Source organism: Mycoplana rhizolycopersici (assembly GCF_013378445.1).
Lineage (GTDB): Bacteria > Pseudomonadota > Alphaproteobacteria > Rhizobiales > Rhizobiaceae > Mycoplana > Mycoplana rhizolycopersici.
Genome location: NZ_JABXYK010000006.1, coordinates 55,847 through 165,929 on the forward strand (window position 1 = coordinate 55,847; position 110,083 = coordinate 165,929).

General features: G+C 63.1%; 119 protein-coding genes, 1 tRNA gene and 1 riboswitch (2 of these 121 cut by a window edge). Of the genes, 77 read left to right on the forward strand and 43 right to left on the reverse strand.

Features of this window, described 5'->3' with window-relative positions:
* Both gcvT and HV823_RS11235 read right to left on the reverse strand, forming a co-directional pair.
* Positions 1 to 53, reverse strand: partial view of a glycine cleavage system aminomethyltransferase GcvT gene (gcvT, locus tag HV823_RS11230; protein WP_176949817.1) — the start only. 1,087 nt of this gene lie to the left of the window's left edge; only the first 53 of its 1,140 coding nucleotides appear in the window; its start codon is at positions 51 to 53; its stop codon lies off the left edge, out of view.
* Between the two features lie 143 nt (positions 54 to 196).
* A riboswitch (glycine riboswitch) is annotated at positions 197 to 285 on the reverse strand.
* A gap of 177 nt (positions 286 to 462) precedes the next feature.
* Positions 463 to 747: a hypothetical protein gene (locus HV823_RS11235; protein WP_176949818.1), complete on the reverse strand. Its 285-nt coding sequence runs from the start codon at positions 745 to 747 to the stop codon at positions 463 to 465.
* A 236-nt stretch (positions 748 to 983) separates the two neighbouring features.
* Here HV823_RS11235 and HV823_RS11240 point away from each other — a divergent pair, with 236 nt between their 5' ends.
* From HV823_RS11240 to HV823_RS11265, 6 genes are all read left to right on the forward strand, one after another.
* Positions 984 to 1,220 carry an Lrp/AsnC ligand binding domain-containing protein gene (locus HV823_RS11240; RefSeq protein WP_176949819.1) on the forward strand — a complete coding sequence of 79 codons (237 nt, stop codon included), beginning with the start codon at positions 984 to 986 and terminating at the stop codon, positions 1,218 to 1,220.
* A gap of 115 nt (positions 1,221 to 1,335) precedes the next feature.
* Positions 1,336 to 2,328, forward strand: a complete 993-nt coding sequence (locus tag HV823_RS11245; protein ID WP_176949820.1) for an RluA family pseudouridine synthase — start codon at positions 1,336 to 1,338, stop codon at positions 2,326 to 2,328.
* Complete coding sequence (locus tag HV823_RS11250) at positions 2,328 to 2,993, forward strand: HAD-IA family hydrolase (protein WP_176949821.1); 666 nt, start codon at positions 2,328 to 2,330, stop codon at positions 2,991 to 2,993. The genes HV823_RS11245 and HV823_RS11250 overlap by 1 nt, the downstream gene beginning before the upstream one ends.
* Positions 2,986 to 3,774 carry an ATP12 family chaperone protein gene (locus HV823_RS11255; RefSeq protein WP_176949822.1) on the forward strand — a complete coding sequence of 263 codons (789 nt, stop codon included), beginning with the start codon at positions 2,986 to 2,988 and terminating at the stop codon, positions 3,772 to 3,774. Before HV823_RS11250 ends, HV823_RS11255 begins: the two co-directional genes overlap by 8 nt.
* A 329-nt stretch (positions 3,775 to 4,103) precedes the next feature.
* Positions 4,104 to 4,781 (forward strand): hypothetical protein, encoded by a 678-nt coding sequence (locus tag HV823_RS11260; protein ID WP_176949823.1) that lies wholly within the window; start codon positions 4,104 to 4,106, stop codon positions 4,779 to 4,781.
* 175 nt (positions 4,782 to 4,956) lie between these two features.
* Positions 4,957 to 5,349 (forward strand): DoxX family protein, encoded by a 393-nt coding sequence (locus tag HV823_RS11265; RefSeq protein ID WP_176949824.1) that lies wholly within the window; start codon positions 4,957 to 4,959, stop codon positions 5,347 to 5,349.
* Between the two features lie 12 nt (positions 5,350 to 5,361).
* On the opposite strand, the gene sugE is transcribed toward HV823_RS11265, so the two are convergent.
* The 7 genes from sugE to HV823_RS11300 form a co-directional block, all read right to left on the reverse strand.
* Complete coding sequence (gene sugE / locus HV823_RS11270; RefSeq protein WP_176949825.1) at positions 5,362 to 5,676, reverse strand: quaternary ammonium compound efflux SMR transporter SugE; 315 nt, start codon at positions 5,674 to 5,676, stop codon at positions 5,362 to 5,364.
* Positions 5,677 to 5,861: 185 nt separating this feature from the next.
* On the reverse strand, positions 5,862 to 6,695 hold the full coding sequence (gene fghA / locus HV823_RS11275; protein WP_176949826.1) for an S-formylglutathione hydrolase: 834 nt from the start codon (positions 6,693 to 6,695) through the stop codon (positions 5,862 to 5,864).
* Positions 6,696 to 6,717: 22 nt separating this feature from the next.
* Positions 6,718 to 7,380 carry a DUF1345 domain-containing protein gene (locus HV823_RS11280; RefSeq protein ID WP_425487654.1) on the reverse strand — a complete coding sequence of 221 codons (663 nt, stop codon included), beginning with the start codon at positions 7,378 to 7,380 and terminating at the stop codon, positions 6,718 to 6,720.
* Positions 7,377 to 7,850: a YaiI/YqxD family protein gene (locus HV823_RS11285; protein WP_176949827.1), complete on the reverse strand. Its 474-nt coding sequence runs from the start codon at positions 7,848 to 7,850 to the stop codon at positions 7,377 to 7,379. Before HV823_RS11285 ends, HV823_RS11280 begins: the two co-directional genes overlap by 4 nt.
* Positions 7,847 to 8,308, reverse strand: coding sequence for a GNAT family N-acetyltransferase (locus HV823_RS11290; RefSeq protein WP_176949828.1), 462 nt, complete (start codon positions 8,306 to 8,308; stop codon positions 7,847 to 7,849). Before HV823_RS11290 ends, HV823_RS11285 begins: the two co-directional genes overlap by 4 nt.
* The gene (locus tag HV823_RS11295; RefSeq protein ID WP_176949829.1) at positions 8,305 to 9,432 is read right to left on the reverse strand and encodes an S-(hydroxymethyl)glutathione dehydrogenase/class III alcohol dehydrogenase; all 1,128 of its coding nucleotides are present in this window, start codon (positions 9,430 to 9,432) and stop codon (positions 8,305 to 8,307) included. Before HV823_RS11295 ends, HV823_RS11290 begins: the two co-directional genes overlap by 4 nt.
* A gap of 82 nt (positions 9,433 to 9,514) precedes the next feature.
* A complete protein-coding gene (locus HV823_RS11300; protein WP_176949830.1) occupies positions 9,515 to 9,922 on the reverse strand; it encodes a helix-turn-helix domain-containing protein in 408 nt (135 codons plus the stop codon).
* Positions 9,923 to 10,140: 218 nt separating this feature from the next.
* On the opposite strand from HV823_RS11300, the gene HV823_RS11305 reads away from it, so the two are divergent.
* Together HV823_RS11305 and HV823_RS11310 are read left to right on the forward strand one after the other, a co-directional pair.
* Complete coding sequence (locus tag HV823_RS11305; RefSeq protein WP_176949831.1) at positions 10,141 to 11,085, forward strand: DMT family transporter; 945 nt, start codon at positions 10,141 to 10,143, stop codon at positions 11,083 to 11,085.
* A 127-nt stretch (positions 11,086 to 11,212) separates the two neighbouring features.
* Positions 11,213 to 12,487, forward strand: coding sequence for a zinc metalloprotease (locus HV823_RS11310; protein ID WP_176949832.1), 1,275 nt, complete (start codon positions 11,213 to 11,215; stop codon positions 12,485 to 12,487).
* A gap of 24 nt (positions 12,488 to 12,511) precedes the next feature.
* Here the strand turns inward: HV823_RS11310 and lipB are convergent, their stop codons facing one another.
* Complete coding sequence (gene lipB, locus HV823_RS11315; protein WP_176949833.1) at positions 12,512 to 13,228, reverse strand: lipoyl(octanoyl) transferase LipB; 717 nt, start codon at positions 13,226 to 13,228, stop codon at positions 12,512 to 12,514.
* Between the two features lie 193 nt (positions 13,229 to 13,421).
* On the opposite strand from lipB, the gene HV823_RS11320 reads away from it, so the two are divergent.
* Positions 13,422 to 13,506, forward strand: a tRNA-Leu gene (locus HV823_RS11320).
* Between the two features lie 672 nt (positions 13,507 to 14,178).
* The gene (locus HV823_RS11325; protein ID WP_176949834.1) at positions 14,179 to 14,706 is read left to right on the forward strand and encodes a tyrosine-protein phosphatase; all 528 of its coding nucleotides are present in this window, start codon (positions 14,179 to 14,181) and stop codon (positions 14,704 to 14,706) included.
* 66 nt (positions 14,707 to 14,772) lie between these two features.
* Here the strand turns inward: HV823_RS11325 and HV823_RS11330 are convergent, their stop codons facing one another.
* Positions 14,773 to 15,267, reverse strand: coding sequence for a peptide deformylase (locus HV823_RS11330; protein ID WP_176949835.1), 495 nt, complete (start codon positions 15,265 to 15,267; stop codon positions 14,773 to 14,775).
* Positions 15,268 to 15,586: 319 nt separating this feature from the next.
* Here HV823_RS11330 and mgtE point away from each other — a divergent pair, with 319 nt between their 5' ends.
* Entirely contained in the window at positions 15,587 to 17,017 is a 1,431-nt protein-coding gene (mgtE, locus tag HV823_RS11335; protein ID WP_176949836.1) for a magnesium transporter, read from the forward strand.
* Positions 17,018 to 17,083: 66 nt separating this feature from the next.
* Entirely contained in the window at positions 17,084 to 17,470 is a 387-nt protein-coding gene (locus HV823_RS11340; protein ID WP_176949837.1) for a MerR family transcriptional regulator, read from the forward strand.
* A gap of 49 nt (positions 17,471 to 17,519) precedes the next feature.
* Here HV823_RS11340 and HV823_RS11345 read toward each other — a convergent pair whose 3' ends face one another.
* The 3 genes from HV823_RS11345 to HV823_RS11355 all read right to left on the reverse strand — a co-directional run bounded on the left by HV823_RS11345 (position 17,520) and on the right by HV823_RS11355 (position 19,860).
* A complete protein-coding gene (locus HV823_RS11345) occupies positions 17,520 to 18,536 on the reverse strand; it encodes a heparan-alpha-glucosaminide N-acetyltransferase (RefSeq protein ID WP_176949838.1) in 1,017 nt (338 codons plus the stop codon).
* Positions 18,537 to 18,606: 70 nt separating this feature from the next.
* Positions 18,607 to 19,296 carry a DUF599 domain-containing protein gene (locus HV823_RS11350; protein ID WP_176950076.1) on the reverse strand — a complete coding sequence of 230 codons (690 nt, stop codon included), beginning with the start codon at positions 19,294 to 19,296 and terminating at the stop codon, positions 18,607 to 18,609.
* Positions 19,297 to 19,518: 222 nt separating this feature from the next.
* Positions 19,519 to 19,860, reverse strand: a complete 342-nt coding sequence (locus HV823_RS11355; RefSeq protein WP_176949839.1) for a hypothetical protein — start codon at positions 19,858 to 19,860, stop codon at positions 19,519 to 19,521.
* A gap of 90 nt (positions 19,861 to 19,950) precedes the next feature.
* Here HV823_RS11355 and HV823_RS11360 point away from each other — a divergent pair, with 90 nt between their 5' ends.
* Positions 19,951 to 21,351: an L-serine ammonia-lyase gene (locus HV823_RS11360; protein WP_176949840.1), complete on the forward strand. Its 1,401-nt coding sequence runs from the start codon at positions 19,951 to 19,953 to the stop codon at positions 21,349 to 21,351.
* A gap of 82 nt (positions 21,352 to 21,433) precedes the next feature.
* A complete protein-coding gene (locus tag HV823_RS11365; RefSeq protein ID WP_176949841.1) occupies positions 21,434 to 21,871 on the forward strand; it encodes a DUF1489 family protein in 438 nt (145 codons plus the stop codon).
* 11 nt (positions 21,872 to 21,882) lie between these two features.
* On the opposite strand, the gene HV823_RS11370 is transcribed toward HV823_RS11365, so the two are convergent.
* Positions 21,883 to 22,638, reverse strand: a complete 756-nt coding sequence (locus HV823_RS11370) for an SDR family NAD(P)-dependent oxidoreductase (protein ID WP_176949842.1) — start codon at positions 22,636 to 22,638, stop codon at positions 21,883 to 21,885.
* A 199-nt stretch (positions 22,639 to 22,837) separates the two neighbouring features.
* On the opposite strand from HV823_RS11370, the gene HV823_RS11375 reads away from it, so the two are divergent.
* The 6 genes from HV823_RS11375 (at position 22,838) to HV823_RS11395 (ending at position 26,969) form a co-directional block, all read left to right on the forward strand.
* Positions 22,838 to 23,431, forward strand: a complete 594-nt coding sequence (locus HV823_RS11375) for a L,D-transpeptidase (RefSeq protein ID WP_176949843.1) — start codon at positions 22,838 to 22,840, stop codon at positions 23,429 to 23,431.
* A 308-nt stretch (positions 23,432 to 23,739) separates the two neighbouring features.
* On the forward strand, positions 23,740 to 23,868 hold the full coding sequence (locus tag HV823_RS26655) for an ABC transporter (protein WP_246301166.1): 129 nt from the start codon (positions 23,740 to 23,742) through the stop codon (positions 23,866 to 23,868).
* A gap of 142 nt (positions 23,869 to 24,010) precedes the next feature.
* Positions 24,011 to 24,598 (forward strand): hypothetical protein, encoded by a 588-nt coding sequence (locus HV823_RS11380; RefSeq protein ID WP_176949844.1) that lies wholly within the window; start codon positions 24,011 to 24,013, stop codon positions 24,596 to 24,598.
* Positions 24,599 to 24,664: 66 nt separating this feature from the next.
* On the forward strand, positions 24,665 to 25,252 hold the full coding sequence (locus HV823_RS11385; RefSeq protein ID WP_176950077.1) for a protein-S-isoprenylcysteine O-methyltransferase: 588 nt from the start codon (positions 24,665 to 24,667) through the stop codon (positions 25,250 to 25,252).
* Between the two features lie 41 nt (positions 25,253 to 25,293).
* The gene (locus HV823_RS11390) at positions 25,294 to 26,079 is read left to right on the forward strand and encodes a hypothetical protein (protein ID WP_176949845.1); all 786 of its coding nucleotides are present in this window, start codon (positions 25,294 to 25,296) and stop codon (positions 26,077 to 26,079) included.
* The gene (locus tag HV823_RS11395) at positions 26,076 to 26,969 is read left to right on the forward strand and encodes an SDR family NAD(P)-dependent oxidoreductase (protein ID WP_176949846.1); all 894 of its coding nucleotides are present in this window, start codon (positions 26,076 to 26,078) and stop codon (positions 26,967 to 26,969) included. The genes HV823_RS11390 and HV823_RS11395 overlap by 4 nt, the downstream gene beginning before the upstream one ends.
* Positions 26,970 to 26,971: 2 nt before the next feature.
* Here HV823_RS11395 and HV823_RS11400 read toward each other — a convergent pair whose 3' ends face one another.
* From HV823_RS11400 to HV823_RS11425, 6 genes are all read right to left on the reverse strand, one after another.
* On the reverse strand, positions 26,972 to 27,232 hold the full coding sequence (locus HV823_RS11400) for a hypothetical protein (RefSeq protein WP_176949847.1): 261 nt from the start codon (positions 27,230 to 27,232) through the stop codon (positions 26,972 to 26,974).
* 167 nt (positions 27,233 to 27,399) lie between these two features.
* Complete coding sequence (locus HV823_RS11405) at positions 27,400 to 28,854, reverse strand: SPOR domain-containing protein (RefSeq protein WP_425487655.1); 1,455 nt, start codon at positions 28,852 to 28,854, stop codon at positions 27,400 to 27,402.
* A gap of 117 nt (positions 28,855 to 28,971) precedes the next feature.
* A complete protein-coding gene (locus HV823_RS11410) occupies positions 28,972 to 29,745 on the reverse strand; it encodes a hypothetical protein (protein ID WP_176949849.1) in 774 nt (257 codons plus the stop codon).
* 265 nt (positions 29,746 to 30,010) lie between these two features.
* Positions 30,011 to 30,616, reverse strand: a complete 606-nt coding sequence (locus HV823_RS11415) for a transglutaminase-like cysteine peptidase (RefSeq protein ID WP_176949850.1) — start codon at positions 30,614 to 30,616, stop codon at positions 30,011 to 30,013.
* Positions 30,617 to 31,054: 438 nt separating this feature from the next.
* Positions 31,055 to 31,666 (reverse strand): PilZ domain-containing protein, encoded by a 612-nt coding sequence (locus HV823_RS11420; RefSeq protein ID WP_176949851.1) that lies wholly within the window; start codon positions 31,664 to 31,666, stop codon positions 31,055 to 31,057.
* Between the two features lie 106 nt (positions 31,667 to 31,772).
* Positions 31,773 to 32,384 (reverse strand): PAS domain-containing protein, encoded by a 612-nt coding sequence (locus HV823_RS11425; protein ID WP_176949852.1) that lies wholly within the window; start codon positions 32,382 to 32,384, stop codon positions 31,773 to 31,775.
* Positions 32,385 to 32,670: 286 nt separating this feature from the next.
* Between HV823_RS11425 and HV823_RS11430 the strand changes: the two genes are divergently transcribed.
* Positions 32,671 to 33,423: a rhomboid family intramembrane serine protease gene (locus tag HV823_RS11430; RefSeq protein WP_176949853.1), complete on the forward strand. Its 753-nt coding sequence runs from the start codon at positions 32,671 to 32,673 to the stop codon at positions 33,421 to 33,423.
* A gap of 174 nt (positions 33,424 to 33,597) precedes the next feature.
* A complete protein-coding gene (locus HV823_RS11435; RefSeq protein WP_176949854.1) occupies positions 33,598 to 34,026 on the forward strand; it encodes a CBS domain-containing protein in 429 nt (142 codons plus the stop codon).
* A gap of 186 nt (positions 34,027 to 34,212) precedes the next feature.
* Here the strand turns inward: HV823_RS11435 and HV823_RS11440 are convergent, their stop codons facing one another.
* The 3 genes from HV823_RS11440 to folE all read right to left on the reverse strand — a co-directional run bounded on the left by HV823_RS11440 (position 34,213) and on the right by folE (position 36,636).
* Entirely contained in the window at positions 34,213 to 35,172 is a 960-nt protein-coding gene (locus HV823_RS11440; protein WP_176949855.1) for a patatin-like phospholipase family protein, read from the reverse strand.
* A gap of 355 nt (positions 35,173 to 35,527) precedes the next feature.
* A complete protein-coding gene (hisI, locus tag HV823_RS11445; RefSeq protein WP_176949856.1) occupies positions 35,528 to 35,989 on the reverse strand; it encodes a phosphoribosyl-AMP cyclohydrolase in 462 nt (153 codons plus the stop codon).
* Positions 35,990 to 36,018: 29 nt separating this feature from the next.
* On the reverse strand, positions 36,019 to 36,636 hold the full coding sequence (gene folE, locus HV823_RS11450; RefSeq protein ID WP_176949857.1) for a GTP cyclohydrolase I FolE: 618 nt from the start codon (positions 36,634 to 36,636) through the stop codon (positions 36,019 to 36,021).
* Positions 36,637 to 36,982: 346 nt separating this feature from the next.
* Between folE and HV823_RS11455 the strand changes: the two genes are divergently transcribed.
* Entirely contained in the window at positions 36,983 to 37,426 is a 444-nt protein-coding gene (locus tag HV823_RS11455) for an iron-sulfur cluster assembly scaffold protein (RefSeq protein ID WP_176949858.1), read from the forward strand.
* 165 nt (positions 37,427 to 37,591) lie between these two features.
* Positions 37,592 to 37,981: a membrane protein insertion efficiency factor YidD gene (gene yidD, locus HV823_RS11460; RefSeq protein WP_176949859.1), complete on the forward strand. Its 390-nt coding sequence runs from the start codon at positions 37,592 to 37,594 to the stop codon at positions 37,979 to 37,981.
* Between the two features lie 65 nt (positions 37,982 to 38,046).
* On the opposite strand, the gene HV823_RS11465 is transcribed toward yidD, so the two are convergent.
* The 3 genes from HV823_RS11465 to HV823_RS11475 all read right to left on the reverse strand — a co-directional run bounded on the left by HV823_RS11465 (position 38,047) and on the right by HV823_RS11475 (position 40,883).
* Positions 38,047 to 39,342 (reverse strand): MFS transporter, encoded by a 1,296-nt coding sequence (locus HV823_RS11465; protein WP_176949860.1) that lies wholly within the window; start codon positions 39,340 to 39,342, stop codon positions 38,047 to 38,049.
* A 92-nt stretch (positions 39,343 to 39,434) separates the two neighbouring features.
* Complete coding sequence (locus HV823_RS11470) at positions 39,435 to 39,836, reverse strand: MarR family winged helix-turn-helix transcriptional regulator (RefSeq protein WP_176950078.1); 402 nt, start codon at positions 39,834 to 39,836, stop codon at positions 39,435 to 39,437.
* A gap of 75 nt (positions 39,837 to 39,911) precedes the next feature.
* Positions 39,912 to 40,883, reverse strand: coding sequence for a DMT family transporter (locus tag HV823_RS11475; protein ID WP_176949861.1), 972 nt, complete (start codon positions 40,881 to 40,883; stop codon positions 39,912 to 39,914).
* 232 nt (positions 40,884 to 41,115) lie between these two features.
* Between HV823_RS11475 and thrS the strand changes: the two genes are divergently transcribed.
* Both thrS and HV823_RS11485 read left to right on the forward strand, forming a co-directional pair.
* Positions 41,116 to 43,119: a threonine--tRNA ligase gene (thrS, locus tag HV823_RS11480; RefSeq protein ID WP_176949862.1), complete on the forward strand. Its 2,004-nt coding sequence runs from the start codon at positions 41,116 to 41,118 to the stop codon at positions 43,117 to 43,119.
* Positions 43,120 to 43,230: 111 nt separating this feature from the next.
* Positions 43,231 to 44,070 (forward strand): 1-acyl-sn-glycerol-3-phosphate acyltransferase, encoded by an 840-nt coding sequence (locus tag HV823_RS11485; protein WP_176949863.1) that lies wholly within the window; start codon positions 43,231 to 43,233, stop codon positions 44,068 to 44,070.
* A gap of 33 nt (positions 44,071 to 44,103) precedes the next feature.
* Here HV823_RS11485 and HV823_RS11490 read toward each other — a convergent pair whose 3' ends face one another.
* The gene (locus HV823_RS11490; protein WP_176949864.1) at positions 44,104 to 45,093 is read right to left on the reverse strand and encodes a hypothetical protein; all 990 of its coding nucleotides are present in this window, start codon (positions 45,091 to 45,093) and stop codon (positions 44,104 to 44,106) included.
* Positions 45,094 to 45,194: 101 nt separating this feature from the next.
* Between HV823_RS11490 and HV823_RS11495 the strand changes: the two genes are divergently transcribed.
* Both HV823_RS11495 and HV823_RS11500 read left to right on the forward strand, forming a co-directional pair.
* Positions 45,195 to 45,779, forward strand: a complete 585-nt coding sequence (locus HV823_RS11495) for a nitroreductase family protein (RefSeq protein WP_176949865.1) — start codon at positions 45,195 to 45,197, stop codon at positions 45,777 to 45,779.
* Positions 45,780 to 45,789: 10 nt separating this feature from the next.
* The gene (locus tag HV823_RS11500; protein WP_176949866.1) at positions 45,790 to 46,395 is read left to right on the forward strand and encodes a flavin reductase family protein; all 606 of its coding nucleotides are present in this window, start codon (positions 45,790 to 45,792) and stop codon (positions 46,393 to 46,395) included.
* Positions 46,396 to 46,410: 15 nt separating this feature from the next.
* Here the strand turns inward: HV823_RS11500 and HV823_RS11505 are convergent, their stop codons facing one another.
* Entirely contained in the window at positions 46,411 to 47,064 is a 654-nt protein-coding gene (locus HV823_RS11505) for a hypothetical protein (RefSeq protein WP_176949867.1), read from the reverse strand.
* A 141-nt stretch (positions 47,065 to 47,205) separates the two neighbouring features.
* Here HV823_RS11505 and HV823_RS11510 point away from each other — a divergent pair, with 141 nt between their 5' ends.
* Complete coding sequence (locus HV823_RS11510) at positions 47,206 to 48,333, forward strand: DUF2336 domain-containing protein (RefSeq protein ID WP_176949868.1); 1,128 nt, start codon at positions 47,206 to 47,208, stop codon at positions 48,331 to 48,333.
* A gap of 83 nt (positions 48,334 to 48,416) precedes the next feature.
* Here HV823_RS11510 and HV823_RS11515 read toward each other — a convergent pair whose 3' ends face one another.
* Together HV823_RS11515 and parE are read right to left on the reverse strand one after the other, a co-directional pair.
* Positions 48,417 to 48,854 (reverse strand): hypothetical protein, encoded by a 438-nt coding sequence (locus tag HV823_RS11515; RefSeq protein WP_176949869.1) that lies wholly within the window; start codon positions 48,852 to 48,854, stop codon positions 48,417 to 48,419.
* Positions 48,855 to 48,992: 138 nt separating this feature from the next.
* On the reverse strand, positions 48,993 to 51,080 hold the full coding sequence (gene parE / locus HV823_RS11520; RefSeq protein ID WP_176949870.1) for a DNA topoisomerase IV subunit B: 2,088 nt from the start codon (positions 51,078 to 51,080) through the stop codon (positions 48,993 to 48,995).
* 230 nt (positions 51,081 to 51,310) lie between these two features.
* Between parE and HV823_RS11525 the strand changes: the two genes are divergently transcribed.
* The 4 genes from HV823_RS11525 (at position 51,311) to pyrG (ending at position 55,453) form a co-directional block, all read left to right on the forward strand.
* On the forward strand, positions 51,311 to 52,219 hold the full coding sequence (locus tag HV823_RS11525) for an alpha/beta hydrolase (RefSeq protein ID WP_176949871.1): 909 nt from the start codon (positions 51,311 to 51,313) through the stop codon (positions 52,217 to 52,219).
* 116 nt (positions 52,220 to 52,335) lie between these two features.
* The gene (gene tpiA / locus HV823_RS11530; protein WP_176949872.1) at positions 52,336 to 53,106 is read left to right on the forward strand and encodes a triose-phosphate isomerase; all 771 of its coding nucleotides are present in this window, start codon (positions 52,336 to 52,338) and stop codon (positions 53,104 to 53,106) included.
* 95 nt (positions 53,107 to 53,201) lie between these two features.
* Positions 53,202 to 53,675, forward strand: a complete 474-nt coding sequence (gene secG / locus HV823_RS11535; protein WP_176949873.1) for a preprotein translocase subunit SecG — start codon at positions 53,202 to 53,204, stop codon at positions 53,673 to 53,675.
* Positions 53,676 to 53,824: 149 nt separating this feature from the next.
* Positions 53,825 to 55,453, forward strand: coding sequence for a CTP synthase (gene pyrG, locus HV823_RS11540; protein ID WP_176949874.1), 1,629 nt, complete (start codon positions 53,825 to 53,827; stop codon positions 55,451 to 55,453).
* A 141-nt stretch (positions 55,454 to 55,594) separates the two neighbouring features.
* Here pyrG and HV823_RS11545 read toward each other — a convergent pair whose 3' ends face one another.
* The 4 genes from HV823_RS11545 to HV823_RS11560 are packed head-to-tail and all read right to left on the reverse strand — an operon-like array spanning position 55,595 to position 58,207.
* Positions 55,595 to 56,239, reverse strand: a complete 645-nt coding sequence (locus HV823_RS11545; protein ID WP_176949875.1) for a CDP-alcohol phosphatidyltransferase family protein — start codon at positions 56,237 to 56,239, stop codon at positions 55,595 to 55,597.
* On the reverse strand, positions 56,236 to 56,631 hold the full coding sequence (locus tag HV823_RS11550; RefSeq protein ID WP_176949876.1) for a hypothetical protein: 396 nt from the start codon (positions 56,629 to 56,631) through the stop codon (positions 56,236 to 56,238). The genes HV823_RS11545 and HV823_RS11550 overlap by 4 nt, the downstream gene beginning before the upstream one ends.
* Complete coding sequence (locus HV823_RS11555; protein WP_176949877.1) at positions 56,628 to 57,578, reverse strand: phosphatidate cytidylyltransferase; 951 nt, start codon at positions 57,576 to 57,578, stop codon at positions 56,628 to 56,630. The genes HV823_RS11550 and HV823_RS11555 overlap by 4 nt, the downstream gene beginning before the upstream one ends.
* Complete coding sequence (locus HV823_RS11560) at positions 57,575 to 58,207, reverse strand: lysophospholipid acyltransferase family protein (protein ID WP_176950079.1); 633 nt, start codon at positions 58,205 to 58,207, stop codon at positions 57,575 to 57,577. The genes HV823_RS11555 and HV823_RS11560 overlap by 4 nt, the downstream gene beginning before the upstream one ends.
* 778 nt (positions 58,208 to 58,985) lie before the next feature.
* Between HV823_RS11560 and HV823_RS11565 the strand changes: the two genes are divergently transcribed.
* The 17 genes from HV823_RS11565 to HV823_RS11645 all read left to right on the forward strand — a co-directional run bounded on the left by HV823_RS11565 (position 58,986) and on the right by HV823_RS11645 (position 74,716).
* Positions 58,986 to 59,876: a VOC family protein gene (locus HV823_RS11565; protein WP_176949878.1), complete on the forward strand. Its 891-nt coding sequence runs from the start codon at positions 58,986 to 58,988 to the stop codon at positions 59,874 to 59,876.
* Position 59,877: 1 nt separating this feature from the next.
* A complete protein-coding gene (gene kdsA, locus HV823_RS11570; RefSeq protein WP_176949879.1) occupies positions 59,878 to 60,717 on the forward strand; it encodes a 3-deoxy-8-phosphooctulonate synthase in 840 nt (279 codons plus the stop codon).
* Between the two features lie 131 nt (positions 60,718 to 60,848).
* Positions 60,849 to 62,123 (forward strand): phosphopyruvate hydratase, encoded by a 1,275-nt coding sequence (gene eno / locus HV823_RS11575; protein ID WP_176949880.1) that lies wholly within the window; start codon positions 60,849 to 60,851, stop codon positions 62,121 to 62,123.
* A 354-nt stretch (positions 62,124 to 62,477) separates the two neighbouring features.
* Positions 62,478 to 62,786 (forward strand): FtsB family cell division protein, encoded by a 309-nt coding sequence (locus tag HV823_RS11580; protein WP_176949881.1) that lies wholly within the window; start codon positions 62,478 to 62,480, stop codon positions 62,784 to 62,786.
* Between the two features lie 148 nt (positions 62,787 to 62,934).
* Entirely contained in the window at positions 62,935 to 63,981 is a 1,047-nt protein-coding gene (gene pdhA, locus HV823_RS11585; protein ID WP_176949882.1) for a pyruvate dehydrogenase (acetyl-transferring) E1 component subunit alpha, read from the forward strand.
* Positions 63,982 to 64,039: 58 nt separating this feature from the next.
* Positions 64,040 to 65,392, forward strand: a complete 1,353-nt coding sequence (locus HV823_RS11590; RefSeq protein ID WP_425487657.1) for a pyruvate dehydrogenase complex E1 component subunit beta — start codon at positions 64,040 to 64,042, stop codon at positions 65,390 to 65,392.
* A gap of 15 nt (positions 65,393 to 65,407) precedes the next feature.
* Positions 65,408 to 66,745 carry a pyruvate dehydrogenase complex dihydrolipoamide acetyltransferase gene (locus HV823_RS11595; RefSeq protein WP_176949884.1) on the forward strand — a complete coding sequence of 446 codons (1,338 nt, stop codon included), beginning with the start codon at positions 65,408 to 65,410 and terminating at the stop codon, positions 66,743 to 66,745.
* 24 nt (positions 66,746 to 66,769) lie between these two features.
* A complete protein-coding gene (locus tag HV823_RS11600; RefSeq protein ID WP_176949885.1) occupies positions 66,770 to 67,216 on the forward strand; it encodes a hypothetical protein in 447 nt (148 codons plus the stop codon).
* Positions 67,213 to 67,854 (forward strand): SGNH/GDSL hydrolase family protein, encoded by a 642-nt coding sequence (locus tag HV823_RS11605; protein WP_176949886.1) that lies wholly within the window; start codon positions 67,213 to 67,215, stop codon positions 67,852 to 67,854. The genes HV823_RS11600 and HV823_RS11605 overlap by 4 nt, the downstream gene beginning before the upstream one ends.
* A gap of 83 nt (positions 67,855 to 67,937) precedes the next feature.
* Positions 67,938 to 68,198: an HP1242/YdcH family protein gene (locus HV823_RS11610; protein WP_176949887.1), complete on the forward strand. Its 261-nt coding sequence runs from the start codon at positions 67,938 to 67,940 to the stop codon at positions 68,196 to 68,198.
* Between the two features lie 99 nt (positions 68,199 to 68,297).
* A complete protein-coding gene (gene lpdA, locus HV823_RS11615) occupies positions 68,298 to 69,743 on the forward strand; it encodes a dihydrolipoyl dehydrogenase (protein WP_176949888.1) in 1,446 nt (481 codons plus the stop codon).
* 581 nt (positions 69,744 to 70,324) lie between these two features.
* Positions 70,325 to 70,570 carry a GlsB/YeaQ/YmgE family stress response membrane protein gene (locus HV823_RS11620; protein ID WP_176949889.1) on the forward strand — a complete coding sequence of 82 codons (246 nt, stop codon included), beginning with the start codon at positions 70,325 to 70,327 and terminating at the stop codon, positions 70,568 to 70,570.
* Positions 70,571 to 70,665: 95 nt separating this feature from the next.
* The gene (gene lipA, locus HV823_RS11625) at positions 70,666 to 71,637 is read left to right on the forward strand and encodes a lipoyl synthase (protein ID WP_176949890.1); all 972 of its coding nucleotides are present in this window, start codon (positions 70,666 to 70,668) and stop codon (positions 71,635 to 71,637) included.
* A gap of 78 nt (positions 71,638 to 71,715) precedes the next feature.
* Complete coding sequence (locus HV823_RS11630) at positions 71,716 to 72,324, forward strand: P-loop NTPase family protein (protein ID WP_246301177.1); 609 nt, start codon at positions 71,716 to 71,718, stop codon at positions 72,322 to 72,324.
* A gap of 132 nt (positions 72,325 to 72,456) precedes the next feature.
* Entirely contained in the window at positions 72,457 to 73,860 is a 1,404-nt protein-coding gene (locus HV823_RS11635) for a pyridoxal phosphate-dependent decarboxylase family protein (protein ID WP_176949891.1), read from the forward strand.
* A gap of 121 nt (positions 73,861 to 73,981) precedes the next feature.
* Complete coding sequence (locus tag HV823_RS11640; protein WP_176949892.1) at positions 73,982 to 74,428, forward strand: type II toxin-antitoxin system RatA family toxin; 447 nt, start codon at positions 73,982 to 73,984, stop codon at positions 74,426 to 74,428.
* 120 nt (positions 74,429 to 74,548) lie between these two features.
* Entirely contained in the window at positions 74,549 to 74,716 is a 168-nt protein-coding gene (locus HV823_RS11645; RefSeq protein WP_176949893.1) for a hypothetical protein, read from the forward strand.
* Positions 74,717 to 74,726: 10 nt separating this feature from the next.
* Here the strand turns inward: HV823_RS11645 and HV823_RS11650 are convergent, their stop codons facing one another.
* On the reverse strand, positions 74,727 to 75,221 hold the full coding sequence (locus HV823_RS11650) for a CinA family protein (protein ID WP_425487658.1): 495 nt from the start codon (positions 75,219 to 75,221) through the stop codon (positions 74,727 to 74,729).
* 2 nt (positions 75,222 to 75,223) lie between these two features.
* On the reverse strand, positions 75,224 to 76,435 hold the full coding sequence (locus tag HV823_RS11655; RefSeq protein WP_176949895.1) for a bifunctional 2-C-methyl-D-erythritol 4-phosphate cytidylyltransferase/2-C-methyl-D-erythritol 2,4-cyclodiphosphate synthase: 1,212 nt from the start codon (positions 76,433 to 76,435) through the stop codon (positions 75,224 to 75,226).
* A gap of 146 nt (positions 76,436 to 76,581) precedes the next feature.
* Between HV823_RS11655 and dusB the strand changes: the two genes are divergently transcribed.
* The 9 genes from dusB to hflX all read left to right on the forward strand — a co-directional run bounded on the left by dusB (position 76,582) and on the right by hflX (position 88,059).
* On the forward strand, positions 76,582 to 77,616 hold the full coding sequence (gene dusB / locus HV823_RS11660) for a tRNA dihydrouridine synthase DusB (RefSeq protein WP_176949896.1): 1,035 nt from the start codon (positions 76,582 to 76,584) through the stop codon (positions 77,614 to 77,616).
* Positions 77,616 to 78,761 (forward strand): two-component system sensor histidine kinase NtrB, encoded by a 1,146-nt coding sequence (locus HV823_RS11665; protein ID WP_176949897.1) that lies wholly within the window; start codon positions 77,616 to 77,618, stop codon positions 78,759 to 78,761. The genes dusB and HV823_RS11665 overlap by 1 nt, the downstream gene beginning before the upstream one ends.
* A 3-nt stretch (positions 78,762 to 78,764) precedes the next feature.
* Entirely contained in the window at positions 78,765 to 80,219 is a 1,455-nt protein-coding gene (gene ntrC, locus HV823_RS11670) for a nitrogen regulation protein NR(I) (protein WP_176949898.1), read from the forward strand.
* A 190-nt stretch (positions 80,220 to 80,409) separates the two neighbouring features.
* Positions 80,410 to 82,683, forward strand: a complete 2,274-nt coding sequence (locus HV823_RS11675) for a sensor histidine kinase NtrY-like (RefSeq protein ID WP_176949899.1) — start codon at positions 80,410 to 80,412, stop codon at positions 82,681 to 82,683.
* Entirely contained in the window at positions 82,673 to 84,037 is a 1,365-nt protein-coding gene (gene ntrX / locus HV823_RS11680) for a nitrogen assimilation response regulator NtrX (RefSeq protein ID WP_097138540.1), read from the forward strand. Before HV823_RS11675 ends, ntrX begins: the two co-directional genes overlap by 11 nt.
* 30 nt (positions 84,038 to 84,067) lie before the next feature.
* Positions 84,068 to 85,444 (forward strand): Trk system potassium transporter TrkA, encoded by a 1,377-nt coding sequence (gene trkA, locus HV823_RS11685; protein WP_176949900.1) that lies wholly within the window; start codon positions 84,068 to 84,070, stop codon positions 85,442 to 85,444.
* An 8-nt stretch (positions 85,445 to 85,452) separates the two neighbouring features.
* A complete protein-coding gene (locus HV823_RS11690) occupies positions 85,453 to 86,316 on the forward strand; it encodes a D-amino-acid transaminase (RefSeq protein WP_176949901.1) in 864 nt (287 codons plus the stop codon).
* A 102-nt stretch (positions 86,317 to 86,418) separates the two neighbouring features.
* Positions 86,419 to 86,661 (forward strand): RNA chaperone Hfq, encoded by a 243-nt coding sequence (hfq, locus tag HV823_RS11695; RefSeq protein ID WP_176949902.1) that lies wholly within the window; start codon positions 86,419 to 86,421, stop codon positions 86,659 to 86,661.
* A 45-nt stretch (positions 86,662 to 86,706) separates the two neighbouring features.
* Positions 86,707 to 88,059 (forward strand): GTPase HflX, encoded by a 1,353-nt coding sequence (gene hflX, locus HV823_RS11700; protein WP_343051857.1) that lies wholly within the window; start codon positions 86,707 to 86,709, stop codon positions 88,057 to 88,059.
* 98 nt (positions 88,060 to 88,157) lie between these two features.
* Here the strand turns inward: hflX and mazG are convergent, their stop codons facing one another.
* Both mazG and HV823_RS11710 read right to left on the reverse strand, forming a co-directional pair.
* Complete coding sequence (gene mazG, locus HV823_RS11705; RefSeq protein WP_176949903.1) at positions 88,158 to 88,991, reverse strand: nucleoside triphosphate pyrophosphohydrolase; 834 nt, start codon at positions 88,989 to 88,991, stop codon at positions 88,158 to 88,160.
* Between the two features lie 20 nt (positions 88,992 to 89,011).
* Positions 89,012 to 89,599 (reverse strand): deaminase, encoded by a 588-nt coding sequence (locus HV823_RS11710; protein ID WP_176949904.1) that lies wholly within the window; start codon positions 89,597 to 89,599, stop codon positions 89,012 to 89,014.
* Positions 89,600 to 89,810: 211 nt separating this feature from the next.
* On the opposite strand from HV823_RS11710, the gene cysG reads away from it, so the two are divergent.
* The 9 genes from cysG to HV823_RS11755 all read left to right on the forward strand — a co-directional run bounded on the left by cysG (position 89,811) and on the right by HV823_RS11755 (position 99,169).
* On the forward strand, positions 89,811 to 91,250 hold the full coding sequence (gene cysG, locus HV823_RS11715; RefSeq protein WP_176949905.1) for a siroheme synthase CysG: 1,440 nt from the start codon (positions 89,811 to 89,813) through the stop codon (positions 91,248 to 91,250).
* A gap of 1 nt (position 91,251) precedes the next feature.
* Positions 91,252 to 91,569: a DUF2849 domain-containing protein gene (locus HV823_RS11720; RefSeq protein WP_176949906.1), complete on the forward strand. Its 318-nt coding sequence runs from the start codon at positions 91,252 to 91,254 to the stop codon at positions 91,567 to 91,569.
* A 10-nt stretch (positions 91,570 to 91,579) separates the two neighbouring features.
* On the forward strand, positions 91,580 to 93,253 hold the full coding sequence (locus tag HV823_RS11725) for a nitrite/sulfite reductase (protein WP_176949907.1): 1,674 nt from the start codon (positions 91,580 to 91,582) through the stop codon (positions 93,251 to 93,253).
* Between the two features lie 11 nt (positions 93,254 to 93,264).
* Positions 93,265 to 93,765 (forward strand): DUF934 domain-containing protein, encoded by a 501-nt coding sequence (locus HV823_RS11730; RefSeq protein WP_176949908.1) that lies wholly within the window; start codon positions 93,265 to 93,267, stop codon positions 93,763 to 93,765.
* A 219-nt stretch (positions 93,766 to 93,984) separates the two neighbouring features.
* Positions 93,985 to 94,797, forward strand: coding sequence for a ferredoxin--NADP reductase (locus HV823_RS11735; RefSeq protein ID WP_176949909.1), 813 nt, complete (start codon positions 93,985 to 93,987; stop codon positions 94,795 to 94,797).
* Positions 94,798 to 95,162: 365 nt separating this feature from the next.
* Positions 95,163 to 95,513, forward strand: coding sequence for an ATP-dependent Clp protease adapter ClpS (clpS, locus tag HV823_RS11740; protein WP_097138514.1), 351 nt, complete (start codon positions 95,163 to 95,165; stop codon positions 95,511 to 95,513).
* 9 nt (positions 95,514 to 95,522) lie between these two features.
* Complete coding sequence (gene clpA / locus HV823_RS11745; RefSeq protein ID WP_176949910.1) at positions 95,523 to 98,012, forward strand: ATP-dependent Clp protease ATP-binding subunit ClpA; 2,490 nt, start codon at positions 95,523 to 95,525, stop codon at positions 98,010 to 98,012.
* A gap of 72 nt (positions 98,013 to 98,084) precedes the next feature.
* Positions 98,085 to 98,831 carry an AzlC family ABC transporter permease gene (locus HV823_RS11750; protein ID WP_176949911.1) on the forward strand — a complete coding sequence of 249 codons (747 nt, stop codon included), beginning with the start codon at positions 98,085 to 98,087 and terminating at the stop codon, positions 98,829 to 98,831.
* Positions 98,798 to 99,169 carry an AzlD domain-containing protein gene (locus HV823_RS11755; protein WP_176950081.1) on the forward strand — a complete coding sequence of 124 codons (372 nt, stop codon included), beginning with the start codon at positions 98,798 to 98,800 and terminating at the stop codon, positions 99,167 to 99,169. The genes HV823_RS11750 and HV823_RS11755 overlap by 34 nt, the downstream gene beginning before the upstream one ends.
* Positions 99,170 to 99,197: 28 nt before the next feature.
* Here the strand turns inward: HV823_RS11755 and HV823_RS11760 are convergent, their stop codons facing one another.
* From HV823_RS11760 to HV823_RS11775, 4 genes are read right to left on the reverse strand one after another with little or no spacing between them, the layout of a single operon-like run.
* Positions 99,198 to 99,623, reverse strand: coding sequence for an HIT family protein (locus HV823_RS11760; RefSeq protein ID WP_176949912.1), 426 nt, complete (start codon positions 99,621 to 99,623; stop codon positions 99,198 to 99,200).
* A 54-nt stretch (positions 99,624 to 99,677) separates the two neighbouring features.
* Positions 99,678 to 100,874, reverse strand: coding sequence for a GNAT family N-acetyltransferase (locus tag HV823_RS11765; protein WP_176949913.1), 1,197 nt, complete (start codon positions 100,872 to 100,874; stop codon positions 99,678 to 99,680).
* A gap of 2 nt (positions 100,875 to 100,876) precedes the next feature.
* Positions 100,877 to 101,605, reverse strand: coding sequence for a glycerophosphodiester phosphodiesterase (locus tag HV823_RS11770; RefSeq protein WP_176949914.1), 729 nt, complete (start codon positions 101,603 to 101,605; stop codon positions 100,877 to 100,879).
* Positions 101,605 to 102,069 carry a RidA family protein gene (locus tag HV823_RS11775; RefSeq protein WP_176949915.1) on the reverse strand — a complete coding sequence of 155 codons (465 nt, stop codon included), beginning with the start codon at positions 102,067 to 102,069 and terminating at the stop codon, positions 101,605 to 101,607. The genes HV823_RS11770 and HV823_RS11775 overlap by 1 nt, the downstream gene beginning before the upstream one ends.
* Positions 102,070 to 102,284: 215 nt before the next feature.
* Here HV823_RS11775 and HV823_RS11780 point away from each other — a divergent pair, with 215 nt between their 5' ends.
* The 9 genes from HV823_RS11780 to bamA form a co-directional block, all read left to right on the forward strand.
* Positions 102,285 to 103,103, forward strand: coding sequence for a cell envelope integrity EipB family protein (locus HV823_RS11780; RefSeq protein ID WP_176949916.1), 819 nt, complete (start codon positions 102,285 to 102,287; stop codon positions 103,101 to 103,103).
* A gap of 189 nt (positions 103,104 to 103,292) precedes the next feature.
* Positions 103,293 to 104,057, forward strand: coding sequence for a 30S ribosomal protein S2 (gene rpsB, locus HV823_RS11785; RefSeq protein ID WP_176949917.1), 765 nt, complete (start codon positions 103,293 to 103,295; stop codon positions 104,055 to 104,057).
* A 306-nt stretch (positions 104,058 to 104,363) separates the two neighbouring features.
* On the forward strand, positions 104,364 to 105,287 hold the full coding sequence (tsf, locus tag HV823_RS11790) for a translation elongation factor Ts (protein ID WP_097138495.1): 924 nt from the start codon (positions 104,364 to 104,366) through the stop codon (positions 105,285 to 105,287).
* 186 nt (positions 105,288 to 105,473) lie between these two features.
* Positions 105,474 to 106,196: a UMP kinase gene (gene pyrH / locus HV823_RS11795; RefSeq protein ID WP_176949918.1), complete on the forward strand. Its 723-nt coding sequence runs from the start codon at positions 105,474 to 105,476 to the stop codon at positions 106,194 to 106,196.
* A 54-nt stretch (positions 106,197 to 106,250) separates the two neighbouring features.
* Complete coding sequence (frr, locus tag HV823_RS11800; RefSeq protein WP_176949919.1) at positions 106,251 to 106,811, forward strand: ribosome recycling factor; 561 nt, start codon at positions 106,251 to 106,253, stop codon at positions 106,809 to 106,811.
* Positions 106,812 to 106,855: 44 nt separating this feature from the next.
* Positions 106,856 to 107,605 carry an isoprenyl transferase gene (locus tag HV823_RS11805; protein ID WP_176949920.1) on the forward strand — a complete coding sequence of 250 codons (750 nt, stop codon included), beginning with the start codon at positions 106,856 to 106,858 and terminating at the stop codon, positions 107,603 to 107,605.
* The gene (locus HV823_RS11810) at positions 107,605 to 108,435 is read left to right on the forward strand and encodes a phosphatidate cytidylyltransferase (protein WP_176949921.1); all 831 of its coding nucleotides are present in this window, start codon (positions 107,605 to 107,607) and stop codon (positions 108,433 to 108,435) included. Before HV823_RS11805 ends, HV823_RS11810 begins: the two co-directional genes overlap by 1 nt.
* A 30-nt stretch (positions 108,436 to 108,465) precedes the next feature.
* Complete coding sequence (gene rseP, locus HV823_RS11815; RefSeq protein WP_176949922.1) at positions 108,466 to 109,599, forward strand: RIP metalloprotease RseP; 1,134 nt, start codon at positions 108,466 to 108,468, stop codon at positions 109,597 to 109,599.
* Between the two features lie 229 nt (positions 109,600 to 109,828).
* On the forward strand, positions 109,829 to 110,083 hold the beginning of the coding sequence (gene bamA / locus HV823_RS11820; RefSeq protein WP_176949923.1) for an outer membrane protein assembly factor BamA. The gene runs 2,106 nt beyond the window's last position; the window shows 255 of its 2,361 coding nt (coding positions 1-255); its start codon is at positions 109,829 to 109,831; its stop codon lies beyond the right edge, outside the window.

The window sequence follows — 110,083 nt, forward strand, 5'->3', positions numbered from 1 at the left end:
GAGACGTTGAGGTCGTGCAGCGGGGTTTTCTTGAGGTCAGACGCGACGTTCAAAGGCGCCCTCCAGTCTTCTGGCGCTCGCGCGCCGGCCCATCTCTGGCGCTTTCGCGCCGTGCTCATGAGCCCCCTCTGTCCTTGTCGCCTGAGATTGTTATCCCTTCGGCGGACGCGTGAGCGCCTCTCTCCAGAGTCCTGTCGGCACCTTGCTGGTCCTTTTGCCTGAGAGTTTCCGGGGCGGTTGCTCCTTCGGCACCGGTTCGCAACCGGTTTCTCCCAGCGAGGTCTTCGCCACATAACGGCGCGGCCGACGATTTGGCAAGAGTGTAGCGTCGTCCATGGACAATTATTTGTCGCCCTCGATCATGCGGCCGTCGACTGGATCCCCAAAAGCAAAAATGCCCCGGACGATACCGGGGCGGTGCAGGGGCCAGTTTCGACAGGGAGTGATTGCGGGAATGGCGCCTCAGCGGTCTTCGCCGCCCTCTTCCTCTTCCGCATTTTCGGCGTAAAGCCGCGCCACGCGTTCCGGATTGGTTTCGCGGCGGCGCTGCATGGTCAGGAGCGCCATATCCAGGGACGTCGACTTGACCGCCAGGCGTTCTGCTTTCAGCCGATCGTTCTCGACCTCCGCCGTTTCCGCCGCGTTTTTGACCTGCTGCTCAAGGGCGGTCGAGGAGCGAGACGTCGTCTTGTAGGCCTGCGCCACATAGGCTGCGGTCCCGGGAGAAACGGAGATGATCTGCGTCATGGCGTTCGGCAATACCTTTTGTGCAATCCTCCTTCATTAGCGCGAACGGTTTTCATGATGGCTAAGACCGGCGGTCGGATTTTAGGCAAGTTTTAACGGTTGGTCGCCCGGTCGCCCGTCAAAAGCGCGCGCCGCCCTCTTGCGTCATCCGTGCGATCTCCGCCATAAAGCCGCCGAAGGCTCCGCGTCGGGGCCGGGTTGAGAAACGTGCCGCCGGCAGGCGGCGGAGTGGTCCGATGAAGCCGATCTTCGTGCAGCTGCAATGCGCCCCCGGAAAGACCTACGAGGTCGCCGATGCCCTTTACGCCTCCGAACTGGTCTCGGAACTCTATTCGACCAGCGGCGACTACGACCTCCTGCTCAAGATCTATGTCGAGAGCGAGGAGGACATCGGCAAGTTCATCAACGATCACATTGCGACGATCCCGGGCATTGTGCGCTCATTGACGACGCTAACGTTCCGGGCGTTCTGATACCGGTTGCCAAACTGGCCGCGTCGCGTGGCGCTAGGATGAGCAGGGGTGGAAAACCGTTTTCGCTTTTCCCGGTTATGCGCTAAAGCACGGCGCTTACCGAGAGAAGGCGAAGATGGCAGGTATCGAACACAGGCAGGTGGACCACGACGAGGCGGGCATGCGGCTCGACCGGTGGTTCAAGGTCCACTATCCCGGACTGGGCTTCGGCCAGTTGCAGAAGCTTTTGCGATCCGGGCAGGTACGCGTCGATGGCGGCCGCGCCAAGACCGACATGCGCGTCCAGCCGGGCCAGACCGTGCGCGTGCCGCCAATGAACGTGGATGCGAAGGAAATCAAGGCCGGCCCGATCGGCGGCCGCGACCTGAAGCACTCGCCGGATGGCGAGCTTCTGTCGCGCATGCTCCTGCATGAGGACGACAAGGTGTTCGTGCTGAACAAGCCCGCCGGCATTGCCGTGCAGGGCGGTTCGGGTGTCACGCGCCATATCGACAAGATGCTGGAAGCCTGGACCAGCCAGAAGGGCGAGAAGCCGCGGCTTGTGCACCGGCTCGACCGCGACACCTCCGGTGTGCTCGTCATCGCGCGGACGCGCGGTGCGGCGCAGAAACTGACGGCGGCGTTCCGCGAGCGCGATACGAAGAAGACCTACTGGGCGATCGTCAAGGGCGTGCCGCGCAAGCGCGATGACAAGATCTCGACCTGGCTGGTGAAGGAGCAGACGCCGGACGGCGACCGCATGCGCATCGCCAAGCACGGCGAGGACGGAGCCGACCACGCGGTTTCCTACTACCGCGTCGTCGAGCAGGCCGGGCAGAATTTCGCCTGGCTGGAGATGGAGCCGTATACCGGCCGCACCCATCAGCTCCGCGTCCATGCGGCGCATATCGGCCACCCGATCCTCGGTGACCCGAAGTATTTCGATGACGACACCAACTGGACCTTTCCGGGCGGCATCCAGAACCGGCTGCACCTGCATGCCCGCCACATCGACATTCCACACCCCTCCGGCGGGCGGCTGCGCGTGACCGCACCGCTGCCGCAGCACATGGTCCAGACCTGGAACGTCTTCGGTTTCGACCTGAACGCGGCGGAAGAGGAAGACTGATGCGGCTTGTCCTCTTCGATTGCGATGGCACGCTGGTCGACAGCGCGAAGCTGATCCACGAGGTGATGGCGCGGACGTTTGCCGATTTCGGCTACGAGCGGGTGGAACTGGCGGCGACCAAGAGTATCATCGGGCTCACGCTCGACATCGCGATTGCCCGTCTTCACGGCAAGAGCCATGTCGACGAGGAGGTCGTGGCGATGACGGCTCACTACAAGAAGATCTTCATGGGTGTGCGGGCCGAGGCCGGCTTCCAGGAGCCGCTCTTTCCCGGCATCGAACCGCTGATCCGCCGGTTGGAGCGCCAGGACGACATGCTGCTGGGGGCTGTGACCGGCAAGTCGCGGCGCGGGCTCGATTCGATCCGGCTCACCCATGGTTTCGAGAAGACCTTCTTCGTCTCGCGCACGGCGGACGACTGCCCTTCGAAGCCGCATCCGGCCATGGTTGCCGAATGCTGCACCGAGGCGGGTATCGATGCGACGCGTACGGTTGTCATCGGCGATGCGATCTACGATATGCAGATGGCCAAGGCCGCCGGAGCGCAGGCCGTCGGCGTCGCCTGGGGCTATGCGAGCGTGCCCGAGCTCGTCGAGGCGGGCGCAGACCATATTCTAGCGGAGCCCGCAGAACTTCTCGAATGGCTGGAACTTGCTGATGCGTGACATTCTCTCAGACCTTTCCGATGCGATGAGCGATCCCGATCCGGTGCGACGGGCGCAGATCCAGATGAAGCGGCCGATGCCGAAGCGGTTCTACAAGGAGGTGGCAGTCGCCCTGACGGACGGCGGCTATGCCGTCCAGCTCGACGGGCGCGTCGTGCGCACGCCTGCCAAGCGGGCGCTCGCGGTCGAAACGGCGGCGCTGGCGGAGTATCTGAAGGCCGAATGGGACGCTCAGGCCGAAGAGATCGACCCGGCGAAGATGCCGGTCACGCGGCTCGTCAACACCGCGCTCGACGGTGTCGCCGACAACCGCGACGCCGTGATCGAGGAAATAGTCCGCTTTGCCGGAACGGACATGATCTGCTACCGCGCCGACAGCCCGGAACGGCTGGTGGAAATCCAGCGCCTGAGCTGGGATCCGGTGCTGGCTTGGGCCGCCGATACCTTTGGCGCGCGCTTCATTCTCGCCGAAGGCGTCATCCATCAGGAGCAGCCGGTCCCTGCGATCGCCGCCTTTGCAGCGGCGCTTGCAAGGTTCACCTCGCCGCTGGAGGTCGCCTGCATCCACACGGTTACGACGCTGACCGGATCGGCCATCCTTGCGCTTGCCTTTGCCTACGGTCGGCTCGATGCCGAGACGGTCTGGAAGCTCGCCCATGTCGATGAAGACTGGCAGATCGAGCATTGGGGTACGGACGAGGAAGCGTTCCGGCGGCGCGAGCTGCGCTGGCAGGAGATGCAGGTCGCAGCAGCCGTCTTCGAGGCGTTGAAGGCGCGCTGAGTTGGGCGGAAGCCGGCGGGGCAGCTTACTCCGCCGCATGTCCTCGGCCTTCGTCGCCGATGTCCGATGCAGTTCGTTCGTCGGCGACACGATTCATTCATTTTTAGGCTTTTCCGCCGAATGGTGGCGCGCAGCGCGATTGCTCCGGCGGCGCCATCCGTGCAAAGGCATGGGGGTGGCCGATTCGCCGCAAACCGTACCTGTCCAGAGCATTTCCGGTGAAAACGGGTTCCCCGGCAACGCTCAAACGCCTTTTATCGACGCATTTTTGATTGGAAAGCCGCTTCAACCCTTTCCAGAAAATGCACTAGCATTCGGATGCGATTTTCATGCTGATGCCCTTCCTTCGTGCATCGTTCGCCGCGCTGGCGATGCTCGCACTCTCCGCCGCCGCCCACGCTGAAACACTCAAGGATATCCGCAAGGTTTCGGTGGCAGCCGACGCTTCCGTTTCACCGGCCGTGACCAAGCTGGCTGCACAGCAGCTGCAGCGCGCGGCCAGATCGACGCGCCGGCCAGTTGCCGTGCCGCGGGTCGTGATGGACGTTCGCCTGTCGAACGAGGTTAGGGGCCGCGGTGTGCAGGCCGGACGCAACTCCGCGGACGTCACCGTTGTGCTGAGGGACGGCGCGGGCGCGCCTGTTTCGAGCGAACGCTTTACGGTCAACAGCTTCATGACAGGCAACAAGGCCGCCGACCGCGCGCTGGCCAACGCGATCGCGCAGCGCGTCGCGATCGCCTACAGCCTCGCTCCAGTCAGGGCGGCACCGGTGGCCCGCAACCGTCCGGCAAAGGCCCAACGTGCGCATCGGCCGGCCTCTTCGAAGACTTCGGCATCGCAGTCTCCGAAAAAGCCTGCCGCGACCGCAATCGAACCGGTCATCATTCCGAGCGAGGCGGCGCTGACGGTTCGCCCGCGCGTGCGCAAGCCGAAGACGGAAGCCAATGCAAATGCCGGTGCGGCTCCGGCACCTTGCGTCGTCACCGCGACGACGCGCTGCAACTGAACCGATCGCTGCAAGAACCGCCCGTCCGATAACGGCTTTGGCGCATCGGAGGGCGGGCGCGACCGGGCCGATCTGCGGGCTCGCTCAAAAAGGTCGTCGCTTTCGTTCTTGATCGCTCCCTTGCGAAGGCGGAATAATCCGTCTTCAGGCGGTATGGCCGCGCAGGGAGGTGAGCATGACGATCTCGGAACGCCTTTCCCTCTATCAGCCGCAAGCGCTGGCGGCGTTGCGCATCATGACGGCGCTGCAGTTCATCGAGCACGGCACGCAGAAATTCTTCAATTTTCCGCCTGCGGCCCAGCCTTTCGGCGAGCTGATGAACCTGATCGGGGTTGCGGGCGCGCTGGAAATCGTCGGCGGCGGCCTGGTGCTGATCGGCCTGTTCACCCGACCTGTCGCCTTCGTGTTGTGCGGCTTTATGGCGGTTGCCTATTTCATGGCGCATATGCCGGCGGATTTCTGGCCGGTGAACAATCGCGGCGACGCCGCGATCTCCTTCTGCTTCATTTTCCTCTATCTGGTCTTCGCCGGGCCGGGCGCATTCGCGCTCGACAGCCGGCGAAGCTGAGAGGCTGGACCGTCAGGCTGCGAACTTCAGTCCCATGATGCCGGTGACAATGAGGGCGATGCAGCCGAGACGGATCGCCGTCACGGGCTCGGCGAAAAGCACGATTCCGAGGATGACGGTGCCGACCGTACCGATGCCGGTCCAGACCGCATAGGCCGTGCCCATCGGCAGGTTGCGGACGGCAAGGCCGAGCAGCACTATGCTGACGACCATGGCGGCCACGGTCAGGACGGTGGGAAGGGGCTTGGTGAAGCCTTCGGTATATTTCAGGCCGATGGCCCAGCCGATCTCGAAAAGGCCGGCGAGTGCGAGCAAAATCCAGGACATGTCCTGCTCCGTTTCAAAGGAGCGGGGCCGTCCCCGCGATCGTCACCGCAACGCTTTCGACGTCGCGGCAGCAGCCGTCTGCTGGCCGTCTATATCGCCATCCGCGCGTCGAATGGCAAGAGGCGTCCGCGCAATGCGGTCATGCGCGGGCGCCATGGCCTCTCAATCAAGGCGCGGCAACCGCCTCACGCGAGACGGGCGGCATGCCACTTCAGGTGGTCGTCCATGAAGGTGGAGATGAAGTAGTAGGAATGGTCGTAGCGCTCGTGCATGCGCAGCGTCAGGCCGATGTCGGTGCCCTGGATGGCCTCTTCGAACAGCCAGGGACGCAGGCCGCTTTCGAGGAAACCGTCCGCCTTGCCCTGGTCAATCAGGAATTCCGGGAACCGGGCGCCGTCCTCGACCAGCGCGCAGGCGTCATACTGCCGCCAGGCCGCCCGGTCGGCGCCGAGATATTTTTCGAAGGAGCCGGAGGACCAGTCGGCGGTCGAGGGCTGGACGATCGGGGCGAAGGCCGAGCAGCTCCTGAAACGGTCCGGGTGCTTCAGGGCGATCGTCATCGCGCCGTGACCGCCCATGGAATGGCCGAATATGCCCTGCCGGTCCATGTCGACGCGAAAATGCTGGGCGACGAATGCCGGCAGTTCCTCGGTGATGTAGGTATACATCTGGTAGTGTTCGGCCCAGGGTTTCTCGGTGGCGTCGAGGTAGAAGCCGGCGCCCTTGCCCATCTGCCAGTTGGTCAGTTCGTCGGGGACGTCGTTGCCGCGCGGGCTCGTATCGGGGCAGACGACGATCAGGCCAAGTTCGGCGGCCATGCGGCGATACTCGCCCTTCTCCATGACGTTGGCATGCGTGCAGGTCAGGCCCGAGAGATACCAGAGGACCGGGCAGGGCTCCTCGATCGCTTTCGGCGGAACGAAGACGGCGAACGTCATCTCGCAATTGGTGGAGAGCGCATCATGGGCAAACACGCCCTGCATGCCGCCGAAGGCCTGGTTCTGGGAAAGGACTTTCATGGGAGCTCCGAAATGTTGGTAGTCACGAGGCGAGTGCCACCGCCGCATTGACGGCGGCCGCGACCAGCACGGTGTTGAAGAAGAAGGAAACGATCGCGTGCATGAGATTGAGCTTGCGCATCTCGGTCGTGGTGACGGCGACGTCCGAGGTCTGGGCGGTCATGCCGACGACGAAACCGAAATAGAGAAAATCGTAGATGCCGGGCGAAACAGTCTGCGGAAAATCGAATCCGCGCTGTGCCGGTTCCAGTTTGCGACCGCCGTGCGGGCGCCAGTACATGTGCGCGTAATGGACGGACGCCATGGTGTGGATGGTGAACCAGCCGAGCACCACCGAGGTGAAGGAAATGCCGACATCCAGCGGATCGAGCGCGTCGGCCTCGTTGAGAACGACGAAGAGGGAGGCAAGCGAGATGGCGAAAGCGCCGATCGTCACCGCCAGGATGATGGGAGCCGGTGCGTCGCTGTCCAGCGCATGGTTACGCAGATAGGCGCCCGTCAGAACGGGCAGGCGCCGCGCGATCAATGCGAGGTACAGCGTGAAGAAGGTGATCGCGGCGAGTTGCGGGGCGACCACCGCGCGCAGCCAGAGTGCTACCGGCAGGACGCAGAGTGCCGCAATCGCGGCGATGTAGAAGGGGCGGTGACGACCGTGGGCGGTCGGGGAGACGGGCGCCGCGCTCACGGTTGCCCGCTTTCCTGACTGCTGCCCCGGGCTGATTTGGCGCGGCGGCAAAGCCGTTCCAGCGTCTCCAGGAAGGCCGAACGGTCGCGCGGCGAGAAGGCAGCGTTGTAGCCCTTGCTCTCGCCGGTTTCGCGCAGGTGCTGGCCGAGGTCGCGCATGGCGGTCGCCATGCCGATGTTGGTCTTGTCGAACAGCCGTCCGGTCGGCCCGGTCACGAGTGCGTCCTTGCCGACGCAGCGCCCCGCGAGCGGAACGTCGGCCGTCACGACGATGTCGCCGGCCTGTACGTGCTCGACGATCCAGTCGTCGGCCGCATCGAAGCTGCCGGAGACGATGACGTTCTTCACCATCGGATCGCGCGAGGGCCGCAAGCCGGAATTGGCGACGAACGTCACTTCCAGGCCGTGGCGTTCCGCGACCTTGAGAATTTCCGGTTTCACCGGACAGGCATCTGCATCGACGTAGATCACTGAACGGGCCTCAACATGTCGACGTGTGGGATGCCGTCTTCCAGATATTCCGGGGAGATCGGCTCGAAGCCGAAGGAGGCGTAGAAGCGCTGGAGATGGCTCTGGGCCGACAGCTCGATCGCCTCGTTCGGATAGGCCTTCTGGCACTCCCCGACTGCTTCGCGCATCAGCGCTTCGCCAAGCCGTCTTCCCCGATGGTCGGGCGAGACGGCGACGCGGCCGATGCGGGGATGGGCGTCCGGCGTCGGCCGCCAGAGGCGGGCGCAGGCAAGGAGCTCGTCCCCGTCCAGCAGGCGAAGATGAAGGCACGCCGGATCGTTGCCGTCGAGCTCGGGATAGGGGCAGTTCTGCTCGACGACGAAGACGTCCACCCGCAATTTCAGCATGGCATAGAGATCGCGTGCGGAGAACGCGTCGAGCCTCCGCACGTCGACCTTATAGGGCAGGGTGGCCGTCAATAGACGACGACTCCGCGGATGCTCTCGCCCTTGTGCATCAGCTCGAAACCGTGGTTGATGTCTTCGAGCGGCATGGTGTGGGTGATCATCGGATCGATCTGGATCTTGCCCTCCATGTACCAGTCGACGATCTTGGGCACGTCGGTACGGCCGCGTGCGCCGCCGAATGCCGTGCCCATCCAGTTGCGGCCGGTCACGAGCTGGAACGGGCGCGTCGAGATTTCCTGGCCGGCGCCGGCGACGCCGATGATGACCGACTTGCCCCAGCCGCGATGGCTGGCTTCGAGCGCCTGGCGCATGACCTTGGTATTGCCGGTGCAGTCGAAGGTGTAGTCGGCGCCGCCGATCAGGTCGCCGTTGCGCTTCGTCATGTTGACGAGATAGGGCACGATGTCGTCGCCGACCTCCTTCGGGTTGACGAAGTGCGTCATGCCGAACTTCTCGCCCCATGCCTTGCGGTCCGGATTGATGTCGACGCCGATGATCATGTCGGCGCCGGCAAGGCGCAGGCCCTGCAGGACGTTCAGGCCGATGCCGCCGAGGCCGAAGACAATCGCGGTGGAGCCAATCTCGACCTTGGCGGTGTTGATGACCGCGCCGATGCCGGTCGTGACACCGCAGCCGATGTAGCAGATCTTGTCGAAAGGCGCGTCCGGGTTGACCTTGGCGAGCGCGATCTCCGGCAGCACCGTGTAATTGGCGAAGGTCGAGCAGCCCATGTAGTGGTGGATCTTGTCCTTGCCGATCGAGAAGCGGCTCGTGCCGTCCGGCATCAGGCCCTGGCCCTGGGTGGCGCGGATCGAGGTGCAGAGGTTGGTCTTGCGCGACAGGCAGGAATAGCACTCGCGGCATTCCGGCGTGTAGAGCGGGATGACGTGGTCGCCCTTCTTGACCGAGGTGACGCCGGGGCCGACATCGACCACGATGCCCGCGCCTTCATGGCCGAGGATTGCCGGAAACAGGCCTTCGGGATCGGCGCCGGACAGGGTGAAGTCGTCGGTGTGGCAGATGCCGGTGGCCTTGACCTCGATCAGCACTTCGCCGGCCTTCGGGCCGTTCAGTTGTACGGTCATGACTTCCAGCGGCTTGCCCGCCTGAACGGCGACGGCGGCGCGTACGTCCATGATTTTTCTCCTTATATGACGATGGAATCTCTCGGGCGCGGACCATCGCAGAGCGCAGGCGGCTACTCAAGTCCGATATTGATCAATCTTCCTTGTGGCGGCTGCGCATCGCGAGACTGGCAATCTCGGCCTCGAGGGCTTCGATCGCGCGGCCGGTCTGCTCGTGAAGCATGCGGATCTGGTTCAGCTGCTCCAGCAACGGCTTCGCCAGCTCGTCGTTTGGCGATGGCGCATCGCCAATGCCTGCGATCAGCCAGGACGGCGATACTCCCAGCACGCCGGCCAGCATGAACAGCGCGCTCGTGCGGGGTTCGGCGTGGTCCCGCTCCCAGCTGCCGACGGTGTCTTCGGGAAGCCCGAGACGGGCCGCCAGTTCGGCGAGTGACATGTCCAGCGCATCGCGCGCATGCCAGATGCGGCCGCCAAGCGTGTCGCCGTCGGCGCGACGGGAACGAAAGGGAATGGGCCGGTCGTCGCCGGAATTTGCCATGACGGCCTCCGTTGTCGTTGCGGCAAGCTTACGGGGCGGCTCTTTGCATTTCTACCCCAATTGCGTCGCCCGCGGCACAGGCCCCGACGAAGGCCCTTCAAAAACCGGGGCTTGACCGCGCAGTAGCCGGTGCTGTTGAAGAGCGCAGTAAGCGGGCGAACGATTGCGACCGCGCTGACACCGCCGCCGGCCGGAGCGGCACTTTCTGGAAATTCTACATGCAGACGTCCACGGCGGATCATTTCAGGCAGCACATCATGCAGGGCATGGGGCTGATGGCATTCGCCATGATCATCCTGCCTGGCATGGATGCGATCGCCAAATACCTGTCGAACTATGGCGGCATGTCGCCGGGACAGGTGACGTTCTACCGCTTCTTCTTCCAGCTCGTCTGTACGCTGCCGCTGCTGCTGACCGTCATGGGACGGGATGCCTTCCGGGCGAAGCGCCCCTGGCTCAACATCCTGCGCGGGGTGCTGCACGGAGCGGCGAGCCTGCTCTTCTTCATTGCGGTGAAATACATGCCGCTGGCGGACGTCTTCGCCATCTACTTCGTCGAACCCTTCATCCTGACGGCGATGTCGGCGATCTTTCTCGGGGAGAAGGTCGGCTGGCGCCGCTGGCTTGCGATCGTGGTCGGTTTCGGCGGAGCGCTGATCGTCATCCAGCCGAGCTTCGCCGTCTTCGGCTTCACCTCCCTGCTGCCGGTCGCCTGCGCGTTTCTCTATGCCGTCTACATGTTCCTCAACCGCGCCGTCGGGGAAGGGGATTCGCCGCTGACGATGCAGACGATCTCCGGTTTCGGCGGCATGATGTTCATGGCGGGGGCGCTTGCGGTGGGCAATCTCGGCGGCGCGGAGGATTTTGCGGTCTCCCTGCCGGATTCGCCGTTCACGCTGGCGCTGCTGCTGATCCTGGGCTCGCTGTCAGGCTACGCGCATCTGCTCGTGGTGAGAGCCTTCCGGCTGGCGCCGCTGTCGCTTTTGGCGCCGTTCCAGTATTTCGAGATCATCTCGGCGACGATCCTCGGTTATGCCCTGTTCGGCGATTTCCCCAATGTATGGAAATGGGTCGGCATCGCCATCATCGTCGCCTCCGGTCTCTTCATCATCTGGCGCGAACAGAGGGCGGCCCGGACGCGGGAGACTGCCGCGGCCGGCTGATTGCCGTATCGTTACGGCACAGAACCACGCGCCAAGGCCTACAACGCGCCACGGATGGCGCGGCGCTTTCTTAAGATTTCCGCATTAGCGTGATCGCGGGGGCAATCGGGCGGAATGGAGCGTGTCCGTGTCGACGACCTTATCCGTGATCATCCTGCTGACGATCAATCTCGGTCTCGTCTGGCTGCTGATGGCAGCCCCGCTCGGTCGGCGGACACTACGGCTGCACCGGAAATTCGAGGCCGAACCGATGAGGGTCTGGTCGGCGGTCTTTCCGCTCGGGCCGCATGCCGACTGGCACCATGCCGTTCTGTCCAGCGAGCGTATCGGTTCCGGCCGCGTCAGGCAGGCCTTTGACCATCTCGACCGGAGGGGGCAGCCGATAGAGCGCACCCTCGAGGTGAAGGACGTGTCGGCTCATGCGGGAACCCGTATGGGCTTCATGGCCCGCGTCATAGACGACAGCGCGCTCGACGCTTCATTCTGGCGTCATTTCCAGGACCGGCGCTCCGTGTCGGCTGCGGCCGCAGGCGGCAGTCTTTTAACCGTCGAGCAAAGTGATCGGTATCGGGGCATTGCCTTTCTGCTCTACCGCTATTTTGCGCTGCGGCGCGAGATCGGCGCGCTGGAGCAATGGCTGAACCAGGGGCGATCGGAACCGAATGGCCTCTTCGAACGGCCTGTTGTGCAGGCATCGCTGGCCGTTCTGTCCACGCTTCTTCTGTGGCCCTTCTTCGGGCTCGACGTCTACGGGCTGATGCTGTCTTCCATGCTGACGGCGGTCATCGTCCTGCATGAATTCGGGCACATGGCTGCCTACCGGGCGTTCGGCCATCGTCGGGTGCGGATGATCTTTGTTCCGCTTCTGGGCGGCATGGCGATTGGCGGGCGTCCCTACAATTCCACCTATGAGGTGGCTTTCTGCGCGCTGATGGGGGCAGGGGTCTCGGCGCTGCTTGTGCCTCTCGTGGTGATGATCGAGCGACTGCTGGCGCAATCATCGGGCGCGGCGGCGGGCTTCGCCAATCCGGTCCTGGTGTTTCTCGTCATTCTCGGGGCATTCAATCTCTTGAACCTGCTGCCGATGCAGCGGTTCGATGGCGGCCAGGTGCTTCGGCAGGTCTTTTCCTCACGTCGCACGCTGGCCATGGCGAGCTTCGGCGTGGCACTGGCCGTGCTGGGCGTCGGCTGGCGCATCGGCCTGCCGACGCCGGCACTCATTGCGGGGCTGGCCGTATTCACCCTGCTCAGCATGCTAGGACGCGGCAGCAGTGTCCGGCCGCGTCATGCACTGGTGCCGATGACCGGCAGCCAGCGTCTGGTGGCTGGATGCGGCCTCTATGCCGCTGTCCTTATCCATGGCCATGCGATCGTCTACGCCTGCGACCGGCTCTTCGGCTGAGACCGCGCGTATGCAGTGGTGGAATCAGTCGATCGCAGCCACTGGGCCGAACACTTTCCGGAAGGACGCCTTCAGACAGAGGTCGGCATCGTCCATCGTCACCGGCAGGCCGAGGTCGACGAGACTGGTGACGCCATAGCCGCGGATGCCGCAGGGAACGATCCCGCTGAAATGCTCGAGGTCCGGATCGACGTTCAACGACAGGCCGTGAAAACTGACCCAGCGGCGGAGGCGTATGCCGATCGCCGCGATCTTGTCTTCGGCCGGCGAGCCGTCGGGCAGCGCCGGGCGTTCCGGACGGCGAACCCAGACCCCGACACGGTCCTCCCGACGTTCGCCGCGGACGTTCATCTGCTCAAGGGCGTCGATCACAACGTCCTCCAGTGCGGCTACGAAGGCGCGCACGTCCTGGCGACGGCGCTTGAGATCGAGCATCACATAGGCCACGCGCTGGCCTGGGCCATGATAGGTGTATTCCCCGCCGCGACCGGTGTCGAAGACGGGAAAACGGTTGGGATCGACGAGATCGACGACATCGGCGCTCGTTCCGGCGGTGTAGAGCGGGGGGTGCTCGACGAGCCAGACGAGTTCGTCGGCTTCGCCGGCAGCGATCGCTGCTGCTTCGCGCTCCATCGTCTCGACGGCGACGTCGTAGGGCACGAGGCCCTGCTCCACCCGCCAGCGGATCGGCGGCGAGCCCGGAACGGCGAGCATGGATTTTTCGAGTTCGGCGCGCTGCATATGGCAATCCCTTCGATATTCCTCTGCCAATATAGGCGGGATGATGCAAGGATTTCAGGGGGGAAACGAGCTGTTCACAGGGGCTGTTGAAATTGTTGTTTTTCTCGTCAGATTTCTGTCGCAATGGCCTTGTGCACCCAAAATGCTTTTGCTACATGCACCCCCGTCGGCGCAAGTTGACACCTACCACGATGCGGTCGTGGCGGAATTGGTAGACGCGCAGCGTTGAGGTCGCTGTGGGGCAACCCGTGGAAGTTCGAGTCTTCTCGACCGCACCAAGAACCCGGCTTCGGCCGGGTTTTTTGTTTTCTATCAACAGTTTCCGATGCCTGTGCACTATTGCCTCCGCGGATCGGATCCCTGTCGAAAGAATGCCGAAGGCGAGGAGCCTGCAATATACCGGCAACACGGATGCCGCTCGACGCCGGCCTGCAATCGAAACTTTTAAGTCTGCCTAAGGGGTAAAAGAAAGCCCCGCTGAATGCGGGGCAATTGGGCTCCTCCACGGAAGCCTTAGAGGGGAACAGCGCCCAAGTGGGCGGCCACAAAAAGGTACGCGAAGCGTGCCGGGCACGAAAGTGCTAGAATTAGCCTCATCGGGATCAGGGAGGTAGGGACAGGAAGCGACCGGCATTCGGGGCTTTTCCGGTCGCTTGCCTGTCGTCAAGTCCGAGACTGGCTGAGCCCCAACGTGGCATGCGCCTGGATAGGGTGGGCAAAAAGAAAGCCCGCCGAGGCGGGCCAATTCCGGGAGTGGCGCGTACGCTATACCTTAGTCGCGCCTGCAACAATCTTAGGCGGATAGAGTAAATTTCCGGTAAAGCGCTGAAAAAAGCACCGTTCAGATCAGTGTCAGACAATTCGCGCATTCATTTCGCCGTACTCAACAGAGTGAGCGAAGACGGATGCGGTTGGCACGTAGATCTCTGCTATGGATTGCCGGTACCTGTATGTTCGCAGTCGGTGGTTCCGGCGTCTATGCCGGCTATCTTCAGATGGTCGGGAATTTTCATACGGTCATCGAGGATGAATTGTACCGCTCGGCGCAGCCAAATGCGGCGCAGCTGGCTTCTTATGTCCGCTTGCACGGCATAAAGACGATCATCAATTTGCGGGGAGAGGATGCGGGTGCTGCCTGGTATGAAAGCGAACTGGCCACGGCACGACGGCTGGGGGTCGAGCATATCGACTACCGCATGTCCGCCTCGAGGAAGCTGACGCCGGCCCGGGCGGACGAAATGGTCGCGATCATGGCCGCAGCGTCGAAACCTATCCTCGTTCACTGTCAGGCCGGATCGGACCGGACGGGGCTTGTGTCCGCACTCTACAGCTACCGTGTCGCGGGACGGAGCGAGGACTGGTCGGAGCGGCAGCTATCCTTCTTCTTCGGCCACGTGGGCATTCCACACATCTCTTCGGCCTATGCCATGGATGCAAGCTGGGAAACCATCGAGGATCACTATCGTCCCAAGGGATAGCAGCGGCGGTGGCGTGAGGGCGCGGGGGCAAGACGGTCAACGTGGCTGCAGTCACAAGCCTCCGTCCTACGCCTGCATCTTGCGGAACTTCTTGATGATGCGTTCGCGTTTCAGCCGCGACAGCCGCTCGATCCAGAATATGCCGTCCAGCTGGTCGATTTCGTGCTGAAGGCAGACGGCGAGCAGGCCGTCTGTCTCTTCGACGTCGGAATTTCCGGAAAGATCCTGATAGCGAATGCGAATGCGGGCCGACCGCTCTACGTCCTCCGTCACGCCGGGCATGGAGACGCTGCCTTCCGCATGTCTGCGCATCTCGGCGGAGCTCCATTCAACAACAGGATTGACGTAGACGCGCGTCGACGACGGGCCGTCGAGTTCTATTACCGTCATCCGCAGCAACTCGCCGACATGGGCCGCGGTGATGCCGATGCCGGGGGCCGCGCGCATCGTCTCCGCCAGGTCGCTGGCGAGCGCCGCAAGGCTTTCGTCGAAGCGTTCGACGGCACGGCAGGGCGTTCGCAGCCTTTCGTCGGGAAAACGTACGATGGGGCGGATCGGCATGGCGGACTCCAGATGCAGTTTGGCAGCGCAGTAGCGACTTGCAGGGCCTTTGCAAAGGTCTGCCCGGCAATGCCGATGGCCGTGCCCGTCCCGCGCCCCCCGAAACGCAACAGTCAGAGAAATTTACACGACGTGCCGGGTGAAATGCGGTCGCTGGCTGTGGACCATGTCAGAGGTTTCGGCTAGCACGATTTCGGTCGGAAGGGGCGGGAATCTCATGCCCGGTCCGACAGGCGGCATCACAATTCCATTCTCTGTCCTGTCCTTGTGTCCTTGAACGGAAGCTTGGCCGGGGATGCATTTTCGAGGAGCGGCTCGGATGACGGACACCGGCGAAGACGATCGCGAGCGCGCCCGGGCTGCCGAAGGGAGTGCCGTAGATAGCGACGACATCTATGCGCCGGACGGCTCCGTCCGCTCCGATTTCCTCATGCAGGTCGGCGCTGCGATCGCCGACCGCGACACGCTTTTTCTGCGCCGCCATGTCGCCAAGCTGCACGAATCGGAAATGGGCGACCTGCTGGAGGCAATCCAGCCCGAGCAGCGGCGGGCGCTCGTGTCGCTGCTGGGCGAGGAGTTCGACCTTGCCGCGCTGACCGAGGTCGACGAGGCGATCCGTCTCGACATCGTCGAGCACCTTCCCAACGAGCAGATTGCCGCGGCAATCGGCGAGATGGATTCGGATGACGCCGTCTACATCCTCGAAGACCTCGACCAGGAGGATCGGGAAGAGATCCTCGCCAAGCTGCCGTTCACCGAGCGGATCCGCCTGCGCCGGTCGCTGGACTACCCCGAGAGCACGGCGGGCCGGCGCATGCGCTCGGAATTCGTGGCTGTGCCGCCGTTCTGGACGATCGGCCAGACAATCGACTACATGCGCGAGGACGAGGACCTACCCGACAGCTTCACCGAAATCTTCGTGATCGATCCGACTTTCCGCCTGCTCGGCGTGGTTGAGCTCGACCGCATGCTGCGCTCCAAGCGCGAGGTCAAGGTCGAGGCGATCATGCGCCAGACCAGCCATCCGATCCCGGCTTTGATGGATCAGGAGGAGGCAGCTCAGCTTTTCGAGCAGTACGACCTGCTGTCGGCCGCCGTCGTCGACGAGAACGGCCGGCTTGTGGGCGTGCTGACGATCGACGACATGGTGGACGTCATCCAGGAAGAGGCCGAGGAAGACCTGATGCGCCTCGGCGGCGTCGGCGACGAGGAACTGTCGGACACGGTGCTGGAGACTTCGCGTTCGCGCGTGCCTTGGCTGCTCGTCAATCTCTTCACAGCCTCGATCGCCGCGTCCGTCATCTCGCTGTTCGAGGCGACGATCGAGGAAATCGTGGCGCTGGCGATCCTCATGCCGATCGTGGCGGGCATGGGCGGAAACGCCGGATCGCAGACGATGACCGTGACCGTGCGGGCGCTTGCTACGCGCAATCTCGACATTCACAATGCCTGGCGCGTCGTGCGCCGCGAGGCCGGCGTCGGGCTTTTGAACGGCGTCCTGTGCGGCGTTCTGATCGGATGCGTCGCAGGCCTGTGGTTCCATGATCCGAATATCGGCGGCATCATCGCAACCGCTATGCTGATCAACATGATGGCAGCGGCGCTGGCCGGGATCATGATCCCGCTGGTGCTGGATAAGGTGGGGGCCGATCCCGCGGTATCGTCTGCCGTCTTCGTGACAGCAGTGACCGATACGACCGGATTCTTCTCGTTTCTCGGCCTTGCGACCTGGTGGTTCTCGATCTCATAGCTGAGAAAATTGACTTTCACGTAAAAGTCAATAAAATTGACGCCACCCGAAAGCACCGGAGTCGGCGTGGAAAAGTACTATACCATAACGGAATTGACCCGCGAATTCGGGGTCTCGACGCGGACCCTGCGGTTCTATGAGGACGAGGGGCTCATTCATCCCGAACGGCGCGGCCGTACACGGCTGTTCCGGCCGGCCGATCGTCACCTGATCAAGGAAATCCTGCGCGGTCGCCGCATCGGCTTCACCATCTCGGAAATCCGCGAGATCATCCAGGTTTACAAGGACCCGCCCGGCGAGATCGGCCAGTTGCAGATGCTGATGCAGAAGGTGGTCGAGAAACGCGACGACCTACGGCAAAAGCGCCGCGATATCGACGAGACGCTCGCCGAGCTCGACAATGTCGAGGAAGCCTGCCTGACGCGCCTGGCGGAAATCGGCGTCGGCACCTGAACCTTACAACGAGCAACGGCCGACATTGCCGGGCATGACCCGGCGCCGGCTATTGCGGCGACGGTGCGTCTGAAAAGGCGCGCGCCGTGCATTGCTGCGAAAGCTCGGCGATGCGTTCGTCCGTCTGGACGTTGAGCGTGCCGGCGTTCAGGGCGTCGAACAGGTTTCTGCTCTGGAGTTCACTGATCGTGCAGTCGCAGAAGCTTTTGCAGAAGGGGGCGTCCGTATCGACACTGCAGGCTGCAACGCAACTGCGGCGATAGCTTTCGACGGGATCGGGCTTCGGTGGCGGCGCGACTTGTGTCGCAAGATAGACGAGCGCAATCAGCAACGGCTGGTGAATGAGATAGACCGCCAGGCTATGTCGGCCCGCCATGGCAAAGAGGGAAGTCGTCCTGCCGGGCGCCCGTGTCGCAGGGCCTGTTGACACCTTCGCCGCGCGCGCGATCCATAGCCGGGAAACGGTGATACCGAGCAGGAAAGCGCCGAACCAGGGCAGCAGCGGCACGTAGTCGTTGGAACGCGGCGCCGTTTCCGATAGTCCCACCCACCACAGTGCGGGAATGTTGAAAAGTTCTGAGCGAAGGAATTGCGGGGCTGCGAATGCCGCGGCCGCGACCATCGGCAGCACAACAAGCGGCAGCCGGAGGAAAAACAGGCCAAGCAGGCTTGCAAGGGCTATGTGGTGAAGGATCCCGAAGAAGATGAAGGTACTCGGGAAGATGAAATAGGTTGCGGTCGTGATCAGCAACGCGGCGGCGGCGATTCGGCCGAATCGGTGCCAGAACGGGCGCCAGCGGATGGCGTTGCGATGCCCGAGCGCGAGGCTGAAGCCGGCGAGGAAGATGAAGCTGCCGGCGATCAACCGGGCAAAGATGCGCCAGCCGCCGGTGGCGGCCGTGCCAGGGGCTATGTAGCCGAAATAGTCCAGATCCCAGGTGAAATGATAGATCGCCATGGCGAGCAGCGCCACGCCACGGGCCGCATCAAGCCAGGCCAGCCGCTGCTTTGTGGGCGCGGTGCCCTCCGCTGATGCAGCCGCCTTGTCCGAAAATTCTTGGGTCATGGTGCGGTATTTCGCAATTCTGGCTGGCCGAGCGTCCTTGCTTTCGGCGGATGGGTGCAGGTGGCTCGAACTAATCGTTGGCTTCCAGGACCGTCAGCCGCGCCTCCGAATAGAACTGGCGGCGTATGAGCACGAAGGTGATGAAGCAGGTCGTCAGCATGAACAGGTAGGGGCTGACGAACCAGCCGAGATAGCCGATCGACAGGAAAATCGCCCGCAGGCCGGCGTTGAAGTGCTTGGCGGCCAGGATGTTCATGCGGATGACCTTGTCGGCGGCCAGATCGGCGGCGGCGGGGTCCTTGTGGACGTCGCCGGCCATGGGAACGGCGCCGAGCAGGATGGTGCAGTAGTTGAAAAGCCGGTAGGACCAGCCGAACTTGAAGAAGGCGTAGCCGAAGATGCCGGCCAGGCCGCCGACCTTCAGTTCGAAGCCCGCGCGCCCGGCCTGGAACACCAGCGGCAGGTCGCCGAAGATCATGAAGACCTTCTCCGTCGCGCCCAGAAGCGCAAAGCAGCCGCCGAGCGCGAGGATCGAGGTGGAGGCGAAGAAGGCGGTGCCGTTCTGCAGCCCGGACATGATCTGCGTATCGATCATCCTCAGGTCGCGGCGCATGGCATTGCGGATCCAGGCCGCGCGCTGCGCATTCATCGCGCGCGTCAGGCTGACCCGGTTCAGAAAACGCCTCTTGTCGGTGATCCAGGCGTAGCCCAGCCACAACAGGATGAAGACGACGAAGGCGATCGGATCGACGATGGACATGGATTCGTGATTTGCCACGGATTGCGCGTTTTGGAAACCGCTTCCGCGTTAAGCCCCTTGTCATCCGCCGTTCAGACTGCCGGCATTTGTGTGGCGGGCAGGTAAGCGCCTTGCGCATACCCAGCATGCTAACATATTGATATTGCTTGATCGCGTCTCCGGGGGCGACACGGTTGTCCCGGCTGGCGCCACGCTTTTGCCATCTTTGCTGTTGCGCCTTCATCATTTCTTCACTAAAGAGGGCCGGCGCGGGCGGATATTTTTGCCGGCGACGATCGTTTTTCTCTTGGGGAAATCATGGAAAGTACCGCTCAGAAGGCCTGCTGGGGCCTCACATGCCGCATGGTCATCGCATTTGCAGGCTTTTTTGCCCTGGTCTATCTTTTCGGGGGCGCATGAGACCAAGATCTCGTGACTAAACAAAAACGGCGCGCCGCTCCCAGGCGCGCCGTTTTTGTTTTCGGAGTTTCCTACGCGGGCGAGATGTCGCAGAAGCAAAACAGGATGTCGGGCCGCCGCCGTATGCGCCTTGCGGTATGACGTAGCTTCGACCACATATTCCATATGCTGCCGCAAGCGGGGCCAGCCATTTGGCGGGCGTTCGGGCGGCGCGGTCGCACTCCACGCGGGTGCAGGTATTGGCAGGTCCAGCGCATGTTTCTCTCGGTCTTCGACGTCTTCAAGATCGGTATCGGCCCGTCGAGTTCCCACACCATGGGACCCATGTCGGCGGCGAACCGCTTCCTGGACCTGATCCTGTCGCCAGACTGGCCGCGTCCGGCGGGATCGGCAGTCGCCGCCATCAAAATGAGCCTGCACGGCTCTCTCGCCTATACCGGGGTCGGCCATGGCTCCGACCGCGCGGTCATCCTGGGGCTGATGGGCGAGCGGCCCGACCTCGTCAATCCGGATCGTATGGACGAGATCGTGGCGGAGGTGGAACGCACCGGCCGCATCACGCCGCCCGGGCACCCGTCCTACGCCTTCCAGCCGAAGAGCGACCTCATCTTCGACAGGAAGACGCCGTTGCCGGGGCATGCGAACGGCATGACCTTTTCGGCCCATGATCGCGACGACCGGCTCCTTTTGAAGCGGATCTACTATTCCGTCGGCGGCGGCTTTGTCGTGACCGATACGGAACTCGAGGCGATGCGGGCGACGAAGGCCCAGGCCGGCGAGCGCAAGGTGCCGTACCCGTTCGCCACCGCCAGGGAAATGCTCGAGATGGCGCAGCGATCCGGCCTGACGATCGCGCAGATGAAGCGCGCGAACGAAGAGACCGCGATGTCGCGCGAGGAACTCGATGCCGGGCTCGACCGGATCTGGGCGGCCATGACAGGCTGCATCGATCGCGGCCTGCAGGGCGAGGGCATCATGCCCGGCGGCCTGAAGGTCAAGCGCCGCGCCCGCATGATCCACGACAAGCTGCAGGCGGAGTGGCGATCGAACAAGGTCAATCCGCTGCTCGCCAATGACTGGCTGAGCGTTTACGCCATGGCCGTCAACGAGGAGAACGCCGCTGGCGGGCGGGTGGTGACCTCGCCGACCAACGGCGCGGCTGGCGTCGTGCCGGCGACGATCCGCTACTATCTGCATTTCCACGAAGACGCCGACGCCGACGGTATTCGCGACTATCTGCTCACCGCCGCAGCGGTCGGCGGCATCATCAAGCACAATGCCTCCATTTCCGGTGCCGAGGTCGGCTGTCAGGGCGAGGTCGGCTCGGCATCGGCCATGGCGGCAGCGGGGCTTGCAGCCGTGATGGGCGGCAGCCCGGAGCAGATTGAGAATGCCGCCGAAATCGCACTCGAACATCATCTGGGCATGACCTGCGACCCGGTCGCCGGTCTCGTGCAGGTTCCCTGTATCGAGCGCAACGCGCTTGGCGCAGTCAAGGCGGTCACGGCGGCGTCTCTCGCGATCAAGGGCGATGGCACCCATTTCGTGCCGCTTGACGCCTGTATCGAGACGATGCGGCAGACCGGCGTCGACATGAACGAAAAATACAAGGAGACGTCGACCGGCGGCCTCGCCGTCAACGTCGTCGAATGTTGATGCTGCAGGCGTGCCTGCGGGACGGGGTACCAGGCAGGTTTTCGCCGCTTGACTGAGTGGGCGGAAAGGCGTTCAAGGAGCCATGGCCCTTCATCTCATCAAACTTTGCGTCGGAGCGGATTCGATCGAGGATCTGCGTGACTGGGTATCCCGTCATGCGCTCGTCGCGATCGCCGCTGGTCTCGAGCCCAGCTCGTCCCATACGACGCGCATGATCCCGAAGCGGGCGGAGGAACTGCTTGACGGCGGCTCGCTCTACTGGGTGATCAAGGGGCAGGTGCAGGCGCGGCAGCCGCTGCTGGATCTCAAGACGTTCAAAGACGCGGACGGGATCACGCGCTGCGAACTCGTGCTCGGCCCGGAAGTCATCGAAACCGAACTCCAGCCGAAGCGCGCCTTCCAGGGATGGCGATACCTCACGGATGAGGACGCGCCGCGCGACCTGATGAGCCTTGGTGCCGACGGCGGCGACTTGCCGATGGATCTGCGGCGCGAACTGGCCGAACTCGGACTGCTCTGACGCCACCTCGATCAGTGGGCCGTGTACGCGCCGTCCACCACGTGGCAGCTGCCCGTGACGAAGCTGGCCTCGTCGGACAGCAGGAAAGCGACGAGGGCCGCCACTTCATCCGGGGTGCCGCGGCGTCCCATCGGCTGCAGGGCCTCCATGCGGCGGCTGCTTGCGATACGCGAATGCTCGGACAGAAGCGGCGTCTCGATCCATCCGGGCGCCACCGAATTGATGCGTACGCCATGCCTGGCATATTCGATCGCCGCAACTTTTGTGAGGCCGACGACGGCATGCTTGGCCGCAGTATAGGCCGCAGTTGCCGGCAGGCCGACCGTTCCCAGTACGGATGCCATGTTCACGATTGCGCCGCCGCCGGCAGCCAGCATCGCGGCAATCTCGTACTTCATGCAGTAGAAGATGCCGTTCAGATTGACGTCGATCAGCTTGCGCCAGTTGTCGAGAGGATAGTCCGCCGTCATCGCCAGCGCGCCGTGGACGCCGGCATTGTTGACGGCAAGGTGCAGTCCACCGCATGTCTCGACCGCAAACTCGACGAGCTTCCTGGCCGCCTCGGGATCGGTGACGTCGGTTGCGACGGCGTGCGCCTTGCCGCCATCCGCTCCGATATCCGCCGCCAGCTTCTCGGCGCTTGCGGGGTCGATATCGGCGATGACGACTTCGGCACCATCGCGGGCCAGACGAGTGCAAATGGCCGCCCCGATTCCCGAACCGCCCCCCGTCACGATCGCCACTTTTCCTGCAAAACTCAATGCCATCGTGTCCTTCCCAAATCACGAGTGCGGACCAGTCGAACAGACGCGGGCGGAGGACGCAAGTCCTTTCCGTGCAATCGGATGGTCATGCCGACTTCATGCAACGGCGGTAGGTCCGCTCTCCGCTTTGGGAGGCTTGGCCATACGGCGCTGCAATGGTAAGTCTAGCGCTGAGGGTTCGTCCGATAGCTGACAGGTGCCAATGGACAGAGACTTCGCCACAAGCCGCCGAGCTATCCTGCTCGCCAGCCTGAGCCTGCTGGTTTCGGGAGCTTCCGGGTGCCGCACAATCAGCTGGTATTCCGGAAGCAATTACGAAAACTATCGTGTCGATCGCCGCTACAGGCGCAAGTCGGTACGGTATGACGGATACGAGGCGCCCGGAACCATCGTCGTCAACACGCGGGAGCGCTACCTCTACTACGTCGAGGGCGGCGGAGTTGCCACGCGCTACGGCGTTGCCGTCGGTCAGGAGGGGCTTACATTCAAGGGAGAGGCGACGGTCGGACGGAAGGCGGAATGGCCGTCCTGGACACCGACCGCCTCGATGATCAGCCGCAAGCCGCGTCTTGCGCAGTACGCCGGCGGCGTCGAAGGCGGGCCGAACAATCCCCTGGGCGCCAGGGCGCTCTACCTCTATCAGAGCGGCCAGGACACGCTGTTTCGGCTTCACGGAACCAACGAGCCGTGGTCCATCGGCCAGGCGGTATCGAACGGTTGCGTCCGCCTGACGAACGACGACATCATCAATCTCTACAACCGCACGCCGGTCGGGGCGAGGGTGGTCATCATCTGAGCGGGCAGGAGCGGGTAGAGCGCTTGTCCCGGCGGTTGCGGAAGCGCCGCCTTGCAGCACCGCTTTCGGACGAAAATCGATTCGCTGTCGGTTCTCCTCGTTCAAAGGAAGTATCGTCCAGCGCCAATGGCACGATCCGATACCCATCTTCACGCAAATGCTACAAGCCGTTGAAAAAACTGATCTTGAGCGCACTTTGCATGCATTAACTTTGTCGTGCTTGCGCACTAGGCGTTGTCAGTTTTTGCGGCTATTACTAGAGTCGTTGCCTCCGATAACCTATTCCGTGTGAAGGAAAGGACATCTTGATGAGCAGACTTCTAATCCTAGCAGTAGCAGTGATTTCCGTGGCCGGCCTTACCGCTTGCGACACCGTCGGCAAGGGGAAAGGTAAGGCTCCGCCTCCGGTCGAAGAGCCGGCACCGGTCTATAAGTAATGCCTGACATCGGGCCGGGGAGGCGCGGCAGCGCGCTTCCCCGGCCAAAACGCTCTTCCGGGTTCCGGGCGGCCCCTGGCCCGGAAGGCCTTTCATAGCAGAGATGAGCTGCGGCATTCGTGGCGTGAAATGGAGCGTGTCCATGTGGTTGGGAAAGAGCCGCGTTTCGCTTTTGATCCTTCTTTCCCTTGCGATCACGTCCTGCCAGTCCGAGGACAAGCCGCCGCTGCCCCGTTATGTTTCGGACTATCGCGGCTATGCCGGCGCCGACAGCAAGGCAGTGCGCAAGGACGCCCGCTACTTCATCGAGTTCCGGTCGCGTTACGCCCTGAGCTACGGTCATACCTACGTCATCTTCGGACGGCTCGACAAATCCGGCCGCCCCGCCACCCAGGAGGTGGCCGGTCTTGCACCCGCCACGAACGATCCTGCACCCTATGTGCTCGGGCACTTCGTTCCGGTCCCGGCGGAGACGGGAGCGAGCGACGGTGATCTCGAGGAGGAATATCGTTCCGCAAGCTGGCGCGTCATGCTGACGGAAGGCGAGTACCGCAAGACAGTGGCATTCATACGCGATCTCAAGGCGCGGTCCCGCGTCTGGCAGGCCTCGGTCTACAACTGCAATGCCTTCGTGGCCGAGATCGCGAAATCGATGGGCTACAAGACGCCGGGAATATGGCTGCGTCCTCAGCAGTTCATCACCAAACTTCGCGAGATGAACGGTGGATGACAGCACGGGCGATGTCACGCCACTGGCGCAGGGGATGGCCGAAAGGCTAGAGTGACGCCCATGAACATATCCGTGGCAGTTGCAGGCCAGATCCTTTGGGTTCTGGGTATCGTCGCTTGGTACATCATCCGGTTCCCCTTCGAGCGCAGGGCCCGGCGCACGCGCGTCGTGGTCAATCGCCGGTCGCTCACGGACCGGATGGGTCTCGGCGCAGCCCTCGGGGGCATGGCGGTCATTCCGGGCATCTATGTCGCGACAGGCTTTCCAAGAGCGGGCAACCATGCGGCAAGCGCCTGGGGCGTTGCGTTTGGGGCAATATTGTTCTTCGCCGGCGTGTGGCTGTTTCGCAGAACCCACAAGGAACTCGGAAAGAACTGGTCGATCTCGCTGGAGATCCGCGAAAAGCACAAGCTTATCAGCGGCGGGCCCTATGCGCTGATCCGACATCCCATGTACACGTCGTTCTTCATGCTGGCTCTCGGGCAGGCCTTGCTGCTTGCAAACTGGATCGTGGGCCTCGCCGGCCTTGCGGGTTTTGCGGCGCTCTTCTTCCTGCGGGTGGACAAGGAGGAGCGGATGATGATCGATACGTTCGGCGACGAATACCGGCAGTACATGGGCAGGACAAAACGGATCATACCTTATATCTACTAGTCGTCTCGCGGGAATTTGCGAAAGAGCAGAGGGAGGCAGGATTGCGAGGCAAGGCCCTGAAGATTTCGGCGCCGCGAAGGCTTGTCGGAGATCTCATGCGGTTTTCGATGGGTATCCCGCGCGTGACCGTCCAGCGGCAGATGAACCTGGCACCGCTCATGAATGCACGGGCCAGCCAGCCGGGCCGGCCGTCCTGGACGGTGCTTTTTCTGAAGGGCTACGGACTGCTCTCGCGGGAGGTGCCGGAGCTGCGGCGCGCCTATGTCAAACTGCCCTGGCCGCACTTCTACGAATATCCGCTGAGCGTCGCTTCGATCGCCCATGAGCGGGAGTATGACGGCGAGCGCATCGTGCTGCTCGGAACCGTCAAGGGGCCGGAACGTCGCGCCATTGCCGAGCTTCAGGCCCTGATCGAGACGGCCCGGACGCGTCCGATCGCCACGATCAAGGAATTCCGGCGCGCACTGCAGTTTGCGCGCCTGCCAGGGGTGTTACGCTGGGCCATGATGTGGCTCGGCCTCAACATCGCCCGACGACGCGCCCGCCATTTCGGCACCTTCCAGTTTTCGGTCTACTCGGGGCTTGGCGCCGAATCGCTCAATCCGTTGACGCCGTTGACGACGCTTTTGAACTACGGCCCGATCGCCGAGGACGGTACGGTCACCGTGCGTATTCTCTACGATCACCGGGTGATGGACGGGGCGAACGTCGCCCGGGCGCTTGAGCGCTTCGAGGCGATATTGAACGGTGCCGTCGCGGCGGAGGTGGATGCCATGTCCGGCGATGTGCCGAAGCGCGACGCAAGTGCGATAAGGACTGCAGGATGAATGGAGCCGCCTCGTCGAGGCCGGCCGTCGTCGTGGTCGGCGCGTCGCGCGGGATCGGCCGTGCCATCGCCAAGGTTGCGGCGAGGGAGCAGTGCCCGGTGGTGCTCGCCGCGCGTGCGCCTGACGCCCTGGCAGCGGTCGCAGGCGAAGTCCGTGCTGCGGGCGGCGAGCCTTTCATTCTCGAAATCGATCTCTTCACCGCCGCCGCGCCGAAGCGGCTGCAGGCCTATCTCGAAAGCGTGGATCTCTACTGCGACGTGCTCGTCAACAGCGCCGGATATGGCCTGCGGGGTGCGGCGACGCTGTTGCCGGCCGACGAGCAAATCGGCATGGTCGACGTCAATATCCGTGCCCTCAGCGACATGACCCTGCATTTCCTGCCGGCGATGTGTGCGCGAAAGAGGGGTGGGGTGCTCAACCTCGGCTCGATCGCCAGCTTTACGCCGGGGCCTGGCATGGCGATGTACTATGCCACAAAGGGATTCGTCCGGTCGTTTTCGGAGGCGCTGCACGAAGAGGTCCGTGCGACCGGCGTCACGGTCACCTGTGCTGCGCCCGGCCCCGTGGCTACCGAGTTCCTGCAGCGCTCGGGTGCTGGGAGGTCGATGCTGTTCAAGGTGCTGCCGCGCCTCGATGCGGACTATGTGGCCGAGCGCGCATGGCGCGGCTTCAGGTCGGGCCGAAGGCTGGTTGTGCCGGGGATATCGGCCAAACTCGCGGCGTTCACCGCTTCAGTCATTCCGCACATGTTGCTGTTGCCGCTGATTGGAAAGCTGCAACGCCGCAGCGGCGATCCCTGTCCCTGCGGCTCCGGCAAGCGCTACAGCGAATGCTGCGGCAAAAGAGGGGCGGGGCGGCGTGCCGGGCGCATCAGCAGTGCGAAAAGCTGAAATCAGCGTATCCGCATCCTGATCGGATGGCGTCGGCCGTTGCGGCCGACATGAAGGTGGATGCCCACCTCGGGTTGACCGGTCCGCCATGCGCGTGCGCCGTGCGCAAGCAGCATGCCGACCAGATCCTTCGTCTTGGCGCGCGAACGGTTGAGGCCGATATCGGCGATCCGCAGCGCGGCCTCGTGGAGCGGATGCAGACCGCTCCGGAGGCTGCGCTTCGTGCCTGACAGGGTACCGTTCATATTCTCGTTCATCGCCATGATATCCCTCGTACGCAATACCTAATCGAGGTCGATGGATGGCCGGTTCCGGCCCCATCCGCCCTGTCGCCGCCACCGGAAATCAAACCCATCCGGCAGCATTCACGATCAAGGCGAGTTCCGCGGCTACGCTCGGTCATATCGGACACCTCGCGTAGCCTGATTTCTTACTGTTGGCTCGCCCAGCAGGCGATACCCTTCTTCTTCAGCGCCTTGCAGGCGTTGACCGCATTGTCCTGCCCGGCAAAGCCGGCGAAACGGGCGCGGTACAGCTGGCTCGAACCGGAGCCGACGGCAACGGTAAAGGGCTGTGCGCCGGCCAGAGCCTTGCCGCCACGGTCCTTGGCGCTGTCCAGCAGGGCCTGTGCCTGGGTACGGTCCGGCGTCGCACCGATCTGGATCACCCAACCCTCGGGGATCGACTTCGGCGAAGCGGCGGCGGTGGAAGAAGTCGTAAGGGCGTCTACCGAGGCGTTGGCGTCGCCCTGCTCGATTTCGGCTTCGGCAGCGGCCTCGGCGCCGCGCTGGATGCGAAGCGTCGCAGCCAGCGCGTCCTTGCCGACGACCTGGGCAGAACCGGAGGTCGCGGCATAGGCGGTCTCGATGCGAGACTCTTCATAGCGATAGGTCGGGACGGGGCCGCTCGCGGGAAGTACGAAGGCTGCCGACGTTCCGGCGGAGGCTACATTGGCCGACACGGCGTTCGACGCAGCCGAAGCAGTGAGCGTCGGCGCGGTCTCGGTTGCCGCGATAAAGTTGCCGCCGCCACGACGCGAGGCCTTGGGCATGTAGGCGGCGATCAGCTTCTTCATCTGCTGGTCGCGCGAAGAGCCCGATCGGCCACCGATGACGACGCCGACGACGCTGCGACCGTCCGCCTGGGCGGAGGTGACGAGATTGAAGCCGGAAGCGCGGGTGTAGCCGGTCTTGATGCCATCTACGCCACGAACCGCGCCGAGAAGACGGTTGTGGTTGCCGATCGTCTGCTTGCCGTAGCTAAAACTGCGGGTGCTGAAGTAGCCATAGTACTGCGGGAAGTGCTGGCGCAGTGCGAGGCCGAGCCGCGCCTGATCGCGCGCTGTGGTCACCTGTGCCGTATTCGGCAGGCCATGTGCATTGCGGTATACGGTTCGCGTCATGCCGAGCGCGCGCGCCTTCTGCGTCATGATCCGGCCGAAACGATCCTCGGAGCCGCCGAGAAATTCGCCAAGCGCTGTCGCCACGTCGTTTGCGGAACGGGTGACAAGCGCCTTGATCGCCTGATCGACGGTGAGCTTGCTGCCGGGACGGACGCCGAGCTTGGACGGCGGCTCGCTGGCTGCGTGCTTGGATACGGGAACAAGCGTGTCTTTGGTGATCTTGCCTGCTTCGAGTGCCTCGAATGTGAGGTAGATCGTCATCATCTTGGTCAGCGACGCTGGGTAGCGCAGATCGTCTGCGTCCTCGCTGTAAAGCACCTTGCCGGTCTTTGCGTCGATGACAATTCCGGCATACTTCGCATTGGCATGCGCAAGGCTTGCCGCTGTAACCGTGACGACGACCGCGAGAACGACCTGCCTCGAAGTTTTGCCTGCCAGGCCGATCGCGTGCGAGATGATGGCGGAGAAAACGGAACGGAACACGCTGCTACTCTTCAAGTCTTTGGATTGTTGTTTCGTTCTGAGGCGAACCTGAACGACGATCTGGATGAGGTTAGCGGCGCAGGGTTACCAATCGGTTTATGATGAATCATTCCTTGATCATTCCGGCGTATTTTTATCGGGCATCCGTGTCGGGGGCGCCACGTTGACGAGATGCTGGCGGGCATAGGTGCGGACCGCGGTCTCCATCTCCTGCCACTGCGGCAAAAGTCTGCTCGAAAAGCGAAAGAGCAGCGACAGATCGTCGCCGGTGTGGATATCTCGCTGGCAGTCGGCGCTCGTGGACGGTTGCCCCCGCGTGGGGAGGATGCAGCGGACCGCAAAGATCGAGCCGTCCGGCATGGTTCCGGTAAGGAGGCTCTCGTCCGCATAGCCTGAGCCTTCCTTCAGGTGCCGCATGGTGAGGCCGGCGGGACCGCTTTGGGATGCTCCCTCGAAGAGGTGAGAGTATATCGGTTCGACCCGCCCCGACATGTCGCGTGACATGGTGCTTTGCGAAAACTGCAGGAAAATCAGGTTCTCCGGCCGGCCGACATCGTTGAAGCGGTCGCGGTTCTCACTGGTATAGCCTTCCATTTCGGGCCAGGTCAGGTAGACGTCTAACCGATCGGTGCGCCCGGTCTGGCGCTGGTCCTGGAAGCGGACGGCGTTGGCCGGCAGCCGCAAGTGGTCTTCGCCGATCAGGATGTTCAGGAGCGTGTGCTCTTCGGTGTGACCGGCCAGGGCGATCCTGTCTCCCAATTCCCGCCCGGCAAAGCTGAGAGCGGCGGTCAGGACGGCCAGAACGGCGATGCCGGCGCAAAGACGCTTGAGGAAGCGCGCCGAGAAGAAATGCTCCTCTTGGATGTCGTCCGTCTGGCCTTTGGCGTGCATGGCGAGCTTTGCGTTTCCGGTGACGTTTGCGCCAAGTGACACCCTACGGCACAAAACCGGCGCGGGGCTTGCTCGCGATACCCTTAGCCTGTTTCGATCATGGTTAATCTGCCGTTAATTGCGCAACCTCAGGGCGCAAAAAAATGCGGCCGGCTCAGGGACAGAAGCCGGCCGCAGTGGGCCTTGGGTCGGGACGGGGATGAATGACCGGGCCCATTGATGGGGGGAGGCTGGCTAAGCTCGGCCTGCCCCGGTGAGGAACCGTCTATTTCCTGACGCTGCCGACTGCGACGGTCGCGCGGCCATCTTCAAGCTTCACCCACTTGCCGGCGTTCTTTTCGGACTGGCGCTTCAGGAAGCGGTATTCTGTTTCCGACCAGACCAGCACCTTGTCGCGCATGTTGTCGAGAACGAGGTCACCGCGGTCGGTGCGGACGGTCAGCACCGCATGGCCATCGCCATTGGGCTGGAGCACGACGGTGATGAGAAGGTTGGAAGGCGCGATGCCGGCCTCGATGAGCTTCTTGCGCTTCAGCAGGACATAGTCCTCGCAGTCGCCGACGGTCTCGGGATAGGCCCACCGTTCTTCGACGCCATAGATTTCCATGTCGGTCAGCGGCTGGATGGCGCTGTTGACCTCGAAGTTGACCTGCAGGATCTGCCTCCAACTGTCTTCCGTCAGCACCATCGGGGCTGCCACCGGGGTTGCCCTGCACTCGTCGGCATGCTGCTTGCAGAATTCGTAGTGACCGATCGGCTGGTTGGTCGGGCCGGTTACGGTCATGCTCGATTGAAATGCGCTGGCCTGTGCGTTGAAGGCGAAAGCGAGCAGAACGGCGAGTGTCCCTGTCCAAGCGATTTTGTTTTTCATTGTCTTGTCCCCGTTAGTGAGGCGACAATGACAGGAATATTTTTATCCTGCGCGAAGTTGCGAAGTATAATTAAGTTCAAAATTTCTCTGCATAAGAATAAATATCGAACCTAATTTGAACTGTATTTGAAGATATTTTTACTAAAATTGTAGCAATTCACGGCCGGCACATGCGGCGAGCACTTGCGGAGACGCCGTCGTTAAGGCGCTGAATCTGTTTCATTTTAGTTGTCTTGGGGGATGAATCCGGGGCACGGCCAGTGTCTGGTCGCGGTGCGGCAAGTGGTGGGGAGCGGCATTTCGATTGGGGGATGGCGGCGCGCTACAGCGATCTGTCCGGGCGATGCCGACTGATGCTGGGAAAAAAGCGGCAGATTTTTTTGTTGGAACGACCGGCGTCCTGTGACCTATGTCGGGTCTGGTCTTCGGCGTTGCGCCTCAGAGGAATTGCGTCAGTGCTTCCTTGGACTGGACGCTGGAGAATTCGATCGCCACGCCTTCCTGGAAATGACGGACGACGCGTCCGCGCATGTTGCCGAGTTGGACCGGCGTGCCGATGGCTGGACGGACCTCGATGTCGATCGCGGCGCCGGAGAGTGAGAGGTCGATGATGCGGCAGGGGTAGTGGCGGCCGTCGTTCAGTGCGAGTTCGGTACGGCTGTTGCGCGGCGTAAGCCGATCGTGCTGGCGGTCTTCCGGAAGTCCGAGTTCGTGACGGTTGGCGATCCAGGTGAGCTGGGCCGCAAGCTTCTCGCGCTTCCGGTCGGTGGCGTTGACGAGAATCACGAATCCGTCGTCGGTGGTCTTTGCCACCGTGCCCTCGATGCGGCCGAGATGATCGATATAGGCGATGATGCGTTCGCCGGCGCGTGGCTGCGCGTGGCAGGTGAAGAGCGCTTCGCCAGGTGACATGTCGATCACGGTACAGTCGTACTCGTCGTGGCTCGGCAGCATGAGGCGGCCGGCAAGATTGACCGACACGCGCTGGAAGCTTCGCTGCTCCGGCTGCGGTCTGTGAACCGTGGTCGACGTTTGCTGAAACGAATACATGGACGAACGGCGCCTAAAATAAATCTCTTTCAAACTTCTAACCGGTCGCGGTTAACAGTTCGTTTTCATCCGTTGCGACTGTTAGTAATTGTGGCAGGCGAATTGGCTATCTGCCGCCGTCAAAGACGCGCAGATGGAAAATCCGACGCATCGTGCTGCCGATGTCGCCGCGGCTGACGGTGATCACCGATGGCGAAGGGGCCGGCTCGGCTGGGGGGAGCGGCATGCCCTGATCGTGAATCATCTCTGCACTTTCGAGCGTCATGTAGCGAAACGGTACGTCGAGATGGTGCACAGGGCGAAGCGGTACAGCCGCACCGAAGATGCGGTCGGCGCGCGAGGTGTGCGACGTCATCGGCAAAAGCAGGATCTCCACGGGGGCGGTTTCGATGGATGTCCCGTAGGCGCTGGCTTGGAGCGTTGCAGGCTCCCGGCGGGCCAGCACGGTCGCGCAGGCGCGCGACGCCCGGGACTGCATATTCGCGGCAAACATCTTGCGGAAATCGGTGCCGCGCATCTCGCGTCCGAACAGAGTGCAGAGACGCGTTCCGGCAAGGCGGAACGTCGCGGTCGAGCCGGCAGATTGCTCCAGGATGAAAAGATCGGGGAGGTGATTGCGCAGTTCGGCCGGATCGATGTCGCGCCGATTCGGCACATCGCGGCCTCCCTTTACCCGGGTCCAGTATTCGTAAATCGCTCTGGCTGTCGTCGTCTGCATTGCATTCCCGTTGGTGCTGTAGCGAAACGGCACGTCATGTGCCGCTTGCTGCCGGTTCCCCATTTCCAAGCGAAGATCGTGCCAGCCCGGACATTAAGGTTAATCATTGGTTTCGATTGTGCCCCGCGTCCGGCCATGGCACACAAAATCCATCACTTCATGAAGGGCGACCTTCAGCACACACTTCAGGGCCGGGGTTTGGGGGCTCGGGGCCGTACGGCGAAAGCTGTACGGCCCTTATTTTATCTGTATAAGCACGCTGGTTTGTTCAATTGCGGCGGGTGGTATGAGTAACGCGGACGACGGCATGAGCGAGGTTTCGCTGAATCCCAGGAAACGGGAGCCGGCATTCAACCTGCCAGGGAGCCTCGTCACCGCGCTGGCGTTCCTGACGTTCATCCATGTCGCGCGCACCTATCTTCTTTCATCCCAGCAGGATGACTGGGTTCTACTGGAATTCGCCTTCATCTCGGCCCGCTACCTGCCGCAGTTCATGGCAGAGAGCTTGGCATGGGTTTGGACGCCTGTGACCTATTCGTTTCTGCACGGAAGCTGGGAGCACCTGATCTTCAACAGCTTCTGGATGGTGGCGTTCGGGGCGCCGGTCGTCCGTCGCATCGGGACGGCCCGGTTCGTTCTGTTCTGGTGCCTTTCGGCAGCGGCGTCCGTCGCGTTGCACAGCCTCTTCCACTGGGGGGAAATGGTTGTCGTCATCGGTGCGTCGGGCGTGGTGTCCGGGCTGATGGGGGCGGCAGCGCGCTTTGTATTCTCGCCCAGCGGGCGAATCAGTCGGCAGTTCGCGCATCTGAACCGGCGGCTGACCATCCGCGAGGCCTTGTCCAACCGCTCGGTCCTCGTCTTTTCGGCGATCTGGTTTCTCACCAATTTTGCGATCGGGTTCGGCCAGATGTTTGCCGGCGGAGACGGCGCCTCGATCGCCTGGGAAGCGCATATCGGCGGCTTTCTCTTCGGTTTCTTCTTCTTCCCGCTCTTTGACAGAATACCCGCGGTACCCGCTTACGGACGCGCCGCCGATTAAGCCTAATCTTTGTGTGGACTTGCTTTCGCTCCATTCGTGGCGCACGATTGCGACGTTCCGGTTCGCACATGCACGCCGGAAACTGAGCGGGACTACTGGAGGGTAGTGCCGCCTGTGGGCGGAGGCCCTGTCGGGGTACCGCCTCTCTGCGTCATGTTGCAACGGGAGGAATGCATGTATGTAAAGTCCATTCTTGACGAAAAGGGCCGCAACGTCGTTACGGGCGGTCCGCAGATCACAGTTCGTCAAGCTGCAGTCTATCTTCGCGACAATCGTATCGGTGCGATCGTCATCGTCGATCGCAACGACAGGATCTCTGGCATCCTGACGGAGCGTGACATCGTCTGCGCGATCGCCAAGAGCGGCGCGGATTGTCTCGACAAGCCGATTTCCTCCATCATGTGGGGCAACGTCCATCGGTGCGGCGAAAGCGCCAGCGTCGAAGAAGTGATGGAAATGATGAGCACGCTTCGCGCGCGCCATATCCCGGTCGAAAAGGACGGCCGCCTTGTCGGCATCATTTCGATCGGCGACGTAGTGAAGGCGCATATCCGCTCGATCGAGCGGGAAGCAGCCGAAATCAAGGCCTATATTTCAAGCTGAGCCAACGATATGCGGGGCGCGCGCGTGGCGTGTGCCCCACCTTTTCTGCCCCCTCAAGCGACCATCTTTGCGGAGATGTCGTCGGCAGCCGATTTGAAGGTCGCTGCCGTCGCTCTTGCGTTTCCCATTTTCCGGATGTGCGCATGCGCGCCGAGGTGATGTCCGTCGGAGCGACGGCTTGCCGCGTCAACGAAGCAGCACTTCCTGCATTCGCCTGATCTCGGAAATCTTCGCCTTGGCTTCCAGATAGCCCCGGTCTATCGCTTCGCCGGCCCGGTGAAACTCTGACAGGCCGATGTCGCTGAGGCGCGGGTGCAGCGCCAGGTCCGGCGGATCGCCGGCAAGGCGCGCACGCGCAATCCGGTCCTGGATGATGTTGAACGACTGCACCATGACGCCGGTCAGTCCCAGCCGCGATTCGCTGGTCTCCTGCCGCGGCGGGTTGTCGATCTGCTGAACGGTTGCAGTGTGCTTGATCACGGCGGAGCGGCCGTAAAGGTCGTAGTTGAGGTTGACGGCGACCACCAGCGGCTCCTCGTGTGCACGGCATACCGAAACCGGAACGGGGTTCACGAGCGCACCATCCACCAGCGTGCGGCCGTTGCATTTGATCGGCTCGAAGATACCCGGCAGCGCATAGGAGGCGCGGATTGCGGTGATCAGCGAGCCGCTGGTGATCCAAACCTCGTGGCCGGTGTTGATCTCCGTCGAGACTGCGACGAACGGGCGATCGAGTTCCTCGATCGAATGATGCTCCAGATGTTCCTGCATGCGGCGCGTCAGCCGCATGCCGCCGAACAGCCCGCTTCCGCGAATGGTGAAGTCGAGAAGGCTTGCGATCCTGCGCATTGTCAGGGAGCGGGCAAAGCTTTCCAACTCGTCCAGCTTGCCGGCGAGGTAGCACCCGCCGACCAGCGCGCCGATCGACGTCCCCGCAATCATGCTGACCTCCACGCCTTCCTCGTCGAGGGCGCGGAGCACGCCGATATGGGCCCAGCCACGGGCTGCGCCGCCGCCAAGCGCAAGCGCTATGCGGGAGCGTGCCTTATCCGGCTCGAGCGGGGGCTGAAAGTGGTTCATGGAGGGGCCATCCGGATCCGACGGGTTCGTCGTCACCATGCTTCGGTTGAAGTTCCAATTCAACATGTCAGGCCTCCGGTCTCGGAAGAACTTCAGGTTCGCCCATTGGGTTCCGAAGCCGCGCCACTACGCCCTGAAAAATAGCGCATGGACGGCTCGCTGGCACCCGGCGCATGGGCGGCACCCTTTGCCCCGTTAAGCCAGTTTCCATGGCTCTGGCTCATCAATAAGGAGTAGAAGGGGCGGAAGGGTGACGGAGCGCGAAACAGGGCCGCGGTCGAGCGTATCGTCATGTCTGTTCGGCATCTGCGAAATGGCATCGGTTCGACCATGTTGCGCGCGCTTGCGCCACCGCAGCCAGTACGCGCTCATTTCGTTGCCAAAGCGTTAAGCCTGTCCCGAAAGGGGACCGGTATAGGCGTCAGCCGTCCTTGCCGCTGCCGTAGACCGTGGCGGGGTCGAAATGGACGTCGTCATCGGTAATTTGCAGTTGTGCCGCATCGCCGGTGTGACTGACGGTGCGGTAGAAGCAGGATCGCCGGCCGGTGTGGCAGGTGGCGTCATGCCCGGCCACGGACACCTTGAGCCAGACGGCGTCCTGGTCGCAATCCGTTCTCAGTTCGACGACGGTCTGCAGGTTGCCGGAGGTTTCTCCCTTCTTCCACAGCGCCTTGCGGGAGCGGCTCCAGTAGTGGGCGATACCCGTCTCGATCGTCAGCGCCAGGGCCTGCGCATTCATGTGGGCGACCATCAGAAGTTCGCCGTCGCGCGCATCGGTCACCACAGCCGTCAGCAGGCCGTTGTCGTCGAAGCGCGGCGTGAATGCGCCGCCCGCCTCGAGTTCGGTCTTGTCTTTGGGTGGGGGCTGGAATTCGATCGCCATGTCGGGCTCCGCAGCGGAGCCGTCGGAACTCAGCCGCGACCCCGGATCATTGTCATGAAGCGAACCTGCTCGGCAGGTTCGCTCTTGAAGGCACCGGTAAAGGTGGTGGTGAGCGTTGTCGAGCCCTGTTTCTGGATGCCGCGCATCGCCATGCACATATGCTCGGCCTCGATCATCACGGCGACGCCGCGCGGCCGCAGCGTCTCGTCGATCGCGCTGGCGATCTGCGCGGTCATCGTCTCCTGCGTCTGCAGGCGCCGTCCGTAGATCTCCACGACGCGGGCGATCTTGGAAAGGCCTAGCACGCGGCCGTTGGGCAGGTAGGCGACATGGGCGCGGCCGATGATCGGCACCATGTGGTGCTCGCAATGCGAATAGAAGGGGATGTCCTTGACGAGCACGATATCGTCGTAGCCGGCGACCTCCTCGAAGGTGCGGCCGAGCACGTCCTCGGGATCGAGTTCATAACCGGAGAACAGTTCCCTGTAGGCTTTGGCGACTCGCGAAGGGGTGTCGAGCAGGCCTTCGCGCGACGGATCGTCGCCGGCCCAGCGCAACAGCACGCGTACCGCATCCTCGGCTTCCTTCTGGGTCGGGCGGCCCGAGTTTTCCTCGCCGACGGGGAAATTCTTGATTACGGCGTCCATGATCCGATGGCCTTTCTGCAGGTTGACTTTCGTCGAATGTCGGACTCGCCACTGGCCATTCGCCTAACCCTGCAGGCTTGGGTTCCGTTGGCGGGCTCCGGGGCTTTCCGATCCATTGCTTGTACGAAGGAGCTTCTACAACGGATCTTCCGGCACGGTTTCCCAAACAACAGGCGACCCTTCCATATTGAAAACGGTCGCCCCAACACGACATAGCATATAGTATCGCAGGTTGCCTGCGAAAGGGGCCATGCGCGACACCGAATGCTTTTTTCGCGGACACGCTGGAATAAGCTGCCCTTATCGCGCAGAATCGTGAAAATACCTTCAAGTCGGAAAGTTCCCGATGGACGACATATACAACAGCCGCATCCTCGAATTCGCCGGAAACATCCCGCGGATCGGTACACTCGACAATGCGGACGCCGAGGCGAGTGCCCATTCCAAGCTGTGCGGATCGCGCGTGAAAATCTGGCTGAGAATGGACGGGGACCGTGTCAGCGACTTCGCCCATGAGGTGAAGGCCTGCGCATTGGGGCAGGCCTCGTCGTCGATCATGGCTCGCCATGTGATCGGCGCGACTGCGGCAGAGGTGCGGCAGGCGCGTGAGGACATGCTGGCAATGCTCAAGGCCGATGGAGAGGGACCTGTGGGCCGGTTCGAGGAAATGCGGTTCCTGCGCCCGGTGCGCGACTACAAGGCCCGCCATGCTTCTACCATGCTGACCTTCGATGCGGTCGTCGACGCGATCGGGCAGGTCGAGGCAAAGCGGTTGGAGAAGGTGGGGTGAGGGCGGCGGTTGCAAGCGTTCCTTTCGGTCATCCCGGCCGAAGAGCCGGGATCCAGCGCGCTGAAGTCCTTGAGCGCAGAAGGATCTTTCGCGCCGCAGACGCGCCGCCGCCGGATGCCGGCTCAAGGGCCGGCATGACGGATCGAACCGGGCGAAAGCGGACTGATGTGTAACGCTCCTCATTGCAACCATGCTGGCGCAAAACACTCTGGCGACGGCCATCGCAGCAAGGGGCGCAACTGGTCCGGACCCTTCGCCAAAACCCCGGGGCGGCTCTTCGGCCTCGGTCTGATCCGCCTGTACCAGCTGACGCTTTCCGGCTTCATCGGCAATTCCTGCCGGCACCTGCCGACCTGCTCGGAATATGGCTACGAATCCGTCGCCCGCCATGGCTTGTGGTCCGGCGGCTGGATGACGCTGTTCCGAGTCGTGCGTTGCGGACCCGGTGGAACGAGCGGCTTCGATCCCGTGCCGGAGAGGCTCGAACGCGGCGCATGGCGCGCACCGTGGAAGCTGTGGCGCCTGTCCGCTCGGGAAAAGCGCGACACAACCTGAAACCGTTCGGTCGTCCGGCCGCAAATGCTGTTGCGACCCGACGTTGGAAACCCCCAACGAGGCAATTACGCCGCCTGCGGGGCGAGGGCGGCCGAGCCCGGTCTCCTCAACAAGAGCACGGATAGGGCTGCGAGCAGGCACATGACGCCGGCGATCTGCAGGGCCGGCATGTAAGTGTCGAAGTCGCTCTTGAAGTGACCGGCGCCGAATGCGGCCGTTGCCGCGCCCAGCTGGTGACCGGCAAAGACCCAGCCGAAGACGAGGCCCGCCTTTTCGCGGCCGAAGTTTTCAGCGGCGAGCTTGACGGTCGGCGGCACGGTCGCGACCCAGTCGAGGCCGTAGAAGATTGCAAATATCGAAAGCTCCACGAAGCTGAAGCCCGAGATCGACAGGTAGATCAGCGAGAGGCCGCGCAGGCCGTAGAACCAGAAGAGCAGGAAGCGGTTGTCGTAGCGGTCGGAGAGCCAGCCGGCGAGGATCGTGCCGACGAAGTCGAAGATGCCGATCACCGCCAGCGTACCCGCGGCCGTCACCGCCGCCATGCCGAAATCGCCGCAGATCGAGATCCAGTGGGTCTGGATCAAGCCGTTGGTCGAAAGACCGCAGACGAAAAAGGTGCCGAACAGCACCCAGAACACCGGATTGCCCGACACGCTCTTCAGCGTCACCAGCGGCGAGGCGAGGGTGGCGAGCAGCTTGTGGTCCTGCTTCGGCGGCGGCGTGACCGCGGTCTCGCCATAGGCCGGCAGGCCGACATCGGCGGGATAGTCGCGAATCAGGAAGAGCACGAGCACCATGGCGACGGCGATGACTGCGACGGTGAGCGTTAGCGCGGTACGCCAGCCATAGGTTTCGGTCAGGGCGGCCAGCACCGGCAGGAAGATGAGCTGGCCGGTGGCGTTGCTCGCCGTCATGAGGCCAATGACGAGGCCGCGACGCTTGGAAAACCAGCGCGAAGCGACGGTGGCGCCGAGCACAAGCGCGGTCATGCCGGTGCCGACGCCGATCACCACGCCCCACAACAGCAGCAGCTGCCAGACCTCGGCCATGACAAAGGAGGCGGCGATGCCGAACATGATCAGGGCCAACGCGGTAGCGACCACCTGGCGGATGCCGAAGTGGTTCATGAAGGCAGCGGCGAAGGGGCCGAGCAGGCCGAACAGCACCAGCCGCACCGCCATCGCCGAGGAAATGTCAGAAATCTCCCACCCAAATTCCTGGTGCAGCGGCTGGATCATGACGCCGGCCGAACCCATGGCGCCGGCGGTTGCCAGCATCGTCAGGAAGGTGGTGGCGGCGACCACCCAGCCGTAGTGAAGGTTCCGGCCGGCCATCCAGTCGGCGATGCGTGTCGAGAGCATGTTGGAAGTCCCTTTCCCGTCGGCCTCAGCCTGTCGAATTTTGCGGGTAGGTGCCCGTATTTGAGTCCAAATACCCGGTTTGGTCAAAAAGTTCAAAGTGCCTTGAGCAACTCCCGCAGCTGCTCGGTTTTGTCCGGCCCAAGCCGGGCCTCGATCGTCTCCTGCGCGCCGTCCCAGAGTGGCGCGCCGGCCTTGAGAACGGCATGGCCCGCCTCGGTGATCGTCAGCATCGCTTCCCGGTGGTCCTCGCCTGTCGCGATCGCCACCAGCCCCATGCGTTCCAGCACCTTGGCGTTGCGGCCGACAGTGGAGCGGTCGAGCTCCACCCGGGCGCCGAGTTCCGTCAGCGACACCGGCGCCATGCGGTTGATGTTCCTGAGCAGGCTGAACTGGCCGATGTTCACCCCAAGCGGCGCCAGGGCCTCGTCGTAGTAGGACGAGACCTTGCGGGAGGCTTTGCGCAGCAGGATGCAGTGGCAGGTGTCGCTCGGCATGCGTTCGGGTATATACCCGCAATAGGTCGAATGCAACGAAAGAAGCGAGCGAGAGAACATCAGGGATGTCCGCAGTCAGGCCTGTTTCGGCTCCGTCGCCGCCTTCGGCTTGAGCAGGACGATGAGGAGGAGGCCGGCGATGATGAGGGCTGCACCCTCGAGATGATAGGTCTGAAGCTGCTCGCCGAGGATCAGATAGGCGAGCACGGCAATGAAGATCGTCTGGATGTAGAGAAATACGCCTGCGCGGGCCGCGCCCAGCGCCTCGATGCTTCGGTTGAAGAGGTAGTACATCAGCGCCCCGCCGGGCAGCGCCACATAGGCCAGCGCCAAAAGGCCGCTGCCGTTGAGCGTCGAGCGTTCGTCGGACGCAAGTTCGAAAAGGTAGAAGGGGAGTGCGGTGAGTACGGCTGCGCCAAGAAGCAGCACCAGAAGCGCAAGCCGGTCGAGGTCGAACTTCGCGCGACGAAGCAGGACGGTATAGAGGCTGAAACAGAACGCGCCGGCGACGATCCAAAGTTCGCCGGGATTGAAGTCGAGGCGCAGCAGCGCCTCCGGGCTGCCCTTGACGATGATGACCACTATCCCGAGAAAGGCGAGGATCGAACCGATGACCTGCCAGCTTCCCATCGGCTCGGCCAGGAACAGGCGGGCGAGGATCATGGTAATGATCGGGATGAGGGCGATGATGATGCCGGCGGTGGTGGCATCGGCATGTTCGAGGCCGACAAAGATCATGCCCTGACAAATCGCAAGCCCCACTCCGCCGATCACGAGCAGTTCGACGGCGCGAGCCCGCAAAAGCGCAACCATGTCGCCGAAATGCGACCGCACGATCGGCAGCAGGACACCAAAGGCAATCAGCACGCGCCAGAAGCAGAGCGCCCAGGGCGGCATCTCGGTGGAGACCCATTTCGCGGCGATATAGACGCCGGCCGACAGGAGCCAGCAGAGGATCGCCACGGAATAGGCAGACGCAAGCGAATTGCCCGCTGCCTGTTCCGTCCCGGGCTTGTCGCGATGGACCGCCAAGACATCGATCGCCATCGCAAGGTTATGCCATAGTTTAGCAGGGCTGCACAGACGAAGGCAGGAAACGTAAGCCTTTGCGTGGCTGATCCAGGGGGGGTGGCGGACCAGATAGGGTTCGCGATGGATCGAGGATCCTCCACCCCTTCCCAATATCCGCCTTTCCCTTTATATCCGCTCACGCGCCCGCATCGGGCACTTTCCCCGCATACCACCCGCATTCGTTGGCGGGACTGGATAGGAGTTCATCATGTCGAATGCTGTTTCCCTCACTTTTCCCGATGGTTCCGTCCGCGAATATGCCGCCGGCTCGACCGGGCGCGATGTCGCCGAGGCGATTTCCAAGTCGCTTGCCAAGAAGGCGGTTGCGATCGCGCTTGACGGCGAATTGCGCGATCTCTCCGATCCCGTCTCCGACGGCCGGATCGAGATCGTTACCCGTGACGACCCGCGCTCGCTGGAACTGATCCGCCACGACGCCGCCCATGTGATGGCTGAAGCCGTGCAGGAGCTGTGGCCGGGCACGCAGGTGACCATCGGCCCGGTGATCGAGAACGGCTTCTACTACGACTTCAAGCGCATCCATCCCGACAGCGGCGAGGACTGGCCGTTCACGCCGGACGACCTGCCGAAGATCGAAAAGCGGATGAAGGAAATCATCCAGCGCAACAAGCCCTTCACCAAGGAAGTCTGGTCGCGCGAGAAGGCGCGCGAGATCTTCGCCGGCAAGGGCGAGAGTTACAAGGTCGAACTCGTCGATGCGATTCCCGAAGGCCAGGACCTGAAGATCTACTACCAGGGCGACTGGTTCGACCTCTGCCGCGGCCCGCACATGGCGGCCACCGGCCAGATCGGCACGGCCTTCAAGCTGATGAAGGTGGCCGGTGCCTACTGGCGGGGCGACAGCAACAACCCGATGCTGACCCGCATCTACGGCACCGCCTGGCACACCCAGGAGGAGCTCGACACCTACCTGAACATCCTGGCGGAGGCCGAGAAGCGCGACCATCGCCGTCTCGGCCGTGAAATGGACCTGTTCCACTTCCAGGAGGAAGGGCCAGGTGTCGTCTTCTGGCACGGCAAGGGCTGGCGCATTTTCCAGACGCTGGTGGCTTACATGCGCCGCCGGCTGGCCAACACCTACCAGGAGGTCAATGCGCCGCAGGTGCTCGACAAGTCCTTGTGGGAGACCTCGGGTCACTGGGGCTGGTACCGCGACAACATGTTCAAGGTGACGGTCGCCGGCGACGACACGGACGACGACCGCGTCTTCGCGCTGAAGCCCATGAACTGCCCGGGGCACGTGCAAATCTTCAAGCATGGCTTGAAGTCCTACCGCGAACTGCCTGTCCGGCTTGCGGAATTCGGAAACGTACATCGCTACGAGCCGTCCGGCGCGCTGCACGGGCTGATGCGCGTGCGCGGCTTCACCCAGGATGACGCCCACGTCTTCTGCACCGACGAGCAGATGGCGGCCGAGTGCCTGCGTATCAACGACCTGATCCTCTCCGTCTACGAGGACTTCGGCTTCACCGAGGTCGTCGTGAAGCTTTCCACCCGGCCCGACAAGCGCGTTGGCTCGGACGATCTGTGGGATCGCGCCGAAAGCGTGATGACGGATGTGCTCAAGCAGATCGAGGCGCAGTCCGGCGGCAAGATCAAGACCGGCATCCTGCCGGGCGAAGGCGCCTTCTATGGTCCGAAGTTCGAATACACGCTGAAGGACGCGATCGGCCGCGAGTGGCAGTGCGGTACCACGCAGGTGGACTTCAACCTGCCGGAACGCTTCGGCGCCTTCTACATCGACCACGCCTCGGAGAAGCGCCAGCCGGTGATGATCCACCGGGCCGTCTGCGGCTCGATGGAGCGCTTCCTCGGTATCCTGATCGAGAACTTCGCCGGCCACATGCCTCTGTGGATCTCGCCGCTGCAGGTGGTGGTCGCGACCATCACCTCGGAAGCGGACGACTATGCGCGTGAGGTGGCCGAGCAGCTGCGCGACGCCGGGTTGACGGTCGAGACCGATCTTCGCAACGAGAAGATCAACTACAAGGTCCGCGAGCACTCCGTGACCAAGGTGCCGGTCATCATCGTCTGCGGCAAGCGCGAGGCGGAAGAGCGTTCCGTCAATATCCGCAGGCTCGGTTCGCAGAACCAGACGGCGATGTCACTGGACGAGGCAATGGCGACGCTGATCGACGAGGCGACGCCGCCGGATGTCAAGCGCAAGGCGGCGGCGCGCGCCGCCGCCTGAATCGAACGCCGCGCGAGAGGTGCGTTTGCGCCTCTCGTTCCCTGCATCTGTCAGATGACTGCAACAAAACTGTCGTAGACAGGTCGCAATTGAGAAGTGCAGGGGATGCCGGTGCGGTTCAAGGAACTGTCCTACGCCAACGAGAACGACCCGCGACTGAAGCGGTGGTTCATCCGCTCGATCGAGGGGCTTTCGGGGCGCAACCGCTATGCGGCGCTCTATGAGCGCTGGCGGGCGGAAAGCGTCGGACGCAGCGCGCGTGTCTTCGGCGAGATGCTCGACATCATCGGCGTGAAGATGGACGTGGCGGGCACCTGGCCGCCGCGCGATCTGCCGGAGGCGCCGCTCGTGATTGTCGCCAACCATCCCTTCGGCATCGGCGACGGCATCGCGGTGCTGGCCCTTGCCGAACAGCTCGGCAGGCCGTTCCGGGTGATGATCCACAAGGATCTCCTGAAGGTGCCGGAGATGGTACCCTATTCGCTGCCGGTCTCCTTCGAGGAGACCAAGGAGGCGCTGGCGATCAACATGCGCACGCGCCACGAGGCGGTGCGGCTTCTCAAGGAAGGCGTGACGATCATCGTCTTTCCCGCCGGCGGCGTCGCAACGGCGAAGCGCGGCTTTGGCCGTGCCGAGGATCTGCCGTGGAAGATCTTTCCGGCCAAGCTGATTCAGGCGGCGCAGGCCAATGTCATTCCGATCTTCTTCGATGGACAGAACGGCGCACTGTTCCACATCGCCAGCAAGATCTCTCTGACGCTGAGGCTCTCTCTGCTCATCCGCGAGTTCAAGCGACTGTCCGGCACGACCATCCCGGCGCGGGTCGGGCCGATGATCGGTTGGGACCAGCTTCAAGCGATTTCGGACCGCAAGGAACTGCTGGTTCGCATCTATGACGCGGTGTTCGCCATGCAGCCGCCGCGCCGTCAGCGCTTCCGGCGGGCGGGGTAGCGTTTTGCTGTTCTCATTGGTTTGAGGCGGCGGTCAGTCGGCTTCGGTCGCGACCTGAGCCTGCTGGTCGGGCGTGTCGGCGAGAATCACCTCCACATCCGTATTCTGGCCGGCAGTGACGGTAAAATCGCGCTGGTAGATCTTGTTCTTGTTGCGGGCGACGGCAGTGTACTGGCCTTCCGCCAGGACGATGGTCGGGAAAGCGCCGACGCTCTCGCTGACGACGTCGCCCGACGAGGTCAGGATCGACCAGGCGGTATCGGCGATCGCTTCGCTGCCTTCCTCGGAGACGAGCTTCAAGGTCAGCTTGGCGGCACGGTGCTGGATCGTCGCCTGGATGAGCTTTCCGGCCTCCACCTGGATATCGGCACGAATGACCGCGTTCACCGTGCCGTAGTCGGAAACCACATGATAGGTGCCCGCGTTGAGGCGCACGACCGTGTTTGCCTTCACGTTCGGCACCACGAGACTGCGCTCGCCGTCCTCGCCGACTTCTGACGAGTAGATGGAAAAGGTCAGCTCGTTTGGAGGGATGCGGACGTCCGACCCGGAGACGGCGTTCAGCATGAGACCGCCGGCGTCGAGCACCATGACCTGCTTGTCGACCGCACCGGATTCGGGGACCAGCAGCTTCTTCGTCGCGGCGGCCCGGCCGAAGGCGACATTGACGAAATATTCGCCCGGAACCAGCTGGAAGACCGCTGAACCGCCTTCGGAAGAGGCCAACAGCGGCAGCTTGCCATCGGCGCCGGGAATGGGAGAGAAGACCCGCCAGCTCAGCCCGTGCTGCATGGGCTTCCCGTCCTTGGTCAGCAGCGCCTCGCAATTGATCTCGCGAAAGTTCTTCGGCTCGACGTCGCCGGTCACAAGCGGATTGAAGGAGGTGAGCTTGCCGCTTTTCCGCGGTGTCGTGATCTGCGAGAAGCTGTCCAGCGTGTCCTGCGCCATCGCCGGACAGGCTGACGCGATCGCGGCACACAGGCAGAGTTTCCCCGCAAGAGCGGAAATGCGTTGGGTGGGCATGGTGAAGGTTGACTTCCTTTATCGTTGGTTCCACTTCAATGCCCGGCAAATGGCATTTTCATGGCCGACCGACGGCCGCACGTTAGTGGAACTTCCGCCTGATGAAAACCGATATCAAGCTCATCGACTATCTTTCCAACCGCCGCTCCATTCCAGCCTTCCAGATGGGCGCGCCCGGACCGGGACAAGCCGAGATCGAGCAGATGCTCAGGCTCGCCTCGCGCGTGCCCGACCACGGCAAGCTCGCGCCCTGGCGCTTCATCGTCTACCGCGGCGAGGAGCGGGCACTTATCAGCGCTCAACTGGCCAAGATCGCGATGGCGGACAAGCCCGACCTGTCGGCGGAGATGGTCACGGTCGAGAATATGCGGCTGACGCGCGCGCCGGTCGTCGTCGCCGTCGTCAGCACGGCCGCGCCGCATTTCAAGATTCCGGAATGGGAACAGCTGATGTCCGCCGGTGCGGTCTGCCTCAACCTGCTGATGGCGGCGAATGCGCACGGCTACGCTTCCAACTGGCTGACCGAGTGGTTCGCCTTCGACGAGCGCGCCTATCCGATCCTCGGCGTGAAGCCGGGTGAGAAGGTCGCCGGCTTCATCCATATCGGCACGGCCATGGTGCCGCCGACCGAGCGCCCGCGGCCCAATCTCAAGGAGATCGTCTCCTGGGTCGGCGAGGCGGGCTGAGGCGGCTGGAATGTTCTACGATACCGCCTCGAACAAGCACGGGCTCAGCCACGATCCCTTCAAGGCGATCGTCTCGCCGCGCCCGATCGGCTGGATCGGCAGCCGGGGCGCGGATGGATCGCACAATCTGGCGCCCTATTCGTTCTTCAACGCGATCAGCGACCGGCCGAAGCTGGTGATGTTTTCCTCCAGCGGCCACAAGGACAGCGTGCGCAACATCGAGAAGACGGGGGTATTCACCTGCAGCTTCGTCGGGCGCGACCTGATCGAACAGATGAACGTGACTTCGATCGCCGCAGCTTACGGAGAAAGCGAATTCGAAATCGCAGGGCTGACGGTGCAACATGGCCAGCTGGTCGAGGCGCCGTTCGTCGGCGAGGCGCTTGCCGTTCTGGAGTGCCGGATGACCGAGGTAATGCGACCGCGGACGCTGGACGGCTCGGAGAGCGAGAGCTGGGTCGTATTCGGCCAGGTGGTCGGTATCCATATCCGCGACGAGGCGATCCGCGAGGGGCGTTTCGACATGGCGACTGCGCGGCCGATCGGGCGCATGGGCTACATGGACTACTGCGATGCCGGCGACGTATTCGAGATGATGCGGCCGAAGCGGCCGTAGGCGAAGATTGCCGGGCTAGCACGGTTCCCCGAACGCGGCGTTGATGGCGGCCAGTTGGGTGGGCTGCAACGCCACCCTGCCGGAAAAGCCGTCGGCGCGGGCGTCTCGACAGTTCTCCGCAAATCCCTCGCCATCGCCCGGTGGCGCCACGTCATAGGCCGCGACGCCCGCCGCCGTTGCCGCCAACAGGGTGGCGGCGCGGCCATGGGCAAAGGCCGGCGTCCATTCTCCGGCGCGGTTGAAGGTGCGGGTGGCGCCGAGTGCTGCGGCGAGGGAACGCCAATCCCATATCAGCCCGGCCAGCCGGTGCGACTTGCCGGCGATTCCCGTCTCGGCGAATGGCGGCGGCAGCACGCCGTCGGTCCAGGCGAGGATGCGCGTATGCCCTTGTGGAATACCTTCCTCCGCTTCGGCCACGGAAAGCAGCACGTCGAGCTGCTGCAGGTCTGCGCCGGTGTGCCAGTGCTCCAGCGTCACGGCACGCGGGCGAAGCCGCACGATGGCGCGTAAACTCGCTTCGTCGTCGTCCTCGATGCGCAGGACGACAGGATCTCCGGCTGCGGGCCCGCCGACAGATGCGGCACGGCAGATGATCGCATCGGCGCCAGAGGGGGTCTGCGGCGCGGCACCGGATTCAACGAGCAGCAGCGAATGAAGCGTTTCGGCCATGAGACCTTTTAGGGCCGCACGGCATGTCCCGCAATATCGGCCCGGCCGCTGCGGCGTTAACAAACGTGGTGAACCAAACGTAAACCATTTCCGGCTAGCTTTCTCCCATCGCACAGAGAATCCGAGACGCTGGGGCAAACCTTGATCATAAATGCCTTTCTCCGATGGGTGGAAACAGCCAAGGCCGGCGATCGGGCGCGCGCGGCCGAAGCACTGGCCCGGGCCTACTCCAATGCATCGATCGGGCATGACGAGCGACATTCCGCCGAGATGGCGATGATCTTCCTGCTGGACGACCCTGCGCCGAAAGTGCGCCTTGCGCTGGCCGAGGCGCTGGCGGACTATCCCGAAGCGCCGCGCGCCGTCATCCTGCCGTTGTCGGAAGACCAGCCGGAGATCGCCGCGCAGATCATCCTGCGTTCGCAGGTGCTTACGGACGCGGATCTTGTCGATCTTGCCGCACGCGGCAGCGATTTCATCCGTTCGCTGATTGCGCATCGGCCTGGCCTGTCGCGCGCTGTCTGTGCGGCCTTGATCGAAGTCGGCAGCGTCTTCGATGCCTTGACGCTGCTGGATGGCGAGAGTGCTGCCATTTCGCCCCGAACGCTCAAGCGGATCTGCGAACGGCATGGGGACGATGCCGAAATCCGCGCCCGTGTTCTCGATCGCGAAGACCTGCCCAGCGATGCCCGTCACGCGCTGGTCGAAAAAGTCGGGGCAGCGCTGGCCGGTAGCTCGATCGTGCAAGCCGTCGTCGGCGGCAGCCGGATCACGCGGATCACCCGCGAGGCCTGCGACTTGGCCACGATCGGCCTGGCCGCAGATGTGCCGCGTGCCGAACTTGCCGGCCTCGTCGAACATCTTCGCATCTCGGGCAGGCTTACGCCGGTGCTTCTGATGCAGTCGCTGTGCGCGGGCAGGGTGGAGTTCTTCGCGGCCGCGATCGTCAACCTTTCCGGGCAGAACGAGCGACGCGTGCGTTCGATCCTTGCCGACGGACGTCAGGCCGCCATCTGCGCCCTGTTCGAAACGACCGGGCTCGGCGGCGACATCAGCGCGTTGTTTGCCGAGGCGGTTCTGCTCTGGCGCAACGATGCAAAGGCCGGCAGCGGCCATATGACGGTCACCGCTCGGCTGGCTTTGAAGACACGCGAGGCGCGGAGCGCTGCGGCCGAAGCACTACTCGACATGATCGAAGGGCTGGCGATGGCGGAAAAGCGGCAGTCGGCGCGAAGCTTCGCGACGCTTGCGTCCGCCGACGCGGCGTAAGGTTTGTCCGCCGCCTCGCCGGTTTGGCCGGCATCGGGCGTTTCCGGGCCATTCCCAGCGCGACTAAGCTTCGAGACCTGATCCTAATGTGAGAATTTCCGCACGACCCAGCTGTAGCCGTTTTCCGCATAGCGGAAGGGCTTCACCACTGTCTCGCGCAGCGATGGCGCATCGGGGAGGTGCTGCCTGAGCATCGTCAACGTACGGGATGCCAGTCCGGCATCCGCTTCCGGCGTCACCGTCTCCGTTCCCGTGGTGGGTGCCGGTGCCACAGCCGCCTGACTGTCGGGCGAGGGGGCGACGTCTTCCTGTACGTCAGCATTCTGCTGGTTGCCGTTGGTTTCGCAGACTGCGACGACGACGGGGTAGTTGCTGTTCTGATAGCGGGTGATCTGCGCTTCCGACTGTGCATCGCAGAGCGCGACCGTCTGCCAGGTGGTGTCGACGGTATCGATATAGTGACACTGGGTCACCGAATCGTCGCAGCCCAGAATGGTCATGACGATGAGAGCAGCCTTCATGCACGTTTCCTTTTTGCAGACCTGGACGCAACACCCGCAGGTCTGCTCGCGAACTATCGGAACCGATTCGCCGATCGCATACCGGTGCCGGTTTTAGAGCCCGGCAATTCCGCGAAATTGTGGCGTGGCGAACTGCAATCAGATGTCGAGATTTTCGGCGAAGGCGGCCCGTTCCTGGATGAAGCGAAAGCGCGCGTCGGCCTTGGTGCCCATCAGATTGTCCACCGCTTCGCGCGTGCCTTCGAAATCGACGTCGTCCACCTCAACCTTCAGCAGCGTGCGCTTTTTGGGATCCATGGTCGTTTCTTTCAGCTGCGATGGCAGCATCTCGCCGAGGCCCTTGAAACGGCCGAGCTCGACCTTGCCGCGGCCGGAGAATTCCGTGCGCATCAGCTGTTCGCGATGGGCGTCGTCGCGGGCATAGGCGACCTTCGCCCCCTGGCTGAGCCGGTAGAGCGGGGGAACGGCCAGGTAGAGATGGCCGCCGCGGATCAGCTCCGGCATCTCCTGGTAGAAGAAGGTGATCAGCAGCGAGGCGATGTGCGCGCCGTCGACGTCGGCATCGGTCATGACGATGACGCGCTCGTAGCGCAGGTCTTCCTCGCGGTACTTCGACCGCGTACCGCAGCCGAGCGCCTGGATCAGGTCGGCGAGCTGCTGGTTGGCACCTAGTTTTTCGCGGCCTGCACTGGCGACGTTGAGGATCTTGCCGCGCAGGGGAAGGATCGCCTGGTTGGAGCGGTTGCGGGCCTGCTTGGCGGAGCCGCCGGCCGAATCGCCCTCGACGATGAAGAGCTCGGCGCCGTCCGCCGAGTTCTGCGAGCAGTCGGCAAGCTTCCCGGGGAGGCGCAGTTTGCGCACCGCCGTCTTGCGGTTGACTTCTTTTTCCTTGCGCCGGCGCACGCGCTCCTCGGCGCGCTCGATGACCCATTCCAAAAGCTTGGCGGCCTCGGCGGGGTTGTCGGCGAGGTAGTGGTCGAAGGGGTCGCGCAGCGCGTTTTCGACGATGCGCTGAGCCTCGACGGTCGCGAGCTTGTCCTTCGTCTGTCCGACGAATTCCGGCTCGCGGATGAAGACGGACAGCATTCCGACGGCGGAGATCATCACGTCGTCGGTCGTCACAATCGCCGCGCGCTTGTTCTGCGTCAGTTCGGCATAATTCTTCAGGCCCTTGGTGAGCGCGATGCGCAGGCCCGCCTCGTGCGTGCCGCCGTCCGCAGTCGGAATCGTGTTGCAGTAGGAATGGATCATGCTGTCGCCGCCGTACCAGGTGACGGCCCATTCCAGCGCGCCGTGGCCGCCGGATTTCTCCGTCTTGCCGGCGAAGATTTCGCGGGTGACGGTGTATTCCTTGCCAAGCGTGGCCTGCAGATAGTCCTTCAGGCCGCCGGGGAAATGGAAAACGGCCTTATCCGGCGTTTCGGATCCTTCCTGCAGAAGGGCCGGATCGCAGCTCCAGCGGATCTCGACGCCGCCGAACAGATAGGCCTTCGATCGTGCCATGCGGAAGACACGGGCCGGGTCGAAACGGGCGTGCGCGCCGAAGATCTCCGGGTCGGGATGGAAGCGCACCTTCGTGCCGCGGCGGTTCTGGACGTCGCCGACTTCTTCCAGCGGACCCTGCGGGACGCCGCGGGAGAAGCGCTGGCGATAGAGCTTGCGGTTGCGGGCGACCTCGACTTCCAGATGGTCGGAGAGGGCGTTGACGACGGAGACGCCGACGCCATGCAGCCCCCCCGAGGTCTCATAGGCCTTGCCGTCGAACTTGCCGCCGGCATGCAACACCGTGAGGATCACTTCCAGCGTCGACTTGCCTGGCATCTGCGGGTGGTTTTCGACAGGGATGCCGCGGCCGTTGTCCGACACGGTCAGGAAGCCTTCGGCGTCGAGCGAGACCTCGATGAAGTTGGCGTGTCCGGCGACTGCCTCGTCCATCGAGTTGTCGATCACCTCGGCGAAAAGGTGGTGCAGTGCCTTTTCGTCCGTGCCGCCGATATACATGCCCGGGCGCATGCGCACCGGTTCCAGTCCCTCGAGCACGCGGATCGCCGAGGCGTCATACCCGCTGCCGTCGCTTGCCGGGGTCGCCGGACGAGCGGTTGCGGAAGGCGCTGCTGCTGGAGGGGCCGCAGCGGCGGGCGCAGCCGGAGCCGGCCGCGGTTCTGCAACGGGGGCAGGCTTCTGCGTGTTGTCGATATTGGCGAAGAGATCGTTGTTGTCGTCCATCGGGCTGTTCAGACTTCGTAGCTTGCGGCCGCGGGGAGGTGGCCGTGACGGCTTGGAATTTCAAGGTTTCGCACCGGACCGGCGAATCAGCGGCAGTTTGCCAGATTTCGCCCGGTTTCGCGATTCGTTCTCATTCGAGGTCGGTCTCACCCGGTGAAAATGTCTGCTGCGAGGATTGCGTCGCCAGACCCGGAATGGCAAGACTTGCCGCCCGAAGGGAGCCCGACTTGATGCCGCAGTCCACAATTCATTGCCGGAATACGCGTCTTTTGCGCGGCGCCCGGCTTGTTCTGGCCGCAATCGTCGTCTCCGCGCTGCCTGCCGTGCCTGCCGCTGCCGCGTCGTTGGCGCCCTGGAAGGACGAGCTCTTCGCCTATCCGGCGGTGATCGAAAGCAGCGATGGCGGTGCCATGCGCGTCGTCGACTACCAGGAAATGCGGGATATCAATGGTCGCGACCAGGTGCCGGAACGCCGAGCCAAGGCGGCATACGTATCCACCGCGGTCAAGCGCGACCTGGAAAACCTGACGATTTCTACCCCGCGTGGCTCCGTGGATGTGGCCGCCACCGGAAAGCAGCAGGGCGCGAACTTCACCGTCATCTTCATCCACGGTCGCGGCGGCGACCGAAGGCTCGGCAACAACGACTGGAGCTTCGGCGGCAATTTCAACCGCCTCAAGAACCTCGCGGTGCACAATGGGGGGGTCTACTATTCGGCAAGCGTGAAGAGCTTCGACGACAAGGGGGCGGCGCCGATCGCCGGGCTGATCGAGGAAGCGCGGCGGAATTCGCCAGGTGCCCCGGTAGTTCTCTCCTGCGCCTCGATGGGCAGCTTCATCTGCTGGCAGATCGCCCGCGATCCTGAAGCGGTCAGGAACCTTGCCGGGATGATCTTGATGGGCGGTGCCCCCGATCCGAACTATATCGAAAGCGCCGCCTACAAGGCAAAGATGCCGATCTATTTCACGCATGGAGAGAGCGACAAGGTCTATAAGGCGCAGGACCAGGTCGCGCAGTTTCGCAAGCTTCTCAAGGCCGGCGTGCCGACGCAGTTCGTGCTCTTCCGCACCGGTTCGCACGGGACGCCGGTCAGGATGACGGACTGGCGCGAGACGCTGAACTGGATTTTTGCGCATTGAGTGAAATGCATTGAATGAACTGAGCGTGCAGGTGTCGGCTGCGGCGTTTTGCCCTTACAATGACCGCGTCCGTTTGCTAGGGCGCAGGGAACCAAACGTAACCTTGAGGAGGCAAGATGACCCCGGATGTGACCCCGCTCGTGGCCGGAAACTGGAAGATGAACGGCACGCGCGCTTCGTTGAACGAGATCAAGGCGATGGCGGAGGGCGTGAAGGGAGCGCTTTCGGAGAAGGTCGAGGCCCTGATCTGCCCGCCGGTGACGCTGCTCTACGTCTCGACGGCGCTCTGCGACGACAGCCCGCTCCTGATTGGTGCGCAAGACTGCCACGAAAAAGTGTCCGGGGCGCATACGGGTGATGTGTCTGCGGAGATGATCGCGGATTGCTTCGGCACCCACGTCATCGTCGGTCACTCGGAGCGGCGGACCGACCATGGTGAGACCGATGCGCTGGTGCGTGCCAAGGCGGAAGCCGCACACGCCGCTGAACTGGTCGCGATCGTCTGCATCGGCGAGACGGAGGCGGAGCGTAAGGCAGGCAGAACGCTCGACGTTCTGAAGACGCAGCTTGCGGGCTCTGTCCCGGATGGAGCGCTCGCGGAAAATACCGTCATCGCCTACGAGCCCGTCTGGGCGATCGGCACCGGTTTGACGCCGACCACGGCCGATGTCGCAGACGCCCATGCCTTCATGCGCGAGGAGCTGAAGGCGCGGTTCGGCGGGGAGGGCGCGAAGATGCGCATTCTCTACGGCGGCTCGGTCAAGCCCGGCAATGCAAAGGAGTTGATGGCAGTCGCCAACGTCGACGGCGCGCTGGTCGGAGGAGCGAGCTTGAAATCCGACGACTTCCTTGCCATCTACGGCGCATACGAGGAACTGGTGCCCTGAAGCCGGCTTTTGCCGGGTAGGGCTTGGAATGGCGGGCGGCTTGGTATATTGAGCCGCCAATCTCTTTCTTTGTGCCTTCGGGCAGGGTTCAAAATATGCAGACCGTTTTGCTTGTCATTTATCTCATGGTCGTCGTGGCGCTGATCGGCATCGTGCTGATCCAGCGGTCGGAAGGCGGCGGTCTCGGCATCGGCGGTGGCTCCGGCTTCATGTCGGCCCGGGGCGCTGCGAACGCACTGACGCGCACCACCGCCATCCTCGCCACGCTGTTCTTCGTTCTGGCGCTCGGCATGGGTATCCTGTCGCGCTACGAATCCAAGCCGACGGATATCCTTGACCGGATCCCCGGCACTACGGGCGACGGCAACGGCGTTCTCAATTCGCTCGGAGGCGAGGCGACGCCACCGGCGGCCCCGCAGGTTCCGGCTCAGGAAAGCAATGGCGTTCCGACCGACGGCGGCACGGCGCCTGCGACCAACACCGCTCCGGCGACCGGGGCAGCCCCGCAAGGCGGCACTGCCGCTCCCGCGGCGCCTGCTCCGAGCACGGACGTTCCGACCGGGCAGTAAGCGGACGAAATGACGTGAACCGGCCGGCAGGCGATAAGCCCGCCGGCCTTCTTCTTGTGTAGACCAGTGACAATCCTCCACGGAAAGTTTGCCGCGCAGGCGATTTTTCGGTGGCGGAATCATTTATGAAAAGGTATCCGGTGACTCCCATGGCGCGATATGTATTCATCACTGGCGGCGTGGTTTCTTCCCTCGGAAAAGGAATTGCGGCCGCCGCTCTCGGAGCGTTGCTTCAGGCCCGTGGCTACCGGGTCAGGCTGCGCAAGCTGGACCCCTATCTCAACGTCGATCCGGGCACGATGAGCCCGACGCAGCACGGCGAGGTCTTCGTCACCGACGATGGCGCGGAGACCGACCTCGATCTCGGCCACTACGAGCGCTTCACCGGCCGCTCTGCGACCAAGACCGACAACATCACTACCGGCCGCATCTACAAGAACATCATCGACAAGGAGCGGCGCGGCGACTATCTGGGCGCCACCGTCCAGGTCATCCCGCACGTCACCAACGAGATCAAGAACTTCGTCATCGAGGGCAACGAGGATTATGATTTCGTGATCTGCGAGATCGGCGGCACGGTCGGCGACATCGAGGCCATGCCGTTCATGGAGGCGATCCGCCAGCTCGGAAACGACCTGCCGCGCGGCACTGCCGTCTACGTCCACCTCACGCTGATGCCTTATATCCCGGCCGCCGGCGAACTGAAGACCAAGCCGACGCAGCACTCCGTCAAGGAGCTGCAGGCGATGGGCATCCATCCCGACATCCTCCTGGTGCGTGCCGACCGGGAGATCCCAGAGGCCGAGCGCAAGAAGCTCTCGCTGTTTTGCAACGTGCGCCCGACCGCCGTCATCCAGGCGCTCGACGTCGCGTCGATTTACGACGTGCCGCTTGCCTATCATAAGGAAGGCCTCGACGACGAGGTGCTGGCCGCCTTCGGCATCGAGCCGGCTCCGAAGCCGCGGCTGGAGGCCTGGCAGAAGGTGTCCGATCGCATCCATACGCCGGAAGGCGAGGTGACGATCGCCATCGTCGGCAAGTACACGGGGCTGAAGGACGCCTACAAGTCGCTGATCGAGGCCCTCTATCACGGCGGCATCGCCAACCACGTCAAGGTGAAGCTCGACTGGATCGAATCGGAGGTTTTCGAGAAGGAAGATCCGGCTCCGTATCTGGAGAAGGTGCACGGCATCCTCGTTCCCGGCGGCTTCGGCGAGCGCGGTTCGGAAGGCAAGATCCAGGCGGCGAAGTTCGCCCGCGAGCGCAAGGTGCCCTATTTCGGCATCTGCTTCGGTATGCAGATGGCGGTGGTGGAAGCCGCCCGCAATCTTGCCGGTATCGAAAAGGCGTCTTCGACCGAGTTCGGCAAGACCGAGGAGCCGGTGGTCGGCCTCATGACGGAATGGGTCAAGGGCAACGAATTGCAGAAGCGGAGCGCATCCGGCGATCTCGGCGGCACCATGCGGCTCGGCGCCTATCGGGCGGGCTTGAAGGCGGGAACGAAGATCGCCGAGATTTACGGTACCACCGACATCTCCGAACGCCACCGCCATCGCTACGAGGTCAATGTCGACTACAAGGACAGGCTGGAAAACTGCGGGCTGGTGTTCTCCGGCATGTCGCCGGACGGCGTCCTGCCGGAAACGGTCGAATATCCGGACCATCCCTGGTTTATCGGCGTGCAGTATCACCCCGAGCTGAAGAGCCGGCCGCTGGACCCGCATCCTCTGTTCGCAAGCTTCGTCGAGGCCGCGCTGGAACAGTCGCGGCTCGTCTGAGACAGGTTGCCATCACACGTTTGAGGCCCGGCATCACTGCCGGGCCTTTCTGCATCCAGGTAGCAATTTGCGCCGAGTCTCGTGGAGACCGAGGTCGAAGGGCGTTTGCGACGGCTGCGCTCGCCGTGCAGGAAAGGTGCCTCAGTGCTTGCCCTTGAGGTGGCGCACGAGATTGCGTCCACGGCGCATGGCCGTCAGTGCGGCCCCGATCGCGACGATCCAGAGAGCGCTCTCCATGACCGTCAAGTGCCGCTCCCACACAGTTGTAGCTGCCGCGAGGACGGCTGCGGCGGTCATCACGGCCATCCGGTGCTGCTTGGCCATCGGCCCGGAGAAGTCACCGGGCGCTCCGGTGGCACGGCCGAGCTCGCGCACATAGGCCGTCAGCACGGCGAAGGCTGCGGCCGCCCAGCCGAGTGCGGGCATGCCGATACCGTATCCGGCGCCGGCAAGGATGAGGATATCCGCGACGCGGTCGGGAAATTCGTTCCAGAACGGGCCATCGGCTTGCCCCTTGCCGCCCTCGACGGCAACCATTCCATCGAAGAGATTGCAGAGCAGGCGCAACTGGCAGCACAGGGCGGCGGCGATCAGGAGGAGCGCTGCGACACTCCCCTCCTGCCGGCCGCCCAGCCAGAAGCACAGGGCGGCGAGCGCTGCTGCCGCCATGCTCGCCTGCGAGATCTGGTTCGGCGTGATCGACCGCTTCGCCAGCCATTGCGCCGTGAAACGTGCCCAGTGGGTATCGCGGCTGGAAAGGGGGCGGCGGTCTCCGCTCTCTGTCATGGCGATCTCTGTTCCTTCCTATGAAGCGAATAGTTGTATGCGGCGGCATAGCTGGCCGACACCAGCAGCGGAACGGCGATGGTGCGCAGGATTTCCGGCGTGCCGGCGATGCGATGGATCGATGCCAGCGCCGTCGCCGACACCGCGATCACGAACGCCGGCGGCAGCCAGAGCCTTCCTGTGCCGGCAAAGATCCGGGCCAGCCTCTCGATCGCCTTTTTCAGAAAAAGTGTGATCGCAGCAGATATCGCGCCCTGCACCGCACCGGCGAGCAGGATCTGCGCCGGCGCGTGGTTGCGGTTGGCAAAGATCGCCCAGCTTCCCATGGCAACAAAGGCCACGGCCATGTGGACGGCGCTGCTTTGCGCAAGCGGGCGCATATTGCTGCTCATGTCAGCGACCACCCGTAGCGGACGATGTGGAAGAAGATCGGAGCGGAGAAGATCACCGAATCGAGCCGGTCGATCAGGCCGCCGTGTCCCTCGACGATATGTCCCCAGTCCTTCACGCCGCGGTCTCGCTTGATGGCCGACATGACCAGCCCGCCAAAAAAGCCCATCAGCGTGATGACAAGCGCCATCAGGCCTGCCTGCAGCGGCGAAAACGGCGTGATCCACCACAGCGCGGCGCCGATCAGTGTTGCGCTGGCAACGCCGCCGACAAAGCCTTCGACGGTCTTGGAGGGCGACAGTTTCGGGGCGATCTTATGCCGGCCGAAGATCTTGCCCCAGACGTACTGGAGCACGTCGCTCATCTGGACGACGATCACCAGGAAGGCGATCAGCAGTACGTTGCGCCCCTCGTAGCCGGGAATCTGCAGCGTCAGCAGCGCTGGCACGTGGGATACGCAGAACACGCAGATCATCAGCGCCCATTGCACCTCCGCAACGCGGTCGAGGAAGCGCTCGGTATCGCCCCGCAGCACGGCGACGATCGGCATCAGCAGGAACGCATAGACCGGTATGAAGATGGCGTAGAGCCCGTACCAGTCGGTGGCGACCAGATAATACTGGATCGGCAGGACGACGAAGAAGGCGGCAGCAAGCGCCCAATGGTCGGCGCGGCGGGTGCGGGTCAGGGTAACGAACTCGCGAAGTGCCGCAAACGAGCAGAAAGCGAACAGTGCGATGACACCCGCACGGCCCGCGATAAAGGCGATGCCCAGCAGCGCGACCATCACCCACCAGGCGAATATGCGTGCGTTCAGGTTTTCGATCCCGGCGTTCGTGCGATCGGGAGACAGCCGGCGCTGCAGTACCTGGCCGATGACGGTTGCAATCACCAGGAAGACGACGATGCCGATTACCAGGGCGAGGAGTTGGGAGCGCGGGTCGTTCATGGAATCTCGCCTGCATGCGGGGAAAGCGAAAGAAGTGCTGAGCGCGCGCGATCGAGGAAGGGTTCCTTCGTTTCGCCGTCCCGTAGTCGTAGCGGCCGCCCGAAGCTCACCGTGCAGATGAGGGGAACCGGCACGAACTCCCCCTTGGGCATCACACGATTGAGATTGCTGATCCAGACCGGCACGAATTCGATATCGGGGCGGGACCGCGCCAGATGGTAGATGCCGCTCTTGAAGGGAAGCAGCGGATCGTCCCCCTGATTGCGGGTGCCTTCGGGAAAGAGGATCAGCGAGGCGCCGCCATCGAGCGTTTGCGCCATGCGGTCGATCGGATCCTCGGTGCGCGTCGCGCGCTCGCGCTCGATCAGTACCGCATTGAAAACGTCGCGGCCGATGAAACGCGTCAGCCAGGATCTGAGCCAGTATTCCGCTCCGGCGACCGGGCGCGTCATGCCGCGCAACCGGGGCGGCAGAACGGTCCAGATCAGGATGAAATCGCCGTGGCTGCTGTGGTTGGCGAAATAGACGCACTGGCGCGTCGGCGGGCCGTCGTTCGACCAGACGGCCCGCACCGCGGTCACCGCGCGGGCGAACAGCAGGATGAGCGCGGACGCCACGGGAGCGGCCATGGCGCGAAGGAGGGCGCCCGATGTCTTTCCGCCCGGCGGCTGCGAATTCTCGATCGTCGTCACTGCTGCGTTACCCGCATTGTTTGCCTTGTACTTTTTGGGGGCCTGTAATTCCGGGCTGGCGTGTCCTGTCGCTTACGTTTGAAATCGACGCCTTATTCCCTTTTGGCTGCCGGATCGCACGGCCTGTTGCCACTGGGCGCGGCAGGCTGCAGGGTTCGCTCGAATCGCTGCTGCTACGGGCACAACATATACTTTTCCGGCAGATCGAATGCCATCTGCAGTTGGGTCGTGCGGATCGCAGTCGCCCGTATCCTCGCTAGTTGCCGGCGGAAAACGTCATATTCTCCGCCGGCAATCCGGCTTGTTCAGCCGGCGGCGACGGCCCGGCAATAATTGCGGGAGAATGTCGCCGATCTCGTGCAAGCCCCGACAGGTGGTTGCCTGGACAGAAATGAATGTTGCGAGCACTCGACCTGCCTGTGCGGAACGCTCGATCCAAGTAAATCTTTAATTAAATCAGCGCCTTTGCAACGAGGCGCCGTAGTTATTAGCAAAGGCGCTGGAAGATGATTTGTCAAAATGCAGATCGAAGTTCTTACCTTGGTTTCCGTACAATCAACAACTTTTTGGATGCGCTGCCGTAGAAATGCATCTTTACGTTACGGAAGGTTGAGCGGCAGGGTCAGCCAAACGCGTCTTCGAAACCCGCGCGCCCTTGCATTGGCGGAGCAAAAAGGGCAAAGCAGCCGCGGATGAATGAGCTCGGATCGCCAGCATGACAGCGAAGCCTACGACCGCCCGCCCGATCGACCATCTCGTTCTGCCGGTCGCCGAGCTTTCGATCGCGCGCGAGCGGCTGACGCGGCTGGGCTTTACGGTGGCAGCGGATGCGCGACATCCCTTCGGAACCGAGAACTGCTGCATATTCCTGTCCGACGGCAGCTACCTGGAACCACTCGGCATCGCCAATCGCGAGGAATGCGAGCAGGCGGCGCGTAGCGGCAACGAGTTCGTGGCGCGCGACCAGTCTTTCCGCTTCCGTCGCGGCATGGATGGATTTTCCGCGATCGCGATGGCGACGAACGACGCGCGTGACGATGACCGTCGCTATGCCGGACAAGGATTTTCGGGCGGTCAGATGCTTGAATTCTCGCGTGACATGCAACTCCCCGATGGCGGCAGCGCGACGGGCAGTTTCCACCTCGCCTTCGCCGCCGACAGGCGGGCGCCGGACTTCTTCTTCTTTTCGTCGCAGCGCGTCGTCGCGCTTCCATCCGACCGCAGCGCGCTCGAGCAGCATGCTAACGGCACGGTCGCCCTTTCGGAAGTGGTTCTGTGCGAGCAGAATCCGACGGATTTCCAGTATCTGGTACAGGTTGCAGCCGACGAACGCGCGGTGGAAGCGCATTCTTTCGGCATGAGCGTCGATACCGCGCGCGGACGGATTTCCGTACTCAATCCTGCCGGAATGAAGGGCTTTTATGGCGTTGAACCTTCGCAAACCGATCGCGGCCTGAAAGGCGCTGCGGTCGTCTTCCGCGTGAAGGATCTGGCGCGCTGCAGAGCCCAGCTGGAAGAGAACAATATCGAATTCACGGAGCTTGGCGGACGCCTGCTCGTTGCGCCCGCTGCGGGGCAGGGCGCGCTTTTTGCGTTTGGAGAGTAAGATGGAAACCAATGCAGTCGTCACTGCCGGGGAAGGCAAGGGCAAGGTCACATTCTCGCAGAAGGACAAACTGACGCTTATTGCCGGCCCGTGCCAGATGGAGAGCCGCGACCATGCCTTCATGCTCGCCGGCACGCTCGTGGAGATGTGTCGCAAGCTCGGCCTCGGCCTCGTCTACAAGTCGTCCTTCGACAAGGCCAACCGCACCTCGATTTCGGGCAAGCGCGGCATCGGCCTTGAAAAGGCGATGGAAATCTTCGCCGACCTGAAGACGGAGTTCGGCTTTCCGGTGCTGACGGACATCCATACGGAAGAGCAGTGTGGCCTGGTCGCGCCGACCGTCGATATCCTGCAGATTCCGGCATTCCTGTCGCGGCAGACGGATCTGCTCGTCGCTGCTGCGAAGACCGGGCGCGTCATCAACGTCAAGAAGGGCCAGTTCCTGGCACCCTGGGACATGAAGAACGTGCTGGCGAAGTTTACCCAGAGCGGCAATCCGAACGTTCTTCTGTGTGAGCGCGGCGCCTCCTTCGGCTATAATACGCTCGTTTCCGACATGCGTTCGCTGCCGATCATGGCGTCGCTTGGCGCACCCGTCGTTTTCGACGCCACGCATTCGGTCCAGCAGCCGGGCGGGCAGGGCGGTTCCTCCGGTGGCCAGCGGGAATTCGTGGAAACCCTGGCCCGGGCGGCGGTCGCCGTTGGTGTCGCTGGCGTCTTCATCGAGACTCACGAGGATCCGGACAATGCGCCCTCGGACGGTCCAAACATGGTGGCGATCAAGGATCTGCCGCGGCTTCTGGAAAAGCTGCTCGCCTTCGACGCGATCGCGAAGGCATGACGGTGTCATCATGCTGGTGTCACACGGCTGCGTTAGCCCGGCACCGACGCGCTTGCATTTTCATCGGCTTCGATTAAGAGATTTCAATCGATTAAAATCGCTGACCCCTTCATGAACCAGGGAAGAAAACCATGACCGCAATCATCGACATCATCGGCCGCGAAATCCTCGACAGCCGCGGCAATCCGACCGTCGAAGTGGATGTTCACCTCGAAGACGGCAGCTTCGGCCGCGCGGCGGTTCCTTCCGGCGCCTCCACCGGCGCGCATGAGGCGGTCGAACTGCGCGACGGCGGCACCCGCTACCTCGGCAAGGGCGTGGAGCGCGCAGTCGAGGCCGTCAACGGCGAAATCTTCGAGGCGGTCGGCGGCCTCGATGCGGAAAACCAGATCCTGATCGACCAGACGATGATCGAACTCGACGGCACGCCGAACAAGGCGCGCCTCGGCGCGAACGCCATCCTCGGTGTCTCGATGGCCGTGGCCAAGGCTGCCGCCGAATCGGCCGGCCTGCCGCTCTACCGCTATGTCGGCGGTCCGAACGCCCGCGTCCTGCCGGTTCCGATGATGAACATCATCAACGGCGGCGCGCATGCCGACAACCCGATCGACTTCCAGGAATTCATGATCGTTCCGGTTGGCGCCGACACGATCCGCGACGCCGTCCGCATGGGCTCGGAGGTGTTCCACACGCTGAAGAAGCAGCTGTCGGCCGGTGGCTTCAACACCAATGTCGGCGACGAGGGCGGCTTTGCCCCGAACCTCGAATCCGCACCGGCTGCGCTCGACTTCATCATGAAGTCGATCGAAAAGGCCGGCTACAAGCCGGGCGACGACATGTTCATCGCCCTCGACTGCGCCTCGACCGAGTTCTTCAAGGACGGTAAGTACGTTCTCGAAGGCGAGGGCCGCACGCTGGAGCCGGGCGCCATGGCCGAGTACCTTGCCGAGCTTTCCGCCAAGTACCCGATCTTCTCCATCGAGGACGGCATGGCCGAGGACGACTGGGACGGCTGGAAGACGCTGACCGACAAGATCGGCGGCAAGGTCCAGCTGGTCGGCGACGACCTGTTCGTCACCAACTCTTCGCGCCTGCGCGACGGCATCAAGATGGGGGTCGCCAACTCGATCCTCGTCAAGGTCAACCAGATCGGGTCGCTGTCGGAGACGCTCGACGCCGTCGAGACCGCGCACAAGGCAAGCTACACCGCCGTGATGTCGCACCGCTCGGGCGAGACTGAGGATTCCACGATCTCCGACCTCGCAGTCGCCACCAACTGCGGCCAGATCAAGACCGGCTCGCTGGCCCGCTCCGACCGTACCGCCAAGTACAACCAGCTGATCCGCATCGAGGAGCAGCTCGGCCCGCAGGCGAAGTACGCCGGCCGCTCGATCCTGCGCGGCTGAGGTTGCCAGAATTTGGGGTGGTGCCGGAGGGGATCCGTTCGGCATTTGCCCCTCACCCTAGCCCTCTCCCCGCAAGCGGGGAGAGGGGACGCGGCATGAGCCGTAGACGTCCCGGCATTTGCGCCGATTTGGTCGTCGGTCTGCCTTGGGCAGCTTATCCTCTTTTCGACTATTTGAACCTCTGGGGTGGCGACGTTTGACGCCATACCGTCCTTGGCCCCGCTCGCGGGAAGAAGGCGCCCGGCAGGGCGGGTTCACCTCCGGCATGAACCCCATCGCCAATCTCGTCATGGTCAACGCTCGGTTAACCGATGCGCGCTACAGTCTCTACGTACTGCGTATCGGGACTTTTCCATGTGGACCAAGCATCATAAGAAGCGCCGGCTCGGCCGGTTTGTCGTACCGGCGATCACGGTCGCCTTCCTGTCCTATTTCAGCTATCATTCGGTCCATGGCGAGTTCGGTCTGCGCGCGATGGAGCAGTTCGAGCGCACTCGGATCACGCGTCAAGCGCGCCTGGATGTGCTCGTCGAGGAGCGCATGCGGCTTGAGCGCGAGGTGGCGCTGATGAGCGATGGCTCGCTCGAGCGCGACATGCTGGACGAGAAGGCGCGCTTTTCGCTTAACATGTCAAGAGCCGACGAAATCGTCATTTTTCACTGATGGATACGATTAACCGGAAACAGGTTAATCTAAATTATTGCATAAAAATCAAATATTTACGCCGAATGATAGCCATGCAAATATAGCATTGCTGATACCTCGTTCTTCCCCTATGTTTGCCGCAAAGGCATAACTCGGGGAGGATTGTATGGCTCCGCGCAAAACCGCGTCCGTATCGAGCCGCAAGACAGCGGCAAAGCCTGTCAAAAAAGATTTCAACGGCGGCACGTTTGCCGACTTTTCCAAGGATGAGGATCTCAACGCCTATCGCGAGATGCTGCTGATCCGGCGTTTCGAGGAGAAGGCCGGCCAGCTCTACGGCATGGGCTTCATCGGCGGCTTCTGTCACCTCTACATCGGCCAGGAAGCCGTTGTCGTCGGCATGCAGATGGCGCTGAAGGAAGGCGATCAGGTCATCACCGGCTATCGCGACCACGGCCACATGCTTGCCTGCGGGATGAGCGCGCGCGGCGTGATGGCGGAACTGACCGGACGCCGGGGCGGCCTTTCCAAGGGCAAGGGCGGCTCCATGCACATGTTCTCCAAGGAGAAGCATTTCTACGGCGGCCACGGCATCGTCGGTGCGCAGGTCTCGCTCGGGACCGGCCTTGCCTTCGCCAACCGCTACCGCGGAAACGATAACGTTTCGCTGACATATTTCGGCGACGGTGCGGCCAACCAGGGACAGGTCTACGAGAGCTTCAACATGGCCGCTCTCTGGAAGCTGCCGGTGATCTACATCATCGAGAACAACCGTTACGCCATGGGCACGTCCGTTTCGCGCGCTTCCGCCCAGACAGACTTTTCCCAGCGCGGCGCCTCCTTCAACATCCCCGGCTATCAGGTCGACGGCATGGATGTGCGCGCCGTAAAGGCCGCGGCTGACGAGGCCGTCGAGCATTGCCGCACGGGCAAGGGCCCGATCATCCTCGAGATGCTCACCTACCGCTACCGCGGCCATTCGATGTCCGACCCGGCCAAGTACCGCTCCAAGGACGAAGTGCAGAAGATGCGCTCCGAGCACGACCCGATCGAACAGGTGCGCGCGCGCCTGCTGGAGAGGAAGTGGGCTTCCGAGGATGAACTGAAGCAGATCGACAAGGATGTCCGTGACGTCGTTGCCGACTCGGCCGATTTCGCCCAGTCCGATCCGGAGCCGGACGCTTCCGAGCTCTACACCGATATTCTGATCTGATCCGGGCGGAGGAAACACCATGCCAATCGATATTCTCATGCCCGCCCTGTCGCCGACGATGGAAGAGGGCACGCTTTCCAAGTGGCTCAAGAACGAGGGCGATTCGGTCAAGGCCGGCGACGTGATCGCCGAGATCGAGACCGACAAGGCGACCATGGAAGTGGAAGCCGTCGACGAGGGCACGATCGCCAGGATCGTCGTGCCAGCCGGTACCGAGAACGTGAAGGTCAATACGCTGATCGCGCTTCTTGCTGAAGAAGGCGACGATGTCGATCAGATCGGCAAGGGCGTCGGCCAGGACGAGGTCGCAGCCGGCACCAAGGGCGCCGAGGTCGAGGCTCCGCTGGCGCAACAGGCGGCCCCTGCATCCGTTCCCGCTGCGCCGAAGACTGAAGTTGCTGCCGATCCGGATATTCCGGCCGGCACGGAAATGGTCTCCACGACCGTGCGCGAGGCACTCCGCGATGCCATGGCCGAGGAAATGCGCCGCGACGGCGACGTCTTCGTCATGGGCGAGGAAGTGGCCGAGTACCAGGGCGCCTACAAGATCACGCAGGGTTTGCTGCAGGAATTCGGTGACAAGCGCGTCATCGACACGCCGATCACCGAGCACGGCTTTGCTGGCGTCGGCGTCGGCGCCGCGATGACCGGCCTGCGTCCGATCGTCGAGTTCATGACCTTCAATTTCGCCATGCAGGCGATCGACCAGATCATCAACTCGGCCGCCAAGACGCTCTACATGTCCGGCGGCCAGATGGGCGCTCCGATCGTCTTCCGCGGCCCGAACGGCGCTGCTGCACGCGTCGCCGCGCAGCACTCGCAGTGCTATGCCGCCTGGTACAGCCATATCCCGGGCCTCAAGGTCGTCATGCCGTACACGGCAGCCGACGCAAAGGGCCTGCTGAAGGCGGCGATCCGCGATCCGAACCCGGTCATCTTCCTTGAAAACGAAATCCTCTACGGCCAGCACTTCGACGTGCCGAAGCTCGACGATTTCGTGCTGCCGATCGGCAAGGCGCGCATCCACAAGCCCGGCAAGGACGTCACCATCGTCTCTTTCGGCATCGGCATGACCTATGCGACGAAGGCGGTTGCCGAACTCGAGAAGGACGGCATCGACGTCGAACTGATCGACCTGCGCACCATCCGTCCGATGGACCTGCCGACGATCATCGAATCGGTGAAGAAGACCGGCCGCCTCGTCACCGTCGAGGAAGGCTATCCGCAGAGCTCGGTCGGCACCGAGATCGCCACGCGCGTCATGCAGCAGGCCTTCGACTACCTCGATGCGCCGATCCTGACGATCGCCGGCAAGGACGTGCCGATGCCCTACGCAGCCAACCTCGAGAAGCTCGCGCTTCCGAACGTCGGCGAAGTCGTCCAGGCGGTGAAGACCGTCTGCTACAAGTAACGGGAGGGCGGAGACATGCCGATCAACATCACCATGCCTGCCCTGTCGCCGACCATGGAAGAGGGCAATCTCTCCAAGTGGCTCGTCAAGGAAGGTGACGCCGTCAAGTCCGGCGACGTCATCGCCGAGATCGAGACGGACAAGGCGACGATGGAAGTGGAGGCCGTGGACGAGGGCACCGTTGCCAAGATCGTCGTTCCGGCCGGCACCGAAGGCGTCAAGGTCAACTCGCTGATCGCGATCCTCGCCGCCGACGGCGAGGATGTGAAGGCGGCTGCAAGCGCTGGCGGCGATGCGCCCGCGCCGAAGGCTGAGGCGGCACCTGCCGCAACGCCTGCGCCCGCAGCCAAGAGCGAACCCGCTCCGGCTCAAGCCGCACCGACACCGGCAACTGCTTCGGCTGCAAAGGCAGACGGCTACCGCACCTTCTCTTCCCCGCTGGCACGTCGCCTCGCCAAGGAAGCCGGTCTGGACATTTCCGCGATCACGGGCTCCGGCCCGCATGGCCGCGTCGTCAAGGCCGATGTCGAAGCTGCGGCTTCGGGCGGCGGTGCAAAGAAGGCTGCCGCCACGCCTGCTGCGGCCGCCGCATCCGCAGCACCGCTGGCCAAGGGGGCCTCCGACGAGGCCGTTCTCAAGCTGTTCGAGGAAGGCTCCTACGAGCTTGTGCCGCATGACGGCATGCGCAAGACGATTGCCCGCCGCCTGGTGGAATCCAAGCAGACCGTGCCGCATTTCTACGTCTCGGTCGATTGCGAGCTCGACGCGCTGATGGCGCTGCGGGCGCAGCTCAATTCCGCAGCCCCCGAGCGGGACGGCAAGCCGGCCTACAAGCTCTCGGTCAACGACTTGGTCATCAAGGCCATGGCGCTTGCACTTCGGGATGTGCCGGACGCCAACGTCTCCTGGACGGAACAGGCGATGGTCAAGCACAAGCATTCGGACGTCGGCGTTGCCGTCTCGATCCCGGGTGGCCTGATCACGCCGATCATTCGCCACGCGGAAACAAAGAGCCTGTCGGCCATCTCCAACGAGATGAAGGACCTCGGCAAGCGCGCCAAGGAACGCAAGCTGAAGCCGGAAGAGTACCAGGGCGGCACGACCTCGGTTTCGAACATGGGCATGATGGGCGTCAAGAATTTTGCCGCCGTCATCAACCCGCCGCATGCGACGATCCTCGCGGTCGGGGCCGGCGAGCAGCGCGTCGTGGTAAAGAATGGCGAGATCGCCATCGTCCAGGCGATGACGGTCACGCTGTCGACCGACCATCGCTGCGTCGATGGCGCGCTCGGGGCCGAACTGCTGGGCGCCTTCAAGCGCTACATCGAGAACCCGATGGGGATGCTGGTGTAAGCACGGAGATACGGTGTGCGCGGAATGACTTCTTTTATTAAGGATGCGTTTCGCGCCGCCTGGCACTCAGTTTGCGCGTCATTCTTCAGTGGTATGGCGGGTTTCGTCATGTTTCTGTTTGTGGCGCAACTGGCTGTCTCCTATTGGGTCGTGGATCAGGATTTTTTTCTCGTAGTAGTCAATGTGCTGCCTGCTTCAGTCGCAATTGGATGCACTTCGTGGTTCATACAATTGATATCGAGGTCAAATGCCGCGATAGGCTGGGCGATGCTAGTATTAGCAGCCGCAACGGTACTTGGATTGCTGACGCTGTTTCAGAAACTAGCTGTAGAGCGGACTGAGTTAGAGTACGTCTATCTTTTCGCCGCACTGATACCGGGCCTCGCTATGATCGCCGTGCACTGGCTCTACTTTAGGATTGTAAACGGCGTGAATCAAACACCGTCGAGAACAATGGTGGACGCGCAATGAAAACTGTCCTCTGCTATGGCGACAGCCTGACATGGGGCTATGGCGCGGAGACGCTCGGGCGCCATGCGCTGGAGGACCGTTGGCCGAGCGTGCTTCAGAAGGCGCTGGGTGTGGACGTGCAGGTGATCGCCGAGGGTCTCAATGGTCGGACGACGGCCTATGACGACCATCTCGCCGATTGCGACCGTAACGGCGCCCGCATCCTGCCGACGGTGCTGCACAGCCACGACCCGATCGATCTCGTCATCATCATGCTCGGCGCCAATGACATGAAGCCTGCGATCTGCGGCACCGCCTTCGGCGCGGTGCAGGGCATGGAGCGGCTGATCGAACTTGTGCGTCACCACGCCTGGTCTTTCGACAGGGAAGGGCGGCCCGATATCCTGATCGTCTCGCCTCCGCCGCTGTGCGAGACGGCGAATACGGCCTTTGCGGCGATGTTTTCGGGCGGCGTCGAACAGTCGGCGATGTTGGCGACGCTTTATGCGGACCTTGCCGACGAGAAGGGATGCGGCTTCTTCGATGCCGGCTCCGTTGCCGAGACGACACCGCTGGACGGCGTGCATCTGGATGCCGCCAACACGCGGGCTATCGGCCGGGGGCTCGAGCCTGTCGTGCGCATGATGCTCGGACTTTGACGAATAGCGTTTGACGGGGATCAAGGAGTGACACACCCGGCGCGGTAGGCTTGCTGCATCGACTTCAGACAGGAGATGCAGCCATGTCGAATACCCCGCACCAGCTTGCAGAAGAGTTTCCCGAGCATGTCGGCAAGATCCGGCATTTGCGGGAAGTCGATGGACATTTTCACCGCATCACCGATGAATATGGCGCGGTGAACCGCGCGATCCATCGGGCAGAGACGGATATCGAGCCGACCGACGACTTCCGCATGGCGGACATGCGAAAGGAGCGGATGCGGCTCAAGGATGAAATCTTTGGAATGCTCACGCGGTTCGAAGCCGCCGACGAGCTTCCCTGAGGGACGGAGCGCGCGTCTTCCGGTCCTCTATAACGACAACGGGTGCTGCCTCCGATCGGAGCGCGCCCGCACAAGAGAAAAAGAGGAGTGGAAGCGCTCATGTCCAATACGTACGACGTCATCGTAATCGGTTCGGGTCCCGGCGGTTATATCGCCGCTATCCGGGCTGCCCAGCTCGGCCTGAAAACGGCGATTGTCGAGCGGGAGCACCTTGCCGGCATCTGCTCGAACTGGGGCTGCATTCCGACCAAGGCACTGCTGCGTTCCGCCGAGATCTTCCACTATGCGAAGCATCCGGGCGATTACGGCATCAAGATCGAAGGCAGCGTGACGCCGGACCTGAACGCCATCGTCGCCCGCTCGCGCGGCATTGCCCAGCGTATGAATGGCGGCGTCGGCTTCCTGATGAAGAAGAACAAGGTCGACATCATCTGGGGCGAGGCGAAGCTTTCGAAGCCCGGCGAGATCGTCGTCTCCAAGACGTCGAAAAAGCCCCTCGAGCCGCAGGCGCCGCTGCCGAAGAACGTACTGCCGGAAGGTACCTACACCGCCAAGCACATCATCGTCGCCACCGGCGCCCGTCCGCGCGCGCTTCCGGGCATCGAGCCGGACGGCAAGCTGATCTGGACCTATTTCGAGGCGATGAAACCGGCAGAAATGCCCAAATCGCTGCTGGTCATGGGCTCGGGGGCGATCGGCATCGAGTTCGCCTCGTTCTACCGCACACTCGGCGTCGACGTTACCGTCGTCGAAGTGATGAAGACGGTGATGCCGGTCGAGGATGCTGAGATCTCCGCGCTCGCCAAGAAGCAGTTCGAAAAGCAGGGCATGAAGATCCACCTGGAGGCCAAGGTCACCAAGGTGGAGAAGGGTGCCAATTCGATCACAGCGCATGTGGAGATGAAGGACGGCAAGGTCGAGAAGATCACCGCCGACCGGATGATCTCGGCCGTCGGCGTTCAGGCCAACATCGAGAACATCGGGCTCGAGGCGCTCGGCGTGAAGACTGACCGCGGCTTCATCGCGATCGACGGCTACGGCAAGACCAACGTGCCCGGCATCTATGCGATCGGCGACGTTGCCGGCCCGCCGATGCTGGCGCACAAGGCCGAGCATGAGGCCGTCATCTGCGTCGAGAAGATCGCCGGCCTGCCGAACGTCCATCCGATGGACAAGCTCAAGATCCCCGGCTGCACCTACTGCCACCCGCAGGTCGCCTCCGTCGGGCTGACGGAAGCGAAAGCTAAGGAGCAGGGCCGCGATATCCGCGTCGGTCGTTTCCCCTTCGTCGCCAACGGCAAGGCGATCGCGCTTGGCGAGGATCAGGGCCTGGTCAAGACGATCTTCGACAAGAAGACGGGCGAACTGCTCGGCGCGCATCTCGTAGGAGCAGAAGTGACCGAACTGATCCAGGGTTTCGTCATCGCCATGAACCTCGAAACGACCGAGGAAGAGCTGATGCACACGATCTTTCCGCATCCGACCATTTCCGAAACGCTGAAAGAAAGCGTACTGGATGCCTACGGGCGGGCGCTGAACGCCTGATCCGCCTCGGCAGCCGCGGTGTCGCAGCTAAGGCGCCGCGCGAAATGTGGAGTGGGACGGAAGCCCCATATGAGATGGAAGTCACATATGTGTCCGTCATCCCGGACTTGATCCGGGATCCAGCAGCGCCGCGTCTGCGGTGCGGGAAATGCACTATCCGCGCAAGGACTTGCGCGAGCTGGATGCCGGATCAGTTCCGGCATGACAGAGAGTGAGGTGATGGGCGGTCGAAGGGCTGGAGGGCTTGGGCGACGAGCCGATCAATAGTGCCGGCACCGCCCCCACGGTGGCGATTCTTCGTGCTGGCGTCGGCCTCTCGGGCCGTCATCCCGGACTTGATCCGGGATCCAGCGGCGCCACGTCTGCGGTGCGGGAAATGCACTATCCGCGCAAGGACTTGCGCGAGCTGGATGCCGGATCAAGTCCGGCATGACGGGAGGCGGGCGGCCTTTCGCGCGCCATCCGGCGAAGCCCAGGCGGCGCCATCCCCGCTCTCATTGCGGGTGGCGGTGCAATGGCCCATATGATGACGGGGGCGGATCGGCCGCACCATGACGAACGCATGCGAAGGAACGAACGGAATGGATGTGGGCTGGTTTGCGGGGATCGTCATTGGCGGGCTTTCGGGCTGGCTCGCCGGCAAGCTGATGGACCTTCGCTTTGGCATCTTCTTGAACGTCGTGATCGGCATCGTCGGCGCGGTGCTGGCGAACGCGATCTTCGACCGGGCCGGGATCCATGTCGCCAGCGGTTGGCTGGGTTACCTCGTGCAGGGTTTCGTCGGCTCGTGCATTTTGTTATTTGTCGCCAAGCTCGTCAGGCGTTGACGGATTTTTCGCGCGCACGCATGTCGCGCAAAAGTGTATAGCGGTTTCGCGGCCAAGACATGCGATTGTAAGAAGCGGCTGAAGGCAGGTTTGAAATGGTCACCATCCTCGACAGGACCCATCTCGACGAAAAGCGCGTCCGTCATCCGGAGAAGGCGCATCGTCCCGATACCGAGGTCGCGCGCAAGCCGGAATGGATCCGCGTGCGGGCGCCGGTCTCCAAGGGCTACCAGGAGACGCGCTCCATCGTGAAGGAGCACAAGCTGGTGACGGTCTGCGAGGAAGCGGGCTGCCCCAATATCGGCGAGTGCTGGGACAAGAAGCACGCCACCTTTATGATCATGGGCGAGATCTGTACGCGCGCCTGCGCCTTCTGCAATGTCGCCACCGGCAAGCCGAACGCGCTCGACATGGCCGAGCCGGAAAACGTCGCCAAGGCCGTGCGCCAGATGGGCCTCAGCCACGTGGTCATCACATCCGTCGATCGTGACGATCTGGAGGACGGCGGTGCGGAGCATTTCGAGAAGGTGATCTGGGCGATCCGGGCCGCATCGCCTTCGACGACGATCGAGATCCTGACGCCGGACTTCCTGAAGAAGCCGGGCGCGCTGGAGCGCGTGGTCGCCGCCAAGCCCGATGTCTTTAATCACAACATGGAGACGGTCGCCGGAAACTACCTGACCGTTCGCCCGGGTGCCCGTTACTTCCACTCCATCCGCCTGTTGCAGCGGGTGAAGGAACTAGACCCGACCATGTTCACCAAGTCCGGGATCATGGTCGGCCTCGGCGAGGAACGCAACGAGGTGCTGCAGCTCATGGACGACCTGCGCACCGCCGATGTCGACTTCCTGACGATCGGCCAGTACCTGCAGCCGACGCGCAAGCACCACAAGGTGGAGAAGTTCATCACCCCTGACGAGTTCAAGTCCTACGAGACGGTCGCCTATACCAAGGGGTTCCTCATGGTGGCCTCGAGCCCGCTGACGCGCTCCTCGCACCATGCCGGCGACGATTTCGCCCGCCTGAAGGCCGCGCGCGAAAAGAAGCTGCTCGCCGCCGCGGAGTAAGCGGCACAATCAGATCGACACGGGCCGTGGTTGCAAGACCGCGGCCCGAATGCGTTTCAGAAGGAGGAGAGGCGTCCCATGGTTGAAGACCTCGATGAGGCGGCGGCACGCCTGGCAAGCGCATCGCGGGTGCTCGTCATTGGCTGTTCGGGCAGCGGCAAGAGCACGCTGGCCGCGCGCCTGTCGGAGATGCTCGACCTGCCACATGTGCCGATGGACAGGGAGATATTCTGGTTACAGGGCTGGCAGCCGCGGCCGCGGGCCGAGGCGCTCGCTCGGCTCAGGGAAATCGTCGACGAGCCACGCTGGATCATGGATGGAACAAGTCCCGGCACGCTGCCGCTGCGCATGCCGCGTACCGATCTGGTCTTGTGGCTGCGACCGCCGCGATGGAAATCGCTCCGGGGCGTCATCGGACGATGGTTGCGGTATAGGGGGCAGTCGCGTCCGCACATGGCCGTGGGATGCCCGGAACGTATCAACCTCGAATTCCTGCGCTACATCTGGAACTTTGAACTTACCGAAAGCCCCGAGATAGAGGAACGGCTCGGTGAATACCCGAGCGTTCCGGTGCTGCTCCTGCGTTCGCATGCACAGAATGAGCGCCTTGTGCAGGCATTAAAGGGTTGCCTGGATCAGACCATGAATGCCGCGGCCCATAGGGCCAAGGCGGGATCCAAGGGCTAGCCGCGTTCTGGTCCGGCCAGACCCTCCAGCACGCCCCAACTCGAAATCGTTTGGCGGCAACAGCGGGCGGACGTAGGCTGGGGGCGATTGCACCGGCTGACGGTGCGAACTTGTCCGCAGGGAGGATCGCGGATGGATATCGAAGCCCTTTTCCGGTTGGCGGCGGAAAACGCTGCCCGGTTTCGCAATGGTGTAGCGGAGCGGCCGCACCGCCCGCTTCGCGACTATGCCGGCAGCATCGACGCATTCGACGAGGCCCTTCCGGAAGGTCCCGCAGAGGCAAACGCATTGATTTCGGACCTGGCCGCACGCGCCGATCCCGGCCTGCACCTCATGGCCGGGCCGCGCTTCTTCGGCTGGGTGATCGGCGGATCGCATCCGGTCGGCGTAGCGGCCGACATGCTGACGTCCGCCTGGGGGCAGAATGCCGGCAACCATACGGCCGCTCCGTCAGCGGCCGCGGTCGAGGCGGTGGCCGCGCGCTGGCTGCTGCAACTGCTCCACCTGCCGGGCGAATGCTCGGTCGGTTTCGTGACGGGCGCGACGGTCGCCAATTTCACCTGTCTTGCGGCCGCGCGCGGGGCGGTGCTGCGCCGTTACGGCTGGGATGCCGACGCGCGCGGTCTGTTCGGCGCACCCCCGATAACGGTGCTGATCGGTGACGACGCCCATACGACGGTCTTTTCCGCTCTGCAGTTTCTTGGCCTCGGCCACGACCGGGTCATCCGCGTGGCGACCGACGGGGAAGGGCGGATTCGAGCGCAAGCCTTCGAGGAGGCTTTGTCGGGCGTGGATGGACCCGCAATCGCTATCCTCCAGGCGGGGCAGATCAATACCGGTGCGTTCGACGATTTTCACGCGCTCATACCTCTGGCGAAGGGCAAGGGCGCTTGGGTGCATGTAGACGGCGCCTTCGGCCTCTGGGCAAGCGCAAGCCCGGAAAGGCGGGCGCTCGCAGCGGGGGTGGAAGATGCCGACAGTTGGGCCACGGACGGACACAAATGGCTGCAGACGCCGTATGACAGCGGCTATGCGATCGTGCGCGACGAGCTTGCCCATCGCCGCGCGATGACGATTGCCGCGAGCTACCTGCCCCTTGCCGGCGAAGGCGAGCGTGATCCTTCGCATTATGTACCGGAACTGTCGCGACGGGCGCGGGGATTTGCCACCTGGGCGATGATCAAGCACCTCGGCCGTCACGGTATCGCGGAGATGATCGATCGGAACTGCGCCGCAGCCGCGGCGATGGCCGCAATGCTGGCAGAGCGGAAGGGCGTGTTCTTGCTCAACGACGTGGTTCTCAACCAGGTGATCGTCCGCTTCGGCAACGCTGGGGAGGAGGGGGACCGCCTGACGCGGGAGGTGATCACGGCACTGCAAGGGGACGGGCAGATTTTCGTCGGCGGCGCGCAGTGGCGCGGCCGACAGGTGATGCGGATTTCGGTCTGCAACTACCAGACCGACCTGCATCAGGCCGAGATTGCAGCGGCGGCGATCCTTTCGGCCTTCGAACGCGTCTCGGCAGGGGCGCGATAGGGCTCCAGAATTGCCTCCGGGGCCTGCGGATGGCACCGAAACCGGCTCGTCTTGTCGGCTGGCACGCTTTCGACAGACGTCGCATCTTGTTTCTGCGCTCGCGTTTGAATATCTCCAGCGAATGCCCCAATTCGAAACCCGGCGGCAGGTGCCGCACTCGCCCGAACAGATGTATGCGCTCGTCGCCGACGTGGAGCGCTATCCCGAATTCCTGCCCCTGTGCGAGGGGCTGGTGGTTCGCTCCCGCAAGGAACGGGACGGCAGGGAGCTTCTCATCGCCGACATGACCGTGGGCTACAAGGCCATCCGCGAGACGTTCACGACGCAGGTGCTGCTCAACCCGGCGGAACAGGCGATCGACGTGAAGTACATCGACGGTCCGTTCCGCTACCTCGATAACCGCTGGCGTTTCGAGCCTGCTGCCGAAGGCGGCTGCAGCGTCCATTTCTTTATCGACTACGAGTTCAAGAGCCGCATTCTGGGTGCGGTCATGGGCTCGATGTTCGACCGGGCCTTCCACATGTTCTCCGAAGCCTTCGAGAAGCGTGCCGAAAAGATCTATGCCTGACACCCTTCTGTGTCGGTAACGGCGGCAAGCAGATCCGGTCGAGAAGCATCGATTTTTTGGCGAACAAAAGCCGCTGGCTGACCGTCAGTTCGATAGGACACGGCAACAGAGGTCGGCACCATGCACGCAATCCTGCTCGCGCTGAACGCCGTTTCGATCGCGGTCGCAGCCGTTCTCGTCTTCTCTGCGGCTGGCGGCGACGGAGGCACTAGGACGCAATCCTCGGTCACGGCATCGATGGCGGGCGCGCATGCGACCGGCGTGAAGCGGTTTTCGCCCGCGCGATGAAGGCACCGTGCTACGGGCCGGCGGCCTCGATCAGCATTTCGAGCGCTGTGCGGACGGTGGCAAGCCGGATCGCCTGACGGCCGATGTCGCCGTAGCGCATTTCCCGGTGCAGCGTGGTTCCGTTGCGGTTGGCGGCTGCGATATGAACCAGGCCGACCGGCTTCTCCGCAGAGCCGCCACCGGGGCCGGCGATGCCGGTGACCGCGACTGCGACATCGGCACGGGAGGCTGCGAGTGCGCCCGCTACCATTTCGATCGCGGTCTGCCTCGACACGGCGCCATGGGCGGCAAGCGTGCCTTCAGAAACCTTGAGAAGCTCCCTCTTGGCGTTGTTGGAATAGGTGACGAAGCCGCGATCCACCACGGCCGAGGAGCCGGCAATCTCCGTCAACGCCGCCGCGATCAGCCCGCCGGTGCAGGATTCTGCCGTTGCTGCCACAAGGCCGCGCTTCGTCCAATCTGAGACGATCCCGTGCGCGGTGGCCTCGATATCGGCGGGCCACATGCTCATGGCTCCCGTTTCCTGTAGACGACGGTGGCCGTGGCGATCGCGGCGATTCCCTCGCGGCGGCCGATAAAGCCGATCTTCTCATTCGTCGTCGCCTTGACCGAGCAGCGGTCGAGCGAGATGCCGAGGATTTCCGACAGTTTCTTTCGCATCACCTCGCGATGAGGGCCAATCTTGGGCTCCTCGGCGATCAGCGAGACGTCCGCGTTCATGATCGTGCCCCCGTTCTGGCGGACGATGCCTGCAGCATGCTCGAGGAAGATGCGCGATGGCGCGCCCTTCCACTGCGGATCGGACGGCGGAAAATGGTCGCCGATGTCGCCGGCGCCGCAGGTGGCGAGCAGTGCGTCCGTCAGCGCGTGCAGGGCGACGTCGGCGTCCGAATGCCCTTTGAGCCGCTGGTCGTGCGGGATGAAGACGCCGCAGAGCGTGACGCCGTCGCCGGGTTCGAGTTGGTGGACGTCGTAGCCGTTGCCGGTGCGCACGTCGGGAAGGGGCGCGGACAGTCTTTCGTCTGCCATGATGATGTCCTTCTGCAAAGTCAGCTTGACGTTCCCGACGGCACCCTCGACGAGGCGCACGGGCACGCCCGCCCATTCGGCGATGGCGGCGTCGTCGGTGAAATCGCTTCGGCCCCCGGCGGCTGCCTGTCGGTGCGCATCGAGAATCGTCTGGAAGTGAAATGCCTGCGGGGTCTGCGCGGCAAAGAGACCTGCGCGCGGCACGGTTTCTGCGACGCTGCCGTCGCCTCCGGCGCGCTTGAGCGTGTCGGCGACGGCGATCGCCGGCAGCACCGCCCGGGCGCCGGCGGCCAGTGCCGCCCCCACGCGATCGAGCAATGCGGGATCCGCGAACGGCCGGACGGCGTCCTGGATCAGGACATGGTCGATGTCGAGGCCCGCCATGGCTTCCAGTCCAGCCAGTACAGACTGCTGGCGGCTTGCGCCGCCCGTGACCACGCGGATCTTGCCGGTACTGCCATTCACCTGTAACAGCGCGGCGGCAATAAGATCGCTGTCGTCGGCATGGACGACGACGACGATCGGCGCATCGGGCGCCCATTTGACAAAGGCATCCAGCGTATGGGAGATAACCGGCCTTCCTGCAATGCGCCGATACTGCTTCGGACCATCCGGGTGCGATCCGGCTCGTTCTCCGCGTCCCGCCGCAACGATGATCACACCGCAATTGATCCGATTTTGTGCGCTCATCGTGTTCTGGTTCCTCGCGATCGAAGCGGTTTGAGCCGATTTAGAACGATCGCCGCCTCAATGCCAGCCGAGTTGCGGAATTTTGCGGCAGGCGACGGAAACGACTTGGCAATCCTGATCTGATTGTCTAAAAATAGGGCACGATTTTGGCCTGCTTGAAAGATGAGCATTTGACAGAGGTGAGCCTTTCCGAACCCTTGTCGATCGGACGACAGGTTCTGCGCAACCGCGTTGTGCTCGCGCCGATGTCGGGCGTGACCGACCTGCCGTTTCGCGAACTTGCATGGCGGTTCGGCGCGGGGCTGGTGGTGACGGAGATGGTGGCCAGCCGTGAACTTGCGGCGAATGCGCCGGAATCTTGGGCGCGCATCCGCAATCGCGGTATCCGCCCGCACATGGTTCAACTGGCTGGCCGCGACGCCGACTGGATGGCGGAGGCGGCCCGCCTCGCCGAGGCGAACGGCGCCGACATCATCGACATCAACATGGGCTGCCCGGCGAAGAAGGTGATCGGCGGATACTCCGGTTCGGCCCTGATGCGGGAACCGGACCACGCGCTGCGGCTGATCGAGGCGACGGTGAAGGCGGTGACGGTGCCCGTCACCGTCAAGATGCGGCTCGGCTGGGATCACGACAGCCTGAATGCGCCGGACATCGCCGCGCGTGCAGAGGGCGCAGGCGTGCAGATGATCACCGTGCATGGACGCACCCGCATGCAGTTCTACGAAGGCAAGGCCGACTGGGATGCGATCCGTGCTGTGCGCGAGCGCATCAAGGTTCCGCTCATTGCTAACGGCGACGTCGATTCCGCCGAGGATTGCGCGGAAATCCTGCGCCGGTCGGGCGCTGACGCGGTCATGATCGGCCGTGCCGCGCAGGGGCGTCCGTGGCATCCGGCCGTCGTTGCCGGTGCCTGCGTTGCGCCTGCAGGTGCCGAGCTTGCAGCCTGCGCCGTGGAGCACTATCGGCTGATGCTCGATTTCTACGGCGCCGTCGCCGGCCTTCGCCATGCCCGAAAGCACGTCGGCTGGTATCTGGATCGACACGCGCCCGGTATCGCGGCGGCGCAGAGAGGTGCCCTGATGGTGTCGACCGACGCGGAATTCGTTGCCGATCGCCTGGCGGCGGTGCTCGTCGACGGCGGCACCGCTGCCGGGCGGATGAAAGAGAAGGCGGCGTGATGAGCAGTCCGGACAAGGAACTTCCGCAGGCCGATATGAACGGTCTGGCAATGGCGGTGCTGAACGCCATTCAGCATCCCGTCATCCTGGTCGACGAGGCCGGTCACATCGCTTTTGCCAACTGGGAGGCCGAGAGCTTCTTCGGCGCCAGCGCAAGCCATCTCGCACGCTACAACATTAGTACTTTCATACCCTTCGGGAGCCCTCTTCTGACTTTGATCGAACAGGTCAGGGAACGGCGCGCACCGGTGAACGAGTATCGGGTGGACCTCAGTTCGCCGCGGCTGGGCGCCGACAAGCTCGTCGACCTCTATGTCGCCCCCGTTGCGACGGCTGCCGGCGCAGTGGTCGTGGTGCTGCAGGAGCGGTCGATGGCCGACAAGATCGACCGGCAGTTGACGCACCGCGCTGCCGCCCGCTCTGTCACGGGGCTGGCGTCGATGCTGGCGCACGAGATCAAGAACCCGCTGTCGGGCATTCGCGGCGCAGCACAGCTGCTGGAGACGTCCGTCATCGACGACGACCGGGCGCTGACGCGGCTGATCTGCGACGAGACCGACCGCATCGTCTCGCTGGTCGATCGCATGGAGGTGTTTTCGGACGAGCGTCCGGTCGACCGTGTGGCCCTGAACATCCATTCCGTGCTCGATCATGTGAAGGCGGTGGCGAGCGCCGGCTTTGCCCGCCACATCAAGATCACCGAGAACTACGATCCATCACTGCCGCCGGTCTATGCCAATCGCGACCAGTTGGTGCAGGTCTTCCTCAACCTGATCAAGAACGCCGCCGAGGCGGTGGGCGATAGGCCGGACGGCGAGATCATGCTGACGACGGCCTACCGGCCGGGCATCCGCCTGTCGGTGGCGGGCACGCGCGAGAAGGTGTCGTTGCCGCTCGAATTTTGCGTGCACGACAACGGGCCGGGCGTGCCGCCCGACTTGCTGCCGCACCTGTTCGATCCCTTCATCACGACCAAGACCAACGGGTCGGGTCTCGGCCTGGCGCTGGTCGCCAAGATTATCGGCGGCCATGGTGGCATCATCGAATGCGACAGCCAGGGCCACCGCACAACGTTTCGCGTGCTGATGCCCGCCTCCAAGGGGCTGCGCGAGGAAGACGACACCTCCGGAGAGCAGAGGAAATAGCAGATGACAGGCGCCACAGTCCTTGTTGCCGACGATGATGCGGCGATCAGAACCGTTCTCAATCAGGCGCTGAGCCGCGCAGGCTACGATGTCCGCATCACTTCCAACGCCGCCACGCTGTGGCGCTGGATCTCTGCGGGCGAGGGCGACATCGTCGTGACCGACGTTGTCATGCCGGACGAGAACGCGTTTGATCTCCTGCCGCGGATCAAGAAGGCGCGGCCCGACCTGCCGGTCCTTGTGATGAGCGCGCAGAATACCTTCATGACGGCGATCAAGGCGTCCGAGCGCGGCGCCTACGACTACCTGCCGAAGCCGTTCGACCTCACCGAACTGATCGCGATCATCGGCCGGGCGCTGGCGGAGCCGAAGAAGAAGCCGGCGAAACTCGACGACGACACCCAGGACGGCATGCCGCTCGTCGGTCGTTCCGCCGCCATGCAGGAAATCTACCGCGTCCTGGCCCGGCTGATGCAGACAGACCTGACGCTGATGATCACCGGCGAGTCGGGGACCGGCAAGGAACTGGTGGCGCGCGCGCTGCATGACTACGGCAAGCGCCGCAACGGCCCGTTCGTGGCGATCAACATGGCGGCGATCCCGCGCGACCTGATCGAATCCGAACTGTTCGGCCATGAGAAGGGCGCCTTCACCGGCGCGCAGAACCGCTCGACCGGCCGCTTCGAGCAGGCGGAGGGCGGCACGCTGTTCCTCGACGAGATCGGCGACATGCCGATGGACGCGCAGACCCGGCTTCTGCGCGTGCTCCAGCAGGGCGAATACACCACCGTCGGTGGCCGCACACCGATCCGCACCGACGTGCGCATCGTCGCTGCCACCAACAAGGATCTGAAGCAGTCGATCAACCAGGGGCTTTTCCGGGAAGACCTCTACTACCGGCTGAACGTCGTGCCGCTACGGCTGCCGCCTCTTCGCGACCGGGCGGAGGACATTCCCGACCTTGTGCGCCATTTCGTCCAGCAGGCCGAAAAGGAAGGGCTGGACTCCAAGCGATTCGACCAGGAAGCGCTCGAACTGATGAAGGCGCATTCATGGCCGGGCAACGTGCGCGAGCTGGAGAACCTCATCCGACGCCTGACGGCACTTTATCCACAGGATGTCATCACCCGCGAAATCATCGAGACCGAGCTGCGTACGGACGTCCCCGACAGCCCGATCGAGAAGGCGGCCGCCCGCAACGGTTCGCTTTCGATCTCGCAGGCGGTGGAGGAAAACATGCGCCAGTATTTCGCCAGTTTCGGCGATGGCCTGCCGCCGCCGGGACTTTACGATCGTGTTCTGGCCGAAATGGAGTATCCGCTGATCCTTGCGGCCCTGACGGCGACGCGCGGAAACCAGATCAAGGCGGCCGATCTTCTCGGTCTCAACCGTAACACGCTGCGCAAGAAAATCCGCGAACTCGGCGTCTCGGTCTACCGAAGCTCCCGGCTGGCTTGACTTCGCTCCAAACTGCGTTGCATTTTCGCCACATTGTGTTGCTTGGTGGTAACAGATGGGCTCGGTGGCGAATAGGCAGATTGCATCTGCCGTTCCCCCTGTAAGGTATGGGATCCCCGCCTTCATTCGGACGCATCAGGATGAACGAGGGGTGCCGGCCAGCCATGGCCGGACGGAGCGAGTGCAGCGAATGAACGAGAACGCGACCCTGATCGGGGGCGGACACGAAACGGCCGGCAACGGTCGCGACCGCAGGGCATCGTTCGCGCTTCCGGGGCTGCTTCTCGCCGGCGGGGCGCTGATCGCGGCGATCATTTCGCTCTTCATCCTGCTCGGGCTGACGCCGATCAAGCCCGAGGCCAACGTCATCATCGCTTCTGTCGCGGTCAACGCGCTGTTCGTGCTCGGCCTCATCATCCTCATCGGGCGCGAGATCGCGCGGCTTCTGAAGGCGCGTTCGCGCGGCCGTGCCGCGGCCCGGTTGCATGTGCGCATCGTCGCTCTCTTCTCGATCGTGGCGATCACGCCGGCGATCCTGGTCGCCATCTTCGCCTCGATCACCCTCGATGTGGGGCTCGACCGCTGGTTTTCCATCCGCACCCAGTCGATCGTCAGTTCATCGCTGAACGTGGCCCAGGCCTATGTCCTGGAAAATGCCAGCTATCTCCAGGGACAGACGGTCTCGATGTCGAACGACCTGGAGCGGAACCGCCAGCTCTACAGCCTCGACCGTACCGGATTTGCCGAACTGATCACCCGGCAGGCGCGCGGCCGCGGCATGCTGGGGGCATTCCTTGTTCGCGGCGACGGCTCGCCGATCCTGCAGGCGAACATTCCGACCGACAAGCCGCTGCCGGCAGTTCCCGAGGAGGCGCTGAAGGCGGCTGCGTCCGGCCAGCCGACGCTGATCCCGCCGGGTACGACCAACCTCGTCGGCGCCGTCATCAAGATCGACAATATTCCCGACACCTTTCTCTACACGGTCCGGACGGTCGATCCCGAAGTCATGCGCTCGATGCGGCAGATGGAGGACAATACGGCCGAATACCGGGCGCTAGAGGCGGGCAGAACGTCGCTGCAACTCGCTTTCGGCGTACTCTATCTCGGCTTCGCGCTGATCGTGCTGCTTGCGGCGATCTGGACCGCGATCGCGGTCGCCGACCGCATCGTCCGCCCGATCAGGCTCCTGATCGGGGCTGCGGATGCCGTCGCTTCGGGCAACCTCGACGTTCATGTCCCGGTGCGTACAGCCGATGGCGACGTCGGCAGCCTGTCGCGGACCTTCAACAAGATGATCTCGGAGATTCGCGCCCAGCAGGGCCAGATTCTCGATGCCAAGGACGAGATGGAGCAGCGCGGCCACTTCATCGAGGCGGTGTTGTCAGGCGTGTCGGCGGCGGTGATCGGCGTGGAGGAGGGCGGACGCCTGACGATCGCCAATTCTTCCGCCGAGCATCTCTTCGGCCGCGGCGCCGGGGCGCTTGTCGGGGCAAAACTGGCCGAGGTCGCGCCGGAGGTCGCTGCCGTCCTGCAGGAAGCCTCTCCGCGTTACCGGAACGATTACCGCCGGCAGATCAACATCATGCGCGGCGGCACCGAGCGCACGCTCAATGTCCAGGTCACGCGCGAGGAGGCGAAGGATGCAAAGGAATCCTACGTCATCACCATCGATGACATTACCGATCTCGTGATCGCGCAGCGCTCGACCGCATGGGCCGACGTCGCCAGGAGAATCGCTCACGAGATCAAGAATCCGCTGACGCCGATCCAGCTCTCGGCCGAGCGGATCCGGCGGCGCTACGGCAAGCAGATCAACCAGGACGACCGCGCCGTATTCGACCAGTGTACCGACACGATCGTGCGCCAGGTCGAGGATATCGGCCGCATGGTGGACGAGTTCTCTTCCTTCGCGCGCATGCCGAAGCCGACCAAGGACCAGGCGGACCTGCGCGGCATCCTCAAGGATGCAGTGTTCCTGCGCGAAATGGGCAACAATCACGTGACCTTCGTGAAGGACTTCGAGGCAGAAGCGCTGATCGGCCATTTCGATTCGCGCATGCTTGGCCAGGCCTTCGGCAACATCATCAAGAACGCCGTCGAGGCGATCGAGGCGTTGCCGGCAGATTTGCAGCGCGACGAGCGCAAGGTGCTCGTGCGGGCGCGGCGGGAGCAGGCAAGCGGGCGATATGTCGTCGACGTGATCGACAACGGCAAGGGGCTGCCGACGGAGAACCGGCACCGGATTCTCGAGCCCTACATGACGATGCGCGAAAAGGGCACCGGGCTCGGGCTGGCGATCGTCAAGAAAATCATAGAAGACCACGGCGGGCAGCTGGAACTGCACGACGCCCCCGCGGACTTCGACAACGGCCACGGGGCGATGATCCGCGTGATCCTGCCTATCGACGAAAGTGTGGCTGTCGATGCGGAAAAAAGTGACAAGGAACTGACACATGGCCTCTGACATTCTGGTGGTGGACGACGAGGAGGATATCCGCGAGATCGTGTCGGGGATCCTGTCCGACGAGGGGCACGAGACGCGGACCGCCTACGACAGCGACAGCGCGCTGCAGGCGATCAGCGATCGCGTCCCGCGCCTGGTATTTCTCGACATCTGGATGCAGGGCAGCCGGCTGGACGGCCTTGCTCTGCTCGACGAAATCAAGAGCCGCTATCCGGATCTGCCCGTCGTGATGATCTCCGGTCACGGCAACATCGAGACCGCCGTTTCGGCGATCCGCCGCGGCGCCTACGATTTCATCGAAAAGCCCTTCAAGGCGGACCGGCTGATCCTGATCGCGGAACGGGCGCTGGAAAATTCGAAGCTTCGCCGAGAAGTGACGGAGCTGAAGCGCAGGTCAGGCGATGCGGCCGAACTGATCGGCACTTCGGTTGCCGTCTCGCAGTTGCGCCAGACGATCGAAAAGGTGTCGCCGACCAACAGCCGCATCATGATCCTCGGGCCTTCCGGCTCCGGCAAGGAACTCGTGGCGCGGATGATCCATCGCAAGTCGACGCGCGCCGGCGGACCCTTCGTCGTGCTGAACGCAGCCGCGATCACGCCCGAGCGTATGGAGATTGCGCTGTTCGGTACCGAAGGCGGGCCGGGACAGCAGCGCAAGACCGGCGCGCTCGAGGAAGCGCATGGCGGCATCCTCTACCTCGACGAGATCGGCGAGATGCCGCGCGAGACGCAGAACAAGATCCTGCGCGTTCTCGTCGACCAGCAGTTCGAACGTGTCGGCGGATCGAAGCGAGTCAAGGTCGATGTCCGCATCATCTCCTCCACCGCCTACAATCTGGAAAGCCAGATCGCCGAGGGCGCCTTCCGGGAGGATCTCTATCACCGTCTCGCCGTTGTGCCCGTGCGCGTGCCGGCGCTGGCCGAGCGGCGCGAGGACATTCCGTTCCTCGTCGACATGTTTATGCGCCAGGTCAGCGAGCAGGCCGGCATCCGGGCGCGCAAGATCGGTGATGACGCGCTGGCAGTCCTGCAGGCACATGACTGGCCCGGCAACATCCGCCAGCTGCGCAACAACATCGAGCGGCTGATGATCCTTGCCCGCAGTGACGGCCCCGACAGCGTCATCACCGCGGACATGCTGCCGACCGACGTCGGTGACATGCTGCCGAAGGTCTCCACCCAGGGTGACCAGCACATCATGACGCTGCCGCTCCGAGAGGCGCGCGAAATGTTCGAGCGCGATTATCTCGTGGCGCAGATCAACCGTTTCGGCGGCAATATTTCGCGGACCGCCGAGTTCGTCGGCATGGAACGTTCCGCGCTGCACCGCAAGTTGAAGTCGCTTGGCGTCTGAGGGTGATATGAGAGCGGCGAGGGGCGCGACATGAAGGTCATCATCTGCGGCGCCGGCCGCGTGGGTTACGGCATTGCCGAGCGTCTTTCGCAGGAGGGCAACGACGTCTCGGTCATCGATACCTCGGCTTCGCTCATCTCGGCCATTACCGAGACGCTCGATGTGAGCGGCGTGGTCGGCCACGGCGCACATCCGGACGTTCTGGCAAAGGCGGGCGCGGACCAGGCGGAAATGATCATCGCCGTCACCCTGCACGACGAGATCAACATGGTCGCCTGCCAGGTGGCGCACTCGCTGTTCAAGGTGCCGACCAAGATCGCCCGCATCCGTTCGCAGAGCTATCTGGCGCCGGAATATTCCGATCTCTTCTCGCGCGACGATATGCCGATCGACGTGGCGATTTCCCCGGAGATCGAGGTCGGCAAGATGGTGCTCCGGCGCATTTCGTTTCCCGGCGCCACCGATGTCGTGCGTTTCGCCGACGACCGGATCGTGATGCTGGCGATCGAGTGCATGGAGGACTGCCCGGTCGTCAACACGCCGCTGCAGCAGCTGACGGAACTCTTTCCGGACTTGATGGCCACCGTGACCGGCGTATACCGGGATGGCAAATTGTTCGTGCCGCGTTCGGGCGACGAGTTGCAAACCGGGGACCTCGCCTATGTCGTCTGCGATGCGACGCATGTGCGGCGCACGCTGTCGCTTTTCGGGCACGAGGAGCAGGAGGCCGCGCGCATCGTCATCGCCGGCGGTGGCAATATCGGTCTCTTCGTTGCCAAGGCGATCGAGGAGTTCCAGCCCCGCACCCGCATCAAGATCATCGAGAGCGATCGGGAGCGAGCCGTCCTTATCGCCGATGAGTTGCGCAATTCCGTCGTCCTGCACGGATCGGCGCTCGATCAGAAACTTCTGCAGCAGGCCGATATCCAGGACGCCGATCTCGTCGTCACGCTGACCAACAACGACCAGATCAACATATTGGGCGGCGTGATGGCCAAGGCGCTTGGCTGCAAGCACAACCTCGTCCTCCTGAACGATCCCTCCTATCAGGATCTCATCCGCAGCATGGAGATCGACGCCCATATCAATCCGCGGGCGGTGACGATCTCCAGTATCCTCCAGCATGTCCGCAAGGGGCGCATCCGCCGGGTTTACGCCGTCCAGCGCGGCGCGGCCGAAGTGATCGAGGCGGAGGCGCTGGAGACCTCGCCGCTGGTCGGCCGGCCGTTCCGCGACCTTCACCTTCCCGAGGGCATTCGCATTGGCGCCATCCTGCGCGATGGCAAGGTGGTTCGGCCCGACGGCGACGTCCGTATCAAGGCGAAGGACAGGGTCGTCCTGTTTGCGACGGTGGAAGCTGTCCGCCATGTCCAGCAGCTCTTCCGTGTCAGCATCCAGTATTTCTAGGCGGTCCCATGCCACGTTTTGCCTATGTCAACGGTCGATATGTGCGCCACGCGGAGGCGGCGGTCCACGTCGAGGATCGCGGCTACCAGTTCGCTGACGGCGTCTACGAGGTTTGCGAGGTCCGCCACGGCTTCATCGTCGACCTGACGCGGCACCTCGACCGCCTGGGACGGTCGCTGGGCGAGCTTCGTATCGCCTGGCCGATGGAACGGCAGGCGCTTGTCATCGTGCTCCGTGAGCTGCTGCGGCGAAACAGGGTGCGCAACGGCCTGTTCTACCTGCAGGTCACGCGCGGTGTGGCGCGGCGAGACCATGTGTTTCCGGCAGGAGACGTCCAGCCGTCGGTCGTCATCACCGCAAAATCGACCGATCCGGGCATCATCGCGCGCAAGAACGAAATAGGCATCAGTGCGATCACTCTGCCGGAGAATCGCTGGGATCGCGTCGACATCAAGACCGTAGGGTTGCTTCCCAACGTGCTGGCAAGGCAGCAGGCGAAGGAACGCGGGGCGCAGGAGGCGATCTTCGTCGATGCGGAGGGTAACGTCACTGAAGGGGCTGCGACCAATGTCTGGATCGTGGACGGCGAGGGCCGGCTGGTAACCCGGCCGGCCGACCACGGCATCCTCAGGGGAATCACGCGGACATCGCTGATGGACGTGGCCGAACGGGTCGGCATGAGGGTCGTGGAGCGCGCCTTCACGGTTGCCGAGATGATGGAGGCGCGTGAGGTTTTCATCTCCGCGGCGACGAGCATCTGCTTTCCGGTGGTCGAAATCGATGGAAAACCCATCGCAAACGGCCACCCCGGCGGGAGCGCGCAGAAACTGCGGGATGCTTTTTTCGCCGTTGCGGAGAAGATTGCGATTTGATACCTAAGCGGATGGAGGGGCGAACGACGCTTCGTACCTCCCGGGGCATTAAGTTTTATTCAACCGGTCGTCAGGATCGGCAATCAAGAAAGAAGCGGCGCCATGGCGGAACGTTCTCAGAATTTGCAGGACCTTTTCCTCAATACTGTTCGCAAGCAAAAGATCTCCCTCACAATCTTCCTCATCAACGGCGTAAAGCTGACGGGCGTTGTGACGTCTTTTGACAATTTCTGTGTGCTTCTGCGGCGCGACGGCCACTCGCAGCTCGTCTACAAGCACGCGATCTCCACCATCATGCCCGGCCAGCCGCTGCAGATGTTCGAGACCGAAGAAGCCGCCTCCTGACAAAGGTCAAGGCTCATTAGCAAGCGCGATACAAGCCAGGATTCCATCGTTCCGGAGCTCGAGAAGCGCCGCGACGATTCGCGGGCGGTCGTCATCGCTCCGGTGATCAAGAAGGGGAAGAGCGACGCCAACGGCGCCGTTTCCCGTTCCGACGAAGCGCGGCTCGCAGAAGCGATCGGGCTTGCGCGCGCCATCGATCTCGACGTGGTGTTCTCCGCCGTCGTGCCGGTCAGCCAGCCGAAGCCCGGCACGCTGCTCGGCACCGGCAAGATCGCCGAGATCAAGACGGCGCTGGATGCGAACGATGCCGGACTGGTCATCGTCGATCACCCGCTGACGCCGGTTCAGCAACGCAACCTCGAAAAGGAATGGAACGCCAAGGTCATCGACCGGACGGGCCTCATCCTGGAAATCTTCGGCCGCCGGGCTTCCACGAAGGAAGGCACGCTGCAGGTCGAACTCGCCCATCTCAACTACCAGAAGGGCCGGCTGGTCCGCAGCTGGACCCACCTGGAGCGCCAGCGCGGCGGTGCCGGCTTCATGGGCGGCCCGGGCGAAACGCAGATCGAGGCCGACCGCCGGCTGCTGCAGGAGCGCATCGTTCGGCTGGAGCGCGAACTGGAGCAGGTGCGCCGCACGCGCCAGTTGCACCGCGCCAAGCGCAAGAAGGTTCCGCATCCCATCGTGGCGCTCGTCGGCTATACGAATGCGGGAAAATCGACGCTGTTCAACCGGATTACCGGCGCCGGCGTGCTGGCCGAGGACATGCTGTTTGCGACACTCGACCCGACGCTGCGCCGGATGAAGCTGCCGCAGGGCCGCACCGTCATCCTCTCTGACACCGTCGGCTTCATTTCCGACCTTCCCACCCATCTCGTGGCCGCTTTCCGTGCGACCCTGGAAGAGGTGCTGGAGGCGGACCTGATCTTGCATGTGCGTGACATGTCCGACCCGGACAACGGCGCACAGGCTTCGGACGTTCTGCGTATCCTCGCCGATCTCGGCATCGACGAGAAGGATGGCGCCGAGCGGATTCTCGAGGTCTGGAACAAGATCGACGACCTGCCCGAGGAAGCGCGCGAGGCGCTGGTGCAGAAGGCTGCGACGACGCCGAACACGATGGCGGTTTCGGCGCTGACGGGCGAGGGCGTCGATCGTCTTCTGGACGAAGTGAACCGGCGGCTTTCCGGCGTTCTCGTCGATCGCGACGTCGTCCTTCCCGTCGACAAGCTGCAGCTCCTTCCCTGGCTCTACGATCACTCGATCGTCGATGAGCGCGAGGATCAGGAAGACGGAAGCGTACGCATTTCGGTTCGGCTGACCGAGACGGAGGCCGCGGAACTGGATCGCAGGCTTGGGCAGGGCGCGAAGCGCCCGCTCGAGGACTGGGAACGCTGACGTCACCGCTCTGGCTTAATCTCGCTTGCGAGTTTTATTCGACAACGATTTGAATATTATTGAAAATTTCTGGAATTTGGCGGACGCCTCGTCCGCCGTTAGCCCAGCTGGCGCTCGATCGCCTTCGCAGCCTGCCATAGCTCCTCCATACGCTCCAGCGTCGCCGCTTCCAGCGTTTCGCCGGATGCTTGCAGCTCCGTCTCGATATGGGCGAAGCGGCGGCGGAACTTGGAGTTGGTACCGCGCAGGGCCATTTCCGGATCGGTTTCGGTGTGGCGGCCGATATTGACGACGGCGAAGAGAAGGTCGCCGAGTTCGTCTGCCACCTTTCCCCTGTCGCCGCTGCGCAAGGCCTCGCGCAGTTCGCCGATTTCCTCCTCGATCTTGTCGAGGATCGGCTCCGGCTCCGACCAGTCGAAGCCGACCTTCGCAGCCCGCTCCTGCAGCTTCAGCGCCTCGACGAGTGCCGGAAACGAGCGCTGGACGGATCCGAGGTAGCCCTTGTCGGTCTCCGGCGGCAGGCCGCGGTTGGCGCGACGCTCGCTGCGTTCGCGCTTTTCGGCCTGCTTGATCTCGTGCCATTGCGCCTTGACCGCGTCCGGCGTGTCGGCGTCGGATCGCGCAAAGACGTGCGGATGGCGGCGAATCATCTTGCACGTGATCGCCTCGACCACGTCGGCAAAGGAAAAATCACCGGCTTCTTCGGCGATGCGGGCATGGAAGACCACCTGCAACAGCAGGTCGCCGAGTTCGTCGCAAAGATCGTGCATATCGGCGCGTTCGATCGCGTCCGCCACCTCGTAGGCTTCCTCGATGGTGTAGGGCTTGATCGTCTCGAAGGTCTGCACGACATCCCACGGGCAGCCGGTCTCCGGCTGGCGCAGGGCGGCCATGATGTCGAGAAGGCCCTTTATGTCGCGGGACGGCTGCATGGTTCCACTCCGGATGCCGTTCAGTTGAGCGGGATGCTGTTGTCGTCCTTGCCGGACTGGTAGGCGGCCGACAGCTTGTCATAGGTCTCGCGGATGCGCTTGTCCTGCGCCTGCAGTTCAGCCTTTTCCGCCGCCTGTGTGCTCGCGATCAGTTCGCCGATCGCTGCCGACCGCCAGAAGGCGTTCTTCTTCGCATAGCCGCCTGGATCCAGGCGGAACACCTCCTTCAGGATCTTCAGGTCGTGCGGAATCGCGAAGGCGTCGCGTGAATCCTCGTGCGTGAAGAAGTAATAGAAGTTGTCGAAGCCTGCCCAGGTGATGGCCGAAAGGCACATGGAACAGGGTTCGTGCGTGGACAGGAACACAAGGTCTTTCGTATCTGGCTTGTCGGCCTGTTCGTAGAAACGCTTCAGCGTGTGCACCTCGCCATGCCACAGCGGGTTCTCGGTCTCGTTGTTCGTTTCCGCCAGAACCAGCGAGAGATCGGATTTCTTCAGGATGGCCGCGCCGAAGATCTTGTTGCCTGCGGCGACGCCTTTTTCCGTCAATGGCAGAATATCGTTCTCGATGACGTCCAGCAGACGTCGAGCCAGGGTCGGTTGCTCCATGGGGCGGCCTCTCAGATGGTGCGAAGTCGCCTCTTCCTTAGCGGTGCAACTGTCGGCGAGGCAAGGGGCAAGGGGCTGCCGGAGAGATTTACCCGAAATCGGCAGGTGTCGAGCAAAACAATACGCGCCTCAAACAAGCGGCGGATTCCTGTTTCTTTTATTTCAGTTCCGGATTGGCGATATTGCCGGCACATTCGAACCGGATCGTGCAATGCAGCAGACCAGTGACAAGCTTTCGGTATTTCCGGCCTTCTTCCGCGTGAAGGGGAAGAGGGTCGTTGTCGTGGGCGGTGGTGACGAGGCCTATGCCAAGGTTCGCCTCCTGCGCAACACCGACGCGGAGATCGTGGTGGTTTCGGAAGGGCTCGATGCCGCTTTCGCCCGCTATCTCGACAGGGAAGGCGTCGAAGTCGTCCTTGAAGAGGTTTCGGGTGCGCATCTCGCCGGGGCCACGCTCGTTTTCGCCGCCACGGGTGACAATGCGCGTGACCGCGCTGTCGCGACACAGGCGCGTGAACTTCGCATTCCCGTCAATGCGGTGGATCAGCCGGAATTCTGCGACTTCTTCACGCCGGCCCTGGTCAACCGTGCGCCTGTGGCCGTTGCCATCGGCACGGAAGGGGCCGGTCCCGTGCTGGCCCAGATGATCCGTAGCCAGGTGGACCAGTTGCTGTCTCCCTCGCTTGGCCGGCTCGCAACGCTTGGCGCATCCTACCGTCACGCCGTTGAAGCCATGGTGCCGCGCGGTGTCGCGCGCCGCCTTTTCTGGCGCCAGTTCTTCCAGGGGCAGGTCGCCGATGCCGTGAGCGAAGGCAACGAGGAACTGGCGCGCCGCAAGGCGACCCAGCTTCTGGCCGATTCGCACAAGGTGGAAGGGCGCGTTTGGCTCGTCGGCGCCGGGCCGGGTGCAGAAGACCTCCTGACCCTGCGCGCCCAACGGGTGATGATGGAAGCCGATGCGATCGTCTATGACGCGCTGGTGCCGCAGGCGATCGTCGACATGGGGCGCCGCGATGCTGAGCGGATTTCCGTCGGCAAGCGCAAGGGCTGTCATTCGAAGTCCCAGGATGAAATCAACGAACTGCTGGTGCAGCTCGGCCGCGACGGCAAACGCGTCGTGCGCCTGAAGGCCGGCGATCCGCTCGTCTACGGTCGCGCCGCCGAAGAGATGTCGGCGCTTCGGGAGGCGGGCATTGCCTATGAGATCGTCCCCGGCATCACCTCGGCATTCGCTGCCGCCGCTGATTTCGAGCTGCCGCTGACGCTGCGTGGCGTGGCGTCGTCGCTGGTGTTCACGACCGGCCACGACCTGACCGGCGCCGTTCTGCCCGACTGGGCGCGGCTTGCGGTCTCCGGGGCGACCATTGCCGTCTATATGGGGCGGACGGTTGCGGCCTCCGTCGCGGGGCGGCTGATGCAGGCGGGCCTGCCGGCGGAGACCACCGTGGCGGTCATCGAGAATGCAAGCCGGGCGGAGAAGCGCCTGATGCACGGCACCTTGAAGGATCTGCCGGACCTTGAGCATCGCGACGAATTGACCGGCCCGGTCATGGTTATCATCGGCGACGCGGTAGCCGGCGCCAATTTCGCACATTCCGCTCCGCTCGTGCGCAGCCGCGCCACGGCGGAGGCAGCATTGCAGGGAGCATGACATGACAGACAAGGTTCTGACTGCAAACCGGCTGTCGGACGGCATATCCGTCTGGCTCGACGCCGCGGGCAACTGGAACGAATCCCTGCAGGAGGCTTTTGTGGCGCGCCACAAGGAGGCTGTCGACGCACTGGAGGCAACCGGCAAGCAGGCTTTCGCCGACAACAAGGTCGTCGACGTCAATGTCGTCGACGTCGAGGAGGTCGATGGTGTACTGCGACCGCTGCGCATGCGCGAACGCATCCGCGCAGGCGGTCCGACCATTCCCTATGCAGCCGGCTATGCCGGCCTGAGCGCAATTCGTTCGGCCGTCGCCTGAAGGACATCACATGTATCGTTATGATGAATTCGACCACGCCTTCGTCAACGACCGGGTCGCGCAGTTCCGCGACCAGGTCTCCCGCCGCCTCTCCGGCGAGCTTTCGGAGGATGCCTTCAAGCCGCTACGCCTGATGAACGGCGTATATCTGCAATTGCATGCCTACATGCTGCGCGTGGCCGTTCCGTACGGGACGATGAACAGCCGGCAGATGCGCATGCTCGCCCATGTCGCGCGCAAGTACGACCGCGGCTACGGGCATTTCACCACGCGGCAGAACATCCAGTACAACTGGCCGAAGCTTTCCGAGCTGCCGGACGCGCTCGCCGACCTGGCGTCGGTCGAAATGCACGCGATCCAGACCTCCGGCAACTGCATCCGCAACGTGACGGCCGACCATTTCGCCGGTGCGGCCGCCGACGAGGTTGCCGATCCTCGCCCCTATGCGGAGATCCTTCGCCAGTGGTCCTCCGTCCACCCGGAATTTTCTTTCCTGCCGCGCAAGTTCAAGATCGCCGTTACCGGCGCCGAGCGCGACCGGGCTGCGATCCAGGTGCATGACATCGGCCTTCACCTGAAGAAGAACGAAAAGGGCGAGATCGGCTTTGCCGTCTATGTCGGCGGCGGGCAGGGCCGCACGCCGATGATCGCCAAGAAGATCCGCGACTTCCTGCCGGAAGAGGATCTCCTGTCGTATACGACGGCGATCATGCGGGTCTACAACCTGCACGGCCGGCGCGACAACAAGTACAAGGCCCGCATCAAGATCCTTGTGCACGAGACCGGGGTGGAGGAACTGGCGCGCCAGGTGGAAGTCGAGTTTGCCGAACTGAAGAACACCGAACTGAAGCTGCCCGAGCAGGATATCGCCGCCATTACCGCCTACTTCGCGCCGCCGGCGCTGGAGTCTCGCGCGGAAGGCTGGGCGCAGCTGGCACAGTGGAAGAAGGCGGATGCCGATTTTGCCCGCTGGGTGCAGCAGAACGTGCAGCCGCACAAGCATCCCGACTATGGCATGGTCACGATCTCCCTGAAGCCCATCGGCGGCATTCCGGGGGATGCGACCGATGCGCAGATGGATGCGGTGGCCGATATCGCCCAGGAATACGCGTTCGACGAGATCCGCGTCAGCCATGAGCAGAACCTGATCCTGCCGCATGTTGCACTGGCCGATCTCGAGCCGGTCTACCGCGCGCTGGTCGCGACCGGGCTCGCTACCGCGAACGCCGGGCTGATCACCGACATCATCGCCTGTCCCGGGTTGGACTACTGCGCGCTGGCGAACGCACGCTCGATCCCGGTGGCGCAGGAAATCTCCACTCGCTTCGGCTCGCCGGAGCGCCAGGCGGAGATCGGCGAGCTGAAGATCAAGATTTCGGGCTGCATCAACGCCTGCGGCCACCACCATGTCGGCCATATCGGCCTGCTCGGTGTGGAGAAGAAGGGCGAGGAGCTTTACCAGATCACGCTCGGCGGTTCGGGCGACGAGAACACGTCGATCGGCGAAATCATCGGCCGCGGCTTCGAGCCGGAGAAGGTGACGGATGCCATCGAGGTCATCGTCGATACCTATCTCGGCCTGCGTCTCGACCCGTCCGAAACCTTCCTCACCGCCTATCGCCGTGTCGGGCCGCAGCCGTTCAAGGATGCGCTCTACGGTGACAAGACGGCCGCGGCAGCCTGAGGAGAACGGTCATGTCGAAAATCTGGAACGAAGCGGGATTTGTCACCGACGATCCCTGGGTGATCGAGAGCGAGGAAACCAAGGCCGGATCGAACGAGAAGGCGATCCTCGGCATCGACAGTTTCCTGGCGAAGGTGGCGGAAGGCGACGAGCAGGGTTTTGGCGTTTTGGTCAATCCGGCCGATGACGTGCGCCGGCTGGCCGACCATCTCGACCGCATCGCGCTGGTGGCCGTTGCCTTTCCCGCGTTCAACGACGGACGGGCTTTCAGCCATGCGTCGCTGCTGCGCTCGCGGCTCGGTTTCAAGGGCGAGGTGAGGGCGGTGGGCGATGTGCTGATCGACCAGATCCCGCTGATGCTTCGCTGTGGCATCGACAGTTTCGCCGTCAGCAATGCGACGGCGCTGAAGAGGCTTTCGGAAAACCGCCTGCCCGGCATCGACAATCACTACCAGCCAGCGGCGCGTCCTTCGGCGGATGCGAAGTCCTACAGCTGGCGCCGCGTCGGCTGACGCATTTTGTCGCGCAAGGGCCCGTTTTCCAGCTTGGCTGGAGGGCGGGCCTTTTCTCTTGCTGCGCTGCACATTATATAGAGCATGCAATCGGACCGCGACCATTGAAATGCAATTTGCGCATGGCCGCTTCCTTTGGAACGCGATGCCTTCCTTCTGCGGTCAGGTTATAATATCTGCCTATACGACATCAGCTTTGACCGCAGGAACCGACCACGCATGAACGCGCCCGCAAAGACCGAAGATCTCGCAGCCACCGTTCCCGCCGGCGTCTATGCCGAAAAGGTGACGAGCGTGCAGCACTATACTGACCGTCTCTTCCGCTTCCGCATGACGCGCCCGGACGGCTTCCGCTTCCGTTCCGGTGAATTCGCCATGATCGGCCTGATGGTCGACGGCAAGCCGGTCTATCGCGCCTATTCGATCGCAAGCCCTGCCTGGGACGAGGAACTGGAGTTCTTCTCGATCAAGGTTCCGGACGGCCCGCTGACCTCTCATCTGCAGCAGATCAAGCAGGGCGACCAGGTTCTGATGCGCAAGAAGCCGACTGGCACGCTGGTGCTCGACGCGCTGACGCCTGGCAAACGCCTTTACATGTTCTCCACCGGCACGGGGATTGCGCCGTTCGCAAGTCTTATCCGTGATCCGGAGACTTATGAAAAGTTCGACGAGGTGATCCTCACCCACACCTGCCGCGAGGTGTCCGAGCTGAAGTACGGGTTCGACCTGGTCGAGGAGATTGCTCAGGACGAGCTCCTGTCGGAAGTCGTCGGCGGCAAGCTGCGCCACTATGCCACCGTCACCCGTGAAGCGTTCCCCTACCAGGGCCGCATCACCGACCTGATCAGCAACGGCAAGATGTTTGCCGATCTCGGTGTCGATCCCTTCGATCCCGCCATCGACCGGGCGATGATCTGCGGCTCGACAGGCATGCTGAAGGAGACAAAGCTTTTGCTGGAGCAGGCCGGTCTTACGGAAGGCGCGAACAACAAGCCCGGCGAGTTCGTCATCGAGCGCGCCTTCGTTGATTGAGCGCACGCGGTAGCGCCTGATTTGGAGGGGCGATGCCGGGGACGGCATCGCCTTTTTCGTTCTTTCTTCGCCAGGGGAAGCGAAAGTCGGATTGGCAGGCGGCATACGCCATCTGGGAAATGGCATTGGGCCTCGCAGTTCGAGCGCGGCTATTGTGCCGGAAGAAAGCGATGGCCTGTCAAATCGCGGGGCGTTGTACAATTTTCCCGCTTTCAATCCCCTGCGGCTGGATTATCCTTGCAGGACGACGCGGGGGCCTTAAAATCCCGCAAGAAACCACTAAATGACGTAGGCATGATGACGGCAATCATCGCCGCCGCGGCTGCCTCCCATGCGATAGCCGCGCTCACGAGGAATGAACTGGAATGAATGCGATACCGGTCCGGTTGCAGGGCAATGAAGGAAGCGGCGATACCCCGGGTCGCAGCACTTCCGTCATCACCCGCACGAAGCCGAAAACGAAGAAGCCGAGCCTCTACCGGGTTCTGCTGTTGAACGATGACTACACGCCGATGGAGTTCGTGATCCACATCCTCGAGCGGTTCTTCCAGAAGGACCGTGAGGCTGCGACTCGGATCATGCTACACGTGCATAATCATGGCGTGGGTGAGTGTGGCGTTTTTACCTACGAGGTTGCCGAAACCAAAGTGACACAGGTGATGGATTTCTCCCGCCAGCACCAGCATCCGCTGCAATGTGTCATGGAAAAGAAATGAGGACAGAACGTGCCAACTTTTTCGACAAGCCTTGAGAAAGCGCTTCATCAGGCACTGACTTACGCCAATGAGCGCCACCATGAATACGCCACGCTTGAGCATCTGCTCCTGGCGCTGATCGACGACGCCGATGCGGCAGCCGTCATGGGCGCCTGCAACGTCAATCTCGAAAGCCTGCGCAAGACCGTGTCCGACTATGTCGACAACGACCTTGCCAACCTGGTGACGGGATACGAGGAAGATTCCAAGCCGACTTCAGGCTTCCAGCGCGTCATCCAGCGCGCCGTCATCCACGTCCAGTCGTCCGGCCGCGAGGAAGTGACCGGCGCCAATGTGCTGGTCGCCATCTTCGCCGAGCGCGAAAGCCACGCCGCCTATTTCCTGCAGGAGCAGGAGATGACGCGCTACGACGCGGTGAACTTCATCTCGCACGGCATCGGGAAGCGTCCGGGTTCCTCCGACGCGCGCACGGTGCGCGGGGCCGAGGAAGGCGATAACGAGCAGAAGCAGACGCGCGCGCAGGGCGAGCAGGAGGAGGCCGGCAAGAAGCAGGACGCGCTCTCGGCCTACTGCGTCAATCTCAACGAGAAGGCCAAGAACGGCAAGATCGACCCGCTGATCGGCCGACACGCCGAGGTCAACCGGACCATCCAGGTGCTGTGCCGCCGCTCGAAGAACAATCCGCTCTATGTTGGCGATCCCGGCGTCGGCAAGACAGCTATCGCCGAAGGCCTTGCCAAGCGCATCGTCGAGGGCAAGGTGCCTGAGGCACTGCAGGACGCCACCATCTTTTCGCTCGACATGGGCACGCTGCTCGCAGGCACCCGCTATCGTGGTGACTTCGAGGAGCGGCTGAAGCAGGTCGTCAAGGAACTCGAGGAGTATCCGGGTGCGGTGCTCTTCATCGATGAAATTCACACGGTCATCGGCGCCGGCGCGACCTCGGGCGGCGCAATGGACGCGTCGAACCTCCTGAAGCCGGCGCTTTCCTCCGGTGCGATCCGCTGCATCGGCTCGACCACCTACAAGGAATACCGGCAGTTCTTCGAAAAGGACCGGGCGCTCGTCCGTCGCTTCCAGAAGATCGACGTCAACGAGCCGACCATCGATGACGCGATCGAGATCATGAAGGGCCTGAAGCCTTATTTCGAGAACTATCACAAGCTCAAGTACTCCAATGAGGCGATCAAGACCGCCGTCGAGCTGTCGGCCCGCTACATCTCCGACCGCAAACTGCCGGACAAGGCGATCGACGTGATCGATGAGACGGGGGCGGCGCAGATGCTGCTGCCGGCCGGCAAGCGGCGCAAGCTGATCACCGAGAAGGAGATCGAGGCGACGATTGCGACAATGGCGCGCATTCCGCCGAAGACGGTTTCCAAGGACGACGAGCAGGTGCTTGCGAACCTGGAGAAGGAACTGCGCTCGGTCGTCTACGGCCAGGACCTGGCTATCGAGGCGCTGGCCTCGGCCATCAAGTTGGCGCGGGCGGGCCTGCGCGAGCCGAACAAGCCGATCGGCTGCTACCTGTTCTCGGGCCCGACCGGCGTCGGCAAGACGGAGGTGGCAAAGCAACTGGCTGCGTCGCTCGGCGTCGAGCTTCTGCGCTTCGACATGTCGGAATACATGGAGCGGCACACGGTTTCGCGTCTGCTCGGTGCACCTCCCGGCTATGTCGGCTTCGACCAGGGCGGCCTTCTCACCGACGGCGTCGACCAGCATCCGCATAGCGTGCTGCTGCTTGACGAAATCGAGAAGGCGCATCCGGACCTGTACAACATTCTGCTGCAGGTCATGGATCACGGCTCGCTGACGGACCATAACGGCAAGAAGATCGACTTCCGCAACGTCATCCTGATCATGACGACCAATGCGGGCGCTTCCGACATGGCCAAGGCTGCGATCGGCTTCGGTTCGTCCAAGCGCGAAGGCGACGACATGGAGGCGATCAACCGCCTGTTCACGCCGGAGTTCCGCAACCGCCTCGATGCGATCATCCCGTTCGGCTCGCTGCCGACGCCGGTGATTCACCAGGTCGTGCAGAAGTTCGTCATGCAGCTGGAAACGCAGCTGTCGGAGCGCAACGTCACCTTCGAACTGCAGCCGGAGGCGATCGCCTGGCTGGCCGAGAAGGGTTACGACGAAAAGATGGGTGCGCGGCCGCTGGCCCGCGTCATCCAGGAAAACATCAAGAAGAAGCTTGCCGACGAGATTCTGTTCGGCAAGCTGAAGAAGGGCGGCGTCGTCCGCGTCTCCGTCGGTCCGAAGGAGGATGGCACCAAGGGCATCATCCTCGACGCCGTGCCGGAGACCGCTCCGATCAAGCCCAAGGCGGAAATCGCAAGCCCCGCCCGCAAGGCAGCCAAGCCGAAGAAGGCGAAGGAAACCGTTGCGGCAAGTTCTGCACCCAAGTCGAAGGCGGCCAAGGCGGAGGCCGAAAAGCCGGCCGCACCGGCCCGCAAGGGCAGCGGCGTGCCGAAGGTGCCGCGCAAGAAGTAAAGCCTGCCGATGCAGGTCCGATGCCGGGCGGGAAACCGCCCGGCATTTTCATGTGTCATGCCGGGATGAAGAATGGACGCCGAGGCGACAATCGATGAACAGACGAGCCGCTACTGGTTCGTTCAGGGCATGCGCGGTCTCTGGAGCTTGCCCGCGATCATCCTGATGCTCTCCTTCGTCGGCTTCGCGGCGTTTACGGCCGAAGTCGGAATTCCGGTGGAGCAGGTGATGTTCATGACCGGCGTGGTCTGGGCGCTGCCGGCCAAGGTCATACTTGTCGGCACGATGCTGTCGGGGGCGAACCTCCTGACCGCGTTCATCGCGGTGACGCTGTCCTCGGTTCGCATGATGCCGATGGTGGCAGCACTGGTGCCGGAAATCCGCACGCGCAAGACACCCACATGGCTCCTGCTGATCCTGTCGCATTTCGTCGCCATCACGGCCTGGGTGTTTGCCATGGAACGGGCGCATCAGGTGCCGCGGTCCGGGCGGGTGGCCTACTTCGCGGGGTTCAGCACAACGCTGACGCTGGCAAACGTGCTCCTGGTCGGCGTCGCCTACTTCCTGGTGGCGCAGTTTCCGCCCATTGTCGGCGCCTGCCTCTTCTTCCTCACGCCCGTCTATTTCCTGAGCTCGATCTGGGTCTCCGCCCGCCACCGGGTGATCTACTGGGCGCTTGGCGTCGGGCTGGTGTCGGGTGTCTTCTTTCATGAAGTGGCGCCGGAGTTCGATATCCTGCTCGCTGGCGTCATCGGCGGAACGCTCGCCTGGGCGGCCGAGCGGCACTGGCGTCTGCGGCAGGCCGGGAGCGCTCCGTGACCATCGACGCGCTTTGGCCTTACGTCTTCATCGTGGTTGCGGGCTGGCTCGCAACGGACATCTGGCGTTGGCTTGGCGTGCTCGCTGGTAACAGGATCGATGAGAATTCGGAGATGATGAACTGGGTGAGGGCGGTGGCGACGGCGCTCGTGGCAGCGGTCATCGCCAAGCTGATCGTCTATCCGACCGGTGAACTGGAGACCTCGCCGCTTTGGCTGCGGGTCGGTGCGATCGCGATCGGGGCGGCAGCCTTCTTCGCCTTTCGCCGAAACCAGCTCGCCGGCATCGTGGCTGCCATGGCGGCGCTGGCCGTCGGACTCCTTGCCCTCGGCGCCTGAGCGCCAAGGGCAAGGGTTGGTCGAGGCGTCAGGCGCCGAGGGCGTCGCGCAACTTTTTCGCGTTGGCCGTCAATATGCCCTGGTCTTCCATCGTGCCGGAATGCGGCTTCAGCGGTATGCCCTCGAAGCGGGGGATGACGTGGAAATGCAGGTGGTAGATCGTCTGGCCGGATGCTGGCTCGTTGAACTGGATCACGGTCACGCCGTCCGCCTCGAAGGCCTCCTTGGCCGCAATCGCGATTTTCTGCACGACGGGTATGACCTGCGAAAGCGTCTGCGGATCGGCATCGAGGATGTTGCGCGACGGCATCTTGGGTATGATCAAGGTATGCCCGGTGCCCTGCGGCATCACGTCCATGAAGGCCAGCGCATGCTCGTCTTCGTACACCTTGTGCGAGGGGATTTCCCCACGCAGGATCTTGGCGAAAATATTGCCGGGATCGTAGGCGCTCATATCGGTCTCCTTTAGGTTTGCGGCCGGTGGCCGGAATGATTTGCGCCGGGAATGTCAGTCCTCGTCCGGCGGGCGATCTCCACCCTTGCGGAATGGCCCGTGTTCGGCCAGCCATTCGCCGGTCTCGGCGACGTCGCGGCGTTCGCGTTCCAGATAGTCCGCCACCGCGCGGCGAAGTCCGGGGTGGGTGATATAGTGGGCCGAGTGCGTCGTCACCGGCATATAGCCGCGCGCCAGCTTGTGCTCTCCCTGCGCGCCGGCTTCGACGCGAGCGAGGCGGTGGGCGATCGCGAAATCGATCGCCTGGTGGTAGCACACCTCGAAATGCAGATAGGGATGATCCTCGATGCAGCCCCAGTGGCGGCCGTAGAGCGCATCCCCGCCGATGAAATTGATGGCGCCGGCGATGTAGCGCCCGCCGCGCCTGGCCATGACCAGCAGGATGTCGCTGGCCATGCGCTCGCCGATCAGCGAGTAGAATCTCCGGGTTAGATAGGGGCGCCCCCACTTGCGCCCGCCCGTATCCATGTAGAAGGCGAAGAACTGGTCCCAGATGTCCTCGGTCAGGTCGTCGCCGGTGAGCCAGTCGATCTGAATTCCGCTCTCCAGCGCGGAGCGCCGCTCCTTCTTGAGTGCCTTGCGCTTGCGGGAGGCCAGGGTCTGCAGGAACTCGTCGTGCGAAGCGTAGCCGGGGTTGAGGAAATGGAACTGCTGGTCGGTGCGGTGCAGGAAGCCGGCTTCCTCGAGCGCCGGCATTTCGTCCGCCTCGACGAAGGTGACGTGGGCGGAGGACAGTTCGTTGCGGCGCGCCAGTTCCCGAAGTCCACCGGCCAGCGCCTGGCGCACCGGAGCGGGGTCGAGATCGTGGCGATGAAGCAGGCGCGGCCCCGTCGCCGGGGTGAAGGGGACGGAGGCCTGCAGCTTCGGATAGTAGCGTCCGCCGGCGCGCTCGAAAGCGTCTGCCCAGCCGTGGTCGAAGACGTATTCGCCCTGACTGTGGTTTTTCAGATAGGCGGGTGCAGCCCCCAGCAGCGTGCCGTCCTTCTGTTCCAGCAGCAGATGCTGGCCGAGCCAGCCGGATTTGGCCGTGGCCGAGCCCGATTCTTCAAGCGAGGACAGGAAAGCATGGCTGACGAACGGGTTGTAGGTCGCCCCGGTCAGGCCATGCGCGGCCCCCGAAAGGCGCGCCCAGTCATCCGCCGGGATCTCGGCAAAGGACTGGACGACGCGTATCCGGTAGGCATCAGCCATTGTCAGGCGACCAGTTGTTCACGCGGATCGAAGCCCTCGAAGGTCATCTGGTCCGCTTCGGCGCGGGTCTTTTCCACACCCTCCAGACCGTGGACGGTCCAGGTGATGACGGGGATACCGGCCTTGCGTTCCTTGCTGATGAAGGAGTTGGGCAGGTGGCCGTAGTGATAGGAGATGAAGTCGAGGCCGAGTTGCATCGCCTCCTCGTGCACGAAGAAGGTCTCCGGCTCGGCGCCCTCGGCGGTCAGGCCGACGGGACGCGGAGCGTCGAGCGCCTTGAGATCCTTGAGCAGCCAGTGGTCGAAGCTCATCAGCGCGATCGGACCCTTGTAGTCCTCGATGATCTCCAGAACGCTTGCGGCAAAGCCTTCGTCGTCGCCCCGGCGGCCCTTCAGCTCGATGACGAGCGGCACACGGCCGTCGACGAGCTTCAGCAACTGAGACAACGTCGGGATCCTGTCCTTCGTGCCGCCCACCGAGAGCATGCCGAGTTCGCCGGAAGTCTTTGCGCGCACGTCGCCGGGAATGGCGCACAGGCGTTCCAGATCGTCGTCATGAAAGACGACGGGGACGCTGTCCGAGGCATATTGCAGGTCGCATTCGATCGCAAATCCCGCCTCGATCGCGCGGGAAAATGCCGAGAGCGTATTTTCCCATACTTTGCGGTTCATGTCGTGGTAGCCGCGGTGGGCGATCGGCTGGGCGGTCAGCCAGGGAATATCGCGCGGCATCAGGCAATTTCCATGATGGCGTCGATCTCGACGGCTGCGTTCAGCGGCAGCGCGGCCATGCCCACGGCCGCGCGGGCATGCTTGCCCGGCTCGCCCAGCGCGTTGACGAGGAGGTTGGAGGCGCCGTTGATGACGAGGTGCTGTTCGATGAAAGTCGGAACAGATGCCACGAAGCCATTGATTTTGATGATTCTCTTGATTCGGGACAGGTCGCCGAGGGCGGCCTTAGCCTGGGCGAGCAGGTTGACGGCGCAAAGCTCGGCCGCCTTCTGGCCGGTCGCAACGTCCACATCCTTGCCGAGATGCCCGGTCACGGCGATCTTACCGTCGGCGATGGGGAGCTGGCCGGATATGTGAAGGATCGAGCCGCTGATCACGTAGGGAACGTAGTTTGCGGCAGGAGCCGCGGCGTCTGGGATCGTGTAGCCGAGTTCCTTGACCCTGGTCTCGATTTCAGCGGACATGCTTCGTCTCCATCCTTGCGATCATTTTGGCCTTGCCGTCGAAGGGGCGGCAGGCGCCGATTGTCGTTTTTCAGGACGGCATGCCCGGAGCTGTGCGCAGGCGCGCCGCCTCGATTGCGTTTTCTGTTACAATGCGGCATGCAAATGCAAATGCGCCTCGCTCTTGCCGAATGTGTTCTTATAACATCGCGGCCGAGTTCAACAGGAGGAAACGGATGTTTCGCTCAACCTTTGTCCCGGCCGTGTCCGCCGCGGCCATCCTGGCAGCGATGCCGTTCAGTTCCGTTTCCGCAGCCGGCCTGGCACCGCATCGGGCGGTCTATGACCTGCAGCTGAAGGACGCGTCCGAGCGTTCCGGGATAGCAGGAATGTACGGCCGGATGGTCTACGAGTTCAACGGCAACGCCTGCGAAGGCTACACCGTCAGCTTCCGATTCGTCACCCAGATCAATACGGGCGAGGAGACGCGCCTGACGGACCAGCAGACAACCACCTATGAGGACCTGAAGAATCGCAGCTTCCGCTTCCTGACCCGCTCCTTCACCGACGACAAGCTCGACAAGGAAGTGCGCGGCAATGCGCGCGACGAAAAGAATGGCGTCAACGTCGAACTGACGGCGCCCGATACGCGGGCAGTGGAGCTTGGAGAAAGTGTCTTTCCGACCGAGCACATGCTGGAACTGATCGAGCGGGCGAAGAAGGGCGAGCGGTTCTTCGAAGCGCGAATCTTCGACGGTTCGGATTCGGGCGACAAGGCGCTGATGACGACGACGATCCTCGGCAAGAAGGAAATGCCGGGTTCTGACGACCCGGATGCCGCCAAGGCGGGCACTTTCGCAAAGCAGGCGTTCTGGCCGGTGACGATCGCCTACTACAACGACGATACAAAGGGCGATGCGCTTCCGATCTACCGCATGTCGTTCAAGCTCTACGAGAACGGCATCACCCGCGACCTGACGATGGACTACGGCGATTTCGTGCTGACGGGAAAGCTTGCAAACCTCGAACTGTTCCAGCCGGCGGATTGCAAGTAGGCGGTCCGTATCGCCCTCCTTTTTCTTCGAGCGGGGTTGATTTCGCCGCCGACTGAGGTTAAGGGCAGCGCATTCCACACGTGAGGCATGGGGCTTTCCGGGAGAAATCCGGACCGCTCCGCCGGTGGCAGGGCCAAGGGGTCCTGCTGTTCGCCTTGCGGAGGTTCAACCGGAAAAAGGAGAAAAGGCATGGCATTGCCTGATTTCAGCATGCGCCAGCTTCTGGAAGCTGGTGTCCACTTCGGCCACCAGACCCACCGCTGGAACCCGAAGATGAAGCCGTACATCTTCGGCGACCGTAGCAACGTCCACATCATCGACCTCGCTCAGACCGTTCCGCTGCTGCATCGCGCGCTGCAGGTCGTCAGCGACACCGTCGCCGGTGGCGGCCGCGTCCTGTTCGTCGGTACCAAGCGCCAGGCATCGGACATCATCGCCGACGCCGCCAAGCGTTCGGCCCAGTACTACGTCAATGCCCGCTGGCTCGGCGGCATGCTGACGAACTGGAAGACGATCTCGAACTCGATCCAGCGCCTGCGCAAGCTCGACGAGATCCTTTCTTCGGAAGCTTCGGGCTTCACCAAGAAGGAGCGCCTGAACCTCGAGCGCGAGCGCGAGAAGCTGGACAAGGCTCTCGGCGGCATCAAGGACATGGGCGGCACGCCGGACCTGATGTTCATCATCGACACCAACAAGGAGTCGATCGCGATCCAGGAAGCCAAGCGTCTCGGCATTCCGGTCGTCGCCATCATCGATTCGAACTGCGATCCGGACCCGATCGACTTCCCGATCCCGGGCAACGACGACGCTTCGCGCGCCATTGCGCTCTACTGCGACCTGATCGCGCGCGCTGCCCTCGACGGCATCGCCCGTCAGCAGAGCTCGTCTGGCCGCGATCTCGGCGCTTCGGCTGAAGCCCAGCTCGAGCCGGCTCTGGACGACGCCCAGGCCTGATAGGGTCGGGCGCGGAACGCACTGATTGCGTCCGTTAAGGAATCTGGACAAGGCCGTTTGCCTCCAAAAAGGTCGAGCGGCCTTGTCTGTTTTGCCACAGATGCGCGCGAGATCCGCGCGATCATGGCGCGGCAGGGGCTGATCCGTCATCACCCTGTCATGCGCAAGGTGGATTGGCTGCCGCCACGCTGGTCTTGTCCGCGGGACGCGGCCAACGGCGCCATTGAATTGAAATCGCGCTAGCGTCGCGCGGGAATTGTCCAATTTCCGTGAAACGGTGCGCAGAACCCGCAAAGAGGCGAGACGATGGAAATCACTGCAGCAATGGTGAAGGAACTGCGCGAAAAGTCCGGCGCAGGCATGATGGATTGCAAGAAGGCCCTGAACGAGACCAATGGCGACATGGAAGCCGCAATTGACTGGCTGCGCGCCAAGGGCATCGCCAAGGCCGACAAGAAGTCCGGCCGCACCGCAGCTGAAGGCCTGATCGGCATCGTCAGCGGCGGCGTGAAGGCCGTAGCCGTCGAAATCAACTCCGAGACCGACTTCGTTGCCCGCAACGAGGCCTTCCAGGAACTCGTCCGCGGCGTTGCGAACGTCGCGCTTTCGACCGACGGCACCGTCGAGGCGATCGCCAAGGCGACTTATCCGGCAACCGGCAAGTCCGTCGAGGACTCGATCAAGGACGCGATCGCCACCATCGGCGAAAACATGACGCTCCGCCGTGCAGCCCTGCTGCAGGTCGAAGACGGCGTGGTTGCGACCTACATCCACAACGCTGCCGGCGACGGCATCGGCAAGCTCGGCGTCCTCGTCGCGCTGAAGTCGGTCGGTGACAAGGAAGTGCTGTACTCGGTCGGCCGTCAGGTCGCCATGCACGTCGCTGCCACCAACCCGCTTGCAATCCGTGCCGAAGAAGTCGATCCGGCCGTCGCCGAGCGCGAGCGCAACGTCTTCATCGAACAGTCGCGTGCTTCCGGCAAGCCGGACAACATCATCGAGAAGATGGTCGAAGGCCGCATGCGCAAGTTCTTCGAGGAAGTCGCTCTTCTCTCGCAGGCTTTCGTCATGAACCCGGAAATCACCGTAGGCCAGGCCGTCAAGGACGCCGAGAAGCTTGCCGGTGCATCGATCGAAGTCGTCGGCATGGCGCGCCTGCTGCTCGGCGAAGGCGTCGAGAAGGAAGAATCCGACTTCGCTGCCGAAGTCGCAGCCGTCGCCAAGGGCTGATCTTCCTTACCCGATTTGGGAAAAGACCAAGGACTTTGGAAAAGAATGGGGCATCGCGTGACAACGCGGTGCCCTTCGTGTATCCGGCTGACGGTGAAGTTTGGGCGCCGCGCGCGCCATCGCGCGCGCCCCGCTGCTGCCGCAACCGCTTCGCCACGAAGTTCATAACAAGAGCCAGGAGCGCCAATGTCCGCCAATCCGATCTACAAACGCGTGCTGCTGAAAGCCTCGGGCGAGGCGCTGATGGGGTCGCAAGGGTTCGGCATCGACGTCGCGGTGGCTGACCGGATCGCCTCCGACATCGCCGAAGCGCGGGCGCTGGGCGTCGAGGTCGGCGTCGTCGTCGGCGGCGGTAACATCTTTCGCGGCGTGGCAGTCGCCTCCAAGGGCGGAGACCGCGTGACGGGTGACCACATGGGCATGCTGGCCACCGTGATCAACGCGCTTGCGCTGGCGACGTCGCTGCGCAAGCTCGATATCGACACGGTGGTGTTGTCCGCAATTGCCATGCCGGAGATCTGCGAGAGCTTCTCGCAGCGCGCGACGCTGCACCATCTGTCGCAGGGACGGGTGGTGATCTTTGCTGGCGGCACTGGCAATCCGTTCTTCACCACCGATTCCGCTGCAGCACTGCGTGCAGCCGAGATCGGCGCCGAAGCCATCTTCAAGGGCACACAGGTGGATGGTATCTACTCAGCCGATCCGAAGAAGTTTCCCGATGCCACGCGCTTCGACCGGCTGACGCATGGCGAAGTGCTGGAAAAGGGGCTGGCCGTGATGGACATTGCCGCCGTTGCGCTGGCGCGTGAAAACGCCATTCCGATCGTCGTCTTCTCGATCCACGAGAAGGGTGGTTTTGCACAAATATTGACCGGCGGCGGCCGCGGGACCATCGTATCCGACAACTGATTCCGAGACGGCGCCGCACGGCGCATCGTTTCCTTATAACGGGAGTTCCAAGCTATGAGTGAAGGTGTTGATCTGAAGGAACTGAAGCGCCGCATGGATGGCGCCATTTCCGCGTTCAAGCACGATATCGCATCGCTGCGTACGGGCCGCGCCTCGGCCAACGTTCTCGATCCGGTGACGGTCGAGGCCTATGGTTCGCGTATGCCGCTGAACCAGGTGGCCAACATCACCGTTCCCGAGCCGCGCATGCTGGCCGTATCGATATGGGACAAGTCGATGGTCGGCGCCGTCGACCGGGCCATCCGCGAATCCAATCTCGGCCTCAACCCGATCGTCGACGGCCAGAACCTCCGCATCCCGCTGCCGGAACTGAACGAAGAGCGTCGCCGCTCGCTGGTCAAGATCGCGCACGATTATGCGGAAAAGGGCAAGGTTGCCATTCGTCACGTGCGTCGTGACGGCATGGACGAACTTAAGAAGGCCGAGAAGGATGGCGATATCGGCCAGGACATCAGCCGCAGCCAATCCGAGAAGGTCCAAAAGATGACCGACGATATGATTTCCGATATCGATCGCTTGCTTGCCGAGAAGGAAAAAGAAATCATGCAAGTCTAGTTTGAAGGCTTGCCCGGTTTCCCGTCTTCTTTCACGGATTGTCGATGACCAAACATGCTTTGAAGAACATTCCGCGCCACGTCGCCATCATCATGGATGGCAACGGGCGCTGGGCAAGTGTTCGTGGCCTGCCGCGCAGCATGGGCCATCGTAAGGGGGTCGAGGCTGTTCGCGAGGCAGTTCGCACCGCCGCCGATCTCGGTGTCGAATACCTGACCCTGTTTGCTTTCTCCTCGGAGAACTGGAGCCGGCCGGAAAGCGAGGTCAGCGACCTCATGGGGCTGCTGAAGACGTTCGTTCGCCGTGATCTGCAGACGCTGCACAAGGAAAATGTACGCATACGCGTAATCGGCGACCGGTCCAACTTGCGTAGCGACATTCTGCCTCTTCTACTCGAGGCGGAGGAGCGCACGCGCGATAATACCGCGATCACGCTGGTGATTGCCTTCAACTACGGCGCCCGCGACGAGATCGCACGCGCTGTGCGCTCCCTTGCGGGAGACCTCGCGGCTGGGATCCTGCATCCCGCGGACGTGACGCCGGAACGCATAAGCGCCCGGCTCGATACGGCCGATATCCCCGACCCCGACCTCATCATCCGCACGAGCGGGGAGGAGCGGCTGTCGAATTTCCTGCTGTGGCAGGCTGCATATGCGGAGCTCATGTTCATACCCGATTTCTGGCCCGACTTTTCCCGGGAAACCTTTCTCGATGCACTTAGGAACTATGCCGGGCGCGAGCGCCGCTTCGGCGGCGTAACGGCCGCAGCGCCGACCCTGGCTGTAGGCTCCTGATGAGCACAGAACTGCGCCTGCGCATCATTTCGGGTGTTATTCTCGCAATCGTCGTGCTCGCCGCCACCTGGGCCGGCGGTTTCCCGTTCCGTATGCTGGCAGCTGCGATCGCGCTGCTCGTCTACTACGAATGGTCGACAATCACGCGTCTCGGCGAGGTCGATGCGCGCGGAAATGCGTTCGGCTGGGCAGCCACGGCGCTTACCGCCGCCCTGACGGTGTCGGGCGAGGGCGTCCTTGCGCTCGTGACCGTCACTGCTGCGACCGTGCTTTCCCTCGCGCACACGGCAATCTTCAAGAAGAGCTACTGGCTGCCCGGCGCCTTGGCCTATGCTGGACTGACGGTGCTGTCGCTTGCCGCGATCCGCGCCGACGACGGAACCGGCCTGATCGCCATGCTGTTCGTCTTCGCCGTGGTGTGGGCAACAGATATCCTGGCTTATTTCGTCGGAAGGGCTATCGGCGGGCCGAAGCTGGCGCCGTCGATCTCTCCGGGAAAGACCTGGTCCGGGGCGATCGGTGGGACGGTCTCGGCCATCGCGGCCGGCAGCGCGCTCTATCTGTCGTTCTTCTCCTGGCCGGGGATCTGGGTCGTCCTGATCGCGCTGGTCTTGTCGGTGTGCAGCCAGGTGGGGGACCTTTTCGAATCCTTCATCAAGCGTCGCTTCGGGGTCAAGGATTCAAGCCGACTCATTCCGGGGCACGGTGGCGTGATGGACCGCGTTGACGGTCTTGTTTTTGCCTGTTTCGCGGCGTTCCTGCTAGGATTGGCAGCGATGGCGACGGGGCGCCCGGTCGCTTCGACGGGCGCGTTTCTTCTCGGCCTTTGACGCCGTTTTTCCAAGGAGGCCATCTCGGAAATGGAACTGTTGCAGCATGCTTTCGGCCTCCTCACCGGCACGATCGTCCCGTTCCTCGTCGTCCTCACCCTGATCGTCTTCATCCACGAGATGGGGCACTATCTTGCCGGCCGATGGTGCGGTATCGGCATCACCGCATTCTCGGTCGGCTTCGGACCGGAACTGGCCGGTTTTACCGACCGACGCGGCACGCGCTGGAAACTGTCGGCAATACCGCTCGGCGGCTATGTGAAGTTCCAAGGCGACGAGGATGCCGCCTCCACGCCGGACTATGAGAAGTTCGACGGGCTGACGCCCGAGGAGCGGTCGCGCACCTTCCTAGGCGCGGCGCTGTGGAAGCGGGCGGTCACGGTGGCCGCCGGCCCGATCGCCAATTTCATTCTCGCGATCGCCATCTTCAGCGTCACCTTCGCAAGCTATGGGCGGCAGATCGCCGATCCGGTCGTAGCCGAAGTGCGCGAGGCGAGCGCTGCCGCGGAGGCTGGTATCATCCCGGGCGACCTGCTGGTGGCGATCGACGGCGTTCCCATCCACACGTTTGACGACGTGCGGCGCTATGTCAGCGTCCGACCTGAAATGCCGATCGTCGTGACGATCAGGCGTGACGGGACGGACAGGGATCTGCGCATGGTTCCGCAGCGGACGGAGCTGACCGACCAGTTCGGCAACAAGATGGAAGTGGGTGTCATCGGCATCGTGACGACGGAGGCCGCCGGAAACTTCCGCGTCGTCAACTACACGCCGCTCGAGGCAATCGGGCAGGGTGTGATCCAGAGCTGGCACATCGTCACCGGCACTTTCGACTACCTGTCGAATGTCGTTACCGGCCGGATGAAGGCCGATCAGATCGGCGGCCCGATACGGGTCGCGGAGGCATCGGGCCAGATGGCGTCGCTCGGTGTTGCAGCCCTGCTGCAGCTGGCCGCTGTTCTGTCTGTTTCCATTGGACTTTTGAACCTTATGCCGGTTCCGGTACTTGATGGTGGCCATTTGATGTTCTATGCGATTGAGGCTCTTCGCGGACGGCCGGTCGGCCCAAGGACGCAGGAAATCGCATTCCGCATCGGCATGGGCCTGATCCTGATGCTGACGGTATTTGCGGCCTGGAACGATACTTTCGGGCGTATCGGCTGAGCGGCGAGGGGTGGCGTGCCGGCAGGCAAGAGGGAAAAGCGACGTTTTGCTAAGGAGCTGTTTACCGTAATTGCAAGCTTTAGTGACCATTGGGCCACGGTTCGATTCGAAGTAAACAGAAATTAACGGCCGAGCTTGCTTGTATAGCAAAAGCGGTTAAAAACGGCAGCGTGACCGGAGTCGGGTACGAATTCGCCGCGAGACATTGAAACAAAGGTAAGTTGTGAAAATGAAAGCTGGTTCAAGATTTTTGAACGCGGTGTCTGCCGTTGCCCTTTCCACGAGCATGGTGGTGGCTGGTGGAGCAGCCGTCTCGCTCGTTGCCGTCAGTGCTGCGCAAGCCGCTGTCATCCAGCGAATCGATGTGCGTGGTGCGACCCGTGTCAGCCCTGAAACCGTTCGGGCCAATCTGACCATCCAGCCGGGCAAGACCTTCAGCAACTCCGATATCGACGCTTCGGTCCGTCGCCTTTTTGGAACTGGC

Bases quoted from the DNA above. Each gene is read 5' to 3' on its own strand.
- HV823_RS11260 (WP_176949823.1), top strand. From the start codon at position 4,104: ATGCTGATGCCCTTCCTTCGTGCATCGTTCGCCGCGCTGGCGATGCTC.
- clpS (WP_097138514.1), top strand. From the start codon at position 95,163: ATGAATGCGATACCGGTCCGGTTGCAGGGCAATGAAGGAAGCGGCGAT.
- hisI (WP_176949856.1), bottom strand. From the start codon at position 35,989: ATGGCGATCGAATTCCAGCCCCCACCCAAAGACAAGACCGAACTCGAG.
- HV823_RS11295 (WP_176949829.1), bottom strand. From the start codon at position 9,432: ATGGACGTACGCGCCGCCGTCGCCGTTCAGGCGGGCAAGCCGCTGGAA.
- pyrG (WP_176949874.1), top strand. From the start codon at position 53,825: ATGGCGCGATATGTATTCATCACTGGCGGCGTGGTTTCTTCCCTCGGA.
- cysG (WP_176949905.1), top strand. From the start codon at position 89,811: ATGCAGCAGACCAGTGACAAGCTTTCGGTATTTCCGGCCTTCTTCCGC.
- HV823_RS11730 (WP_176949908.1), top strand. From the start codon at position 93,265: ATGTCGAAAATCTGGAACGAAGCGGGATTTGTCACCGACGATCCCTGG.
- HV823_RS11620 (WP_176949889.1), top strand. From the start codon at position 70,325: ATGGATGTGGGCTGGTTTGCGGGGATCGTCATTGGCGGGCTTTCGGGC.
- HV823_RS11655 (WP_176949895.1), bottom strand. From the start codon at position 76,435: ATGAGCGCACAAAATCGGATCAATTGCGGTGTGATCATCGTTGCGGCG.
- HV823_RS11370 (WP_176949842.1), bottom strand. From the start codon at position 22,638: ATGGCATTGAGTTTTGCAGGAAAAGTGGCGATCGTGACGGGGGGCGGT.
- lpdA (WP_176949888.1), top strand. From the start codon at position 68,298: ATGTCCAATACGTACGACGTCATCGTAATCGGTTCGGGTCCCGGCGGT.
- ntrC (WP_176949898.1), top strand. From the start codon at position 78,765: ATGACAGGCGCCACAGTCCTTGTTGCCGACGATGATGCGGCGATCAGA.
- HV823_RS11400 (WP_176949847.1), bottom strand. From the start codon at position 27,232: ATGGCGATGAACGAGAATATGAACGGTACCCTGTCAGGCACGAAGCGC.
- ntrX (WP_097138540.1), top strand. From the start codon at position 82,673: ATGGCCTCTGACATTCTGGTGGTGGACGACGAGGAGGATATCCGCGAG.
- pdhA (WP_176949882.1), top strand. From the start codon at position 62,935: ATGGCTCCGCGCAAAACCGCGTCCGTATCGAGCCGCAAGACAGCGGCA.
- HV823_RS11475 (WP_176949861.1), bottom strand. From the start codon at position 40,883: ATGGCGATCGATGTCTTGGCGGTCCATCGCGACAAGCCCGGGACGGAA.
- HV823_RS11805 (WP_176949920.1), top strand. From the start codon at position 106,856: ATGACCAAACATGCTTTGAAGAACATTCCGCGCCACGTCGCCATCATC.
- trkA (WP_176949900.1), top strand. From the start codon at position 84,068: ATGAAGGTCATCATCTGCGGCGCCGGCCGCGTGGGTTACGGCATTGCC.
- HV823_RS11555 (WP_176949877.1), bottom strand. From the start codon at position 57,578: ATGAACGACCCGCGCTCCCAACTCCTCGCCCTGGTAATCGGCATCGTC.
- HV823_RS11375 (WP_176949843.1), top strand. From the start codon at position 22,838: ATGGACAGAGACTTCGCCACAAGCCGCCGAGCTATCCTGCTCGCCAGC.
- HV823_RS11495 (WP_176949865.1), top strand. From the start codon at position 45,195: ATGAAAACCGATATCAAGCTCATCGACTATCTTTCCAACCGCCGCTCC.
- rpsB (WP_176949917.1), top strand. From the start codon at position 103,293: ATGGCATTGCCTGATTTCAGCATGCGCCAGCTTCTGGAAGCTGGTGTC.
- HV823_RS11240 (WP_176949819.1), top strand. From the start codon at position 984: ATGAAGCCGATCTTCGTGCAGCTGCAATGCGCCCCCGGAAAGACCTAC.
- HV823_RS11760 (WP_176949912.1), bottom strand. From the start codon at position 99,623: ATGAGCGCCTACGATCCCGGCAATATTTTCGCCAAGATCCTGCGTGGG.
- fghA (WP_176949826.1), bottom strand. From the start codon at position 6,695: ATGAAAGTCCTTTCCCAGAACCAGGCCTTCGGCGGCATGCAGGGCGTG.
- parE (WP_176949870.1), bottom strand. From the start codon at position 51,080: ATGGACGACAACAACGATCTCTTCGCCAATATCGACAACACGCAGAAG.
- HV823_RS11725 (WP_176949907.1), top strand. From the start codon at position 91,580: ATGTATCGTTATGATGAATTCGACCACGCCTTCGTCAACGACCGGGTC.
- mazG (WP_176949903.1), bottom strand. From the start codon at position 88,991: ATGCAGCCGTCCCGCGACATAAAGGGCCTTCTCGACATCATGGCCGCC.
- thrS (WP_176949862.1), top strand. From the start codon at position 41,116: ATGTCGAATGCTGTTTCCCTCACTTTTCCCGATGGTTCCGTCCGCGAA.
- HV823_RS11545 (WP_176949875.1), bottom strand. From the start codon at position 56,239: ATGACAGAGAGCGGAGACCGCCGCCCCCTTTCCAGCCGCGATACCCAC.
- HV823_RS11410 (WP_176949849.1), bottom strand. From the start codon at position 29,745: ATGCACGCCAAAGGCCAGACGGACGACATCCAAGAGGAGCATTTCTTC.
- HV823_RS11770 (WP_176949914.1), bottom strand. From the start codon at position 101,605: ATGCCGCGCGATATTCCCTGGCTGACCGCCCAGCCGATCGCCCACCGC.
- lipB (WP_176949833.1), bottom strand. From the start codon at position 13,228: ATGCAGCGCGCCGAACTCGAAAAATCCATGCTCGCCGTTCCGGGCTCG.
- HV823_RS11630 (WP_246301177.1), top strand. From the start codon at position 71,716: ATGGTTGAAGACCTCGATGAGGCGGCGGCACGCCTGGCAAGCGCATCG.
- mgtE (WP_176949836.1), top strand. From the start codon at position 15,587: ATGACGGACACCGGCGAAGACGATCGCGAGCGCGCCCGGGCTGCCGAA.
- HV823_RS11395 (WP_176949846.1), top strand. From the start codon at position 26,076: ATGAATGGAGCCGCCTCGTCGAGGCCGGCCGTCGTCGTGGTCGGCGCG.
- lipA (WP_176949890.1), top strand. From the start codon at position 70,666: ATGGTCACCATCCTCGACAGGACCCATCTCGACGAAAAGCGCGTCCGT.
- HV823_RS11515 (WP_176949869.1), bottom strand. From the start codon at position 48,854: ATGAAGGCTGCTCTCATCGTCATGACCATTCTGGGCTGCGACGATTCG.
- rseP (WP_176949922.1), top strand. From the start codon at position 108,466: ATGGAACTGTTGCAGCATGCTTTCGGCCTCCTCACCGGCACGATCGTC.
- HV823_RS11525 (WP_176949871.1), top strand. From the start codon at position 51,311: ATGCCGCAGTCCACAATTCATTGCCGGAATACGCGTCTTTTGCGCGGC.
- HV823_RS11640 (WP_176949892.1), top strand. From the start codon at position 73,982: ATGCCCCAATTCGAAACCCGGCGGCAGGTGCCGCACTCGCCCGAACAG.
- pyrH (WP_176949918.1), top strand. From the start codon at position 105,474: ATGTCCGCCAATCCGATCTACAAACGCGTGCTGCTGAAAGCCTCGGGC.
- hfq (WP_176949902.1), top strand. From the start codon at position 86,419: ATGGCGGAACGTTCTCAGAATTTGCAGGACCTTTTCCTCAATACTGTT.
- yidD (WP_176949859.1), top strand. From the start codon at position 37,592: ATGTGTAACGCTCCTCATTGCAACCATGCTGGCGCAAAACACTCTGGC.
- HV823_RS11325 (WP_176949834.1), top strand. From the start codon at position 14,179: ATGTTCGCAGTCGGTGGTTCCGGCGTCTATGCCGGCTATCTTCAGATG.
- HV823_RS11250 (WP_176949821.1), top strand. From the start codon at position 2,328: ATGCGGCTTGTCCTCTTCGATTGCGATGGCACGCTGGTCGACAGCGCG.
- HV823_RS11775 (WP_176949915.1), bottom strand. From the start codon at position 102,069: ATGTCCGCTGAAATCGAGACCAGGGTCAAGGAACTCGGCTACACGATC.
- HV823_RS11265 (WP_176949824.1), top strand. From the start codon at position 4,957: ATGACGATCTCGGAACGCCTTTCCCTCTATCAGCCGCAAGCGCTGGCG.
- HV823_RS11605 (WP_176949886.1), top strand. From the start codon at position 67,213: ATGAAAACTGTCCTCTGCTATGGCGACAGCCTGACATGGGGCTATGGC.
- HV823_RS11675 (WP_176949899.1), top strand. From the start codon at position 80,410: ATGAACGAGAACGCGACCCTGATCGGGGGCGGACACGAAACGGCCGGC.
- HV823_RS11750 (WP_176949911.1), top strand. From the start codon at position 98,085: ATGGACGCCGAGGCGACAATCGATGAACAGACGAGCCGCTACTGGTTC.
- HV823_RS11635 (WP_176949891.1), top strand. From the start codon at position 72,457: ATGGATATCGAAGCCCTTTTCCGGTTGGCGGCGGAAAACGCTGCCCGG.
- HV823_RS11665 (WP_176949897.1), top strand. From the start codon at position 77,616: ATGAGCAGTCCGGACAAGGAACTTCCGCAGGCCGATATGAACGGTCTG.
- HV823_RS11500 (WP_176949866.1), top strand. From the start codon at position 45,790: ATGTTCTACGATACCGCCTCGAACAAGCACGGGCTCAGCCACGATCCC.
- HV823_RS11345 (WP_176949838.1), bottom strand. From the start codon at position 18,536: ATGACCCAAGAATTTTCGGACAAGGCGGCTGCATCAGCGGAGGGCACC.
- HV823_RS11355 (WP_176949839.1), bottom strand. From the start codon at position 19,860: ATGGAATATGTGGTCGAAGCTACGTCATACCGCAAGGCGCATACGGCG.
- secG (WP_176949873.1), top strand. From the start codon at position 53,202: ATGCAGACCGTTTTGCTTGTCATTTATCTCATGGTCGTCGTGGCGCTG.
- HV823_RS11235 (WP_176949818.1), bottom strand. From the start codon at position 747: ATGACGCAGATCATCTCCGTTTCTCCCGGGACCGCAGCCTATGTGGCG.
- HV823_RS11780 (WP_176949916.1), top strand. From the start codon at position 102,285: ATGTTTCGCTCAACCTTTGTCCCGGCCGTGTCCGCCGCGGCCATCCTG.
- HV823_RS11465 (WP_176949860.1), bottom strand. From the start codon at position 39,342: ATGCTCTCGACACGCATCGCCGACTGGATGGCCGGCCGGAACCTTCAC.
- HV823_RS11455 (WP_176949858.1), top strand. From the start codon at position 36,983: ATGGACGACATATACAACAGCCGCATCCTCGAATTCGCCGGAAACATC.
- HV823_RS11580 (WP_176949881.1), top strand. From the start codon at position 62,478: ATGTGGACCAAGCATCATAAGAAGCGCCGGCTCGGCCGGTTTGTCGTA.
- HV823_RS11710 (WP_176949904.1), bottom strand. From the start codon at position 89,599: ATGGAGCAACCGACCCTGGCTCGACGTCTGCTGGACGTCATCGAGAAC.
- HV823_RS11360 (WP_176949840.1), top strand. From the start codon at position 19,951: ATGTTTCTCTCGGTCTTCGACGTCTTCAAGATCGGTATCGGCCCGTCG.
- HV823_RS11735 (WP_176949909.1), top strand. From the start codon at position 93,985: ATGAACGCGCCCGCAAAGACCGAAGATCTCGCAGCCACCGTTCCCGCC.
- HV823_RS11560 (WP_176950079.1), bottom strand. From the start codon at position 58,207: ATGGCCGCTCCCGTGGCGTCCGCGCTCATCCTGCTGTTCGCCCGCGCG.
- HV823_RS11425 (WP_176949852.1), bottom strand. From the start codon at position 32,384: ATGCAGACGACGACAGCCAGAGCGATTTACGAATACTGGACCCGGGTA.
- HV823_RS11600 (WP_176949885.1), top strand. From the start codon at position 66,770: ATGACTTCTTTTATTAAGGATGCGTTTCGCGCCGCCTGGCACTCAGTT.
- HV823_RS11470 (WP_176950078.1), bottom strand. From the start codon at position 39,836: ATGCCGAGCGACACCTGCCACTGCATCCTGCTGCGCAAAGCCTCCCGC.
- kdsA (WP_176949879.1), top strand. From the start codon at position 59,878: ATGGAAACCAATGCAGTCGTCACTGCCGGGGAAGGCAAGGGCAAGGTC.
- HV823_RS11300 (WP_176949830.1), bottom strand. From the start codon at position 9,922: ATGGCAAATTCCGGCGACGACCGGCCCATTCCCTTTCGTTCCCGTCGC.
- HV823_RS11305 (WP_176949831.1), top strand. From the start codon at position 10,141: ATGCAGACGTCCACGGCGGATCATTTCAGGCAGCACATCATGCAGGGC.
- HV823_RS26655 (WP_246301166.1), top strand. From the start codon at position 23,740: ATGAGCAGACTTCTAATCCTAGCAGTAGCAGTGATTTCCGTGGCCGGC.
- HV823_RS11420 (WP_176949851.1), bottom strand. From the start codon at position 31,666: ATGTATTCGTTTCAGCAAACGTCGACCACGGTTCACAGACCGCAGCCG.
- HV823_RS11720 (WP_176949906.1), top strand. From the start codon at position 91,252: ATGACAGACAAGGTTCTGACTGCAAACCGGCTGTCGGACGGCATATCC.
- HV823_RS11255 (WP_176949822.1), top strand. From the start codon at position 2,986: ATGCGTGACATTCTCTCAGACCTTTCCGATGCGATGAGCGATCCCGAT.
- HV823_RS11430 (WP_176949853.1), top strand. From the start codon at position 32,671: ATGAGTAACGCGGACGACGGCATGAGCGAGGTTTCGCTGAATCCCAGG.
- HV823_RS11435 (WP_176949854.1), top strand. From the start codon at position 33,598: ATGTATGTAAAGTCCATTCTTGACGAAAAGGGCCGCAACGTCGTTACG.
- HV823_RS11690 (WP_176949901.1), top strand. From the start codon at position 85,453: ATGCCACGTTTTGCCTATGTCAACGGTCGATATGTGCGCCACGCGGAG.
- sugE (WP_176949825.1), bottom strand. From the start codon at position 5,676: ATGTCCTGGATTTTGCTCGCACTCGCCGGCCTTTTCGAGATCGGCTGG.
- HV823_RS11330 (WP_176949835.1), bottom strand. From the start codon at position 15,267: ATGCCGATCCGCCCCATCGTACGTTTTCCCGACGAAAGGCTGCGAACG.
- tsf (WP_097138495.1), top strand. From the start codon at position 104,364: ATGGAAATCACTGCAGCAATGGTGAAGGAACTGCGCGAAAAGTCCGGC.
- tpiA (WP_176949872.1), top strand. From the start codon at position 52,336: ATGACCCCGGATGTGACCCCGCTCGTGGCCGGAAACTGGAAGATGAAC.
- HV823_RS11590 (WP_425487657.1), top strand. From the start codon at position 64,040: ATGGAAGAGGGCACGCTTTCCAAGTGGCTCAAGAACGAGGGCGATTCG.
- HV823_RS11505 (WP_176949867.1), bottom strand. From the start codon at position 47,064: ATGGCCGAAACGCTTCATTCGCTGCTGCTCGTTGAATCCGGTGCCGCG.
- HV823_RS11765 (WP_176949913.1), bottom strand. From the start codon at position 100,874: ATGGCTGATGCCTACCGGATACGCGTCGTCCAGTCCTTTGCCGAGATC.
- HV823_RS11645 (WP_176949893.1), top strand. From the start codon at position 74,549: ATGCACGCAATCCTGCTCGCGCTGAACGCCGTTTCGATCGCGGTCGCA.
- HV823_RS11415 (WP_176949850.1), bottom strand. From the start codon at position 30,616: ATGAAAAACAAAATCGCTTGGACAGGGACACTCGCCGTTCTGCTCGCT.
- HV823_RS11650 (WP_425487658.1), bottom strand. From the start codon at position 75,221: ATGTGGCCCGCCGATATCGAGGCCACCGCGCACGGGATCGTCTCAGAT.
- HV823_RS11365 (WP_176949841.1), top strand. From the start codon at position 21,434: ATGGCCCTTCATCTCATCAAACTTTGCGTCGGAGCGGATTCGATCGAG.
- HV823_RS11565 (WP_176949878.1), top strand. From the start codon at position 58,986: ATGACAGCGAAGCCTACGACCGCCCGCCCGATCGACCATCTCGTTCTG.
- frr (WP_176949919.1), top strand. From the start codon at position 106,251: ATGAGTGAAGGTGTTGATCTGAAGGAACTGAAGCGCCGCATGGATGGC.
- HV823_RS11595 (WP_176949884.1), top strand. From the start codon at position 65,408: ATGCCGATCAACATCACCATGCCTGCCCTGTCGCCGACCATGGAAGAG.
- HV823_RS11810 (WP_176949921.1), top strand. From the start codon at position 107,605: ATGAGCACAGAACTGCGCCTGCGCATCATTTCGGGTGTTATTCTCGCA.
- eno (WP_176949880.1), top strand. From the start codon at position 60,849: ATGACCGCAATCATCGACATCATCGGCCGCGAAATCCTCGACAGCCGC.
- HV823_RS11245 (WP_176949820.1), top strand. From the start codon at position 1,336: ATGGCAGGTATCGAACACAGGCAGGTGGACCACGACGAGGCGGGCATG.
- HV823_RS11610 (WP_176949887.1), top strand. From the start codon at position 67,938: ATGTCGAATACCCCGCACCAGCTTGCAGAAGAGTTTCCCGAGCATGTC.
- HV823_RS11350 (WP_176950076.1), bottom strand. From the start codon at position 19,296: ATGTCCATCGTCGATCCGATCGCCTTCGTCGTCTTCATCCTGTTGTGG.
- HV823_RS11440 (WP_176949855.1), bottom strand. From the start codon at position 35,172: ATGTTGAATTGGAACTTCAACCGAAGCATGGTGACGACGAACCCGTCG.
- HV823_RS11490 (WP_176949864.1), bottom strand. From the start codon at position 45,093: ATGCCCACCCAACGCATTTCCGCTCTTGCGGGGAAACTCTGCCTGTGT.
- HV823_RS11550 (WP_176949876.1), bottom strand. From the start codon at position 56,631: ATGAGCAGCAATATGCGCCCGCTTGCGCAAAGCAGCGCCGTCCACATG.
- folE (WP_176949857.1), bottom strand. From the start codon at position 36,636: ATGGACGCCGTAATCAAGAATTTCCCCGTCGGCGAGGAAAACTCGGGC.
- HV823_RS11380 (WP_176949844.1), top strand. From the start codon at position 24,011: ATGTGGTTGGGAAAGAGCCGCGTTTCGCTTTTGATCCTTCTTTCCCTT.